Genomic DNA, 115,343 nt, shown 5'->3' with positions numbered 1-115,343 from the left:
ATGAATACCATGCTCTATGAGTTCCGGGTAGTCGTAACTAACCCGTTCTTTCACCGCTTCCAGGCTCTTCACTTTATCGAAGGCCGGATAGTGCAACATCGACAACCCCGTCGAAAACATAGAGCCAAACGCCCAGTTTTGCTTTTGCTTGATGGTACGCATCATTTGCAGTTTGCAGGTGATGGGCTTGGATTGTTCCGGGGTGGAGAAGAGGTCGCTAAATTCATGACCAGGGCAGCACACAATTTTCTTGCCGTGGAACAGCCCTTGGTTGGTGTGAACGTCTACACCGCTGTCTTTGGTGTGAATTTGGATGACGCGGGTTGAAAAGATCAGATCTGCATCGTCTTGCTTGTCTAAATAGTGAGTAAGCTGCTTGATGGCTTGTTGCGGATTGATCTGCACTTCGGTTTGGCTCAGTAATCCACCAATTAAACCCTTTGGATTCACGCCTGGGCAAATAACTTCTGCCTGGTCTGGGTCTAATAATCGCGTGCGGTAGGGCGTCAGGCTGTGATGGTTATGGAATTCTTCCATAGCGGTCATTTCATCATCATGGTGAGCCGCCATCATCATGCCGCAAGGGTTCGCCCAGAAGTTGGCCTTCTTCGAGTAATCCAGCCATTTCTCTCTGCTTTTGATAGCTCGGTTTAACGCATTTCCGGTTGGCATGCCCAGTGGCAACACCATACCAAAGTTACGAATGGAAGCGCCTAGGGCTGCCTTGTTTTTTTCGATAACTAAAACACTTTGCCCTTGTTCAATGGCGGTAAGCGCAAACGCCAAACCAGCGATTCCAGCACCTACAACAATAAGATCGTACATGTTCATATTCCTACTAATTTGTTTGCTCTGGGCATCAAAGTCGGCACAGAGGATTTTTTTATTATTGGTATATACCAAAATATATTTCGTTTGTGTTTCAGTTTGATGAATCTTTTCTGGTCGCTATTGACCTCTTGAATGCCTTCTCATAGTATCCAAAATAAATTGGTATATACCAGATCTGTGATTGAAAACGATTTGGTATCAAAATGAGAATTAGAGGGAATCATCCATGGATTACGTTACAAACGATCCATCACTAGAAAATAACGCAATTGAGAACCCATACTTGTTGCTCACGCCTGGGCCTCTTTCAACCAGTCCGACGGTACGTCAGGCGATGATGAAAGACTGGTGTACCTGGGATAAAGATTACAACGACTTAGTTCAGGGCATTCGTAGTCGCTTGGTGTCTTTGGCGTTGCCTAAACATCCTGAACGTCAGGCCGAGTTTACTTCTGTGCTGATGCAGGGCAGTGGCTCTGCTTCCGTCGAAAGCGTAATAGGTTCGGTGATTGGCGACGATGACAAACTCTTGGTGCTTGCCAACGGCGCTTACGGAAAACGGATTGGTCAGATCGCTTCCGTGCTAAGAATTGAACATAAACTTTGGGACTTTGGCGAAGCCGATGCCATTGACCTTGATGCGTTAAAAACGCTGCTTGAAGAAGACCGTTTATTGAATGGAGATAAGCCTTTCACGCACGTTGCCGTTGTGCATTGCGAAACCACTACGGGGCGCTTGAACCCAATCGAAGCCATTGCGCCAATCGTACAGGCGGCCAACTGTTCGTTTATTGTCGATGCTATGAGCAGCTTTGGCGGTATCCCGATGGATGTGGCGGAGTTAAACATCGACTTCTTAATCAGCAGCGCCAATAAGTGCATTCAAGGCGTGCCAGGCTTTGGATTCGTCATTGCGAATCGTCAAAAGCTAGAAGCCTCTGCGGGCACGGCACGTTCATTGTCTCTGGATTTGTATGATCAGTGGAAAGGCATGGAAGACGGTGGCGGTAAATGGCGTTTCACTTCGCCTACGCATACGGTGCGTGCGTTTGATCAAGCCTTGTCAGAATTGGAAGAAGAGGGCGGCATTCCTGCCCGTTACGCTCGTTACCAAGAAAATCATGATGTCTTGGTGGCTGGTATGAGAAAGCTGGGCTTCCAAACTTTACTGGAAGACGCAGTGCAATCGCCATTCATCACCACTTTCTTTAACCCGGAAGAAGCCTGTTATCACTTCAACGAGTTCTATGCGCGTTTGAAAGCCAACGGCTTTGTGATTTATCCGGGTAAAGTATCGGACGCGGATTGTTTCCGTATCGGTAATATCGGCCATGTGTTTCCAGAGGATATGGCCCGTTTAATTGATGTAATTGAGCATCAAAGATATTGGTTAGAAGACAACACAACAGCGACCCCGTCACTAGAACAAACCGCGACAGCCTAAGGAATAGACTCATGAATACCATCAACAAAGCGCCTTATACTTTTCAACGACGTTATGCCGGTCAAGTTAAAGCGGTGATCTGTGATTGGGCGGGCACGACTGTCGACTTTGGCTCTCGCGCACCGATCATGGCGTTTATGAAATTGTTTCAGAATCATGGTATTGAAGTGACCGAAGCGCAATCTCGTGAACCTATGGGCACAGAGAAAAGCGTTCACATTCGCATGATGTTAGCCATGCCTGAAATTCAAGAGAAGTGGCAAGCGGTGAAAGGCCAAGCATCAACAGAAGAAGATGTTATGGCGCTGTACCATGAGTTTCTTCCCATTCAGTTGGAAACCATTCGCTTAACCGGCGAGTTGATTCCTGGCTGGAAAGAAGTCGCCAATGACCTAAGAGATCAAGGCATCAAATTGGGTGGAAACACCGGCTACAACGAACAAATGTATGCAGTGGTTGCTGAAGTTGCCAAAGAAGCAGGCTATGAAGCGGATGTTAACGTATGCGCGACTGAGGTGTCCAAAGGGCGCCCATACCCGTACATGGCGCAAGCGGTGATGGAAAAGCTGGAAATTCTTGAAGCGCAGGCATGTATCAAGATCGACGACACCGAAACCGGCATTGAAGAAGGCTTGAATGCGGGGATGTGGACGGTGGCTGTGGCCGTCAGTGGCAATGCCAATGGCCTTAGCCTTGAGCAATGGCAAGCCTTGTCTGGTGAGGAGCAAGAAGCCATTGCGATTAAAGCCCGTAAGAAAATGGCCTTGAGTGGCGCCCATTATGTGATTGATTCTGTGGCTGAACTGCCTGTGGTGATCGACGACATCAATCGCAAGCTGGCTGCGGGAGAGCGCCCTTAATGGACACGTGCATCGCTCAGGCTGGCTTCGTTTATCAAACGTTAGTCAGCTTGTTTAACCGCTTTGGTGATGAGCAATACGGCGAAGCCGTTACCCAAAAACAGCACATGTTGCAGTGCGCGTTTTTGGCAGAGCAGGAAGGCGAAACAGATGACATAATCATTGCCAGTTTGCTTCATGACGTTGGTCATTTCATTGGCCCTCAAGATGCCGGCTTGATTGCAGACGGGACGCCTGAAGAGGACTTTAAACACGAAGTGCTCGGCGCACGTTTCTTAACAAAGTATTTTGGTAAAGAAATTACCGTACCCATTCAACTGCATGTGGCTGCGAAGCGTTACCTTTGTGCGGTGAAAGACGATTACTACGATGGCCTCAGTGATGCGTCCAAACACAGCTTAGCCTTACAAGGTGGGCCGATGACTGCTGAACAGGTGGCTAAGTTTGAGCAAGGGGCGTTTTTCCGCCAAGCATTGAGAGTTCGGTACTTTGATGATTACGGCAAACAAGTGGGCTTGGAGATTCCTGATCTAGACTATTATCGGGATCGGATCATAAAGCTAGGGAACCTCTGAACAAGTCCCTCTCTGCTCAGGCCTATAAGAGAAATGTCTATTTGAGGCGCGGTTTTGAAGGCTAACGGGTTCGACCCGAAGGGTTACGTCAAAAAGCCGCAACAAAAAAGAGATATTTCTCTTAAGGCCCCGTAGGGCGGGGCTTTAAAAACGTTATAACTGTGTTGAACTTCTTGAAAAGGTCTAGACATTCTCTACGAAGCTCGCCTTGTTCTAACATTTTTCTAGCGCCCGCTGAGCTAGAGCGGACTTATTTAGAGGTTCCCTAGTAAATCCCTCGTAAACTATTTGTATCTATAAAGCCTCGATGTATCGGGGCTTTATTTTTTCTTAACTTTAAAAGGGTTGTACTGAATGACTTGGCTGCCGTTTTTACTGGTTGTTGTGTCTGCGTTTTGTCATGCGGCTTGGAACTTTATTGGCAAAAAGTCCGTGCCTTACATGTCCTTTTTCACCGTGGTAAGCAGCTTTGCCGCGTTAATGCTGTTGCCGTTCGCACTCTATTTTCATCAAGTTTCCACCACAATCGTGACGGATCATTTTGGAATGCTGGTACTGACGGGGTGCTTCCAAGCCTTCTATCTTTTTGGCTTAAGCCTGGGGTATCGAGGGTATGAACTGTCTGTGGTGTATCCGCTAGCCAGAGCCTTACCCGTCGCCCTGGTGCCCATTGCTGTGAGCGTGTTCAGTCATAAGCACTACAACCTGATCCAATATGTGGGTGTGTTCCTGATCATCATTGGCTGTTTACTGATTCCCTTTAAAGGTAAGGATGTCTTTTGGTCTTCCCTAAAAAGCCCCGGTGTCTTTTTTGCTGTGGTGGCGGCGTTGGCGACTACCGGTTACAGCTATGTGGACCAGGCGGTACTCACAGGGTTATCTCAGACTTTGCCTGATCACCAAGGCTGGCAACGTTCCTTGGTGTATATGTTCTGGTTATCTTTATCCTCGGCCATCTGGTGTTTAGGCTTCTCCTTCATGAGCCAGTCTTCCGCAGAACAATGGCGCAGCACAGTCACCCAACAAATGCTCAGCACTGCTTCCACCGCCTTTGTGATGACACTGACCTACAGCTTGGTACTGATTGCCATGAACTACACAGAACATGTAGGGCAGGTGGTCGCACTTCGGCAAGTAAGCATTCCCATTGGCGTCGCGATGGGCGTGTGGCTGCTCAATGAAGAATTCAATCGTTTGAAATTACTGGGGCTGGTGAGTTTGATGGTGGGGATTTACTTGGTGTTGTGATGGGGGCGTTTTTTTAGAGCTCTGGCCGGAAATCAAAGTCGCATTTTGGGGATGTAATATCTGCATTAATGGGTTAAGTTGTTGTTTTAATAGATTATGCGCCAGAGTGTGTGACGCAAAATAGGAAAAACTGATCTGTGACACGTGTCGGAGAATTCGTTGTTCAATGAGATTGAGAATTTCCGGCATTTGCATCATGAATCCCACAGATCAAGTCTCATGTTAGGAGTAGTAGTGAAGAAGTACCTTGTTTTATTGGTTTTGATTCTCCAAGGTTGTGCTATGGGGCCTATATATAAGGACGCGCCACCGGTTGATAACGAAAAAGCGCTAATCTACCTGATGCGCGGAGATATTCATTATGGAGGCGGATATGCAACAAGCTTTCGAATAAATGATTCGAAGGTTGTTGAGTTATATGACAACGGCTATTCATGGATACATTTGACACCAGGCACCTACAAATTTTCAGCAGGTGGTGAGCGCTTGTCAGTAAAAATAGAACCGGGTGAAACTTACTACATAGAGCTTCACCAAGAAGTAAAATCCGTTTCTTCAGGGGTGATATCACAGAAAAATATACTTCAATCGTATGATAAACAGAAGATTTATGAGTAACTTTCGAAATCTAGGTACTCAGAGTCAGAATCAATGAGTACCGCTCAAAAATCAAGTTATCGCGATTTTGTGAATTCTGAAATATCCAACAGTGCAAGAGTAAGATTTGTTAGAAATGTCGATGAAAAACGGATGTATCCTAGGTTCAATTCACACCTCTATGACAACTTTGCGGAGTGTCGTGGAGGACAGCAAAACTTTACTAAAGAGCTGGTAGATGAGTCATATTTCAATATACCCACTGGGGAACTAGTTTCATTCTCTATTGGTATTGGACGAACTATGTCTTTTATACGTTTGACATGTAGTGGAATCGTTACCTTTAATCCAGAGGCAGGACACGAGTATTCGATCAGAATTGATGTTGTAAGAAGTAATGACCAGAAAACTCTCGATCATTGCACCATTAATGTAGTTGATGATAAATCAGGAGAGAATGTCAGAATAATTCCTAGGACAAAGCCATTTGCATTTACGGGGCTAGCGCCAAACTGTGATCCTAAAGAAGTTGATAATCCAAAGTGGCTAAATGAAGATACGAAACAATTTCAGTGTATTATCCAAAAAACGGGTGGTTCAGAGAGTTGCTAATACATTGAATAAACGGTTGCATTTGACGGTTTTAAGCTCCGGCTTTGCCTCCACTTAAAACCGCAAATGCAACCGGGCGTTATGTTTTTTTGATAGATCGAGAAATTTAGATGGATAATATTTTAAGCAATATCCCCTTATTGATTTTCTTTGGGTTTATGGGATTTGTTCTTTGGTCAATGTTTTCCAAAACTGGCAAAGGGCGAATGCTCGGTGGAAAGATTGTGCATACAGCAAATGACGAAATTATCCAAACTCAAGGAATGAATAAAACCGCAATTCGTGCGCATTTAATCGAGACAAAGAGTGGCAGTAAGCACGTTGGTATAGAGCTTTCTGATAATGCAAAGCTAGCAGCGAGTATGAGACCGATAAAACTCACAAAACAAGAAGCAGAATCTTTGATCAACATGATTCAAGAGGTGGCAGACAAAACATAATATCTATATGACCGGGGGGCGAACTAGTTTTCCGATGAACTCCATGCCAGCCGCAAATGCGAGCCTTACATTTCTAAGGAGGGGATATGTCATTCGAAGATCCTGAACAGTTTGAGCTAACTACTTTAGAGGAATTGCTCAAATATATAAATCAGCCAGAATCTTATAACGCTGGAAAATGGTGTGCAGTGTTTGGTGTGCTTGGTGTATTTCTGCTTGTGGCAGTTTACCTTCTACATATGGGTAGTGGGCTTTCATCCTATTGGCTCTATTTTCTTTGTGTCTTGGGTGGAATCTCCTTGGGGGGGAGTGCGATTATAAATCGACTCAGTAATCAGTCTAAGCTTTTAGTCCAGTACTTCGATAAAGAAGCAATAAATAAGCGTATTACCGAGCTCAAAATGTAACAAGTCGCGTCGCAAGGGGCTTGCATTGTTTCGTGGGGAGTCATTATGTCTATGTACTTAAGAGGATATCGTGGATTCTAAAAAGAGGAATTGTTACTGCGATTTATGGGCTAAAGACCCTGAATCATTACTTAAGCAGGGATTAGATCAAGGGTATTGTGGTATTTGCGATATATGCTCAAGTCAAGGTCACCTGCGTCATGCTCCAGGATGCCACCCTTACTCTGCTTCGTGGTGCGATAAGTGTTATAAAATTCAAGTAATAGTAAATTTCCTACAGTGTTTATCTTTGCCTCTTCTTCTAGCTTCATTAATACTAGGTTTTTTCCTTTTGGCGGGCATTGCCTTTATATTTTTCGTTGGTGCTGTCCTAATAAATAAACGAGGCCAGAGATTTATAAGAAAGCTCGCAGGCACATAACAAGGCCTGCCAACATTGCTCCCGATGGAGGCTGGATTTCGTTACACTCGGCCGCTGCTGGCATTGTTATACCCAATGAGTAAAGAGAACATGAATAGATTCAAGGAAGATAGAGAAAACCGTGGGAGCTTTAGTTTTCCTACAAGAGAAAATCCTATTCTTATTGTCTGTCCTAAATGCAGTGGAAAAGCGAGCATTGTTCCTTACTCAGAAAATGAGGTAAAAGCTACATGTTTCCACTGCGGGTTTAGTGAATCAAAATCAACGAGTGAAAGGGCATGTTATTGGTATGAAGATAATCCAACTGATGGATTTTTTGAGTTCGATTTATGGCTCACTTCTCAATGCAACGGCCATCCATTATGGGCTTTCAATTTAAGGCATCTCGAATATCTTGAAGATTATATAAGCGCTGAATTGAGAGAAAGAAGTAGAGATGAAAAGCTGGGTTGGAGTAACTCATCGTTATCAAGTAGGCTCCCCAAATGGATGAAATCAGCTAAAAATCGCGACGATCTATTAAAGGCGATTGCACAGTTAAAGGCAAAGGCATAACAAGTGACAGTTTTTGCGGTGGCTAAGCCAATCGTTGGTTTCTATGAAGAATAAAAATCGAGCTTTCGTTGGCATAGCTACTTTATTTCTAATTATTGTCGTTACTACTGTCGCTAGCGATCGGCATTATCGTTGGCTCGTTATAAACGGCATTCCTGCATATCAGTATGCAAACGAGTTGTTGGCCGGCAAAGCTAGTAAAACGCCTGATTCGTTAATCGATAAAATAATCATAAAACCAGCTACAAATGATATCGTAGTTTTCTCTGATCACTTGGGCTTTTACCTGTACGCTTATAGCCCTCAAAAAGTACCAAGTGTTATGGGTGTCTCATGGTCAAAATTGATTGGTTCGTGGTATGTTGGAAAGCTAAAAACTTAGTAAGTTTAGCCTTCCTCGCCTAAGGAAACCTTATGTTGGACTTGCTAGATCTCGTCATTTATTGAAACGTTAATTCCTCCCATGAATAAACTACTTTTCTTGATCCTTTTTCTATCTCCGCTAGCTCATAGTTGTGAATTAACTAAGGAATATCGTGAAGCAAGGAGTCAAGCGGTAAAGGATTCCCGATATGCATATGAAGCTTGTACTAGCTCGGTAGATGCTTTTCATTATTGGAAGGACGTAGCTCGATGTGAAAAAGAAGGCCGTGGTAAAGACGTTGGTGGAGGTTGCCAACACATAGTAGCTAATCGTTTTTCTTCTGTTCAGCGAAACTACGATCATTGCCAAGATTTTAAGGTCAGCACAGATGACGTGAAAAGATATTTTGAAGAATACGTGAAGTCAAAAAATATAATAAAGTGTTTAACTTCGCAGCCTATGAATATCGGACAGTCCAAAGCTTTACTTCGGCCTCAGCAGGACTCTCCGCAGCGTTGCTGTTACATGTACCTTTGAAAGGCGTGTGCCAAGCATTTTTAATTAGAGCGCTTGATCTGAGTGCATGAATACTGAGTACTAAAAAGGGAGTTAGATGAAAAATTTAAAAGGATTAGTTTTGGGATTTGTATGGGGAGTAGGGTTTAGCTTCGCCTGTTTACTTGTTTTGACTGTGTATATGATACATGTTGAACCAGAAGCTAAGTTAGCAGCTTACGAAGAGCTTGGTGTCTTTACTGGATCTTATCATCAAAAATATTATGCTGCTCTTGATCCAAAGTTAGAAAGACTAGAAATAAAAGATCAGGATGTCCTTACATCAGTATCATTAAATCCGATACCAATAAACTTGATTGAAAACATAAGGTTATCCATTTCGGTGTTCGGTACTGAAGGGCAATTTCTTGCAGTATGCGATGAAGTATTGGGGAATGTCGTTACAAACAATGAACGATATTACTTAATGAATAAATGCCCCGTATATACATCTGATGTTACTGCGAAAACAGTCAAGTTTGCTTTGAAAGTAGACAGGTACACATTGCCATAAAGTTACTTAATAAGGCTCCTCTCGGAGCCCATCATCAATTACTCACCGTATTAGACGAAGCGGTCGAAGTCGTTTCTTTTTCCTCCCGCCCATAGGTTTTCTCTACCCAGTTTGGGCCTTTCCAAAGTATGCGTGGGTCTTTGTGGCGAATGATGTCTTTCACCATGCAAACAAATTCATCGGTACATAAGCGGATCGGGTTTAAGGTCGTTGGTTGACGAGTGGTTAAGCCGTATTTGATGACGCCCGCGTCTTTTTCATCCACAAAGGTGCCGAAGATTTTGTCCCAGATGATGAGTACGCCGCCGAAGTTGGTGTCGATTTGTTCCGGGTTGCTGCCGTGATGAACTCGGTGGTGCGATGGTGTATTGAAGAACTTTTCCCACCAACCCAGCTTGTTCACAGTTTCAGTATGGATGAAGAATTGATAAGCGAGGTTCAGTTCAATGGCGATGATGGCCCAGTCTTTGTCGAAGCCGATGAGGGCAATAGGCATCCACCAGATTAACCAGCCGAAGTTCAGGTCATACAAAAAGTTTTGACGCAGCGCTGTTGAGAAGTTCATGCGGGTGGAGGAGTGGTGCGTTACGTGGCCTGTCCATAACCAGCGAATGTTATGCATGGCTCTGTGATACCAATAGAACACGAAGTCGACCGCGAAAAAGATCAGCAGAATGCTCCAAATGCCATCGTTCGGTACGTACTGCAAACCAAACTGATAGACGTAGTCGTACAAGCCGGTAATCACAACCGCGATGAGGATACCATCGGAAATTTTGTACATGGCGCCTGTGGTGATGCTGGCGATGGTTTCTTTAAAATCATAAATGTCGGTACGGCCTTTACGGTGCCAGTAGTAGGCTTCCGCAATGATAATCCCCACAAAAAACACCCCGAAGGTGATGATAAAGCCAATGGCATGCAGTAAATCTTGCATTCTACGCCTCACTAATTTTGTCGATCTGTTAAGCGATCTTTGTAGTTATAGTTGTGTTGAACGACTCATGCGTTAACTGTTTTCTCAGGTTTTAATAATAGGGTTGAAGCGCAAGCGATAATTGACCAACTGAGTCGTATTTTTGACAATCTGGGCCAATGTGGCCTTTAATAGAGTTTTGGTTTGCCAGATAGACAATCTCTTCATGCTTAATAATTTGTTGATTACGTCCGATGCGTCCAACCTGATTTCAGACTTCGTTAAAACTTACCTATCTGATCATGTGTCGTCTGATATTGAGTTCAGTGCCTTAGAAGCGCAATTGCACCAGGTAACCAATGCTCAGCATCTTTCGTTCGAGCAATGGTGGGTGTTGTTGGAAACCTTACAAGCTACGTTCAATTTTCCGGCGCTTGGTTTGAAGATCGGTGAGTTTGTTAAGGTCGAGTATTTTGGCTGTTTGGGGTATTTACTCAAAACCAGTCAGGATTTGGAGCAGGCGCTGCGTTGTTTCGAGCGGTTTCAGCGATTGCTCTACGACGGCAACCGTGCGGCGCTGACTTTTGAAAGTGATTCCCAAGAGCGCTTTTTAGCTAAGTTAATTTGGGAGGCGGATTACGGGTATTCGAATCAGCTGTCCGACGAACTCTTGATTTCAGCCTTGGTGAGTCTGGCCAGAGAAATGTTAGCGGACGACACCATCAAACCCATTCAAATTGATTTCACCAATCAAGTGCCTTCAGAGAATGAAACAATTTACCGTGCGTATTTTGATTGTGAAGTGAACTTCGGGCAGCCGAATCTTTGTGTCACCTTTCCAGCTTCTTATTTCAGCTTGCCGATTCAGGGGAGCGACCAGCAACTTCATCAACTGATGAATACTCAAGCGGAGAACTTGTTAGAGCAAGCGCCAAATGCGGATCAAGACGAAGACAACTTTCTAATCAAAGTTCGTAAAGTCTTGGTTCGCGCGCTTCAGGAAGGGGAGCCAACAGTAGAAGCGGTAGCTAAGCAGTTCTTTATGTCGCCGAGAAGTTTGCATCGTCGGTTGAATGACGAAGGTGTAGTGTTCCGCGACTTACTTAAAGAGACTCGAATGCTGTTGGCGAAACAGTATTTGAAAGATAAGAAGATGTCGTTGCCGGAAGTAGCGTTGATGCTCGGATATTCCGAACAAAGTGCCTTTAGTCGTGCGTTTAAGTTGTGGTTTGGAGAAACGCCCTTGCAGTATCAAAAGCGTTTACTTTGATATTACGCGCGATCGCTCATTCAAGAGCGCAAGAATCGGGTCGCCCTTATTAACTCAAGACGGTTAGACTCATCATATAAACAGTGACCGAACCTATGAATACTGACGTTAGACCAAACTTATGATCCTTGAATCGCCAATACCTAAGAACAAAAGCTTATCCCAAGCAAAAAACTATCAGCGCATCGAACAGGCCATTGCCTTCCTACGCGCGAACTTTAAGTCTCAACCAAGCTTGGAAGAGGTGGCGGCTCATGTGCATCTCAGCGAATACCATTTCCAAAAAATGTTTAAAGAGTGGGCGGGCATTTCGCCTAAACAATTCAATAAGCATCTGACGTTAGAATTTGCTAAGCAACAACTGGCTGCTAAACAGTCGGTGGTGGATACGGCGTTTGAATCAGGCTTATCGGGCAGCGGTCGATTGCATGATTTGTTCGTGACATTAGAAGCGGTCACGCCTGGGGAATTTGCCAAGATTGGTGAGGGTATTGAGATCCGATATGGTATCCATCCAACGCCTTTTGGTTTTCTGTTTATGGCCGTGACGGAACGAGGTGTCTGTCAGTTAACTTTTATTGACAGTGAAGACGATGATTCTGCCTTTGAACTGCTTAAAAGTACATGGAAACACGCCGTTTTAGTGGAAGATCAGTCTGCGACATTCGGTGTGGCTGAGTGCTTGTTTCAAAATACAAGCTCGTTGGATTCGGGCTCAGAAGCTCATCCAATAGGTGCTTCTATTCATCTATTAGCAAAAGGTACGAACTTTCAGGTTCAGGTTTGGAAGGCATTGTTAAATCTTCCTTATGGCAGCGTGACCAGCTATCAGCGTGTGGCGGATGCATTGGGTAAGCCGAAAGCGGTGAGGGCGGTGGCTTCTGCCATCGGTGCGAACCCCTTGGCGTATTTGATTCCGTGTCATCGGGTGTTACGTGGCACAGGCGAGTTGGGTGGGTATCGCTGGGGATTAGATCGTAAATCGGCGTTGTTGATGTGGGAGGCGGCAGGCTAATTATCGGGCCGTTGTGAAAAAGACTTTATTTGACTACTTGATCAACATATAATCGCCGGCCTTGTTTTTAAACGACCGTTTGATTGACTGCTCTGGGTCATTGTAGAGCTCTCATTTGCTGCTAGACTTTTTTGCGTTTAATGTTTCGTTAGCGCTGGTGAGTCGGCGCCACTTACTAACTAGGCAAGGCAATAGTAGCCTAGGCAATAAGCAGCAGTTCAATGGGCATTTGATAAGGTGAGATCGCCTTCAAATTAGAGGTTTTTCATGGATAAAGTTTATATCAGTGCACAGCAGCTTCTTGAAGATTCAACGCAAATGGCTTTGCAAATATACGAGAGTGGCTTCCGTCCGAACTACATTGTGGGCGTATGGCGTGGTGGTGCACCTGTTGGGATTGCAGTTCAAGAAGTGATGGATTGTTTGGGTGTGGATTCTGATCACATTGCCATTCGTACATCGTCTTACACCGGGATTGGTGAGCGTAGTCGTCATGTTAAAGTACACGGCTTAACCTATTTGATTAAACGTCTTGAGTCTGAAGATTCTCTGTTGATTGTGGATGATGTTCATGATTCTGGCCTGAGCATTCAACAAACAGTGTTCGACATCAAAAAAGCCTGTAAGAAGAATGCCCCTGAAATTCGTATCGCAACACCGTACTTTAAGCCTGCGAATAACAAGACTGAAAATATCCCTGACTATTATGTGCATGAAACCAACGAGTGGTTGGTGTTCCCTCATGAACTGGAAGGGTTGACCAAGCAAGAGATTCTGGAAAACAAACCAGAATTCAAGGCTATAGCCGACAAGATGGAAGAGCTGGGTCGTTTTAAGTAAGCGCTCATTCCATTCATAAAAGATTCGGAGTAACCTTGCTGCTCATGCTTGCAGTTGGTGCTCCGAATAATGTCTTCTGATTTATCTTCGTCTGTTCATTCCGCTTCTTTCCATTCCATCCCTGTCAACATCATCACCGGATTTTTAGGCGTTGGAAAAACCACTGCCATACTTCATCTGTTAAAAAACAAACCCGAAAACGAACGCTGGGCTGTGCTGGTGAATGAGTTTGGTGAGATCGGTATTGATGGCGCTATTCTTAAAACTCAGCAAACTCTGGGTCAGTCATTGAAAGACTGTCAGGATCTTTTAATTAAGGAAATTCCTGGCGGCTGCATGTGTTGTGTGAATGGCTTGCCAACCAAAGTCGGATTGAATGCCTTGCTTGCCCAAAAGCCCGATCGACTCCTGGTCGAACCTACTGGGCTGGGCCATCCTAACGAGGTCATCGAACTATTAACGGGTGAGAATTATCGTGATGTGGTCGAACTGTACAGTACCATCACACTGATTGACCCAAGCAAGATTCGTATTGAGAAATACCAAGAACACGACATCTATCGCACTCAACTAAAGGTGGCGGATTACTTGGTTGCCACTAAAGGTGACTTGTACGATGGCTCGTATCAGGATGACTTCGATGAGTGGTTCAATGGTCTAAAAGCAGAAGGGCGGATCAAATCAACGTGCCAATCAAAGTGGATCAGCCAAGGTCGTGTAGATTCTGATTGGCTTGAACAAAAGCCAGCGCATGGGCATGCTTGCCACGATCACGATCACGATCACGATCACGATCACGATCACGATCACGATCATCGAGTATTGGATGATACGTCTTTAACGGTGCCGGAGGATCAGCTCTGTATCCGTAAAGAAAACAAAGGAGACGGGCACTACAGCTGCGGCTGGATCTTCCGCTCAGAACTCATCTTCGATGCCATGAAACTGCAAGCTCTGGTGTTCAACCTACAAGCAGAACGAGTCAAAGGCATCTTCAACATCGCTGAAAACCAATCGCTTATTATCAATGCTGAACAAGGCATGGTGACACTGAAAGAAACTGACGTAAGCCATGATAGTCGGGTAGAAGTGATTACCTCGGGTGCGATGAACTGGGATCAGATTGAGAGTGAATTGGTGCTGGCGGTTGGGGAATAACTTGTATACCTCGTAAGTTGTATAGTCCGAAAATTGAATCTAAGTTTGAAAATTATCAGTTATACATTATGGAAATGGAAAAACTAATTAAGCTAAGCTCAGAAGATAGATACATCGAGCTCTTAGGTATTCAGGAAGACATAAATCGAAATTTGAAACAGCACTTTATTGATTCTAGATACAGTGGTCGCGAATATTTGGCCAGTACTCTACTCAAAAAGATAAATGAAATAGTAGATGAATTTAAGTCTAAAGGCTTTGAGCTATATAGTATTGATTATTGTGGTTCTACAGAATATGAAAGCAGTGAGCAGTGGTTTGGTCCTGGATATACTCAAACGGGAATGTTTCTTCATTTCTGGGGCTATAGTGTTCAGGTAATTTGGGAAGATTCAAAGTAGGAAGTGGCTATTGTGAATCGTTATTTGCTTAAAGGCTTGTAATGAAAAGTTTCATTATTTTTATATTCAGTGTTCTAGTTGTGGCGTGTTCTGATGTTAAACAACAACTAAGTGCTACAGACATTCAGCTGTTACTCGATTACAACAGCAAAGCGGATAATTTACCTTCGCTTAATAATATGGGAGTTGTAGAGGTTCGACGAGATGAGTTAGGAATCTATTTTGTTGTTGATCGTTCCTTTGCAGATGAAGAAGGCTATTTCGTTTCAACGTCTGAAGATCTGCCTGAAATTACTGGAGATTTCAGACAAATAAAAGGCTCAGTCTATACGTATGTAATCAAGGGGTAATCCAAATCTCGGGTCTTTCTGTAGAGCGTAAGACCCATTTAGCAAACCTCATTTACAGATCTGTTTCCTGTCCAACTGGACAAAATTAAAATTCTTTAAAGTATGCTTTTGTGGTTTAATGACACCTTTATCAATAGGTATCAGTGAGACAGCAATGGATCAGCCGTTAATTCAAGTTAATTTGCACGATAAAGAATCACTCAAGGACGCAATCATAACCTTCTCATCCCAACTGCGGGATGCCTACCAAGCCGGCGAACTTATCGACAACGTCGGTGGTTTTATTACCCACAATAAAGAGGCCTTTGAAGCTTGCCATCTGCTAAATCAGGATCAGTTTAAGGCGATTTTTATGATCAGCCCTGATCATGAATTGAAATCCGATGCGGTAGAGCCTCTGTCTGATGAGCTGTTAGAGCGCGTAAGTAATGATGCTGTGTATCTGCGCTTTTCTCACATGGTGGTGTTTCAGCACGCATTAGAACATGAAGAATTGAAGCCTTTAATTGTGACCTTCTGTGAGGAACTGGTTGAGTTCAGCATGCGGGTAAACTCCTCTAATGAACTGTTCTTTTCAAGCGAAATGTTGTTCGGTATTTACCTGTTGATATTGGTGGCGGAGAAATACCCTGAATATGCCTATTTAATTGGCGAGTATTATCCGGAAGACAGCGATTACAATCAGATCATGTATCACGGCGCGGATTACATGGCATACCTGTTCCAACAACACGGTTACAGTGATCTGTACCTAGATGCACTGGCCAATTGTCGTTTTAAAAATATTCTGGGTTGTATTTTGACCCGTTACGTTTTCGAAGAGAGGGAACGGTTTGTTCCTAACTTGTTGCAATGTTTTTTAAAGGATGAAAACAAGTATCTTTATTACAAAAAGGCTTTGATTCAGTCGTTCAAGCGTCGTCCGAAGGACGTTACGGACTATGATCCGCTTGAAATACTGGAAGATGATTTCGACGCTATCCGTGATCTGTACTACGACGATGAAGACTACCGTCACGAATCGATTTCAAGCGATGAAGCGGAGGAAGATTTTGATGACCTGATGTTTCATGGCCGTACCATCCACGACACACGCGATGCACTGAAAAATGAGCTGTTTGATGTGGTTAAAGATGTGCCACTGAAAGACCTTTGTTACTACTCGCAACCGGTTTACGACGAAACAACAACGCTGGCGGATATTCAGGACGACCCTTTTTATCAGGAGTACGATGAGCATAACGAGTATGAAACCAACAAGAGCTTCTTCTTGGAATGCTTCGAGAACGGTGAGCAAATTTTTGCTTATATCGAAGAAAATAAGTACCCGGAAATTCTTGATCAGTTAGAACCCATCAATTTCCGAAAACTTGCCTTTGAGAATAAGCATTATATCTACAAGCGTTTCGAGTACTTCGGCTCAGGCAGTATGCAGCTCTCACCAGATCTGGACCAGGATATTACTCTGGAAGACATCATTGAACGTTTCCTGGTGACTTATCAAAATCCGGACAGTTTTTATATTGAAGACGATGGTGAAAAGGCACAGAACGAGAAGTGTTTAAGAACCTTGGATGTGCTGGTGCGCCTGTTTGGTAAAAAAGAGCTGACAGGCGATGAGATTAAAATCATCAGTAAAGACTATGAACTGTGTAGTAAAAAAGAAGCCGTTGAGCGTTTTACTGTTAAGGCGTTGACTAAGGATGACATCAGACGACGGGTGTTTCATCTGATCAACGAACCTATGGTGGATCACTTCGGTTTGGTTCGGCTGAATGAAATTCATGAGCTTTATCAGCGCGAGAAAGCCGATTTCGCTGACATGCTGCAAGACATCATCAAACTTGCTCATCATTTCACGCCGGACGACCTCCTTGGCGTATTACCTGCGTTGAATCAGACCGAGTATGCCTGGGGCGCTCAGCTGTTGTCGGTGGCGTATATCTTGTCTAAAGAAGCGGATAGCTTCTTTCCTGATCAAGATTTGGAGCCTCTGTGGGCGTTCTATTTCGAGCATATATTTAAACGCGTTTATTTTGAGTTTAAAGGCTTGAATGCGTTCTCGGATGCGTTTGAAGAGGAAGAGCGGGCAAAAGCCCCTGTGCTGATCGATCAAATCAAGGCGTATGTTGATGCTCAGGCGAAGAGCTCTGGTGGCTTATTTGCTCGCTTTATGAAGAAGACGAGTACAGAACCTGATGACAGTGATGCCATTACAAAAGAGCAGGCGCTGGCGTTAGCTCATGAATTACTTGTTCGAGATGAAGATCAGGACGAGGAAGATGATCGCACGCCTCTGTTTATTTCTGATGATATAGGCATGGTTCTGGCGTCTATGCTGTATGCGGCTAAGGTGGCAAAAGTCCCACAGAAGAAACAGCTTCTGAGCTTATATGAATTGGTTCTGGAATTGTTCCCATCAACTACCTTAATGGCCAGTTTTTTGGAATTTTCAGAAGGTGGAAAGTTCTGCCGTCAGTCGACGAATGAAGAAGTCGAAGCCTTCTGCGATCTTCTGTCAGACCTGAAAATTGATGAAAAGTATGCTTTTCTGACCCGTATTGCTGTTGTGCATGAAGTCAACGAGTACGAGGATGATCTGGATGATTTTGATGAAGAACATGGTCTGAAGCGATTGTATGAAAACGTGCTGAACATTTATCGTAATAAGGATGACGTTGATCCCGATGATACGGGCATGATGGCCGCGCGGGAGAAAAAGATTGCAGCCGCGATAACGGGTGCCGTTGAAATGTTAACTGAGGAAAACCGGGAGAAATTCCTGAGTTTTGTTTAGCTCTCGAATCAGTCGTTGTTGAACACATTAGTTAGAGCAAAGGGCTGTTAAAACAAATAGCTGTTAGAACAAACGGTTGTTAGTTAAAGAAAGCCCCGTATAAAACCGGGGCTTTTATATTAAGGGATAAGTACATAGGAGTGCGGATGGATCTCAACAAGGTATTTCCGCTCGAGACATGGTTTTAAGATAGGAGATACGGGGTCTGCAAGGTTGGCTTACGAAATCATTGCAGAATACCGATGGAGCGAGCGTGTTGTTAGGTGACGCTCTAAGATCTGACCTGAACTAATTCATCTTACCCACTGTATTTTTTCTAATACGTGATCGAATTAATTTATCGTTCAAGTTACTAATCTTGGGGAAAGGTCAAACAGTCTTTAAACTCAACGGAGGATATTATGATTCAAGGAAGCTGTCTGTGTGGTTCAATTAAATATGAAATCTCAGGTGAAGTAGGGGGCATCGTACATTGTCACTGCCCAACCTGCCGAAAAGCCCATGCCAGTGCTTTTTCCAGTGTGGTTGCGGTGCAGGATGAGGATTTCACGCTGCTTGATGGAGACACATTGAAGTTTTATGAGTCCTCTCCTGGTAAACAGCGCTTTTTCTGTTCAAATTGTGGTTCCCAGATTTATGCTAAAAGAGAAGGCACACCACATATCGTGCTTCGTTTAGGGTGCCTGGACAGTGATATAAACGCTCAAGAGAAAGAGCATATATGGGTGTCTCAAAAAGCAAGCTGGTACGATATTGATTCGGACTTGCCTAAGCGAAATGAGTTTTCGTAATTCACGAGCGGTATTCACCAGAGAAAAGATCAGTATAGTTAATGAACCTATGCGCATGTCTGCTCTGTACAGGTCTATACTGATCATCAACCTTTGAGCCCATAATGAGCTTATGAAATTTCTTCGACTTACATCCGTTTTTATCTCTTTTCTCATTGTTTCGATGGCTATCTCGGCAGAGCCTTCTGAGCGTCAGGCGTTTGTGACGGCTCTGGTAAAAGCGGCCATTGCGCGAACAGAGCAAAACGTTACGTACGACGGTTCGTATTTTTCCATTCCTTACCCAAATGGTGATGTTCCTGAACATATTGGCGTATGTACCGATGTAGTGATTCGTGCTTATCGAGCGTTAGGTGTTGATTTACAGGTGCGAGTGCATGAAGACATGAGGCGGAGTTTTAATGCCTATCCGTCAAAGAGGATATGGGGATTAACGACGACAGATAAGAACATTGATCATCGTCGAGTACCTAATCTACAGACTTTCTTTGCTCGGCACGGTGAAACGTTAGCTGTCTCGTCAAACCCTAAAGAGTATTCTCCAGGAGATTTGGTCACTTGGATGCTACCAGGCAATCTCCCGCATATTGGTATTGTCTCCGACAAGGTATCCGCAATCACGGGCAATCCGCTCATCGTTCATAATATCGGTGCTGGCCCGAGTCTCGACGACATGTTGTTTTCTTATAAGATTACAGGGCATTACCGTTATAGACCCCAAAACTAGTTGTGCTTTACTCAATATCACTTTGCCCTTGTTATCGCCTTTCTTGTGACAGATCCCTGATATTCCAAAGAAAAGTACTTTTTGGTTTACATAAGAAATTAAAAAGCTTTATATACAGTGCTTGTCTCCATCTAGAACGTCATTTATAAAAAATAAGGAATGACGGTTTGCTGTGTAAGAGGTTGTCTTTAGGGAATGTCTGAAACGAATACGTATGAGCATTTGGTACATATCAAGTCACATAATGAGTTGGGTTTGTATGAGTTGATTCCTAATGTGGTTTGGATCTTCGATTTGGACAAACATGGTTGGTGGTGGGGCAATCCATCGGCCGTTGAATTCTGGGGGTTAAACTCGTTACAGGAGTTGATCGATAAAGATCTCTCTGAAGATACCCAAGGTGCTCGAGATCGAATTCTTCAAACCTTTGAGTTAGCGGCAAAAGATGGATTAACCGTCGATCCGTGGACTACGTATCCAAACGGCAAGCCTAAAACGTTATTGATGATGCACCGCGCTGTCTTATTGGGCCCGAAGAAGCATCGAGGGATCATTGCTTACATTAACGATCAGGTGAACTTAGGTGAGCAGCCTGAGAACTTGCTGTTGATGGAAGCCATGCGTTATACGCGAGTACCTGCTACGACTTTTGCTTTGGACGGAACACCGATCGTTGAAAACCCTGCCGCTACGGAAGCTTATAATCATTTATTGAATCAACCATTACCCGAAGGTATTCCTCCTTTTGTGGCTCGTTTTGCGGATGTCGAGGAGGGTGAGGCATGTTTTGAAAAAGTCCAAGCCGGTGAAGAAGGGCGTTGGGATTTCATCATGCAAACCAGTGCAGGCCCACGACGTCATAGCTTGGATATTCGACGGACTCGACATCCACTGAACGGTGAGTTTTTGTTTCTTATGGTGGAGTACGATTTCACCGAATTGTATGACGCACTTGAAGAGGTAAAAGCGTCGAGAGCTCGGTTGCATGATATTGCGATGAAGGACACGCTTACCGGTGTTTATAGTCTCCATTACATGCAAGAAGCGGCAAAGACTGAAATAGCCCATGCTTTGAGACACAATCACACGCTGCGACTCATGTTTATTGATCTTGATGGCTTTAAGTCCGTAAACGACTCTTTAGGCCATGATGCAGGGGATGAAGTACTTCGCGAAGTGGCTCGTCGGGTTCAGACGCAGATTCGTAATGAAGATCTGTTAGCCCGCATCGGCGGCGATGAGTTTGTGGTGCTGTTATCTCAAGACAGCAGCGATGAGGAAAGTGCGGCTGTAGCCACTAGAATATTAGAAGCGCTAAAAGCATCCATCTGTGTTTCTGATAAAGAAGCGACAGTGACGGCGAGTATTGGGATTGCCAGTTGCCCTGATCAGGGGAAGGATCTGGAAGCCTTACTCAAAGCAGCGGATGATGCTATGTATTCAGTGAAGAAGAGAGGCAAGAATGGCTTTGCTTTTTCGGACAAGATTTAAGGGCAAGGGATAAATGAATAAAGCACGCATAAAGTGGATCGCTTTCCGGTCTTTAGTTTGTTGCTCTTTGATGGCAATTGCTTCCATCAACTTCGCTGATGAAGATCATTTACGCATGATGGTGCTAGGGAACTATTTGCTTATAGGCAAATCCCCGGATTCGACTCAAACCTATTATGGTAAGATTCAAATCCATTCTGAGGGTGATGCAATGGCCGTTGTGCGAGATATAGATGGTGTGATTACAAAGGGAACAGCAGCCATTGAACCAGCGTTAGCAGGTGACGCCAGAGTGTTACGAATTCGATTTACAGAAAGCGGTGTTTATTATGAAGAAACCTGCTTGATCTCAAGTGATTTGGATAATTATGCCAGGATTAGCTGTTATTTGTATCAACCGTATATACAGACCGACAATCCGGGTTTAGAGGCTCTTTTTTACGATCATAATGCAAACTGAACCTCTTACTTTCTTTCATCCTATAACGACTGGCTGTATTTGAATCGGAAGTCGTTGTTGAAACCCTAAGTGAATAGCGAATATAATGAGAATTGTTCTCACTTGATCCTTATTTGCTGTTACAGGGTTATCTATGTCCTCTGCTATTTTGGCCTCAGACCAAGAGCGCATCCAATTACAAATTCATGAACTTTATAACGAACATGCCGGTTGGCTGTTTAGTTGGTTGCGTGGAAAACTCGGGTGCTCCTATCAAGCCCAGGATTTAAGCCATGATACGTTTGAGCGCTTACTCAAAAAACAACAGTTATTAGATCTTTGTGAACCTAAAGCGTTTTTGACAGTGGTAGCAAAACGAGTATTGTCCAACCATTGGCGACGAGAACAGTTGGAACGAGTCTATCTGGACGTGTTGGCAGAAATGCCGGAGTCTTTTGCGCCGTCTGAAGAAGAACGCGGTATTCTGCTAGAAACCCTCACAGAAATTGATCGATTGTTGGATGGTCTGCCGGTGCCAGTAAAACAGGCATTTCTCTATGCTCAGTTGGACGGCATGACCCATCAGCAAATCGCTGAAACGCTTAATGTCTCTGTGTCTACAGTGAAGCGATATCTCGTTCGTGCAGGTGCACATTGTTATTTTGCGATTCAATTTGATTTTGAATAAGACCGTATGACAATCGAGCGCAATACTGCTGAATCCAGCCGGGCGTTGGACAATGATACGTCGGATATCCCGCATGCTATTGCTATTCAAGCTGTGGAGTGGAGTGTGGAACTCCAGGGTAGCCCGAAAAACTCACGGACTGTTATTCAACAGATTTCACAATGGCGGGCAGAACATCCGGATCATGAGCGGGCATGGCAGCACATCCAATCGGTGAATAAGCAGTTTGCCTTTATGCGAAGTTCAACGGGTAAGCGGCTAGCTCATACCTCTGTCGTTCATCCTGCAATGCATTCTCGTCGTGAAATGATAAAAGCCTTATCTGTTTTATTTTTTGCTGGTGGTGCCGGATGGGTTGCGAAACAAGAGTTACCTTGGCAAGCCTGGGTGGCAGATGTTTCTACTGGAATTGGTGAGCGTACGGAGTTAAAGCTTGCATCCGGAGGCTCGGTTCAACTCAATACGAATACATCTCTTAATGTTCAGGTAAATGCAGTTGAAGAATTGCTTACCTTGCTGCAAGGGGAGATCATGGTGCGTATGATTCCCGATAACGTGTCGATGCATACAGGTCGGCTGCGGATTGAAACTGACCAAGGTTCTTTGCTTCCTGACGATGCGGAGTTTTTGGTCCGACATCAACGGAATTTCTGTGATCTGTCGGTTTATTCCGGTGCGGTGGATGTGATTCCATCGGACAATCATCTTGCGAAACAGCGCATCATTGCCGGAGAACAAACCCGCTTTGATCGTGCTTCTGTGTCTACGGCTTTAAAGCTCGATCCAAATGCCAAGGCCTGGACTCAAGGCATGATTGTAGCGAAGGGTATGCGATTTGAGGATTTTCTCAATGAAGTGGCTCGCTATCGAACTGGCTATGTACGCTGCTCGCCGGACATTGCTAACCTGCGGGTTTCTGGTACCTATCCGCTTGGGCATAGTTTAAAAGCGGATACAGATCGAATTTTCAGAGCGGTTGAGCAATCCTTGGGCGTAAAAGCACATTATTTGACCCGATATTTTGTGTCGTTTCAGGCTGCAGCTTAATAGCTCCTGAATTCAAATATACGTGAATCACTCACTTTTAAAAAAATTGAAATTTTTTGACCTCTTTTGAAATCTCGCGGGACATAGAGAGTAAATCCCATTTATTTTCTTTGCACACCTAAGGATTAAATCTCTATGTTGATCTCCCAATCAGGCTGTTTGAAGGCCAGAGGCCTCCTCAAAAAACCAAGCAGAACTTTGTTGAATCAGGCTCTAACTATAGCGTTAGGTGCGGCCGTGCCAGTATTGGCTTTACCAGAGATGGTTCGAGCTGATGCATCCAATTTGGCCGGCACGTCACTATCACAGTTAAAAATGCAATTTAATATTCCTGCAGGTTCATTAGAGACGGCATTGAACACTTTAGGGCGTGATACAGGGATTTTACTGTCTTATTCGACTGCGTTGACCACTGGTAAAGTAAGCCAGGGATTGGAAGGGCTGTATACGGTTGAAGATGCTTTGAACTTGCTACTATCAGACTCAGGCCTTAGAGCTACTCGTTTGGACGACGGAAGTTACGCTCTGGAGATAGCGGAGTTGTCTGTGTTTTCTGAACAAGAAGTGCAAGTAATCTATGGCACGGTATTAAGTCGCTATGAATTTGATGAGGCGGAGTCGGCTACCGGATTTGTTACCGACGTTGATAGCTTGCCTCGTTCGGTGCAGGTGTTGCCAGAGCAGTTAATCCTTGATCAAAATGCTACTCGTTTAACCGACGTACTTCTAAACGCAGCAGGCGTCACTCGTACCGATGGTTTTGGTGGTTCTCAGGATGATGTCATCATTCGAGGGATGGATAATAATCACTTGTTTGTGGATGGAGCCCCAGTCAGTAGCCGAACCAGAATGGATGTTGCCAACATTGAGCGTGTGGAAGTGGTAAATGGGCCAGCTTCTGTTCTGCACGGACAAGTCAGTCCTGGCGGGTTAATTAATATCATTACTAAGAAACCTCAGAAAGACAGTGCGCACTCAGTTCAGGCCGACTGGGATGAGCATGGTCGTCAGAAGTTAGCTATTGACAGTACAGGCAGTCTTTCTGATAAGTTTCAGTATAGAGTGATTATCGCGAGAGAAGATTCAGAATCTTTCAGAGAAGTAAAAACGGAAGAGGGAGCCACTCCTGCAAACACCGAAATTTACAGCATCTCCCCATCCATCAGCTTCACACCGGACGATCAGAATACCTTTACTCTTCGCTTAGGCTACAGCGATCAAAACGTACCGATCGACCGTGGAACTGTAGCGGTGGATGATGGTAACGGTAATATCTCCGTTGCCAGACTTCCGATTGAGCGTCGACTAGGCAGTGAATTCAGTGAGCGAGACGGTGTAGAAAAGCGTGTTCAGTTCGACTTTGATCACGAGTTTGATAATGGCTGGAAGAACCAATTCAAAGCTGGATATTACGAAAAAAGCTTCGATGAGTATCAGGCTCGTCCGACCTATGGACTGAATGGTGTACCAGCAAATTTCCTACAAATTTTGGGGTTGATTAATTCTGGTAGCGTCCAGTCGAATGGCTTGTTATTGCGCACGGCGGATTCGAATTTGAATACCCAGGAAGACGATTTGTTCATCTCCAACAGCATAAGCGGTGATTTCTTTACTGGTGATGTTGAACACCGTTTATACGTTGGTGCGAACTATACTGTGCGAGGCGCTCAGCGTGATAACGGCTTTGCTTTACAAGACATTACGGGTGTTTTCTCACCCGCGCCATTGTATTCGCTGGATCTTGATATAGTTGACATATATGAATCGACTCGGCCTACCTACAACAAACGAGCGCAGACGGTAGTTCATGATATTGATGACACCTACACCGAGTACGGTGTATCTATTCAGAATATCAGTTACCTGACGGATCGATTGAATCTGCTTGCCGGTCTGAGATACGACCACTTTGAATTGGAAAGTGAAACTAACATCTTTTATGGCGATGGTCCTTTCGGTGGGACTTTCGTGCCTCTGGCCACACCAGAACATCGTGAAATTGACAGTTCTAACGACAATATCAGTGCACAACTGGGGGCTTTGTATGAACTTACCGATGGTATTTCTTTATATGGCTCTTTCTCGGAATCGTTCTTACCTAACTATCCAGATGTGACGTCAAGCTCTCAGGTTAGTGACAGAGACTTTGATCCTGAAGAAGCTTCGCAATTTGAAATCGGTATTAAGTCGAGCTTTATGGACGATAAGTTGCGAGTTACCGCCTCAGTGTATGAGCTTACTCGAGAGAATGTTTTGACTGTCGATAATAACTTTGTTGCTCGACTCAATGGTGAAGAAAAGTCGAAAGGGCTTGAATTGAGCGCAACCATGCAGTTCATTCCGGGATTGAACGTGTTAGCCAGTTATACCCATATAGACGCTGAAATCGTCGATGATAATGACGACAACAAAGACAATGAAGGTAATGCACCAAAGAGCGTACCGGATAATAAAGCACGCGTTTGGGGATCGTATGAAGTTCAACAAGGGAAGTTGGCGGGATTAGGTGTTGGGTTTGGATTGGAGTATGCCGATGAGCGTCAGGGCGATGATGAGAATCGATTTACTTTACCAAGCTATACCATTTATGACACCGCAGCTTGGTACTACGTTCCTTTCATTGCAGATAGTAAATTAAGACTGCAGGCTGGTGTTAAGAATCTGTTTGATAAAGAGTATTACCCTGCGTCCATTAATGCTTTCCGAATTAATGTAGGTGAACCTCGCACTGCCTATATGACTGCACGACTGGATTTCTAGAAATCACGTTCTTTTTCTTACGTTTCAGCGATACCCGAGTGCCAGGGTATCGCTGATTTTTGATGCTCTACATTGACTGCAATGAATCTAAGCTTCAATCATGGTTGCGTTGTAGCTCTGTGCCAGCTTTACATTGATAGATCGAATAGATTTCGTGCTCATTTAGCACTAAACCAGACAACAAAATCATCTGTTTTACAAATCACTACAGACTTATTTTTGATTGATGATGCGTGTTCGTTTTTAATGCCCTCTGGAATTCGAATGAGGAGTGGGCGGTGTTAAACGCGTTTCGTGCAGTAAGTTTGTTAGAAGGTTTGTCTTACCTACTGATTTTAAGTGTGACTTTGGGCTTTATCAGTCGTGACCTAGTATTTTATCTGGGCATGACGCATGGAGTCTTGTTTCTTCTATATCTCGTGATTTCCTTGGCGGTTGCACAGAAACAGCAATGGTCTGTTTTTGTTTGGCTCGGAGCCTTTATCGCTTCCGTTATACCGTTTGGTTTCATTCCTTTGGAAATGTATTTGCGTAAGTCTCAAAGCGTTGAGGCTGAAGCTGAGCTTGTTTGAATTAAGCCAAGCTCTCCTGACATCTGCTGTCAGTACCCGCCTTTATGATTGTTCTTCTTTAAATAGAGGAATGACTCATGCTATTACACGAAACTATGACTGATCTTGGCGGATTGGAGTTTGCTACCTTCAAACTTAAACCTGGTGTGTCAGAGGACAAGTTGATCGAGCTGTCGAAATGCGTTGAAGAGCGCTTTCTTAGTCAGCAAGATGAATTGATTTTGCATTGCTTGGTTCGTGGTAAAGACGGCGTCTATGCAGACATTGCCATGGCGACTTCGCAACAGAAAGCCGAAGAGTATTGCCAACAGTGGCTGCAAGACGCAACGGCGCTAGAATATCTGGAACTGATTGATCATGAAACGGTGGATATGACCTTTTGGTCGAGAATCAACTAGTTCATTATCCTGCAAAGACTTCAAACTAAGGTTTGTCCATGCCCTAACCAATGGTATGTTAGAGGGAATGTTTAAGAGATTCCTGCATTGGAGAAAGGGTATGCTGATTAAGGATAATGACACTCGCTACGGAACGGTTAGCCGTATTTTGCACTGGGGGATGGCGTTGTTGATGCTGGTTCAGCTCCTTAGTGCGACTGCACACATGTTGTTTGATGAAACGCCCTTTGAAGAGCTCCTTTGGCCCACCCATAAACCGGTAGGTTTCCTGCTTCTTGTTCTCATTGCTATTCGTATCTGTTGGGCCTTAACGAATCGTTATCATCGTCCATCGTCTGTGAGTTTATCCGCCAAACTAGGTCATATTGCTTTGTACGGTTTATTAGCTGTCGTCCCTGCATTAGGTTTGCTTCGCCAATACGGTTCCGGTCGAACCTTTGAGCCTTTCGGGTTTCCTTTGTTCAGTGGTTTTGAAGGCGACAAAATCGCGTGGATGGTGCAGCCTGGGAACTTACTTCATGGTTGGCTTGGTTGGATTCTTTTCATGATGATAATTGGCCATATTTTTATGGTGATTTGGCATAAGCGAAGTTCAACGGATGAAGATGTGCTACCAAGAATGTGGCGCTAGTGGTTCTCAGTCTTCAATGTACCGGTTCTCGAAGTATTAACTCTTAATCAATTGATTCTTAAAAATATTCATCCAAGGAATGGATTTCTTCTATGAACAAAGTTGTTTCATCCAATAGAACGCGTCTAAAAACCCTTATTGGCAGCTTGGTAACGCTTGTTATTGTTGTGGCATTTTCGCTATCCAGCGATAGCGTGAATCGTTACTTGCAACAGATCAGTGCCTATCAATGGGATAAAGTGACAGCGGAGTTGATCAACCCTGAGGGCGACCCACTAAAAAGCTTTAAGCTGGTAGATCAGCGATATCATCTGAATTTCCGCTACCAATATCAATCAACAGAGTACCGTGGTCATCTGGTTTCCTTGGCCGTTCAAAATGATATGTCTTATAAAGAATGGCGACGCATTGCCCATCGGGTTCGGTTTTGGCATGAAAAGGGAACGCTAAAGGCTTATGTGAACCCTCGGAATCCAAGTGAAGCCGTGTTAGATCCCGGTTTAAATATCAGTGATGCTGCTGTGGTTTTAGTCATGCTTCTGGTTTTTGCCTTTTCATCGCTTTGGGGGGTTTACAGTTCATTACGTGGATATTCGTCAAACAGTGCCAGATCTCATCAAAAGGATGGCGTTTCAGACAACTCATTAACCATGGTTTTTCTTTGTTGTATTTTGGGTGTTGCTTTAATGGTGTTGCCTGTTGGTGGCGCGTTTGACTGGGATAGCGATATTTCTCTCAGCGGCATAATAAACTTAGCGATGGTGACACCATTCGTTTTGTTTGGTGCGACGCTGATGTACTTTTCATACAAGATGTATCTTGATTACCGAATTCTGGGGCCGGTTAAACTTAATATTGTCGATGATGCTTTACTTAAACAGATGGGGGTTCTTGAAGAAGGGCTCGCACTTGCACAGAGAATTGTAGGCGGCCACTTTCATCTTGATGTAAATGCTGTAGAGCCCTTGGAAGTTGAACTCGAATGCGTTCATGTTTACTCAAGCGATGATAGTAATTCGGTGCACAAAGACGTGATCTGGAAAGAACGTCGACGGTGTCGTGTTGAGTTTATTAATGACTTCAATCAACAAGGCTATAAGGTCTCGTTTCTATTTGCTCTTTCTGATGATTTACCGGGTACAGGGCGGTATTCAGGCTATCGAGGTCGAATAGAGTGGAGTGCCTCATGCTCGGGGAAGGTAACGCCGAGATATTCATCAACAAGTATTCCTTTTGCTCGTTCATGGATGATTCCTGTTGAAGTAACGTCGGATGAAAGTTCAGAGTCTCGGTCTGAAATAACTCAAGAGTCTTCTCGTAAACAGACAGCGTTATCTGATTTACAAAGAGATATGCCAGTGGTTGCTGACCCTGAAATTCCAGTGGTTGGTGCTAAGCAAACTCTGGATGTAGTGCAAGATAGGAAGGGAGTTCATGTGGTTAGCTCTGGGAGGTATGCTCTCTGGGTGAGAGTTCTTTCTCTGTTACCGGGTGTGGGAATCATTGCATTCAGTGCCTTTGTTGCTTTTGTAGGGTGGTTACTCCCTGAGATTGGATTGATGATTGCGGCGGGTGTTGGTGGAGTGATTGGCTTAGTGGTTATGTTGTTCGGGGCTATGTTTACAGGAATGACGCTTAAAACCACAGCAGCTCCTAATGAGCTCAAGAAAAGGCACTGTATTTTTGGCATCCCTGTTAAGCAAAAAAAGGTGGTCACGGAAACAGCGGATCAATTGACGCTGGAGTATCGGCCTCTTATGAACAGTGACCCTGAGGGTTTTGGCGTTGTTCGCTATTTGGTTCATATCAACAATAAGGTAGAAATAGTAGCTCAAGGTTTTAGTACAAAGTGTATGGCGGAAACTATGCTTCATCAGTTACGAGCGCGCTTATAGTGTGGTCAGAGATACACCCTGTTTTACTATCGTTACCACGGCTTTTGTAAGTTATTGTCTTAAGTACATGTATGAATCATTTGAACGAACTCTTCAGTTAGTTGGAACTGATGGTCACAGAGTTGTTTTTTCTGAATTCTCTTAACAAATTCTGTCATCGCTGAGCTTATGCATAAGTTGTTTTCGTGTTGAGCTTTTTACTTAGCTTTCGATTTTGCTTAAAAGAGACGAATTGTTAGTTCGGGTGTAGGTAATTAGCTTACTGTGACTTGGTCTAATTACCTACATTTAATTTTAAACTTAATTGTCTTTTATTCTGATTTATATAAATAAATCTATTTATAGATAAAATTGTTTATAAATAGATTTGTTTTCTAATTGTTATTCAAATGTTGAGATTATATTTCCACCAATTTGGGGCATTGGATTAATTATATTTGAGTATTTGTCTTCCAATAAAATGGTCGATTGGCTATTAGTAAACTTAATATTATGTATCTTGCTCCAATATAGTGCGCTTCCGGAAAAATTATTTTGTGGAATGCTATTTAAGTGTGCAAATCTAGATGGTGTCAATGTAAAAGCTGAAGTGAATTCAGATAGTTGAGTTAGCTTTTGGTGCTGCTCTTGATGCAATGTATATCCCTTGTCTGGAAGTGTTGATGCCAACATAACAATGGGTGTCAATGCAAAGTGACTATAAAAAGAACTAAGTTGACCTCTTCCTATCTCATTTGGAAAGTAAGCAGTATCTGTGGTTGGGTCTTTCTCAGCTTGATCTAAGCTAAATACCAGTACTGAGTAAGCCCAGTCTGTTAGATCTCTGTCTGATGTAACTAATCCTGTGGCCGCGGCTGCCCAAGCTGCCCAGTAGTCGTGATTGTTCACTTTTTCCTGTGAGGTGAATGTTCTTGGGTAATAGTAGCTAATGTTGTCGTACATAAGCTGCCTGATCCAGCCTTGAGCGTTTGCGCTGGGTTCCCATGAGTGATCTGATTGTTGCTGTGTTTTGAAGATTGAACTGGCAATCGTCGATATGAACCAGCTTCGTACAGCATAGCCTGTGTGGCTGATGTCTGATGTTTCCAGCGCATTTCTACTTGCCCATAGCTCAAGCCATATGTCCATACAATTCAATGCTATCTGTTGTTTGCGAGTGTCGGAACTCGAAACATAGTAGTCGCTGATTCTGCTTATATAGAAAGCAAACTTATTCAAGTGTTCTTGGATTAATTCTGATTCAGGGTCGGGAGTTGAGGGTTGAGAACGCGTTGGATCGTTCGGGTCATATTTACTCATGATGCTTAAATGACCTTGATAAGCATCAGTTGGCGTGTGCGGACATACAGTATTTGCATAGGTATATCCAGCTAATAGGGAATAAATTACGAAAAATAGGATTTTAATTTTCATCTTACTCGCCTTGTTTTAATGAATTTAAAATAAGAGGTTTGTCAATAAGGCGGTAATTTAATAGTTGGGGGGGGATTTCAGTAGTTAGAAATTGATTATTTATTGAAATAAATGTGAATTAAATGAGTAATTTTGTAAAAAGAGCACTTACTTCGAAGAAAATAATTGCATGTCAAATATTTTTTTGGTTGGTATGAGGTTTTGTGAGTTATTTTTAGAATTTGAATTCTAAAAATAATAATAAATTCGTATGGGATTTTAAAAATCGTGCCGGATAATTTAAATAATTGTTCCATATATGAAATGGATTGTTTTAAATTTAAATTGAGGCAGGTTTAAGAATGGATATCAGTATATTTGGTCTCGGTTATGTCGGGACCGTTTGCGGCGTTTGTCTTGCTAACAATGGTCATAACATAATTGGCATTGATGTTAGTGATCATAAAATAAATCTCATCAACCAAGGACTCCCTCCAATTGTAGAAGCTGGTTTGGCTTCTTTAATCTCTGACGTTGTTTCCAACAAAAAGTTCACTGCTTCAAAAGATCATGAACAAGCTGTTTTAAATTCAGAAATTTCAATCGTTTGTGTAGGTACACCTAGCCGTGTTGATGGCAGTTTAGATACACGCTACCTAGAAGAAGTCTGTCAGCAAATAGGTAATGCCTTAAAACTTAAGAATAATTATCACTTAGTCGTTATTCGCAGTACAGTGCTGCCGGGTACTGTTATGGGTCAGTTGTTGCCCATTCTGGAAGAATTCTCTGGGAAAAAAGTCGGAGAAGACTTTGGCTTAGCAATGAATCCTGAATTTCTACGTGAAAGTACCGCGATAGAGGATTTTTACGAGCCTGAGATGACGGTCATTGGTGAATATGATCAGCGTTCAGGAGACATTCTTGAGTCAATCTATGAAGGGATTGATTCGCCTGTCATTCGAAACACTATCGAAGTTGCAGAGATGATCAAGTACACCTGCAATGTTTGGCATGCTACAAAAGTTGCCTTTGGTAATGAGATTGGAACCATCGCCAAAAACGTAGGTGTTGATGGTCGAGAAGTGATGAAGATCGTCTGTGAAGATAAGAAGCTCAATATCTCTTCGTACTACATGCGACCTGGCTTTGCTTTTGGTGGCTCTTGCTTGCCAAAAGATGTGCGTGCATTGAATCACTTAAGCCGTCAGAAAGGTATCAAAACCCCGCTCATTAACAACCTCATGCACAGTAATGAAATGCACGTGGATAACGGTTTCCGAATGATTACCGGATTAGGTAAGAAAAAAATCGGTTTCCTTGGAATTAGCTTCAAAGCAGGGACTGATGATCTGCGTGAAAGCCCATTAGTTGAACTGGTTGAGCGTTTGTACGGTAAAGGCTACGACCTCAAAATTTACGATAAAAATGTGGATTACGCCCGTTTGCATGGTGCGAATAAAGAATACATAGAACATGTTATTCCTCATGTCGCGAACTTGTTAGATCAGGACATTGATTCGGTTATTGACCATTCAGATGTCATCATTCTTGGTAATGCTTCGAAGGAGTTTGAGGCTGTTTTAGAAAAAGCCAATGGTTCAAAGAAAGTCGTAGACCTGGTTGGGTTTATGAATGATCCATCCTGCGAAAATCGTCTTGGAATTTGCTGGTAATCCCAGCATTCGAGAAGAGATGACTATGGCTTCTTCTTTGTTTGAACGCAGGTTGAGTTTGGACGCAATCCAAGGGATTGCTTCCAAGTTCTTTGGCTGGATGTGTCTTTTTGGGCTGATTGCCATCTTAGCCAGCTCTGTTGATCTCATCTATTTGGACCCAGACCACACCAAGTTCATCTTCCTAATTGGTGCGGTTGGACTGTGGCGATACAGCAATGCTGTGATGCATTACCTACGAGGCATGTACTTTCTGCATTGGCGATTTCCCAAGATGCGGGCTGAAGTAGATGCTTCAGGCGATGAATTTCTGCCTTCTCATATTTACATGGTCGTGACGAGCTTTCGTATTCCTCCAGAAACCACTTACAAGGTTTACCGTTCAGTCTTTCAGGAATGCCAACGGTTATCTGTTCCTGTGACCGTAATTGTGTCTATCGTGGAAAAAGCGGATGAGCGATTGATTCAAGAGATTATGGAAGCAGAAGTCTCTGACCCTGAACAGGTAAAACTCATTGTCGTTCGAGCCAGAGGAACGGGGAAACGAGATGGCCTTGCACATGCTTTTCGTGCTCTATCGCGGCAAATGCCGGATAGAAACTCTGTGGTTGGTGTAGTTGATGGTGATACACAATTACTTCCTGGTTGTGTTGAAAATGCAGTGAAGTTTTTCGGCTATCTGCCAACTGTGGGTGGGATTACGACGAACGAATTTTGTGAAGTGGAAGGTGGCAAGTTCATTCGTGAATGGCACACCATGCGCTTTGTTCAGCGTCATATCAATATGTGTTCGATGGCCTTATCTAAACGCGTTATGACTATGACAGGGCGGTTATCTTTCTTTAGAGCTGAAGCCATTGTTGATGCTGATTTCATTAAAGATGTTCAAGCTGACTTTTTGAATCACTGGCGACTAGGTCGCTTTCAGTTTTTAACCGGGGATGACAAGTCGTCTTGGTTCAGTTTGATGTCGCAAGGCTGGGACACCTTCTATGTGCCAGATAGTGACACCTTGACGATCGAGCATCCACCCGACAGCAACTTCTTCCGAGCAACGCGGCAGTTAATGTATCGCTGGTATGGAAACTCTTTAAGGCAAAATTTCAGGTCTGTGAAGTTGTTAGGTTGGCGCCGACTTGGGCTGTTCACCACCTACGTTCTATACGACCAACGAATTTCAATGTGGACGTGCCTATTAGGACTGGTAACAACCTTTATTGCAGCAATGCTCTACAGCGTAGATTTCTTACTGGTTTATCTTTTATGGATTGCCATCTCTAGAACCATAGTAACGCTGCTGTTTTTGTTTTCCGGTCATAAGGTAGATCCCATGTATCCACTGGCTCTGTATTACAACCAGATCGTCGGCTCGGTTATGAAAGTTTACTCGATGTTTCATATGGATCAACAGAGCTGGACTCGTCAGAAAACTAAGTTGGACAGCGGCTCAGGAAATATCGACAAACTACTGAATTGGTGGTCATCAAAAGTAATGCTGTTCTCATCAATATCTATTTTCTTGGGTGTTGTGGCTTTGATTTTAGATTTCTCAAATATTAGTTAAGAAGGAATGTCTTTATGGCAACGGAAAGTGCTGTTAATTCAGTAGTTCATGAAGCAATTGATGAACGTCAGCATATACGAGTAAAGGTGCCTGCATTAGTTACCTTTACCGCCAATAACAAACTCGTTGAATCTCAGCTGGAAGATATCTCTTTGGGCGGAGCTGCGTTTATAACTGAGGTTAAACTGACTCAGAACCAGCTCCTAGATATCACCATTGAGTTCAAATTGGCCGAATTCAATCTCGATTTACCATTGAAGGCAAAGGTGATCTCCCAGCAACGTGAAACCAAGATCAGCTTTGTTGATGTGGAGCCTAAGCAACTTGATACGCTCAGATACATTATTTCATCTTATATCTCAGGTGATCTTGTTTCTGCGAATGGTGTTCTGAATGTTGTTCAACGTGAGAACCTGATCAAGCAGAGAAAAGTCAAAGCGGATACTTCACGGGGCTTTGCCGACCGATTCAAAGCACTGTCAGGCACTCTCGCGTACTTTGCTGTCGGTTTGACCATTGCTTCTTTGTTGTTAACTAAGCTCTATGCCTATTTCTTTGAAATTAAAGCAACGACAGCAAGTGTATCTTCTGATGCCTTTATTATCTCCATGCCGAGTAATGGTTATGTCGATTTTATGGTCGAAGGTGATAAAACCAAAACAGGCGATCCAATTGCGACCATCTCTAGCCAGCTAACTACAAGCTTTAATACGCCTGAAGATTTGAAAGCCCTATCGGATATTTCGGATCAGGATCTTCAGCTGATCTTGGGCAAAGCTCTATTAGAGACGGTCATTGCTTCCCCTTGCGATTGCTTTGTTTATTACCCAAAGCAGAGCGTAGATAAGTACGCTTACAAAGAGCAAGAATTGATGCATTTATTACCTCTCGATTCTCCTTTGTATGTCAAAGCAACGGTTCCATTTGTTCGTATTGATGACTTGAGCTCCATCCATGGGGTTTATCTCAGAAAGTTCGGTGATGAAGAGAGCGTTCCAGGAAAAATTCTTAAGTCGGAAGTTGATGAAGAAACCGGTTCTTTGATTTTGTCGATTGAACCGTCATTGCCATATTCACCAGCTGATTATCTGAAACCCGCAGAAGTCATTATTGATACAGGGTTTGGCCTAGGTCACATGAATTGGTCTCAAGCTCAGTAGTTTTTGAGGATGATGTTTCAGGATGATTAAGAAAAACACCCGTCGATTACTTCTATTGTTGATCAGCGTTGCACTGAGTTCAGCGGCATATTCTGATGTCATGGGAATGACGGATATCCGCTATCAGTTACATCAAGACGATCAGGCTAACTTAGAAGCGGATATTCGAATTCTTGCCGAAGCTGGTTCTTCGTCTGCCCAAGTAATGTTGGCCGATGTGTTGGCAGAAAACTCTAATGTTGAGTCATTAAAAGAGGCGAGTTACTGGTATCAACAGAGTTATCAAAAAGGTCGAGGTGTCATTCGATCCATCACTTCTTTAGCGCGACTTTCGGATCAGTACGATTGGCTAACGGATCTTAACCAGCAATTTTACAGCAACCTCAATGAGTCCTTTTTCTTTGAAAAAAATGCTCAAACTGTCATTGCTGGTTTAGAGATCTTTGTTACTTATCCTGAACTCTTTTCTGAAACTCGGATAGATCAGCTAATTTCATTACATGACGGTGTTTGTATTGAGGATTGTCAGGGTAAACTCTATAAAGCTGTCTCATTGGCTTTCTTTGAAAGCATGGACGCTGCTGAACCTTTCTTTGTTGATGCATCCAAAGACAGCACCCGTGCAATCCGCATTTATTTTGATTCTCTTCCCGAAGAAGGGAAATTCACTCGATTTTCCCAGTTTGCTAATCAACTGAAAAAAGACATTGATTCAGTTGATACCGCTTCGAAGCTATCTATTGCCAATCGTTTACGCAGTTTATCTGAAGAGTTCAACCAGGAAGTGATCTTTTGGCTGGATCAAGCCATCGACGGTGGTTATCAGGAGGCATATTCGGTGCGTGCTGAATACATGTTGTCTTTTCCTCTTAATTTTTCTTATCCAGAAACTCAAAAGATTATTCAGCAGGTTTCTGCCACTGAACCTCAAAAAGGACAGCTACTTGAAGCGTCTCTTTATATTGTTAGGGAGTGGAAGAAACTACAGCCTGATAAAGCGTATGGCATTCTGGCGAAATTGGACTCTGAAGGTGTACTTGAAGCGACCATAGGGTTGGGTGACTTGTATAGCATGGGTGGATTGGATCAAGTTGATCAACCACAAGCCATTAAAACCTATTTAAGAGCCGCTGAACGCGGTAGTCCGGTTGGTTATCAAAAGATTGCCAACATTTATCGCGGTGGACGGGGCATTGTGAACGATAAGTCCAAAGCCTTTGGTTACAGCAAACTTGCGTCGTATTTGGGCAATGACGCTTCTGATGTGTTCTTGGAAAGTTTGACAAAAGAGATGCAGCTGGAAGAGTTGAATGCCGGTGAAGAGGCATATCAGAAGTACCTCTCACTGTATGTATTGAGAGAGGGGGCGAGTTTATGAAGTTCTCTCTAATCGCTATCTATTTCTTATTTTGGGCGTCCAGTTTTGTACGGGCTGAAACTGAGTTTGAAAATTTTGTTCTACAAGATACGCATAAGGTTGTACTTCAAGGGAACTACTTCGAGCAAGACACTCTGAATGAAGAAGAGTCCTTCAACTATAGCTTCAAATACGATGGTTCTTACTTATTTTCGATTCCAGGTTTGGATTGGCCTACGTGGGATGTTTTCTTCCGTCCTTGGTTTGTAGCCAGTTCGTCAGAAGAAATCTCAGATTCATTTTCCTCTGGGCAACAATTCGAAGGTGTTTATCTTGAGGCGCGTGAGTTCTATGTAAGAAAGAACCGTTTGTTTGATTTACCTTCTGTGAGCTTAACAGTAGGGCGCCAACAGTATTCTGATTATTACGGTATTTGGTGGGATGACAGTATTGAGTCAGTCAAGTTTGAATTTGATAAAACGCTGTATGGAGGCTTTCTGGCTCTAGGTCAACAATTCTATAACTACAACACCGATACTAATGAACTCAATAATGATCAGAAAGATGTGACTTATCTGTTTGGTGAGTTGTGGTTCTTAACTGGTCCTTCTATTCGTAGTGGTATCAGGGCATTTGGGCAGTATGACCATTCTTATGACCATGATTTGGAAGTCTCTGATTTTGAAGGCGTGAAACTTGGCTATTTCTTTGATGCTCATTCGCAAATAAACGATGAGCACGAGCTTTTCTTTTACAGCGACTTTTCCTTAATTAATGGTGAATACCAGCATATCAATTCAGGTTCATCCTTCATTAATGCAGACCAAAGTGTACAAGGCTGGGCTTTTGTTTCTGAGATCTATGACCAATTTAGACTAGATCGCCATCGTTTCAAAGTGGGTGTTCGAGTCGGGATGACAGACAGTCCTGAGAACCCATTTTCAGGGCATGCCTTATCTCCAGTACAAACTGATCGAGTGAGTAAAACCGGACAATACAGTACCGGCCTATCGGGCACTATGGTGAATAACAATTTATCCAATATTCGTTTTTTGGGTGTCATGGCTGAGTATCAGTTAGATGACAGAAGTCATATCGAGTTTTTAGCCTTTGATATGGAAAAACGAAACGCTGAACTTGATTTAGCGGTAAGTATTGGTGATGCCTATGCCAACGGGGATGGAAAATCCATAGGCCAGTCGTACGAAGTGTTCTATTTCACGGAGTTGTTTCCTAAGCGAGTTCGTGGAAGGGAGTTAGGAATTGATCTGCTGCTATCAGCAGGTTTCTTTAATGGTGGCGATGCTATTCAAGGATCACCAGATGATTACCGAGTTTCTGTCGGATTGAATGCGACGTTCTAGGGAGTGATTAGGCCGTGATTTTTACATCAAATATATTCCTGTTCTTGTTTTTACCCTTTTATCTATTGATGTATTTTGCATCAAAAGCCTCTTGGCGTTCTTTTATTATTGTGCTGGGAAGCTATAGCTTCTACGCATGGTGGCGTCCTGATTTTTTGCTGTTATTCATTGGAATAACCTATTGGAATTACGTCTTTGGCCTAAAAATCCATAAGTTAAGGGATGAAAATAAAAAAGCCGCGTTTCGTTGGTTAACGGTAGGAGTGATCGGTAACCTGGCAACGCTAGGTTACTTCAAATACGCCAACTTCGGGGCAGAGGTATTAGCTAATGCGCTCGGTCAATTTGGTATCAATACCTTCACGCTTGAACATATCATTCTACCGCTTGGGATTTCGTTCTATGTCTTCCAGGCACTAAGTTATATTGTCGATATTTACCGTAAAGATGCTGAACCTACTCATCGATTTGTAGATTTTGCGGCCTTTATATCCCTGTTTCCTCAGTTAATTGCTGGCCCCATTCTTCGTTATCGGTTGATTGAAAAGCAGCTTAGAGAGCGAACCCATTCGTGGGAATTGTTCTCTCTGGGAGCTTGCCGTTTCATGCTCGGTTTCACTAAGAAAGTTCTTATTGCTGATTCTATTGCGCCTCTCAATTCTTACATTATGAGTGCCTCAGAGCCGACCATGATGGACGCATGGATTGGCTGTTTAGCGTCAATCGTTCAACTGTATTTTGACTTCTCCGGATACAGCGATATGGCTATTGGCCTGGGAATGATGATGGGCTTTAGATTCGCAGAGAACTTCAATCAACCCTTCTTGGCGATGAGCCTTACTGAGTTCTGGCGTCGTTGGCACCTGACTTTATCCGAATTTCTTCGCGATTATGTCTATATACCGATCATTAATACTGGTCTTGTAACTGCGCTGTTGGCTTCTTTCTTAACCATGCTGCTATCGGGCCTTTGGCATGGAGCCAGCTTTTCGTTCATTTTCTTTGGTGTCTATTACGGCTTCTTTATGGTGATGGAGAAGGTGTTAGGGATTACAACCAACATTACCTCGCCGTATAGCTTGTGGCGTAACTTGCTGGCAGTAGCCATGGTGGTGATGTCGATGCCGTTGTTTATCACCGGAGACACCTCGCATTCATTAGAGATCTATGCCGGAGCATTTGGCTTAAATGGAATAGGGTCTTTGAGCCCAATCATTCTTGGTACGTCTCAGATGACCTTAGCCTTCCTGGTTGCAGGCCTGATTTGGGTCGTCATCACTGGTTTTATGAATCGTCGTTTTTACGCTCTTAAACAAGACGTGTATTTCATGAGCCATGTATCAGGACTGCAGGCCGTATTTTTATGGGGCGCTTTTCTGTTGGCAATTACCAAGCTTTCAGCAAGCAGCTTTTCACCTTTTCTGTACTTCCAGTTCTAGGAGCACGTTATGTTTCCGGTCATGAAAGAAGCACACAAAATTAACGGTTACTTATTTGTGATCATGTTGGTTCTTATGGTGATTTACTCATTACCTAAGATTGTAACCTATGTTCAAAAAGACATTGATGCTCTAACTCTGTTCTTTGATGGTCAACTGGCTCGTGATTTTGAACAGGATTATGACGAAAGCTTATTTCTGAGAGCTGTTTCCATCGAAGGGTGGGCGAACTTCAGGTACTTCTTATTCAATGAAGGCTTGGACGGCGTCGTTATCGGCAAAGATGACTGGCTATTTACAAAAGAGGAATTTGGCAGCCTTGAGGCAGCAAGCAATCATATTCCATCACTTGTCGGTCAAATAAAGAAGGTTGAGCAGATATTAGAAGAAAACGGCAAGAAATTGGTACTTCTTCCTGTGCCAATGAAAGCGACGATTTATTCTGAGTATACGCCGTATTTTGTTCCTGAACCTTCGATCGATATTTACCAGTTATTTGTTGAACAGTTGGTGAAAGAGAATGTTGCTCATTCTGCCATTAAAGATGTGTTTGTTTCTAACAAACCAGCAACGCAGTTATTTCTGAAAAAAGACACGCATTGGACTCCGGCAGGGGCTCAACTCGCAGCACAAACCTTTGTTGCTGACTTTCCTGAACTGACTGGCGAGATCAGTTACGTTACTCAAAAATCCACTGATAAGGATTTTTCTGGCGATTTACTTAATTTCGTCAAAGTCAGTGCTTGGGCTGCGCCCGACTTAACCCGTGGTGAAGCGCTTCCAGCTTTACAAACCCTTAAAGCAAGTAATGAACAGGACGAAGCATCTTCGCTCTTTGGTGATGAAGCGGTGTCTGTTGCACTTGTCGGTACCAGTTACACGGCCATTGATGATTGGAATTTTCCTGGCTATATGCGTGAAGCATTGCAGCAGGACTTGATTTCAGTGGCGGTAAAAGAAAAAGGACCATTAGTCGCAATGGATCAGTTTCTTGATGGGGCGTTATTACAAGACCCTGATATTGAATGGGTGATTTGGGAGTTCCCGGTTCGCTCACTTATTCAAAAAAATAACGATAAAAATTCATGGCAAGCCATGATGGATTCAGTTTTTTAGGAGCTCTGAAATGAAACACCTACTTTTACTTCTTGTTTGTTCATTGTTATCGCTGAACTCGGCAATGGCCGAGGACGGCAATGCAGCCTTATACGATGTTACTGCACCTGCTGATTCGGCTTTTGTTCGAGTGTTTAACGGCAGTTCAAAAAGTGTATCCGTTCAGTTAAGTGCTAAGTCGGCAGCTCAACAACTTTCTGCTTACAAGCTGGGTGAGTATTTGTTCACTGCAGCAGGCGCTGCAAAGTTAACCGTTGATAGTGTGGTTCTGGATTTGCCACTAGAAAAAAATCAAGTGCTGACTTTTTTCTATGACGGCTCATCCCTCAAGCCTATACAAGATGAACGCTATCAAGGTGCTAAAAAAGCACATGTCACTTTTTACAATTTCACTGCGAAACCTCTTTCATTAAAAACGGTAAATGGCAAACACGCGGTGGTTAAAAAAGTGTCTGCGTTTGAGAACGGCACTCGCCTAATTAATGAAATCAAGATGGCATTTTCAGCCTATGAGGACAAAAACAAATTGGCTGATTTTGATGAAAGCTTTCTTAAAAAAGGGCGTTCGTACAGTTATGTGATTTTGGCTGAAGGCGACAGCTATCAGACGTTGGTCCAGCCAGATTTAATTTCGACGATTGAGTAATTGGATTGTATTTCGGGGAAGGTCAGCGACAGCGATGAAATATTTTTTAAGATTCGTCCTATTGCCTCTTTTATGTCTTTCGAACTCGGTATTTAGCGCCGAGTGCGAAGGAGAGCATTGTCTTATATGTGATGAACTTGCATCAGAGGAACATTACAAAGAAGGCATCATGAAGGCTATGCGTTTCATTGCGCCAGGTAAGGAAACATGGTTATTCCGCTCGGACTTTGATTTAAGCAACTCCTTTGGAATTGCATCAGAGTTTGAGCCGGATATGAAACGTTTGGTGGAGGCATTCAGGCGTATCGGTACTGAGCTTGTTGTTGTCGTTCAACCAACTCGTGGGTTGATGAACCCTCAGCGTGTTGACGATGACTATCGCTACAACTTTGATTTCGAAGTCGCTCGCCACAACCTTAAAAACTATCTCAATCAGCTTCAGCAGGCAGGAGCGCATGTCCCAGATGTTGTGACCTTAATTGATAGCTCGCTAGAGGAAGATTATTTCTTCCGTAGAGATCACCACTGGACACCTTATGGGGCAAAGGTCACGGCTCAATTGGCTGCTGATTACATTAAACAGCTTCCCTTGTATGAAGACCTTGAAACAAAGGAGTACATTACCGAAGCAAGTACCTATCTCCCCAAAGACGGCACAATGAATCGGGCGTTACGCCGAATTTGCGGGAATAATTTTGGTTCTCAATATGTAAAAGGGTATCAGACTGTGCCGGTCAGTTCGGGGGAAGATGCGTTATTTGGTGATGTATCTGATCCGAGTGTTGTTCTGGTGGGAACCAGTAACAGTGCCGAACGGGATGATGACTATAAGAACTACAACTTCGGTGGCTTCTTAAAAGAGTTTTTAATGCTCGATATCCTTAATTATGCAATGCCTGGTGCAGGGGATATTGGTTCTCTTGTCCAGTATTTGCAGTCCGATGATTTCGATTACAGCAATCCACCAAAACTGATTATTTGGGAGTTGCCTGCCAGCTATCCTCTCAGTGAGGACAAAATTTACCGTCAACTTATACCAGCAGTACAAGGTGCGTGTAATAGCGCAGATGAGATCTTGGTGAATGAACTTCAGCTACCCAGTATGGCGCCTGCAGAGCGCATTGAGATTCTCTCGAACGCAGGGCGATCTCGCAAACGTCTCTCTAATTCTAATGGCTTTCTTCAACTGGACTTCAGCAATAAGAACATAAAAGACTTTTATGTCATTACCTATTACGACAATGGTGAACGGGACAAAATTTGGTTCCGTAGAGCGAATATTGTTGATGGTGGTCGGTATCTCTTGGAGTTATCCAAAGATGAAAAATTTCAAAATGCCAACTTAATGTCCGTGTTTCTTGAACCTTCGGAACCTATCTCTGATACATCAACGTTAAAGGCCAGGTTATGTCGATAACTATCATGCTAACAAGAAAAGAGCGTGCAAAAGCGCTGCTGGATAAAAAGGCAGGGTTAATTCGTCTTTGTCGGTCTGTTGTTCTGATTCTCGGAGTGATATTCATGAACGCGTGTTCTAACAAAACGGTAGCTCAGGCGGCCAATGAATGCCCTAAAGACGTTCCGCAGCCATACACTGATGCGCTTATTATCGAGAGTAAATACGACCAATCAGATTCAACGAAATCCAAGTTAAAAGCGAAACAAGATCCAAAGGCCAAAGAAATTAAGCAGCGTATTGATGGCTATACCAAAGGCTTGGTTAAGTTTTCAGAGTATTTATTAAGTGACTCAGAGAAGAAACAACAACTAGCCGTTATTTGTATCCATTCTTGGCTAACGGCTTGGGCATCAGAAGATGCGTTACTCACTGACGAGGTTTCGAAAACCGGTAGAGCAGTTCGTAAATGGGCGCTGGCTTCTATTAATTCTATGATCATCAAATCCTCTGTAATGAGCCAGAACCAATTTAAGCTGACTCAGACAGAAACGGATTGGATTGCCAAGCTGGCGGCCAAGGTTGTTGAAGATTATGACGTTCGTCTCAAGACGGATTTTAAATACTTCAATAATCACGATCACTGGGCTGCCTGGGCCGTGTTCTCGTCGGGGTATATCACTAAAAATCGTGAGTTTACGGATTGGGCGTTTGAAAGTTTCAACAAATCACTTTCTTTAGCGAAAACGAACTATCGTGGTCAATATGCTTATTTTCCTATAGAGGTAGCTCGCAGCAAGTTAGCTGTGAACTATAGCCATTTCTCTTTAACGCCTTTGGTCTTGCTTGAGCATTACCTTCCTAAAGCGGGCTACAAGGTGGCGCCAGAGCAATCAGAAATCTTATCGCAGCTAGTTAGTTTCGCAGTGGTTTCAACCTTGTCACCAGAAACGTTCAGTGAACTTTTGTCTGCTAAACAGGCCAAGGTTGAGCGATATAAATTGGCCTGGTTAATCCCTTATCTATCCAACCATAAAGACCATGTCCTGGCTCGTAAGCTTTATCAGAAGTACGAAGGGAAGGTCGATGGTTACAGCTTGATTGGCGGTCGAGTGCAACCGCTGTATGAAGGGTGAAATTATGTTGATTGATAAACAAAATCATAAGTCATCTCTCTCTAGAGTGAGCGTTTTTGTAGCCTCAGCAATTACAGTTTCATTCTGCGCCTTGTTGATGATTAGTACTGGAATCCATGCTGCGGTATTTCCAGACATTAATATCGAACAGTATCAGGACTTGGAATGGCTGTCTGAGGTGAGTAAACCTGCCACTAAAGCTGATGACTGTTGTGCTAAGCCTTCTTTCGATATGCCGAAAGGTATCGCAAAGGTTGAGCAGCAGATTCTGTTCTCGAGGCAAGACGGAAGTTGGATGTTCCAATCTCTAGTGAATAATGGTTTGTTTGAAATTGCTGCTGGCTATCAACCACAACACCCGAGAGCTTTACTCATCAAAAGTGGTTCTCTAACGCTGGATCAGCTTTACACTCGTGTTGCAAATAAAGCGATTCTAGCCAAGAAAGAAGTGGGGTATCAGCTTTTTTACCCGATTATTATTGAGCCGTCAGCGGCATTGATTATTGATAACCCGTTGGAACTGACAAGCGAAGCCGGGGTAGCGATCATTAATCGTGGGCAACTTTATATCCGAAATGGCTCGGTCAGTGCTTCCGTTGATATATCGAACCGCTTTAGATCTTTCATTCTTAGTTGGAATGGTTCTTATACATCGATCATTGATTCTCAGCTAAAGAATCTTGGCTACGATGATTTTCTATCCAAAGGTTTGACGTTAACCGCTCATGAACAATCGCAAGCTTCAAAACCTGGTGTTCTTATGGTTGAAAGTTCGGTATTTGAAGGTGCATTTGTTGGTGTAAGAAGCAATGCTGGCAACGTACTTCTGACCAATAATGAGTTTAAACATAGCCGCTCTGAAGCCATTGATCTAAGGAATTCAAGTGTTCAAGTGCTTAAGAATAAGGTTCAGGGTACTAAAACAGGTCATGGCATTCGTCTGATAAGCAATCGTTCTCAGGTCGTAACTAAAAACTCAGTATCAGGTTCGGCCAAATCAGGCTTAGTTATTTCTGACACTCCGGTCCTTAATGAAATCACTGGAAATAAGTTACAAGAGAATGGTGAGAATGGACTTTGGATTGATTTAATCAAACCAAAGAACGCTGAGACCTTAATCATCAAGGGGAATATTGCGGCGAATAACCAATTATCTGGCATCAAAACAAACTGTATCGAGTTATGCCTTTTTCAATCCAATCTACTGATTGGAAACAAAAGCTATGGGTTTACTCTCGAAAATCCGTCGGTACATACACACCACCTAATCCTTCAAAAAAACTATTTCAAACTAAATGGCCTTGCCAGTGTGCAGGCTTCTGGTTTCGATGAGCTAACTCTGTCAGATAACAAATTCTACTTCGATGCAATTCAGTCAAAGGTATTCGTAGGTGACTTGGAACCTTATCAATCTCTCATCCAAAAGTCCTTATCGGAACAAAATCAGGGTATTCGTATTAAAAAGGAGATGATTCAGTGATGTGTAATTTTTCTGAATTAAAACATCAGCAGGGATTATGTATTTTGATCGCCATGCTATTTAGCGCATTCTTATCTGGTTGTTCTTCAAGCTCTGAAGACAGTGACAGCCCGGTAATTAGCGATCCTGCTTCTAGCACTGTTTCTGAATCAGGGGTAATTGATTTGGATCTGGCTTATGACCCGGATGGCAGTATTGTCAGAACCGATATCGTTCAAGTTGCGGGTAGTGCAGCGCAATTGCAGGATCAAAGTTCGTTAACTTTCTTAGCGCCTTCGGTATCTGAAAATGAAACGTTGGTATTTGAAGTTAGCGCAACGGACAACTCAGGAAAAACCACCACGAAAAGGGTAAGTATTACCGTAGTGGCTAATCCTTCTCTTGATTCTGCTGAATTTTCTGACGCGCAATTAACCGCGTGTTTCGATGAAAATCGAACTGAAAACAGCAGTTCTTCAGAACCTTGGGAGGACCTCTACGATGTTCAGATATTAGACTGTATCGGTTATACGGTAGCAGACTTAGATGGCGTTGAAGATTTGTCCGGCCTTCAAAACCTCTATTTAGGGGATGAAGACAACGCTACTACGCTTTCAGATCTTCAACCACTGGCTAATCTAACTAACCTTAAGTCTCTATATCTATACAACAACCAAGTTACGGATATTTCTCTGCTATCAGGCTTGGGAAATCTTAATACGCTGCATTTACTGAATGTTCCTTTAGATTCTTATGACCCCATTGCAGGCATTCAAGAGCTAGCCTTCTTGCATATTGTCGATATGCCAATTGAAAACCTGGATTTTCTGGCTGGTCAAACCCAGTTGAAATCTTTGTTCCTAGACAATAACGATTTGGATGATATTTCCGTGCTAGCCAATCTGACAGAACTTGAAGGGTTAAGGTTACATAGGAACTCAGTAACTGACCTTAATGCATTACTCGGGTTAAGTAAGCTTGAGACGTTAAAAATCACCGAAGTGCCGCTTACTGATATATCCGCGGTATCCAGCCTCGATGCATTAATACTACTTAAGTTAGAAAGGACAAATGTCGTTGATCTTTCAGCGTTATCTGATTTGGAGAACTTAGCTCAATTGTCGCTGGGTAGAAGTCCCATAACAGATCTATCGTCTTTACGCGCAATACATTCTTTGAATGATTTGGTCTATATCGAATTAGATGTCACAGACTTTTCAACACTTCCTTTATTAACTCAACTCTCAACGCTTTCATTTGCTGAAGATGAAATTACAGATTTTAGTGTCCTCGATGAGTTGGGCTATTTAGATTCATTAGAACTCAAACTACCGGCGTCTTTTGATTGCGCTGATTTGACTGCTCTTCGCAGCCGTTTGGCTCAAACAACGGTTATTGCTGATTTTGATTGTTAATTAACTTTGGTACTTTTTATTTATTGAGGGAATTAATTATGGACAATATTGTTCCTGTAGTAATGGCAGGTGGTTCAGGTACACGTCTTTGGCCACTTTCCAGAAAGAGTTACCCAAAACAGTTTCTTAAACTTCATGGCGATAAAACCATGTTGCAAGAAACCATCGAACGTTTAAACGGCTTGCAGACCTTACCTTCAGTAATCATTGCGAATGAAGGGCACCGCTTTTTGGCTGCAGAGCAACTCTTGGCTGAAGGCTTTCACCATTCTGGAATTATTCTTGAGCCAATGGGCAAGAATACTGCGCCAGCTGTTGCGCTCGCAGCGTTTCATATTCTTAAGTGTCATGGTGATCAATTAATGTTGGTGTTAGCCGCAGATCACTTGATTGAAGATCGAGATGCTTTTACTAAAAGCGTAAATTCGGCCGTGGAGTATGCGAAACAAGGCAGTTTAGTGACCTTTGGTATTGTTCCGAATCAACCTGAAACAGGTTATGGCTACATTAAACGAGGTAAAGCATGTGAGAATGCTTATGAGATAGATGAGTTTGTTGAAAAGCCTTACCTGAGTTTGGCCGAACAGTACTTAGAAAGTGGTGAGTACTACTGGAACAGCGGCATGTTCATGTTTAAAGCATCTAAATTTCTCGAAGAGCTAAAGGTCTATCAGCCTGAGATCTATGAGACTTGTAAAAAAGCTTATGAAAACTCAGAACAAGATCTCGACTTTATCAGGATTTCTGACAGTGATTTTGCTCCTTGTCCTGAGGACTCCATTGATTATGCAGTAATGGAAAACACATCCGATGGTAAAGTGGTTCCTATGGATGCAGGCTGGAATGATATTGGTGCATGGTCATCTTTGTGGGAAGTCGCTGAGAAATGCGAAAATGGAAACCATATCAAAGGTGATGTGATCAGCCATAATACGAAAGATTCTCTGCTTCATTCTTCAAGTCGTTTAATAGCCACAGTCGGTGTTAAAGACTTAGTTGTTATTGAAAGCAGTGATGCGGTGTTAATTGCAGATAAGTCTGAAGTTCAGAATGTAAAGGCCATAGTTGATCAGTTGAAAAAGGAAAAACGGTCGGAATTTAATTTTCATCGTCATGTTTATCGGCCATGGGGTATCTATGATTCCATTGGTAATGGTCACCGATACCAAGTTAAGAGCATTACAGTTAAACCTGGCGCCAAGTTGAGTGTTCAAATGCATCATCACAGAGCAGAGCATTGGATTGTTGTAAAAGGCACTGCCAAGGTCACTGTTAATAATGAAACCTTTCTTGTCTCTGAAAATGAGTCGACTTACATACCGATTGGCGCTGTTCATGCGCTGGAGAATCCAGGTAAAGTACCTCTTGAGTTAATTGAAGTTCAGTCTGGCGCCTATCTGGGTGAAGATGACATTGTTCGTTTTGAAGATAGGTACGGGCGGGTTCCTGCATGAGAGCTATAAATTGTTTTAAAGCCTATGACATTCGTGGCCAGCTAGGTGAAGACCTCAATGAAGAGGTCGCCTACAGAATCGGATATGCTTATGCGACGTTCCTAAAAGCCAACAAAGTAGTTGTTGGTGGCGATGTCAGAGAAACCTCTGAGCCCCTTAAATTGGCTTTAGCTAATGGTATTCAGGATGCAGGGTGTGATGTTGTTGATATCGGTATGGTTGGTACTGAGGAAGTCTACTTTGCGACACGTTTTCTCAAAGTAGATGGCGGCATTGAAGTGACCGCATCACATAACCCCATTGACTACAACGGACTTAAACTGGTTCGTGAAGACAGCAAACCTATCTCTGGTGATAGTGGCTTATTTGAGATTAAGCGGCTGGCTGAATCCTTGGACTCAGTTCCTCAAAGTTCACATACCAAAGGAAGGTATTCAAAACTTAATACTTTGAATGATTATGTTGAACATCTTCTATCTTATGTTGATGTCAGTAATATTAAGTCTTTAACGCTGGTTGTGAATGCCGGAAATGGCGCGGCGGGTCATGTCATTGATCACCTAGAATCTAAATTTGATACGTTGGGTGTGCCTGTAACTTTTATAAAAGTGAATCATGACCCTGACCCCTCATTCCCGAATGGTATTCCCAATCCTCTCTTACCAGAAAACAGATCAGCAACTGCCGATGCTGTGGTAGCGCATAAAGCTGATATGGGGATAGCCTGGGATGGAGACTTTGATCGGTGTTTCTTATTTGATGAAAAGGGCTCTTTTATTGAAGGTTATTACATCGTTGGGTTATTGGCGGAAGCGTTCTTGGAAAAACATCCGGGTGAGAAAATCATCCATGATCCAAGGTTAACCTGGAATACGGTAGAAGTTGTCGAGCAATCGGGTGGCCAAGCGATAATGTCTAAGACAGGCCATGCCTTCATTAAAGAAAGAATGCGAGAAGAAGATGCCATCTATGGTGGTGAGATGAGTGCTCACCATTATTTCAGGGACTTCGCCTACTGTGATTCTGGAATGATTCCGTGGTTGCTGGTCGCGGAACTTTTGTCAGTGAAGGGCATGACGCTTTCAGAAGCGGTTAATCAACGAATGACAGCGTATCCTTCATCTGGCGAAATTAATTCTAAATTGGCTGATCCCAACGCTTCTATAGAGCGAGTAAAGTCAGCCTTTAAAGATCAGGCAATATCTGAAGACGATACCGACGGTTTAAGCTATAGCTTTGGAGATTGGCGGTTTAATCTTAGGTCTTCAAATACAGAACCTGTTGTTCGCTTGAATGTAGAATCAAAAGGTGATGTTGCTTTGATGGAAGAGAAGACGAAACAGGTTCTTACCGTCCTTCGGGATAAGGTAGAACAAGTTTGAACTACTGCACCCAACCTTGGTCGGGTTGGGTGATGGCAAACAGCTAGGCAACGTTGATCAAGTGTATGACGTGTAGGTGGCGTTGGAACAAAAGGTCAATGGTTCGGTTCGCTTTATGACCGCAAATGACAGTGAAATTAGCCAATGGTATCTGCATATTAATCATCAAAGGCAGGGAATTAATTATCTTACATTCAAGATTACAAGGAGTTATTTCATGAAAAAAATTCTAATATTTGGAAACTCTGGTTCAGGAAAAAGCACCTTAGCAAAGCAACTTTGTGAAACACATCGTTTGTCCCATCTTGATCTGGACGAACTGGCCTGGAAGCCAACTACGCCGCCAGAACGTATGCCATTGGAGGAATCTGCTACTGCTATTCAGGCCTTTGTTGCGTCAAACGATGCTTGGGTTATTGAAGGGTGTTATACCGATTTAATGGAAATTGCTGGGCCGCACTCAGATGAAATTATTTATCTCAATTTACCAATTGATCAATGCATAGAGAACGCAAAACGTCGTCCATGGGAGCCTCATAAGTACGAGTCGAAAGAAGCTCAAGACAACAATCTTGAAATGCTGCTTGATTGGATCAGACACTATGAAACCCGGAATGATACCTTCTCTCAACGTGCGCATTTGGGGTTCTTTGAGCAGTTTGATGGGCAAAAGAATATGCTGACGTCTAACGGGCATGTAAGAGATCTGTAATAAAAGCTGTTTTTCTAGTCAACTTCTCTTGAAATTATTCATAACGTCCCAACCTTATTGAACTCAGAAGTTTTCTTAACTCAATAGTAGGGACGCTCTAATGGATTACATATATGCGGTGATTCTCTTCGCCATATCTTCTTCAGTAACGCCAGGCCCCAATAACATCATGGTGATGACCTCCGGGGTAAACTTTGGTGTTAAGAAGAGTGTTCCTCTGCTCAGTGGTATTTGTGTCGGCTTTGCCTTGATGCTGTTGCTGGTGGGCCTTGGTTTTGGGCAGTTGTTTGAGTTATTTCCATCCCTTCACTTGATCATTAAATGTTTAGGCACGGCTTATTTGTTGTATCTGGCCTGGTTGATTGCGCGCTCCAGTGAAATTTCAAAAGGTGAAGAGCAGGGTGAACCTTTGGGCTTTATGAAAGGGGCCTTGTTTCAGTGGGTCAATGCTAAAGCCTGGGTAGTAGCGACTGGTGCGATTGCCGCATTCACAACACTAGGTGCAAGCTACTACAGCCAGAACTTAACCATAGCGTTGACTTTCTTGGTGGTGTCATTTCCATGTGTGGGTGTGTGGCTGATGTTTGGCTCCATGCTCAAGAAAGTTCTGAAATCAGACGCGCATCGTAAATGGTTCAACTACACCATGTCGTTGCTGTTGGTGCTGTCGGTAGTGCCCGTGGTTCAAGAGATCTATCAACAGATATGTGATTGATTACAATCTGTCATGCTTCAAACTATGGAAATTGAGAACGGATGATATACATTATTCGTATCCAACTTCTGTGTATGCAGGGATAAAACAACAATAACAAGGAGAGGTCTAATATGACTCAGCAATTGACTGCAAAGTCATCACAGAAAGTTCAGATGTTTCTATCACAACATGGTAAATCGTTTGTTGTGAAAGAAATGCCAGAATCTACTCGCACTGCTCAAGAAGCCGCGCAAGCCATTGGTTGTCAGCAGGCTCAGATTGCTAAATCTCTGATTTTTAAAGACGCCAATTCGGGTGACCCAATACTGCTGATTGTTTCAGGCACTAATCAGGTGTGCACTGATAAGGTGGAAGAAGCAACCGGGCTAAAGTTGGCTAAAGCAGATGCCAAGTTCGTTCGTGATCGAATTGGTTATGCCATCGGCGGTGTTCCACCAATTGCTCATAATGAAGACGTTAAGACGATTCTTGATCCTGACTTGAAACAATATCCGTCGATTTGGGCTGCCGCAGGGACACCCAACGCGGTGTTTGAACTGGAAGCGGCTGATTTACCTCAGCTGACACAAGGTAAGTGGGTCGAATTGGCAAAATAGCTATGACCAACAAAGAACCCCTTTCAACAAGTGATGCAGTGCAAGCAACGCTGGATGACTTGTATCGAAATGAAGCTCGCAAGGTTTATGCGAGCCTGATTCGTTTGCTGGGGGACTTCGACCTTGCCGAAGAGGCCATGCATGATGCGTTCAGTACAGCGCTGGTTCAATGGTCGCAATCGGGAATTCCTACTAATCCAAGTGCCTGGCTGATTTCAACCGGGCGCTTCAAAGCCATTGATCAAATCCGCCGTCGTAAGCGTCATGATGAGATTCTTTCAGAAGAATCAGGTGTTGATTTCAATGAAACAGAAAGTGCTTTTTTTCCTTTTGAGATTGAAGATCAAGTTGAAGACGTGATTGAAGATGACTCGTTACGTTTGATCTTTGCCTGCTGTCATCCGGCTATTGACCCGAAAATCCAGGTGGCACTGACGCTTCGTGAAGTGTGCGGCTTAACTACCGAGGAAGTGGCGAGTGCGTTTCTTACTTCGGCGTCGACCATGGCTCAGCGCATTGTTCGTGGTAAAGGCAAGATTCGCGAAGCCAAGATTCCGTTTCAAATCCCCTTCGAATCAGAGCTTCCTGACAGACTGGAATCTGTCTTGTCGGTAATTTATTTGGTTTATAACGAAGGCTATTCCGCATCGGCTGGCGATCATGTGATGCGTTCGGAGCTTACGGCAGAAGCCATTCGTTTGGCACGTTTAGTAATGTCATTACTGCCGGATGCGGAAGTATTCGGTTTATTGGCTCTTATGTTATTGAATGAGTCGCGACGAGCTACACGTGCTGATGCTAATGGCGACATCGTGTTGTTGGAAGATCAGGATCGTACCTTATGGAATCGTTCTTTGATTGCAGAAGGTGTTGAGCTTGTTCAGCGTGCGTTGGCAACGCGTGATTATGGTTTTTACACTTTGCAGGCCGCAATTGCTGCTGTACATGCTCAAGCTCCGAGTTCTGACCTGACGGATTGGAATCAAATCGTTGCTTTGTATTCTTCATTACTGCTGGTGTCGCCATCACCTATTATCGAACTAAATCGTGCCGTTGCTGTGGCGATGCGGGATGGTCCACAAGCTGGTATCGAAATCGTAGAACAACTGCTTAATAAGAAAGAACTCAAAAACTACCATCTAACGTTCGCGACCTATGGCGAATTTCTTAGTCGTGCGGGTCGAGTCGATGACGCAATCGCAGCCTTCGAACACGCCTTAAGTCTGGCGAAACAAGCGCCGGAACAGCGAATTCTCAAGCGTAAACTCGCTTCTCTCTAAGCTTTGGCAGATATGCCTTGCAATTAATCTCCTTACTACCGAAGAAAAAATTAAATATTTTTTCAAAAAATGTCGATTTGTCTAAAGCCCATTCGACTACTGTGTAGAGAGCGCATTTAGGAGAGTCTAAACCGCTCTTGATTCCATCTGCATACAGCTACAAAAGAGCTAAATTCAGGAAACATACGAAAAGGAGAATGCACAATGAAAGTCATGGTGATGGTGAAAGCAACAAAAGATTCAGAAGCCGGTGTATTACCGAGCCAGGAATTATTGACAGCAATGGGCGAGTTTAATGAAGCGCTGGTAGATGCCGGGATAATGGAAGCAGGAGAAGGATTAAAGCCGAGCAGAGAAGGTGCGCGTGTTCACGTCAATGGTAAAGATCGTACTGTAACGAAAGGGCCGTTTATTGAAACCAATGAGCTCGTTGCAGGTTATTGGATCTGGAAGGTGAGTTCCCTTGAAGAGGCCATTGAGTGGGTGAAGAAGTGCCCGAATCCAATGGATGAGGCCTCCGACATCGATATCCGCCCGATCTATGACATGGAAGATTTTAAAGACGTTGATACGGACGGGAAGTGCCAGGATCAAGAAGAGGCGCTTCGTCACACCATTGCCATGAGACAGGCCCAGGTAAATAACTATCTCTTTTTCTCAGGTTGTTGCGATGACGCATTGGCGTTTTATCAAACGCATTTGGGTGCAAGAGTCGACATGTTACTGCGTTTCAATGAAAGCCCAGAGCCTATGCCTGAAGGCATGTTGCCACCGGGTTATGAAGAGAAGGTCATGCACTGCGAATTTACCATTGGCGATATGACGATCTATGCGTCAGACGGTTGTGGGGATGAAGGGGAGTTTGCTGGGTTTAATTTGGCATTGACGATAGATTCCGAAGAGCAAGCACGTCAGGTTTTTGATGCTTTGGCGGATGGCGGCACAGTACGCATGCCATTAGAGAAGACCTTCTGGTCGCCACTCTATGGTCAGGTAATTGATAAGTTTGGCATGGGCTGGATGGTGATGTTGCCGCCTGTAGAGTAAAAGCAGGAAATCAAAACGGTAAAGGAGTCTTCCTATGAAGTATGTGGCGTTGGTTTACTACGACGAATCCAAGATGAAAGCGCTCACTCAAGACGAGTGGGATGCTTTAAATCGTGAATGCATTGATTGCGGTGAGTCATTACGTTCCCGTAATTATATGATCGGCGGCGAAGCCTTACTGGCAACTCAAGCCGCAACGACGTTACGAGTTCGCAATGGCAAAGTGGACATTACTGATGGCCCGTTTGCTGAAACCAAGGAGCAATTGGCTGGGTTTTATCTTTTAGATGTTCGGGATCTAAATGAAGCCATTCAAGCGGCTAGTAAGATTCCGCCCGCTCGGTACGGCAGTGTCGAGATTCGCCCGGTTCGTGAACTTCAAGACGACAACAATGAGGGGGATTAGCCCTCGTTTTGGGGCAGTAATTTTAAGACTTAGATCTACAAATTAGGAACTAGAGGAGAGTGATCATGGGTTATGTTGATGGTTTTGTCTGTGCCGTACCAACCGACAAGCGAGAAGAATATAAAGGGCATTGTGAAGAAGCTGCACATGTGTTCAAGAAGTACGGTGCCGAGCGTGTGGTTGAAACTTGGGGCGATGACGTACCGGATGGGGAAGTGACATCTTTTCCTATGGCCGTTAAGTGCAAGGAAAATGAAACCGTGGTGTTCTCATGGATTATGTGGCCTTCAAAACAAGTACGTGATGAAGGCATGGCTAAATTCATGAAAGATCCCATCTGTGACCCGAATCAGAACCCCATGCCATTCGATGGTAAGCGTTTGATCTTTGGCGGATTTAACGTCCTTGTAGACATTTAGTGTCTTATATCAGGCTCCTACGTAAGGCATCAGAAACGGCTCAAGCGCGTTAGCTCGGCAAGTGGTTCAGGGTAGAGCCAGACGAGTAACGCAACTAACGGGAAGATGTAAAAGTAGGCGTTCATCAGATAATAGATGTAGGGGGACGCCTCTTTTAACTCCATAAAGTAGTCGATTACCAGACGCGCTTTGATCACGATCATCCCGCAAATTAGAACTGCAATTGCCGCGCTGGGTTTGGCCTGTTCCGCGATTAAAGCATTGGTTAAAGTGATAGCAATCATTACCAGCCAAAGGCGATCCAAATGCTTAGTGGAATGTTTGATGGAATGCGTGGCTGGTTTGTTCTTGTTAGCTTCATTTTTTACTTCTGTGTTCATGGCCAACTCCTTCTTAACGCAACACGTAAAGCAATGGGAAAATTAGAATCCAGGCTAAATCAATCATGTGCCAATAGCAGGCGGCGGCGATTAATCCTGTATGGTTGTTGGCATCAAAAGCACCGGTCTTGATTTGATATATGGCCCAGACAATTCCGCCGCTGCCCCAGCCAACATGCAGCATGTGGTTAAAGGTGGTGTAGTAATAGATCGCGAAGAAGTTATTGGTGTTCGTTTCAATGCCTCGATCCATATTCCATTGGTATTCCCAATACTTCACGGCTAAATAAATCAGCCCACAACCGACGGTCATCCAGAGCCAGCGCATAGAGGCGTGTGGATTTCCATTTCTTAATGCAAAAATACCTTTAACCGCGAAGTAACTGCTGCTGATCAAAACCAAGGTATTTATTGTACCTGCGGTGGTGTGCAGTTCTAACGGCCCGTTGAGAAACTCCTCCGGGTAATGTGCTCGAGCAATAAAGTAGATCACGAAGAAAATCGCGAACTCTGTCATTTCTGAAAATATTCCAACCCAGATGGCGGGGTTCCCTGGAATACGTTTAGGGTCAAAGGTTGGTGGAGCCTCATAAGCTTCTTCGGCCTCATTATTCGAGGGTATGGTGGCGAGTGTGCTTGCTTGTGTGTTCATTGTTTTTTACACCTGCGTCCTTATGCGGTACTGAGTAACAATCGATCATTAGATCCAATCGCATTGCTGCCTATCGGTTTACCTATTCTTCATACCTAATGAATGGCAGAATCCGTGCCATCAGTGATTCTTCTATAGTTGACTAAAATACTCAGAAATATATTTAATGAAGATGAGCTATATCAATGCAAACGCTATATTAAGAATAAGGACTGGTTTCTTGATGTCTTATTTGGTGACGCTATTTCGTGGTTGCGAAATATCGAGGCTCGTAGAGGTGTAATATGCCTTGGTGGTTAATTTGGTTAGGTGTTTTAGGCTTTGGATATCTGACAGATCTGAATTCAGAGCAAACGTTTTATAACCTAATTTCGCCCATCGTATGCGTAGTGTTCGTGTTCATCGGGCTAGGAAAGTTACTGGGTACGGATGGTGGCCCCGGTGGTCATGGTGGTTCCGGCGATGGTGGTGGCTTCTGGGGTGGAGGCGGAGACTGCGGGGGTGGCGGTGATTGTTGAAAGAGGGAGGTAGGAACATGCCTCCCGTTTCTGTTATTAAGTATCTATCTGGTTCGCTTTCATCAACCTTTTATTTGCAGCGATTCCCGATACTGAATTGCTTCCGCCAAATCTTGCCCCCAGGTTTGAACCTGAGCAACTTTTGGCATTAGGTTATTCATTAGCCATTGGGCGAGCTTGGGAAGTGAATCATGTTCAATCGCGTCCAGGGTGTTTTTAACTTCGTGCCCTAAATCCATATCTCCAAGAATCACTAAACGTCGTTGGAAAAAGAGGGTGTCCGGGTCCACTTGTTTGGTCAGAATCTTGATGATGGCATCGCTGTCCAGTTTGATCTCTGTATCAGGTTCTAGAGTCAAATGATGAGCCGTTGAAACCTGAAGTTCCTGCCTGGCATTTAAACCAATACAAAATTGATAGTTGGCATCCACTACATTGATTTTTACCTTGCGATTAATCAGGCAATCAAAATCACCGTCTTCAATGGTGGTTTTGAGGGCATCACTCATCAATTTTTGAATGACTTTTTGTTGAACAAGTTCTGGGCTTTTTCGAACCGGCAGTGCTGCGTAATAGGCAGGGCGACGAACGATATCTAATGGAGTCGGAAGACGACTGATCAGGCTTTTGGTAAGTAATGTTTTGACCGTAAGCATCTTAGTAAAACTCCTGTAGGGTTCCTTATAAATCGTGACTATTAGACCGCATCTGTTCTTGGCCTGTGTTGATATACATCAAGGCTAAATTTGCTGCTCAGAGTAGAGTGCGCCTGTTATCCGATAAAAATAGTCGGGTTTTTGGGGTGTTCAAAATCCCCTGGCCGGGCTTCTGAGGAGTAAAAAAATATGGACGCAGAATCCATGGAATTAGTGTGCCCAGCCGGGAACTTGCCCACCTTTCAATTAGCCGTCGATAAAGGGGCGGATGCCGTTTTTATCGGCTTCAAAGACAACACCAATGCCCGCCATTTTTCAGGGTTGAACTTCGACGACAAGAAAGCCTTAAAAGCTATCAAGTACGCTCAAGATAAAGGCACCAAACTATATGTCGCCATCAATACCTATGCCCAGCAAGAGAACAAACAGTTGTGGCGAGATGCAGTAGACCGTGTTGCAGATATCGGAGCTAATGCTTTGATCGCGGCCGATCTTAGTGTGATGGATTACGCTACCTCTAAGTATCCGCATATTCCGATTCATCTTTCAGTTCAGGGGTCAGCCACAAACTATGCGGCGTTGGAATTCTATGTAGATCGTTTCAATATCCGTCGCGCCATTCTGCCAAGAGTTCTGTCGCTCAAACAAGTGAAACAAGTGGCGGAAGCCAACAAGGTGGATTTAGAAGTGTTCGGTTTTGGTAGCTTGTGCATCATGGCGGAAGGTCGATGCTATCTCTCTTCCTACATGACGGGCGAATCACCGAACACCCAAGGCGTATGTTCACCAGCCAAGTTTGTGGAATGGAAAGAAGACGGTGATGTATTGGAATCACGGCTAAACGATGTGGTGATTGATCGTTATGGTCCGGGCGAGAAAGCTGGTTATCCAACCCTATGCAAAGGTCGCTTTGAGGCTGAAGGTAAGACCTATCATGTGTTGGAAGAACCCACCAGTTTGAACACGCTCAACATCCTTCCTGAACTTCATAAGACCGGCGTTAAGGCCATTAAAATCGAAGGGCGTCAGCGAAGCCCTGCCTATGTCGGGCAGGTGGTTGGTATCTGGCGAGAGGCCATTGATCGTCTAATGGCAAACCCGGAAGACTTCAAAACCGAAGCCCAATGGTTCAGCACCTTGCAGACCTTATCTGAAGGGGCACAAACCACACTTGGCGCTTATTCACGACCATGGCAATAAGGAGGAAAACGACAATGACACAGACTCAACCAATAAAGATTTCACTTGCTCCCTTGCCTTATTTTTGGCCGAAAGAGCGAGTCCAAGCCTTCTATAAAGACGTCGCAACGTCCGATGTGGATGTGGTCTATCTCGGCGAAACCGTTTGCTCCAAACGCCGTGAATTAAGGCTGGATAATTGGTTTGAAATCGCAGCTCACCTTGTTGAACATGGCAAAGAAGTAGTGCTCTCAACCTTGGCATTAATCGAAGCAGAGTCCGAATTGCATTCACTCAAACAGCTTTGCACACGCGCGGCGGAAGAAGGTTATCTGGTAGAAGCCAATGACATGGCCGCAGTGAAGTACCTCTCCGATCTCAATGCGTTCTTCGTGATTGGCTCAGCAATGAACATCTACAACGCAGACTCCCTTCAAGTGCTGGTGGAAGCGGGGGCAATCCGGTGGTTGCCACAACTGGAAATGGCCGGTGATCAAGTGGCACAAATCGTCAGCGACTACAAAGCCACTCAGGTGAAAGACATCGACACTGAGATCATGGCCTATGGTCACATGACCCTCGCGTACTCAGCTCGATGCTACACCGCGCGGCATTACGACTACCCGAAAGACCAATGCAAGTTCATCTGCCTTGAACACCCGCAAGGCATCAAAGCCAAAAGTCAGGACGGGCTGGAAATCTTCACTCTTAATGGCATTCAAACTCAATCGGGTAAATGCTTAAATCTACTCAACCAATGGCAAGATCTTGTTGCCAAAGGCGCAACGCATCTTAGAATCGTGCCGGAGCACGACCAAGTGTTGGGGATAGTAGCGGATTTAAAACAAGCCATGGAAGCAGGGGAGAACCAAGTGCTGCCGCTCAATGAACAACACTGTAATGGCTACTGGAACAGGATTGCCGGTATGGCGGTGGTGTAGTTTTTTCTTTGGTTGTTTTTTATTGAATGGAATCATAAGGGAAGGGCTTTTCCGGAAAAGTGAGTGCTGCATCTTTACGTGGAATTCACTTTAATCTTTATGAATTTGTTTTTACTCAAGCAACTGGATACTATGCCGCCCAATTTTTTAGAAACAATTTCTATTTAATTGCCCTTTCTTTTCATTCTATGAGTTGTACATGAACACAGAAAAACATAATTCAAAAGGCTTCAGCGGTGATGCTACTGAAGGATTAAAGCCTAAAAGTGTCTTTAAAGCGTTACTAATGATCTTTGGAGGGATCTTCATTGTTTTATTGATTTTTTTTGGTTATCTCAGATTCGATTTTAAACAAAAAGAAGAGATCTTTTTTTCCAAAGTGGGTGAGTTCACAAATCAGTTTGTTCGTGATCTGTCTAGTTGGGAGGCGTCATCTGTAGAACCTTATTTGAGTGAGAAATTCCTGAATCATACGCCGATTGCTAAGTTCGAACCTATCTTAAAACAGTTATCGCAGCTTGGTGTCTATCAAAGTCACTCAGAACCAGAGTTACTTGGTTGTTATAGTCAATCAATGGGTACACCGAGTTTGATCTGTAAATTTAAGACATCAGTCATTTGGTCAAATCACGGAAAAGTAATTGAGTTATCTATCATTCAATATGAAGATCATGACGGGTATGCTGTAGAGACAATTAAGTTTCTTTAATCCCATAACTCTGTCTCAAAAGTCTAAGGTATTCGGTGTTAGTTCTGCCATTGACAGACGTAAGGAGGCAGCGATGGGCCCAGCAACCAGAATACTTTTGAAAGAAATACTCTCAGACGCTGAAAAGTCAGATGTGATAGTTCGAATACAAGAACTCTCTGATGTAGTTAGATCTAATGATTTCTGGATTAAGGGTTCACCGTTTGCTTATTCCTTTGGTTGGGAGTATGAACAGGAGAAAGAGGAGTACGTAGGGTTAGATAGCTTGATTGGCTGGGCGCCGAAATATCAACTGGTTTTTTCTGCTATGTCTAATCAAAAAGAAGACTATTTCTATCTGGGTGATTTATGTGTGGAGTTTTCGAAACGGCTTAATGGTTTTGTTGATTTGGGATTACCATTGGCGGACTTTACATCGGACGAGTTCATACTAAATGATCCAGAGCATGTACTATATGACGGCGCTAGTTTGTTAGGTCCTTCATTAGTGAAGTTATGGCGAGACCATAAAGACTTTTGGTTGGTGAAGTAAGAAGTTATTTCTTGTCCTTATAGTTAAAAAATGAATGCGTCAAGGTATGGCCTTGTGTTCTAATTACTTCCTTTCTTAATAAATGTCTGCAGACAGCAATGGATTTGCGTTTGAGCATAACTGCCAAGCCAACATAACAAGGAGGTTTTATGTTCCCACTTGAAGTATTCATCACCTACACACTTGCCTGTTTATTGTTGGTTATCTCTCCAGGGCCGGACAACTTACTTGCGGTAGGGCGAGGGTTAAGCCAAGGTCGATTGGCTGCGACTGTTTCTGGCCTTTCGTCAGGTGCTGGCATTCTGTTTCACGTAATGGCAGCCACCTTTGGATTAACTCTGTTGATCCAAACGTCTGAAATAGCCTTTTACGTGGTGAAGATTATTGGCGCTGCGTATCTCATCTGGTTGGGGGTTAAAGTCCTTCGCTCGAAGAACTTGTTCTCATTGGAGCCTGCGAAAAAACAGCCGCTGAAAACCATCTTCTCAACAGGCTTTCTTTCGGCTGCACTGAATCCAAAACCAGGGATGTTCGTGCTTGCCTTTGTTCCTCAATTTGTTGATCCGAGCTTAGGTTCCGTAACAGGCCAGATGATTGGCTATGGGGTTTGGTTTGCTCTGTTAACAGCCATCGGTTTCAGCTTGATGGGCGTGTTTTCTTTTCAATTATCAGATTGGTTGAGAAACCGACCTAAGTTGGTGTCTGGCTTAAATGTTGGAGCTGGGGTGACCTTTGTTTCTTCCGGTTTGGCCGTGGCCTTTATGAAACAGCGATAGGAGTAGTCATCATGGCTTTAAGCGATCATACGTCTGAACAACTGAATAAATTGATGCATTCCGGTGAGTTGTCATCACACCAAAAAGAAGAGGAGATAGAGGTTTTAATCAGTAGAGGCGATTTCCAGCAAAGTGAGGCGTCAGCTTCCAAGCCTGAGCGTTCTAAGAAGGGCTTTATCGCTTCTATGGGGCGGTTTCCTCTCGGTCGCGTTATAGTCCTGTTTTTTATACTTCCATTTCTTCTTTTATTGGTGGAAGCGAAGATATTTTTTGCGGAAAAAATACCACTAGATGGCGTAGTTGCGACTTCATTAATGACGTTTATGGCTGTGTATACCACAGTGGGGGCGGTAATTGTTTATTCGACGTTACAACGGTTTAAACACATTAAAATGCACCCGAGACGATCTATTGCCATTTTCCAAATGTATTCGATAGTGTTTTTGATGGTGGCTGCCAGCTGGATGCTTTTGATTGAGCGTTAAGAGGATGGTTTAGAATCACCTTTTTTTATTTAAATTAACCAACAGGTTAACATTTTAAAACATTAAATCTGCCTCAGATCATTTTTGTCGTATTTACATTGTTCATCAGTTTCATACAATTCCGTACCTTAAGGTTTATCAAGGACGATGTTGTATGCCTACCCAATGCACAATGTTCCGTGCTGCTAAATTTCCCTTCCTATTTTTTCTTCGACAGTGCCCTTGCAGAGCAACGTATCTGAGTGCTCGCATCTATGTTTTTTACGTTAAATGGATCGTGCGTCCTTGAGTCGCATAAGGAATAAGAGAGTTGTAATGAAAAAGTTTTTATTGATGTCGGCATTGCTGTTTAGCGGCAGTGTCTTTGCAGATTCATCCTGTTCGGATAATGCCTTTCGGGCTTGGGAGAAAGATTCTAACCAGTTTCGTAACAGCCTTTTTTGGACGTGTGATTCTTATCCGGCAGATGACTCGTTAGAGGTGATGTTGTATCACACATGGGTTGACGGAGAAGACGGTGAGCGTCATTTAATGTTACGGGTGTTGTTGGTCAAAACAGAAACCCCGGAGGTGGTTGCTTCGGGCAATTTACATATTTGGGAAGGGCCAAACATTAAGGTGCGTGAGGGAGATTATGACCCAGAAGCGTTCATTATTGACAGCACCAATTACCCGTTAAACGATACAATCAATGCCTTTGCTATTCGAGCGGATATTACGGGTGATAATTATTGTAGCGACATTGTTCGTGATCAGTTTGTTACCTTATTTGTGCGTGAAGGTAAGGCGTTGAAACCTGTGCTAAAACACCTGCCATTGCAGCAAAGATACGTGGTAGAGGGAACTGCTTGTGATCGTTATGGCGATAAGAAAACATTACATGGTCAAGGGCAATTAAGTTTGGCGGACACCAAGACTAATGGATATCGGGATTTGATACTTAGTACCGAAACTGTAACTGATGTGTACGATCAGTCCAGCATGGAAGAGCTAAGTGAGGCGGAAATGTTGGAAGAAGAATCGTCAGGGATTGAAACCAAGATCTATAAAACGACATTGAAATTTGATGGTCATAGGTATCCCGTGAAGTGGGAAGAGCTTCCGGCTAAGGAATGGTGGCAGTTATGAGATCTTTATATAACACCTTGAAGTTAATGGCAGTAGGCACTCTGTTTTCTGCTTCCGCAGTGATGGCTGCTCAAACCTGTTCACCTGAGCAATTGGAATCGTTAGAAGAGAGCAAGCACCTGTTTGGTCCGCTTTCTTGGCCGGTATGTAAAGCACTGCCTAATCGCCCGGAGCTGACACTGGCGTCTTACTTTGTCTGGACGGATGGTGCAAAGCCGGGTGAACGCACATATCAGTGGAATACGGTGATTCTCGACAGTAAGCGCCATAAGGTACAGGCGGTCCATCGTGAATTCATTCATGAAGGGAAACAGGCAAAAATTCGTCCGGACAGTATCTGGTTGGATACGGCCAATTATGCCTTGAATGATCAGGTCAGAGCATTCGGTGTTCGGCTCAATACAGGCGCTGACCTTGGCTGTGAACGAGAGTCTCGTGGACAGTTCTTGAATTTATTTGTCTATCAAAACCACATTCTGACTCGGTTGGTTGAAAACTTGCCAACGGAATACTCACGAGTTCATGAAGGGTCTATGTGTGACAATAGTGTTGAGTGGGAAAAAGAAGTTGCCAAGTCTCATCTGCAGATATTGCCAACCAAGCATTACGGGTTTGCGGACATCAAACTGAAGTCGAAGGGTGTTTTTGAAAGTAAGTCAGGCTACAGAAAAGGGTTTGAGAAATCTCGAGGCCATACCTATATCTTCAAATACGATGGAGAAAAATACAGTATCGACCGATCTGAGCTGCCAAGTTACCGCTGGTCTGATCCAGAAAATTTGTAATTGCATGATGATGAACGATGCCGGGCCGACTCTAATAATGGGTCACTCTAATAGTGGGTGGCCTGGCTATAGAATACGCCAGCGTGTTGATTGGTGGTCAGATATAGAATGATACGTCAGCGTAGTCTGAAGGACCGGCCTAACCTAAGTAATCGCGCAAAGCATCGGTTGTTGTATACCAAGCGTCAGCCAAAATCCCGTTTTGAAGGCTGGATCTTACGTGCGGTCGATCGGCCCATGTATTACCGCTTAACCATCTTGCCTTATATGCCTGCATTGTGTGCTCTGATCAGTTGGGGGTCTATGGAGAAGGCAGGGCTTTATGCTGCTTTTGTAATGCTGACATTGGTTATAGGTATATGTATCTGGCGTTCCGGGAGCCTACCTGATCGTCTTAAGTATGTTCGTGAAGATCCTCCTCAAGATGTGTCTTGGGTGTTTTGGCGTTACGTCCATGAAGGTCTTATGTGCAGTGTGGGGGTTGTTGTTCTGACGCTGTTAATGCTTTGGTTGCACTTCTCTTAGGCTCTGTCTTACTTGGATTTCAATAAGCAGGTGATGATGAAATTCTTTAGAATCTCGCAAGTTTCGTACTTTATTTGGTTCATGTTCTCTTTGTTTTTGCTCAGTGTACTGGTGTCTGGTTATGCACTGTGGCGAGCTCATGCTTCTTTTGATTGGCCAACTGCCAAGGGCATGGTCGTTAATACCTGGATAGAAGAAATTCATACACAAGGGAGCAGTGCCGACCCTCATTACGAAGTAGGGATAGAGTACGTCTATGCCGTGGGTGAAGACTTTTATCACAAAGAAAATAAACGAGACATTACCGGTGCCATCCCAGGTTACTCTAAGGAAGAAGCGCAAGCCTTAGTGGCAGAGTTTCCGAGAACAAAAGTCATTCAAGTTCATTATGACCCGGACGATCCAGAGAGTGCGGTGATCATCCCTACAATGCATCCCTTTATGATTGTTGGGTTTGTTCTATTCAGTCTTATATTCTTGGCGGTGCTTTACGTTATGTTCCGACAGATGAGCAGCGAACCAGACAGCTTTATTGTGACTGAGGTTTAGATATGAATAGTGATTTTTCCAGCGGGTAATTATTAATTCGAAGTGATAGAGGCAAAGAATTTTATCCATACTGGCTAAGAGCGTATTCACTTAGACGTTTAAAATTGATGATGAATTTCAGTACACTTGCCGGACTATTTTTATCGAGAGTTATTTCACTTGTCTAACTTAGAAGAAAACCAAGTCGATTTTCCCAACCCAGAAACAACTGAATTATTGAGCCTGGAGCTAATAGGCAAACCATTACGATTGACCACTGACAACGAAGCAGTGCAACGTCTTTACTGGGGCGAGCAATTGGTGAGCTGCGCAGAACTGGCAGACGTACAAACTAATGAAGTTGTGCACCGTTTTCAATTACAGGTCAGGGCTCCAGAGCAGCCCGATAAGACCTTATCTATCAGCTTGAATTTACAAGCGCAAGACAACAATCTCAGCTATCAATTATGGGTAGGGGAACGACAACAAGAAAGCGGTCAGTGCCCGCTACCCAGCGACGGGCACCTTGTAAAAGCGAAAAAGCACACCAGTCTGATAGGGCTAGCAGCGCTGGCGTTTAAACTATTAAAAAGTGCCAAGGTGGTAAAAGCTGCATTGGCTGGAGCTTCGGTTGCAGGCTATGCGTGGTTATTTTCCCTAGAGTTTGCGCTGGTTTTAATTGCTTGTTTAGTCGCTCATGAATACGGCCATGTTAGAGCGATGAAATATTTTGGTATCAAGACCAAAGGCATTTATTTGATCCCGTTTGTGGGTGGCTTGGCGGTCTCAGACGATAAAATTAATACCCGATGGCAGGATGTAGTAATATCCATCATGGGCCCGTGTTTTGGCTTATTTATGTCACTGGGGTGTTGGTTGTTATTTGCTATTACCGGTCTGGAATTGTTTGCAGGCGCTGCAGTGCTTGGTTCTCTGTTAAATCTATTTAACCTGTTGCCTATTTTGCCTCTGGATGGCGGTCATATATTAAAAAGTATCAGCTTTTCCATGCGCTCGTGGGTAGGTCTTTCTGTATGTTTGGCAGGCATTGGTTTGGGCTTATGGTTATCTTACACCTTTGGATTGGCGCTGTTGGTTTTCTTCTTGATTGTGGGATCACTGGAAATTGTCTTTGAATGGCGACAACGACAGTTTTCGCATCTGGTTCCTCTTGATACCTATGGACAGCTGTTCTCGGCGGTTTGGTATTTTCTTGTTTCGGCAGGGCACATTTTAGTGATCTATAGCTTTGCTGACTCGCAAAACCCAATCCTGAGCTTGCCCATGAAAATACTGGGGAGTTAAGAAGTTTAATGTGCTTATAACAAAGGTATGCTGATTACACTGTATTTGATACAGCTAATGTGGATTGAATAAATGGAGAAGTAAATGAGCAAGGAAGACAATCTGGTATCACTGTCTGGAGCCCCAATTTATAGATATACGGATGGTGAAAAAGAATGGGAGTCACCACATGGAGAAGAGTGTATTGAGGAAATTTCTAATCACATTGAGACGCACATTGGTGAGGTCGAGTTAGTTCTTCATGAACTGATCTCAGATACCGTTCATATTGATATTCACTATGTGAAACCAACTAAAGAACAACCCTTCCACATACTGATTACATCAGGTATGAGTGATCTTCCTATGAACGTACCAGAAGAAGCTGCTATGACTAAATATATGGAATTGATGATTACTCTGCCTGAATCCTGGCATGTTGATGAGGAGTCATTTAAGGATGAGCGATGGTACTGGCCTATTCGTCAGCTGAAATACCTAGCTCGTTTTCCTCACAAATATGATACATGGTTGGGCTTTGGGCACACGATTCCAAATGGTGATCCAGCAGAGAGTTTTGCAGAAAATACAAAGCTCAGCGGTGTCATCCTGCTTCCACCCTTGTATGTACCTGATGAGTTTACTCGTCTCCATATCTCCCAAGACAAAATTATTGAGTTCTTTAGTATCGTCCCTTTATATAGCGAAGAAATGAACTTGAAGTTAGCTAAAGGAAGTGATGCGCTGTTGGATAAATTAGACGAGATTAATGCTTGGGAATTGATTGATGTTAATCGTAAAAACGTTGCGAAAAAGCGGTTTGGTGTGTTTTGAATTTAAAGTGGAGATAGATTATTAGTCAGTGCTTTACGTTATGTTCCGACAGATGACCTGTGAACCAGACAGTTTGATTGTGGCTGAGGTTTAAATCAATTTAATTGTTGGTTCGTTTGTACTCCCTCCTTATTTATGAATAAATACACTCGGCGTTAAACGGAAGTACGGCAAAAAAATATCTCTATTTCTCAAGGAGGAGTCATGTATCCAGCTGCGTATCCGCACGATGAATTGAAAGCGTTGTATCCTGGCGTCTACTTACTGCATGGCAGTATTAAAATGGGGCCGGGTATGCGAATGAATAGGAATATGGTCGTTCTTAAGGAAGGTGAGGATTTGACGTTAATTAATCCTGTTCGAATGAGCGAGCAAGGGTTGGCCTCCCTTGATGATCTTGGGAAGGTCAGGCGTGTCATCCGTTTAGGCGATTTTCATGGCCTGGATGACTCGTTTTATCTAGATCGCTATCAATGTGAATTCTGGGCTCAAAGTGGTCAAGATCCTATCCAGAACTCAACGCTACACACACAATTTCTTCGGACACTCAAAGCCCTTTTCCAAACTCTTTGTTCTTTATTTTTGAAACTGCTCAATATCCTGAGGCTGCATTGCTGCTTAATGATCATAAACTTCTGATTACTACCGACAGTGTTCAATATCATGTAGATTGGAGCTATTTTACTCGATTTACCAAGTTCGCATTCAAATTACTCGGATTCAAAACGGGGATTAACATTGGGCCTCCTTGGTTGAAACGAGTGACGCCGAAAGGTGGCTCTATGAGATCTGATTTCGAAAAGTTACTTGCTCTTGATTTTGAGGCTTTGGTCGCGGCCCACGGAATGTGTTTAGAGTCTGGCGCAAAAGACGCGCTTAGACGCGAAGTTCAGAATACGTTTAAAGAGTGATTGTAAGCTTGTTGGTTGAGCTATAGCTGATGTGATTAAGAGCAATATAGGTAGTTATGAGAGAAAGCCTTAGACATAAAATTATCGAAATCTGTGATAAGAAAATTGCCAGCAAAGGGGAAAGTGTGGGGCTTTCATTTTATGCCTTTTTTGCAAACAAAAATGATGACCCTGAACTATTGATGGAAGCAGCTGAGTGGTGGATTAAAACTCATCAGCTTGATCACTTTGAAAAGGCTGTGAAAATTAAACAGCTGGTTCAGATGTTTCCTAAAAGTTAAGGGCACTATGAAAAAACTACTAGGCCTTTTTATAGTAATCGTTCTTCTCGTGCCCATCCTTTTGTATTGTCTAACATATAAAGGAGAGCGTGAATTTACGGAGTTAAATGGCTTACCTGAAGTGAGTGCAGTGATTGAAAATTCACGCAATCTTTTCGGGACTCCCTATGACCCACTTATGGGCATGTATGACAATATTGGTGGTCGTATCGGCTTTATCGTATGCAGTGATGTTCCGAACATCGCTTATGGGAAGGCAGGATATTCCTTCAAAACTTTATTAGAGAAAAGCTTTAATCAACGCCCTGAGCTCTATGATTCAAGGAATGGAAATAACCCGAGTAATCCATTCTTTCATCGACGGGCAAGAAATCTCTTCTCGTACTTCCAATCCATTGGTTCACTTCAATCAGTTTCATATTCACCCCAGATCGGAGATCTGGTTTTCTATCGTAAATCCAAGAATGGCTACATTGCTCATGTTGCCTTGGTGACGGAAGTATTTGATGGTGGTTATAGGGTTATGGAATCAGCACCTAAAACGCTTTTTGCTCAAGAAGTGGATATGGAATCACCTATCGAAAGAGGTTGGATTTTGGCTGGCTTTGGAAAGGTTTATTGATGTATTCAGTCGTAATCGTAGCTACGTTTTTTCTGAAACCGGTCTAAACCACCCTCTGTCGGGTAACTGTCGGGTGCTTTTCGTACCTGACAGTGCAAAATAACAATAAATATTCTGGTTCAGAAGCAAAGGAGAATACGCATGATTCTGAAACAGTTAAGGATAAGCCGCCATTTATCACAAGAGCAGTTGGCAGAAATGTCTGGCTTAAGTGTGAGGACAATTCAACGAATCGAAAGTGGTCAAAAGGCGAGTTTAGAGTCCCAGAAATGTTTAGCCGCAGCGCTTGATATCGACCTTGATACCTTGAATCAACCGGCTCTTAAAATTGATAAAAGCTCCGAAAATTGGAAAAAGCTGCCTATCTTTGTGAAGTTGTGGTTTGTGATCAACTTTCTGCAAGTACGACCTCAGCGAAACACGGCCATCAGGGTTGAACTGGTTTCTCATCTGACTGGTTTTCTGTTCTGTGGTTTGGGGCTTGTCAGTGAGGCGGCGCTAGTCGGCGGCTTAATTATGCTAGCAACGGCCTACTTGTTTCTTTTGCTGAGATGGCAGGGTGACCAATATGGTATTTGGTACGAGACAACGTCGTAGATATGGTTGAGTTATATAAGGAGGAATTTGTGATCAGGGAAATGACCAAAGCGGACTTTGAGGTGTTCTGGCCGACATTCGAATCAGTTATAAACGCACAAGAAACCTATGCGTTTGATCCTGAGATGAGTTTTCAGCAGGCGTATGACTTATGGTGTGAGTCACCCTTGAAGGCATTTGTTTTTGTGGAAGGTGATCAGGTTCTTGGTTCCTATTACATAAAAGCCAATGGCATGGGGCCAAGCAATCACATTTGTAACTGTGGTTACATGGTAGCCGAAGCGGCAAGGGGAAAGGGCATTGCTCGACAACTCTGTGAACATTCTCAGCAGGTGGCTATTGAGCTTGGTTTTAAGGCCATGCAATTTAACTCTGTAGTATCTGCTAATGACGTGGCGGTAGCTTTGTGGCAAAAGCTTGGTTTCAACATTGTGGGTACGATTCCGTCTGCGTATAAACACAGTAAGCTTGGCTATGTTGATAGCTATGTCATGCATAAACAGTTAGGACATTAAGTGCGCTATATTCTGGTATCAGACATTTTCGGAAGAACGGATTCGCTCGAATGTTTAGCTTCACGAATCTCTGGAAATGCAGATATCGTAGATCCCTACCAATCCAAGCATATGGGCTTTGCGGATGAAGCCGAGGCCTATAGCGTTTTCACACAAGAAGTCGGTCTGCAACGCTATAGCGAAATGTTGTTGGATCATCTGAAATCTGTTTCGACCGATATACGTTTAATCGGTTTCAGTGTCGGAGGATCGGCAATATGGAACTGTTCAGAGAGTAGGCTGCTGACCAATGTAGTCGATGCCCAGTGTTTTTACAGTTCTCAAATTCGACATGCCGTTGAGACCAATCCTCGTTTTCCCACTAAGCTTGTTTTACCTGCGCATGAAGCGCATTTCTCTGTGTCGGATTTAATGGTTGAGCTTGAAAACAAGAGTAATGTGACGATTGAACAAACCCATTACCTGCATGGTTTTATGAACCGTTATTCCAAAAACTATGATCAGGAAGGGTACGAAGAGTTTTGCCAACGCCTGTGTAACGATTAAGTCATTTTCCCAAGTTCTTGTTTCATCCAATCACTGAAATGTTCAACCGCTGAAATACCTTCTCGTTCGGGATTGATGCGAAGCCAGTAACTGTAGCCATCGAAGGCTGGGATTGTTTGGTCTTCACTAATCCAACCTTGTGACAGTGCCGTTGCGCTGAGCACGTTACTCAATAGGCCATAGCCTTGGCCTGTCATGATGGCTTGCAGAACAAAATACTCTTGCTCAAAGGTTTTTACGTCAAACTCGCTTGAATCAACAAAGCGTTGCCAATCCAGGTTTTTGAGTAGGCCATTCTCCGGCCAGTGTGTGACAAAGAGGGTAGCCTTTTGGTTCTTTGGTGGCTGGTAGTGCGGGCTGCGATACAGCGCGATTTTCTCCGTAGTTAGAAATACTTCGTCTGTTGCTTCCTCGTCCAGACCATATCGTAAGGCCAGATCAATGTGTTTCTCTCTCCTTAAATCCACCAAACTATCGCTGGCGCAAATTTTCAGAGTGTTGCTTGGGAAGTGTTGATTTATCTGAGCGCTCCTTGGGGTTAGCCAAAGTGCGGCGAAGGAGTTACAGCAAGAGATGGAAATATCATTTTTATCCTGTCGAATATCATCCAGTGCATGATCCAACTGCGTTAATAAATCTTGGCATGAGTGGGCAAGTTTTGCGCCGGAGTTAGTCAGACTGATGGCGCGAGTATGACGTTCAAACAGCTGAACTCGTAGCTGAGTTTCTAGGCTTTTAATCTGATGGGAAACCGCTGTTGGGGTGATATTAAGCACCTTGGCTGCGTCTTTAAAGCTGAGATGCTTGGCGACAATGGCGAAGGTTTTTAAATAATTCAAAGAGGAGATTTGATCAAGCATGTCGATGTTATAGATGATTATGAATAAGTTTAAGTTATTTATAGAATGGAATAACTCAATTGTCAGGATTGATCAAGGCTAGGCAAAATGAACCCTGTAACGACAATGGAGTAGAACATGAAAACTATCTTATATATTAGCTGTAGCGCAAGACAATACCACCCCGATCAATCAGAACATATTTCTATCAGTAGGGAATTAGGAGAAGTGTTTCTTAAGGAATTTAAATCAGGATATGGTCAATTAGAGGTTATTCATCGGGATCTGTCGGTGCAACCGCCATCATTTATCACGACGGACTTTCTTGCGGCCACTTTTAGTGATGATGTCAGCGAAGAGCAACAGAAAGTATTGGCTGAATCCGATGCATTAATTCAGGAAGTGGTGGATGCCGATGTGATCGTCATTTCCAGCCCTATGTACAACTACGGCATGCCTGCGGTGTTGAAAGCCTGGTTTGACCAAGTGATTCGAATTGGTAAAACCTTCACCTTCGATTTGGCGAGAGGTGATAAGCCGTTAGAACCGATACTCAGTGGCAAGCAATTAGTACTTCTGGCTTCTTGGGGCGAGTTTAACTTTAAAAAAGGTGACCCGTTGTATTCGATGAATCACTTAACCAGTCACATTGAGCAGTTATGCCCGTATCTTGGTGCAGAGCAGTTCTTTGAAATCGCCTCTGAATACCAAGAGTTTGGGGATGAGCGTCATGTGCAATCGAAAGCGCAGGCTTTTGATGAGGCTAAGGCATTGGCGAGGAAACTTGCTGGAAACGAATAACAAATCTAACTAGGGTGGCGATTTAAAAAGTTTTTAGGTAAAAATTGAAGGAGTAGGGGTTGTTGAGTGGTTGAAAGTATATTCAAAGGAGTAATATTGATTAATTATTAATGATGTATATCAAAGGCTTAGTCCTTACTGTTGTCATTTGTTTTTATCTTGTATTGTGGTGCTTCTTTTGATTTCTATTTTCAAAATTCAATTTCAGACTCTTATAAAATTCACTTTTTTTTCTGTTACTTTGTTGATTGCTGGTTGTTCTTTTTTTGAAGATCCAGAAAAAGAAAGGATTGAATATGAATTTTGGTCTTTCATGCACAATGTTTGTACTCGTTCGCATAATAATGATTATTGTGATTGTTGGGCCAATACTTTAGAGAAACAAACCTCTTACCAGCGCAAGAAAAGTATTGCTTTAGGTGATCCGATGGCTAGCTTCGATTTTTCTGAAATCTTGATTGAAAATGAAGAGGAGCTAAGGCGTTGTGATGTTCTTAAATTGCCACAAACGTTGGAGAAGAACAGTGATGATTCCAATCAGACCGTTACTGGTGCTTCAATAAAAAGTTGTCCCGAGTTTAATGATCAAAAGCCATTAGAAGCGAAGACTGAAGCTGAGCGATTCATGGGATTAAGCGAAAAGGCCACGGTTCGAATTAAGAGCGTCGATGCGTCAATATCGCAAGGTATGTTAACCGATCAGTATTTTTCAGAACTTAAAGAAAGGATGGTCAGATTTGGAAAAATATTAGAAAGTAGGCTTCCGCGCGATTCTGAAAGGGACATAGTGCAAGAATATACCAATCAAGCAGAGAGTGCCGTAGCGTGTGCGAAGGCTGTAATGGCCTCGTTCTACGCAGAATATGAACTTGATAACCTTTACCGACTTTACCATACATCTTCTGATAGAAATGCAGACTTGACCAGTATCTTTAATGCAAGAATTGAGAGACTAGAGATTCCTAAAGATCAGTATTGGACTTACAGAAATGCTTTCGAAGCGAGTCTAAGTTGTAAATATGACAAATGCGTAATATCGAATTGATACTTGTAATTTCTATCTAACGAATGAGGGTATCAAAGAAGAGTATCGAAAGCTGGATCCGTCGACGGCGACTGCTGAATGTAGGTGGAAGTGCTCAGTGCTATACTTTTTGTTTCATAAGGCTTATGTAAAGCGTATCTGAAATGAAGCAAAGTTAGAGCCCTGAACGTGTCGTGTATTTACTCTGCCAATGCTGTTTACTTTATTGTGTGCGCAGAGACACACTGTTGGTGGGGTCTCCAGGTATCTTAGGATATGAAAGAGCACGGTATTTATCGGATAGAGGAATCCGGTGACATTATTCATGTCTACCCGGTCGGTGGTTTCAATGAGTATGGAATTAAATCTCTGCATCAGGAAATACGGTCAATTGCGCCTAAAGACCGGGCTTGGGTCTTGATTGAACACCCTAAAGATGAAGCCGGTTTGACGCCTGAGGCTGCAAAAGAGCTCTGCAAAAATTACTGCTTACTAAGTAAATATGGTTGCAAAGCCGTTGGTTTGGAAATTAGCAGGATATGGGCGTTCTCGATCCAAAAAACGCTAAAAGATCAGGTCGACATTCCTGTCTATTTCAGTGAAAGTTCTGAAGAGGTGGAGAAGTTTGTTGTCCAGCATTTGTGAATAGCTTCTTCACCTCGGCAATATAAAAATCATCACCAAACAAAAAATACTCACCAATATCACCACGGTTCTAAAGTCCATTCCCATCCAGACGCCTCTGGCGTCACGTTCCGGCGGGCAGGGAATGCCGCATTTCAGGCACAGTCTAGCTTCTTTACTGAGTGCGGTACCACAGTTGTTACAGGTTCGATTGCTGGATTTAGCGTTCACATGGTTGTTTGTTTCAGTGGTTTCGTTCGTTTTATTGTTCACAATCGTACCTCCAATTTTCATGTTTCCAGATTAATTGAATAAGCGAACCAAATACTGACTTTGATCAATTAGAGAGAAACTTGAGTGATCTAGTATGGTTTTAATAGAAAGAAAAACTCAAAAGTATCTTTAACCCGATTTCAGTCTTTAAAGGGGAAGCCTGATGACAGTGGAAATTGCGATTAATAATGAGAAGCCGACTCAGGCGCTGTCGGATGATTTGTATTATGAACCTCAGGGAAATGAGATTCAGATGTTTGAGCATGCATATCGTCACCAATTGCCTGTGCTGATTAAAGGGCCAACAGGGTGCGGTAAAACGCGTTTTATTGCGGCAATGGCAGAGCGTTTAGGTCGTCCTTTGTATACGGTGTCGTGCCATGATGATTTAACGGCGTCGGATCTGGTAGGGCGACATTTGATTGGTCCGGATGGAACCTACTGGCAGGATGGCCCATTAACACGCGCCGTGCGTGAAGGCGGGATTTGCTATCTGGATGAGGTCGTCGAAGCACGTAAAGACACGACGGTGGTGTTGCACCCATTGGCGGATGATCGTCGGATTCTTCCGATTGAGCGTACAGGTGAATACCTGGAAGCCGCGCCCGGATTTATGTTAGTGGTGTCCTATAATCCAGGCTATCAAAATCTGATCAAAGGGATGAAGCCGAGTACTCGTCAGCGCTTTATGGCAATGAGCTTTGATTATCCGAAACCGGAAGTTGAGGCTAAAATTGTTCGTCGTGAAAGTCAGTGTTCGGATGATGTTGCCCAACAATTGGTGACTTTGGCTACAGCGCTTCGGAATCTTAAAGATCATGATTTAGAGGAAGCCGCATCGACGCGTTTGCTGATTTACGCAGCAAAGTTAATCACGGGTGGCATTGGTAAACGTCAGGCGTGTTATGCAGCGATGGCGGAACCGCTTTCAGATGATGACGCGACAGTTGTAGCCTTGAAGAATGTGATCGATGCTTGCGTGAAATAACGTCTTCTTATCGTTCGTAACGTTTTAAATGTTGGCTTTCACTTCTAAAAAGTGAGTGCAGAAAGGGGATTAAGGTGTCCAAAGCGGTTCAAGCACAGGCATGGTATCTAGCGAACCTATTGGCGTTGCCTGGCTTGTCGTTTTTGGTGCTTTTGTATCTCTATCTAAAATATGTGCGGCCGTATCAAGGTGTGATTCGGGATCAGAGGGATCTTGAGTTGTCTGATGATCAGCCGCTTGCAACGTCTCTGACGATTACACAAGCTGAGCTTGATGCTTCGCACATTCGATCTGCGTTTTGGTTATCTGTGATCGGTGGTAGTACTGTGATCGGTGGTTGTGGTTTGTTGTTTTTCTTAACAGGCAATAACGCCAAAGCCTGGGTGATGATTGTTCTTTACTTCACCGTGTTGCATACGTCTTTTGTGCTTTGGGGGATGTTTAATCTTGCTAAAGCCTGGTCGTCAAAATTACCTTTCTTTAAGCTTATTTAGTTCGCTGTTTCTTCGAATTAAAATAGGCGTTCTTAAAATATCTCTCTTGTCTTTTCATTGAGTTAAATCAGTAAATAATAACTTACTAAAGTGAGTGGTTATTTTTGTAACTTATTGAATTAAATCAGGTAAATCTATTAACCCTACTATTTTTGTCAAATAATTGATGTGAATCAGGATAGCGCCAGTTGAGCGTTAAACATCCGTTTTTTGCGTTTTATACTCTTTTCCAAGGTTGAAAAAGAGAGGACAGGAGTAGGGCATGAAAAACAGAGATGATGTTCAAGTGAACGTCCGTTCTCCGGGATGTTCTTCAAAATGCAATGCCAGTGTGGGGTTCAAAAAGAAGAGCCGCAAGAAAGTGGCGCTTGTTGGTTCTGCCTGTTCTCTTATTTTTTCTGGAATGTTGTTGGCGCAAACCATCGACTCGGATCGTCAACAGCAATTAGATCATTTACTAAAACAAGATTGTGGTTCATGTCATGGCATGACCTTAAAGGGTGGTCTAGGCCCGGCGCTTACTGAAGAGGCCATGGCGGAGAAACCTAAACAGTATTTGTTCGACACCATTTTCTTTGGCCGTGAAGCTTTGGCTATGCCTCCATGGGAAGGTTTGCTGAGTGAAGACGAAATATGGTGGATTGTGGATCGACTCAAGAATGGAGACAGCGAACAATGAAAACATTCAGTCCAATCAGAAGCGCGTTGAGCGTAATGCTTGTTTCAAGCGTGATCTCAGGTTGCTCACTTATGACTCCAGATGCACAGCATTTAGTTGCCAAGCACTCAGAGCCTCAGGCTACGGGGGATTTAGGGGTAATCATTGAACGTGCCACAGGTTCGGTTCAAATCGTCGATACCAGTGATCAAAGAAAAGTCGCGTCTGTGTCCGAGTTAGGTGATTTGTCTCATGCCTCCATCGTGTTTTCCCGTGATGAACGCTTTGCCTATGTGTTTGGCCGTGATGGTGGCTTAACCAAAGTCGATATTCTTGAGCAAAAAATTGATAAGCGCGTGGTGCAGTCCGGCAACAGTATCGGCGGTGCCATTTCGCAAGACGGCAAGCTCGTGGCGGTTTCTAATTATACGCCCGGTGGTGTGAAAATTTTTAACAGTGACACCTTGGAACTGGTGTTGGATCTGCCTGCAATCGGTCGAGATGGTAAACAATCCAAAACCGTGGGTTTAGTCGACGCGCCGGATCAAAAGTTTGTGTTCAGCTTGTTCGACTCCAATGAAATCTGGTTGGTTGATATGTCAGGCGAGGAACCAAAGATTCAGAAGTTCTTTGATATTGGTTCCAAGCCTTACGATGCGCTGATTTCCCCGAACGGTCGTTATTATATCGCCGGTTTATACGGTGAAGATGGCATGGCGTTGCTGGACCTTTGGTATCCGGAAAAGGGCGTTCGCAAGATTCTTCCCAATTACGGCAAAGGCGAGCAACGCTTGCCCGTATACAAAATGCCGCATCTAGAAGGTTGGGCCGTTGCCGGAAATCGTGCCTTTGTACCGGCGGTAGGGCGCCATGAAGTGATCGTGGTGGATATGAATACCTGGGAACAGGTGGGCGCTATCCCTGTGCACGGTCAACCGATCTTTGTGATGGCTCGCCCTGATGGCCGTCACGTTTGGGTGAACTTTGCTTTTCCAAGAAACAATGTCTTGGAAGTGATCGACACCGAAACGCTCGAAGTGATACACCACAAAGAGCCGGGTAAAACCGTACTCCACATGGAGTTTAACCCGAGAGGTGAGAAGCTTTGGGCCTCCGTTCGGGATGAAAATAAAGTCTGTATCTACAACACTCGCGACTTTAAAGAAGTGGAATGTTTAGCCGCAGAAAGCCCAAGTGGCATCTTCTTTACCAATCGTGCTCATACCATTGGGTTGTAAGTTGTCGGATTGAGATGTGAGGCGAGTGGCATGAATGAGTTGGATCGCAAATTGATTGATGAATACCAAAAGGGTTTACCCATCTCGTCTCGTCCCTATCTTGAAATGGCGGAGAACCTGGGTGTTTCAGAATCTGAAGTCATTGAGTCTTTAGAACGTTTGCAAGAAAGCGGTGTTTTGTCTCGAGTCGGTCCGGTTTTTAATCATAAAAAAGCGGGGGCCAGTGTTTTAGCAGCCATGGCCGTACCTGATGCGGAACTAAAAACCGTGGCGGAGCAGGTAAATGCCTTCGACGGCGTGAATCACAACTACGCACGTGAGCATAAGTACAACTTGTGGTTCGTAGTCACAGCGCCAGACCAAGAACAGCTGAATCAAGTATTAGAAGATATTGAAGCGGTTTGTGGCTACACAGTGATGCCGCTACCTATGGTCAAAAGTTATTACATCGATTTGGGATTCAAGATTCATTGGGATGCATGACGGGTATGCCAAACGAGGAGATCAACATGGGGTCATCATTGCAGTTAAACGCATCGCAGTTAAATGCATCGCAGTTAAATGCAGCACCGCTTACTGGTACTCAGCAACAATTGTTAAGACAGGCGATTCAGGATGGCTTGCCCTTAACGCCTCAGCCTTATCAAACCTTGGCAACGGCGTTGGGCGTATCTGAGCTAGCGGTGATGAAAACGTTGCAAGACTGGACAACGAACGGTCTGATTAAGCGCTTTGGATTAGTGGTTAAACATCATGCGTTGGGCTATCGCGCCAATGCCATGGTGGTGTGGGATGTGCCTGATCACCAAGTGGATGCGATAGGTGATGTGTTGAGCAAGGCCGACCCTGTAACTCTCTGCTATCAACGGCCAAGACGATTACCTGAGTGGCGCTACAACCTCTTTACTATGATCCACGGTAAGAGTCGTTCTATGGTGTTGGAACAGCTGGCTGAGTTAATTGAGGCGCATGAATTGGATGCGATCCCAAGAGACGTTTTGTTCAGTTATCGCCTGTTCAAACAATGCGGTGGCCACTATTCATCGTGTCAGCCTAATCCACACTCTCAAAGCGAAACAAACAGCGCCGCCTGTGAGTATGTAGCTCAACAGGAACGTCTGAAGACCTCAGCCTTGGCTGAGCATTCATCTTCAACTCGGCAGGTGGCCTATGGATAACATCGACAAGCAGCTGGTGAATCGTCTACAGGATGGTTTCCCGGTGACTGAACGACCTTTCCTAGCCATCGCGGAAGAGTTTGAGCTTGAAGAATCAGACGTTATGCAACGAGTTCAAACGCTGTTGGATGACGGCATTTTCAGTCGGTTTGGCCCCATGTTTCAGGCGGAACGCTTGGGGGGCGGTTTAACCTTGGCGGCAATGAAGGTAGCGCCTGAAGATTATGAGAAAGTCACTGAGCTAGTGAATGCTTTTCCTGAAGTTGCTCACAACTATCAGCGTGAGCACGAGTTGAATATGTGGTTTGTGCTGGCGACGGAAACGCCGGAAGGTATTGAAGAAACCATTCAACGGATGGAAGCCATCACGGGCTACCAAGTGTACAACATGCCAAAACAGGAGGAGTTCTATGTCGGTCTTAGATTTGAACTCTGATCCAAGCGATACGAATAAAACAGACGTCCCGAGCTTTTCTCAAAAGACGCCTGAAGCACCCGCTGAAAGAGCCAAGGATTACATCTTCACTCAGATTGATCGCGATTTGGTGATCGCAACACAAGAAGGTTTACCGATAGTAGAACGACCTTATAAAACCATCGCAGAACAACTGGGTATCTCTGAAGACGAGGTGATGTTCCGGCTTGAGAAGATGAAAGAGTGCGGTGTCATTCGTCGAATCGCCGGCGTGCCTAACCACTATCGCATCGGCTTTAAAGCCAACGGCATGACGGTGTGGAATGTAGCGGATGATCAGATCAAAGAGTTAGGGCGCAAAGTCGGACAATTACCGTTCGTGAGTCACTGTTATCAACGCCCGCGTCATCAGCCGTATTGGAATTACAACCTGTTTGCCATGGTGCACGGTTCTGAACGGGCGCAAGTGGAAGAGCGTACCCAATTAGTGAAAGAACTGCTGGGCGATGCCTGTACCGAACACGAGATTTTATACAGCTCGAAAATACTAAAAAAGACCGGTTTACGATTAGCAAATTAGCCTGTCAGCAATGAATATGTCAGCAATGAATAGCCAGGTTTGCTGACTGAGGAGCGAGAGATGTTTCGAATCACTCAATACATGAAGACCTTGCAAGAACCTACCCCTGTTGGCCCCGCCAGAAAGCCGCCAGGCCCTGTGGTGATTTGGAACCTGATTCGCCGCTGTAACCTGACCTGCAAACATTGCTATTCGATTTCGGCGGACATTGATTTCAAAGGGGAATTGTCTACCGACGAAGTGTTCACCGTGATGGATGATTTGAAAGGCTTTCGAGTGCCGGTGTTGATTTTGTCGGGTGGTGAACCGCTGCTAAGGCCGGATATTTTTGAGATTTCCAAACGCGCCAAAGACATGGGTTTTTACGTGGGGTTATCCAGTAACGGGACGTTGATCACTGAAGAAAACATCGATCAGATTGCCGAAGTGGGCTACGACTATGTAGGCGTCAGTATTGATGGCTTGAAAGAAACGCACGATGTATTTCGTCAGCGTAAAGGTGCGTTTGAAGAGTCGATGCACGGCATTCAGCTCTGTCGGGAGAAGGGCATCAAGGTGGGAATTCGCACCACGCTCACGCAGGACAATGCCAAAGAATTACCCGAGTTATTGAACTTGATGGATGAATACGACATCGACAAGTTCTACCTTTCGCATTTGAATTATGCCGGGCGTGGCAATCGTAACCGCAAGCGCGATGCCTTCCATCAAATGACGCGCGACGCTTTAGAATTGATTTTTGATCGTTGCTGGAACGAATTAAAGCAAGGTATTCATCGGGAATACGTGACCGGTAATAACGATGCCGATGGCCCGTTCTTGTTGCAATGGGCTGAGCGGAATGTGCCTGATCAAGTAGAGGCTTTGCGTCAGCGTTTAGTGAACTGGGGTGGGAATTCTTCCGGCGTTAATATTTCCAATATCGACAATCTGGGTAATGTCCACCCGGATACTTTCTGGTGGGATTACCATCTCGGTAATGTACGTGAAAAACCGTTTTCCGAGATTTGGCGTGATCCACAAGATGAGTTAATGAAAGGCTTCCGACAAACCCCAAGACCGGTTCACGGCCGTTGTGGTGATTGCAAGTATTTATCCATTTGTGGCGGCAACACTCGTGTGCGTGCTTACCAGTTAACCGATGACCCTTGGGCGGAAGATCCTGCGTGTTATCTCTCCAATGAAGAGATTGGCGTCGACGCTCAGGATGAAGATCGTTTGGAAATGCCCAACAAGTATCCTAACCGTCGCTTCAGTGATCCGCTTCCAAAGACGAAAACCACCCAAAAAGCGCGTGAAAATAACGACATAACCCGACCTAAATCAACGGATGAGGCCATTCAATACGTCAACATATAGGTCATTAGAAAGCTGGCAAAGCTTATCGTTTGATGAGAGCAAATTAGAGCCTGAAAAAGGCCTCGAGGAGAGCAGTATGCTTGATCATTCTACAGGAGTTTCATCCGACTCTTCGGTTACCGGTTTAGGTTTATCGCGAGTCATTCCTGCACTATTGGCCGATCGAATTCCCGTTTTACAACAAGGGCAGGTGGCCTTGGTTGGGGCTGGCCCTGGTGATCCAGGATTATTGACCGTGAATGCCTTGATGTTGATTCAGCAAGCGGATGTGGTGGTCTGTGATCGCTTGGTGTCACCTGAAATTGTGGCGCTGAAACCCGCGAATGCCGAACTCATCAACGCAGGTAAAAGCTGTAAAGAGCATGTGCTCACGCAAGACCAAACCAATCAATTATTGGTGGACTTGGCAAAAGCGGGTAAGCGCGTCGTGCGTTTGAAGGGCGGTGATCCGTACATTTTCGGGCGCGGCGGTGAAGAAGTGGAAGTCTTGATGGCGAATCAGATTGAATCCATCGTCGTGCCAGGCATTACCTCAGCTTCAGGCTGCTCTGCGTATGCGGGCTTCCCATTAACGCATCGCGATTATGCTCAATCCGTTACCTTTATCACCGGCCACAGAAAACAAGACGGTAGCCTGGATTTGGACTGGCAAACGCTGGCCAGCGATCAGCGCACCGTTGTTTTTTACATGGGGTTGTCCAATGCCGATTTGATTTCCAAACAACTGCAAGCCCATGGTCGAGCAGCAGAAACACCCGTTGGTTTGATTGAACGCGGCACAACGACGCGTCAACGTGTGGCCTTTACCACCTTGGATAAGCTGGTAAGCACCATTCAGGAAGAGGGTCTAAAACCACCCACCATGATGATTGTTGGTGAAGTGGTCAGCCTCGCTCATAAGAATCATGCACGCTTTAATCAAGAGTGTTTGGATCAAGAGCATTTCGATCAAGAGCGCTTGGATCAAAACAATGTGACTCAAAGCTATAACGTGGGGTGAGGTATGATGTTTCGAACCCTTTTTTCAAAAACCATTTTAGGGGCAGCGTTGGCGGGTTTAGCGATCACCAGTTACGGTGGTTCAAAATCTGTGACCTTATCTGACAGCGATTTAAAGCAAACCGAGAGTTTGTACAAAGCCCAATGCGCTTCATGCCATGGGACGGAACGCTTGGGCGGCATGGGGCCAGCGTTGTTGCCGGATAACCTATCTCGTCTTCGTAAGAACAAGGCATTGAAGGTCATTGCCAATGGTCGTGCGGCCACACAAATGCCAGCGTTTGGTTCAGTGCTTACTCCCGAACAACAAGCTCTACTCGGTAATTACATTTATACCGTGCCTAAAGCCATTCCTGTATGGGAAGAAGAGAGCATTCAAGCATCACAAATCATTAATCATCAACCAAGCGAATTACCGGCGAAGCCAAAGTTTGAAGCGGATTTGATGAACCTGTTTTTGGTGGTTGAGCTGGGCGATCATCATGTGACCTTGTTGAATGGTGATACTTTTGAGCCGATTCACCGCTTCAAAAGTCGCTTTGCTTTACACGGCGGGCCTAAATATTCACCGGACGGCCGTTTCGTTTACTTTGCTTCTCGTGATGGCTGGATCACCAAATACGACATCTACAACCTAACCGTAGTAGCGGAGATTCGAGCCGGGATCAATACCCGGAATCTGGCTGTCTCGTCGGATGGAAAGTCCGTCATGGTGGCGAACTATCTGCCAAATAACTTGGTGCTGCTGGATGCCGAAACGCTGGATTTAATGAAGGTCTATCCGGTACAAAATGCCGAAGGCAAAACCTCTCGCGTCAGCGCGGTTTACAATGCGCCGCCACGCAATACCTTTATCGCAGCGTTGAAAGACTTAAAAGAAGTGTGGGAGATTCCATATCCATCCTCTGATAAGTCAAAGTTCAATGAAGAACGTGCGCCTAAAGTCAGAACCATTGCAGTGAATGACTACCTGGACGACTTCTTCTTTGATCCGGATTACAAACTGCTGATCGGTGCATCCCGTGATGCCGCTGGCGGACAAGTGGTGGACTTGGACTTGGGCAAAGTTACTTCATCAATCCCATTACCAGGAATGCCGCACTTGGGTTCCGGCATCACTTGGGATTACCAAGGAAAACAAGTACTGGCAACGCCTAACTTGAAAGAAGGCAAAGTCTCAGTCATCGACATGACCACCTGGGAAGTGATCAAAGACATTAAAACCGAAGGGCCAGGCTTCTTCATGCGCAGTCATGAAAAATCGCCGTACGCCTGGGTAGATGTGTTCTTCGGCCCGAACAAAGAAGCGGTTCATGTCATCGACAAGAAAACGCTGGAAATCGTCAAAACTCTACGGCCTGCACCGGGCAAAACCGCTGCCCATGTGGAGTTCAACAAAGACGGCTCCAAACTGCTTCTGAGTATTTGGGATATGGACGGCGAAGTCATCGTCTATGACGCCAATACCCTGGAAGAAGAAAAACGTCTGCCTATGGTTAAACCCTCCGGCAAATACAACGTCTGGAACAAGACACAGTATGAGCGGGGAACCAGTCACTAAGGTGTTCATTGTTTGTTGGCAAAAGCTGAGCTAGAAGAAGCCGAGTGTTCGAAAGGACGCTCGGTTTTTTGGTTTCTAACCCTAGGAGGAAACTATGGCCTCTTGATTCATCAATTCATCCATAGGGCTTTGAACTGCATTACCTCCGCGATTTAATACAAGAGTATAAAAATTGTCTGTGTTTTTATACAGTTATATCAAGATGCGAATAGGTGTTAATACGGAAAATATCCGACCTTTTGGCGCTTTTGGGGTATGGTGTAATTATAAGGTTATGAAAATAAATGGAAATTTAATTTTTTTGAACGCTTTTTGGGAATGCACTAATTGCATACTGAAGACGCACTTTGGGGATGAAGCATTTATATATATGTATTAAGTTGATGTTTCGCTGGGAAATGCGTTAGAGAATGAGACACAAAATTGGAAAAGCGGATCTGCGTCCATAGGGACGCAGAATTCGCTGTTATACGATCAGAATATTAAGGAGAATGTATTGAATGGCTAAGCCTAGAATTTTTGTTAGCTCTACATACTATGATTTGAAGCATATTAGAAAATCGATTGAATCATTTATCGATGATATGGGATACGAAACAGTTCTCTTTGAAAATGGTGATATTCCTTTTGATCATCATGAGCCTTTAGATGAATCTTGTTATAAGGAGTTGGAAAGTTGTCACATACTGGTTCTTGTGGTTGGAGGTAGATATGGCTCAAGCGTGTCCGAAGAGCAAGTAGATATATCAGATGATGAATTGGAAAAGCACTACGAGCACTTCAACTCAATAACGAAAAAAGAATACGAAACGGCAAAAGAAAGAGATATACCAATATATATCTTTGTAGAAAAAGGGGTTGCGGCAGAATATCAAACGTATAAAGAAAACAGAGAAAACGACACCATAAAATATGCGCATGTCGATAGTGTAAACGTGTTCAGACTTCTTGATGTTGTTTACGCTCAAAAGCGTAACAACTTGGTTAAAGAGTTTGAGAATGTTGAAGATATTACCAAGTGGCTTAAAGATCAGTGGGCCGGCTTGTTTACGCAATTTCTGATTAAAAAATCTAATGATGCTCCAATCGCATCACTTGAAAAGCAATTATCTAATTTGAGTATTGTTGCTGAGACATTGAAGGATTACTCAACGAGCATTATTCGCGGGCTATCTCCAAATGAATTTGATGAGATTGTTAGCAATATTGATCAAAAGGAAAAGCATAGATCTGAAATGAGTCTTTTTCTTCGTCACCATATAATTGATCACTTAATTGAAGATCATTCAGCTGACCCTGAGAGTCTTTTCGAAGGTTTTATTAATTCGAAAAATTCAGATGAATTCGTGGCTAAAGCTAATAGCGCTATGAAGGATGATGATTATTGTGGACTCATGGAAGATTCTGAGTTTCTCTTTAGTAATCTGAATGAATTACGGGAAGACCTAGGTTTAGGTTCATGGCCTCGTATAACAAAGCAATCCAAAGGACGCAAAAAGCCGCGCCTTTGATTGCGGCGTTATGTGCAAAGGATGGTTGAATTTTGGATAAAACTCGAGTGTTAGCGTTGATTCGAGACGGCAGAACTATTGCTGCAATTAAATATGTAAGAGAGGCGACTGGTAAGGACTTAAAAGAAAGTAAGTTATATGTCGAATCTCTTCGTGGTAGTGAATTCAACCGACCTCGTCTTTCACTTGAATTTCAAGAAGCTGCTGAAGAACTATATAGATTAATTCCGAGTGCAAAAGAATGTGGGAGTCTTTTTAGAGTTGAGCGAATTCTCGAATGTGCAGAAGCAGAAAATAAGAATATAGAATTTGTGAGTTTTGCTAAGTGGGATCAGAATTATGAATTCAATGCCTATGATGACGACGAGTTATTGCATGAAATATTAGGTAAAAACGTTTCAGGCAGGCTTTTAGTAATCTGCGATGATTTTGAGCACCCCTATACTATAGAGCTATCGAATCTTAGTTCAGAAGTTGGCAAATTTTCGAGATGCTTAGCAAATACTGACTTCATACTTATTGAGTTAGATCGAGATATAGTTACCATAGTTGGTCATTGGGGGTTGTGCGCTCGTATAGCGAATAAAAGCACATAACATCTATATGACCGGGGGGTGTCAAGGCGCAAAAACCTGAAGGCCCCTCCAAGGTCAGAGCTCGATTCCCAATAATCTGTTCCTGCTCTCTTGTTGGCACAGCTGCCGATTCTTTCATTACTGTTGTCAGTTCATAAGAACTGTCGGGGTGCCGCACCATCACAAACATCTATCGAGGTTCTACTGGAGATGGGTCTCCAGCATGTGTCTATCCTCAAAAAGCCGTAAGGTGACACCCTAGAAATCAATCGGTTACCCTCGCATCCGGCGCTTCAAGAGTCGGGCTCGCGTTACTTCATGCGTCCAGTTATAAGTCACTCGGACGAGGTGCAGTTCCAAAGCGAAACAGGCGGACAATTCATTGTCTATTCAAGGCGGAGGTGGTTGGCGTATTGTCCATTAAGAGGCATCAAGCCCCAGGCTTAGGTCTATCTCATGTCGTTCAAATCTACGGTTCCGACAACATCAGGTTGATATGTTCTTTAAACGCTTGCAGCTTCTTGGTTTGCCACTGAGTTTTCTTTGAAAGAAGGTAGAGGCGTTTTCTGGGAAGGTTTCGCTCGGATAACTCAGATACAATCTGCCAATTCTTTCCCCTCCCACACTACCAAAAAAGCCTAATGTTTTAGTGATGAACTAAACTGAGCCTTGGTCGACTAAGTGTTAACCAACGCATTCACCTAGCAAGGAAAGACTATGTCAATTATCAGAGTTAACCCTGAAACTATGCCGAATAGCGCGGAAATTGGTTATTCGCAAATTTCAATTGTTGAGCCTGGTCGGATGGCCTATGTGTCGGGGCAGGTGGCTACCCGGCCGAATGAAGAATTAATTCCCGATAGCTTAGCTGAACAAATGCAGATTGTTTCTGAAAATGCACAGGCAGCTTTGTCTGCTGTTGGTGCAGAGCCAAAAGATATTGTACTGGCAAGAGTGTATGTTGTAGACCTCACACCAGAAAAGCTTGAGGAATTAATGCCTGCGTTTTTATCTACCTTTGACGGTGCAAAGCCATGTGTAACAGGCATCGGTGTGCAAGCGTTAGCTTCCCCTGAGTTTTTGGTTGAAATGGAGTTAGTTGTTAGATTGCCTGATTAATTGCAGTGTGATCGTGACCGAATATGTTAGATCATGCTGTTCACATATTCGGTTCCGACAACATCAGGTTGATATGTTCTTTAAACGCCTTGAGCTTCTTGGTCTGCCACTGCGTTTTCTTTGAAAGAAGGTAGAGGCGTTTTCTGGGAAGGTTACGCTTAGATAACACAGAGACAAACCGTCCTTCGTCCAGCTCTTTTTGTATAGAAATATTTAGCATCATTCCAATCCCCATATTCCCGTTAATTAGCTGATAGACTCCTTCGACATCGTTCGTTGTATGAGATACGGATTGGTCAAAGTCGAATTTCTCTTTGTTTAAGAATGCTTTCAGTTCACCCGCCGGATTTAATGACGACATCAGGATGAATTTTGCGTTGCCAGGAGAAGCCAAGCTTTCCGGCATGCCGACACTTTCAATGTAGGCTGGTGTTGCACAGGCAACGAGTTGAGTTTCGATCAAAGGCATAGCCACCATTGTGCTGCTGTCGTTGAGTCGGCCTAGGCGGAAGGCAAAGTCGATGTCTTTATCGTATAGGTCTTCCAACTCATCGCTGAATTGAATATCAAATTTGATGCGGGGATGAATGCTGGTAAAGCTGGATAATATATCGATGATCTTTGAGCGGCATAAGGCTTTGGAAAGGGTGATGGCAATCGTGCCGCTTATACTTTCTTGCTCAGAAAGTAATGCTTCTTCTGCATGATCTATGGATGAAAGAATCTCTTTGCACTTGGGGTAAAACTGCTTGCCGGATTCTGTGATGTCTAATCGTTTATGAGATCGGTGGAAGAGTTGTACCTGCAAACTTTCTTCCAGCTGAACCAGTTGTTTGCTGAGCGCTGGCACTGATAGGTTCAGTAATGCGGCTGCCTTGGTGATGCTTCCTTGTTCAACGATGGTGATAAATGTTTGATATTGATCCAGCTTTGACATAGTACTTTTCGAGTCTGTTTTGGTTTCTTTTTAGTTAATCTAGGTCTTTAAATAATTCAATTTATTCTAATTAGGTCTGCTCATATAGTCACTTTTGTTCTGTTTCAACACACTAATTAGGGATCAAAAATGATTGAACTGGCAAAAGTAAGTACTACGATTTCTGCACCTGTCGCCGCTGTATTCGACTATGTCACTAATATGGAGAATTATGGGGAGTGGTTTCCTGGGGTGGTGGCTATTAAATCAGGTAATAACTTACCTCATGCAAGGGTTGGGAAAACTTACCTTGAAACCTTGCAGCTTCCCGGCGGGGAGCACGAGCTTTCTATAGACGTTGTCCAGAGTGAAGCTCTGAGTCTCTTTCTCACTCAAGGCGATTTAGAAGGTATCTTGCCTCAAATGACCATGAGATTCTCTGAAGAACAAGAAGGGGTTTGCACATTTGATTTGCAATACCACAGTCGAAATTCGAGTCTTTCGGAAGAATCAGAGATCATAACTGCGTTAAGGAAAGACTTAGTAGAACGGGCGGCTGTGGCCTTGGTGAATCTCAAAAATAAATTCTAAACATTGATTGGTTAAGAATGCTAGGTCTCAGAATTTGCTTGTTCTGAGGCCTATTAAGTAAGGAATCTTTTCTGTTTAGATTCCTCTCACCCAAACCTCTTTCACCTGCTGCTTCAGTACATCGATAACACTCTGGTGAATGAAGACCAGCCCAAAGTCTTCTTCGAGTTTAAAGATCAATCGTTCTTCCAACGGTATAGTTTCCAATTTGGAAAAATCGAAATCGATATTGGTTACGTCAATCCAGTTAAGTTTTCCATAGCGTTTTTCCTGGTTCGTAAGCGCATAAGTTTGGTGTAGGTAGGGCATTCGATAGTCGTCGAGTACTGCAATTTCATCCTCTGCTGGTTGGCTGGGGGAGCAGTCGACTCGTGCATCCAGCCATTCAACTCCTTCAATCACTAATTGTTCTAATTGATTTGCGATTTCCTTGCGAATAAAGAGCTTTGGAGAAAAGGTCATCTCAAGTAAAAGATCGGGTTTCGCCGATGTTTCCGTTTGCTGAAAAGGAAATTGACCAAAGACTTGTTTTGAAAAGATTACATATTCTTCTTTCATGGGGGATACCTACATCTTCGGTGCGCGCATGGAGGTGTTCTTTTTAAGCTTTCTTACTAACGCAAATTGAGGGTCACTCTTTACCAAGTCATAAACTTCCGGTGCAAAGAAAATGACGGTGTCTGCGTTTTGGGGGCGATACACGATGCGCTTTTCGAAGGGGATTTGTTCAATTTTTTCCGCACTGAGAAAGAGTCTATGAACGATTAACTCACCGCTGTAGGGGGATGTTTCAATGACACTGCGATCAAAATCAACGACGTCCTGTATGTTATTGATGGCTAGAATGAAGCGATCATCAACGTCTGCGTCTTTGGTGATCAGTGATGCCGGGTAGACTTCGACACCGTAGGGATCAAAACTCATGATCAGTTCAGCCAATTCACGAGAAACGCATAAGTCGCCGATGCTTACGATGGGGTGAACCATGGAGGACGGAATATTTTTATCTTCCCATTTAATCGCGTTAAGTGCGCTGGTTGGGTGATAGTTATTGGTGCTGTATAAGAACTCCCGATTGTCTACACACTGAAATTCAGAAGGGCTTCTCATATAGTCTTCAGAAATGATCGAAAACTCGGTTACTTTGTCCATTGAGTTGTAATACGTCTCTTAAAAATCTCGCCACATCAAAAAATTAGCGGTGTTAGTTCCGGTGAGGTGGCGAATTATCTCAGTTCAGGGTTTAGCTTGTCCAAACTATTTAATTTGGTTCTTGGATTCTCAAATTTTCTGTCGTGTTAGCTACTTGTATAACTTATGTTCCCTTCACAAACTGGAACGGACTGCTTCCGTGTTTTGAGATATGCTAGCGTTTCGATTTATTTTGCTCTGATTCCTCGTCGGTGCCCATAGGAACATCATGGACAAGTTAATAAAAGTTCTTGAACTGTTGAACGCAGAAGGCATAAATGCCTCGATTTATGATGAAGATTATAAAAGCGTTAAGTGGGTAAATCCTAAAGGCGACGAATACGATATCTTGGAGAGCGACATTGCCTTTTGTGAAGATAAGATTGCTTGGTTCCAGTCGAGTTATGAAGACGACCATCTATTAGTAACGTATGAAAATGGCATACGTTTCCAGTGGGTGCCTGAAACCTATAATCCTATGTTTGGCTGCGAATGTATTTACTTGGGATGGAGAAAGGGTGCGCTCATTTTTATCTATTTAGAAAAGCATGATATCTATGTTTGTTCTATTAAAGGCACTGAAGTAAAACGGCATAACTTTCATGGTGATCATCTGTGTATTGGCAATGACTATGTGAGCATTGCCGTGTATGGCTTTAAAGATAGGGATGAGGTTGAGCTACTTAGTCTTCCTGATTTAAAGAAAAAGACAGTAAGTCTAGACTGTGCGGATAAGCTCGGGCTTCGCCCTGTGCATTATCTAGGCAACGTCTGAAGTGTGAAAATAACAATAATCATAAAGCTGACAAGGGTAAGTAATGAACAATTCAAAAAGCAGTTCACTGGAAAAACTCGCAAGTGTTTTGGTCTTCTTAATGGCCGTTCTTCAGGGGGCATATGCCATTTTCGCGTATGTTGATCCTGCTGGATTTTCTTCAGCTCGAGGAACAGAGCTATTTTCCCTAGCAGACTCGGATTGGGTTCAAATCTATGCATCGAGAACCTTGTTTGTAGCCTTAATTATTGGATATTTACTGTATTTGAAGAACTACAGAGTATTAGCTTGGGCTGCGTTATTTGGGACTGTTATGCCAATCACAGATGCTTACCTTGCTTATGAAGCTCAGGCAGAAAATAAAGTGGTTATTAAGCATATTGCCACTGTTATTTATTTGGCCGTTACTTTCGTGGTGCTCAATCTTGTTGTTAAACGTAAAAGAGATCAGGCTAATCCGGTTCAAAGCTCTTCTGTAAGCTCATCGTTGTAAGCCTGAATATGTTGAGGATTCATTCATGATTCGCCCGATACAGCCTTGTGATGCTGCTCAAATCGCGACCATATACAATCACTATATCGAGAACAGTGCTGCAACCTTTGAAGAGGAAACGGTGACATCTTCTGCGATGGAAGATCGTATCGAGACTGTTCTTCACTCAGGCTTGCCTTGGTTGGTCGCGGAAGAAAATGGCGAGATCGTTGGCTACGCTTATGCAAAGCCTTGGAACCCTCGTACAGCTTATCGTCATACGGTTGAGGTTTCTATTTACATAGCTAATGGAGGTGCTACAAAAGGCACGGGCAGTCGACTCTATGAAGCGCTCTTTGAACAACTAAAAAGACAGTCTATTCGTGCTGTGATTGGTGTGATTACTTTACCAAACCCTGCCAGTGTTGCGATTCATGAGAAGTTCGGCATGACGCAAGTCGGCCACTTCAAGCAAGTGGGTTATAAGTTTGGTCAGTGGATTGATGTTGGGTATTGGCAGGCTCTGTTACAGGAGTAAGTTTTATATTTTCTTCTCTTCTCGATATTGGATTAACTAAATGCTAGTAGTCTTAGGCACGTTGTTATTTGTATTTCTGTTGTATGGTCCGCACTTGTGGATCAAATATGTGATGTGGAAACACTCAAACGAAATCAGCGAAATGCCGGGAACGGGTGGTGAACTTGCAAAGCATTTGGTTGAAAAATATGAGCTTTCTGACGTAAAGGTCGTGTTAGGTGAAGAAGGTCAGGATCACTACAGCCCGGATAAAAAACAGGTTTCATTAAGTCCGAGTGTGTACAACGGTAAAACCCTGGCCGCCATTGCTGTTGCAGCCCATGAAGTCGGGCATGCTATTCAGTTCTCAAGAAACGAACCCGTCAGTCAATTGAGAGAAAAGTATTTAGGCAAAGCCATTCGCATCAAAAAAATAGGCGCGGGTATTCTGTTTCTCTTACCCATAATTACCATCGTAGTTAAAGTTCCGCAGGTTTTCTTGCTTGCTGCGGGAGCAGGCGTGATCACTATGCTTGCATCTGCTTCGATGTATGTAGCTATTTTGCCGGAAGAATATGATGCGAGTTTCAAAAAAGCCTTGCCCATATTGAAAGAAGGTTATGTGCCTGAAAAACATATGCCTGCGATTAAACAAGTCTTACGCGCCGCAGCGTTCACCTATATCGCAGCGGCTCTGGCAGATGTCATTCGGTTATGGCGTTGGATTCGAGTGTTTCGATAGCAGCTTTTTATCTGATAATAAAAGAGAGAGCCAATGATTGGCTCTCTCTTTGAACTTCCGTTTTATGACGCCTCAAACAGGCTTGCTTATAGGTGTTCCTACATTTCACTGATTTTGATTAGAAGGTCGCTCAGTTCTTCTGTTTTTGTCAGCATTGGCAGATGGCCGCTGTCGATTTCAAAACTGGCTTTTAGGTCCAGGTCTTTTGCAATTTTCTGTTGTGATTCAAGAGAGATGATCTGGTCTCGCTTGGCATACACATAGTATTTGTTCACTTCATTAAAGCGTTCTTTATTGAGTTTTAGTTTTGCCTCACCAATAGGTGCCGGTTCCGCGACTGCATTTTTAACAAGCCATTCTTGCTGACTTGGATTTGCATCTTGAGCGAAGCTGTTTGCAAAGTTTTGCTGGTTGCTGATTTCTAATGACTGTTTTTGTTCATTGAAATGAATTCCGGAAAAGTAATGGGTTTCATCGGCTTTGTTTAACTTAGTAAACACCCCTTCGTCTTCCAGTGGTGCAACGGCGGTGACATAGACAATTTTTTCTATGGATTCATCCGGGCATACACTCAAAGAGGCGTTGACGATGGCGCCACCTTGGCTGTGAGCGACGACCATTTTCTTTTCTTCTGGAATTGAAGCCATGAAGCTACATAAGGATGTAGCCGCAATATCTAAGGTTACTTTTTCCGGAAGAATGTTGTCATTACGCCCAGGTAGGTTAACCGCATAACTGGTGACTTGGTTGTTCAGTTGCTCCTGAAGTGGCTGCCAAGAATCTGCATTAAAGTGCGCGCCATGAACAAACACGATGGATGAAGATTCTGCTGCGTTTACCGTAGATGCGGATGCAGCAGACAAGCTTAATACCAAACAGGACAGACTTTTTTTAACGAATGTATTCATTTCATTGACCCCTTGTCGACGAATTTTTAATGGATTGGAAAACGAGTTGCAGAATGTCCGGTGCCCCCGTTTTGAAGCAATAAAAATCAATTAAAATTCACTTCAAATGATTTCAAATCGCTTCTGGATCAATGACTTATCGGTTACACTTCGAATGCGGTTTTTTGGTGCAAAATATTTACGATGGAGAGGTTAAAGCCTGCATGATTGTTTTTGAGGGGTTTAAATTTGACCCTAAGACTGGTCGTTTATTTCAGGAAGGCTCCGATGAACCGCTTGTGGTTCGCCATAAATTAATTCAGTTGCTGGCCTATCTGCTAGAGCATCAAGATCGTGTGATTAGCAAAGACGAATTACTCAACACCTTGTGGGATCACGGCCAGTATCGTGAGCATTCTTTATCGCAAAGTATTTTAGAGCTCAGGAAGGTTCTTGGCGATTCTGCCTCTTCACCCAACTACATTCGAACCGTTCCTAATCAGGGCTATCAATGGATTTGTTCAACCTCTGAAGTTTTGGATGAAAACGTATCCAATACTTTCCTTCATGAGCGAAAGTCGCAATTTCTAATTGCCGGATTAGTTGCTCTATCGTTCGTTGTTTCAGTGGTATTCGTTTTGACTCAACCAGAGTCAGGTTCGGATTTAAACAAGAAGACGAAGGTGTTGGTATTGCCGTTTCAAAACCAAACACAAACGCAGTCAATGGATTGGGTCGAGTTAGGTTTAGCAGATATGATGGCCAGTGATCTGATGTTGATTGATGGTTTGGATGTGATCACCCCAGCTCAGATGAGAACACAGTTATTGACGGAAAAAGGGGAGTACCAGACTGACCCCCAGTTTATTTTGTCACTCTTGAAAGACGCCTCGATTGATGTCGCGATTCAGGGCGAAGTGCAATTCGTTAATGATCAGCAAGCGCTTAGCTATAGGATTATTTCTATTGATGATGAGCCTATTTCTGGCGTCATTGAGCGAAAAGATCTGGCTGTGGCGATGCCCAATATTGTTAGTCAGCTATATGGCAAGTTAGATCCGCAGAGCAGTCAGATAGAGCTACCTAATTATGACTATGTGCCGAGTGCTATGCATGAGTACGCGCGTGGAGTGCAGGCTCTTAATAATGAAGGAGCAATCCTGGCTCGATATTACTTTGGGGCATCTACTCAGATTGATCCAAACCACAGTTGGTCTTTGGCGTATTTAGGTGTTTGTCAGCTCTATTTAGGGCATTGGATAGATGCTGAAAGCTACTTTACTCAAGCCATGAAACAAGACACTGACCCAAATCTACAGGCCTTTGTTAATTACTGGCTTGCCTCGATTAACTTTCGACGTGGCGACCTTGAACAGGCTTCTTTGCAATTACAACAGATTACTAATCAGCCAACGAAAATGAGCGAAACGCCATTAGCGCGGATGATTGATCAACTAACGGCACAGATTAAGCTTTTGCAGTCCGATTCCAGTAATGACGGTGTTGCGGTGGTTTCAAACGAGGCGTTTATTGCTGGACTGTCGGATATCGCTGCCATTGGTTTCGTTGATATTAGTACCGTTGATATTGGCACCTTTGCTATTAATACCAGCCTAGTTGATGACGAGAGTTTTTATGATGACAGCGCTGCCAAGATTCGAGAATTAAAAGAACAAGTACGCCGATTGACCATCAAAGGTTATAAACCCACCTTGTTCAAAGCCTTAGTGGCTCTGGTTCAACAATCACAACTTACAATGACTGAACGAAAAGGCTATCTTGAACAAGCGCTTTCAGTCATTAAAGAATTGAAGCAACCTTATGACCACGCTCAAGTGCTTATTCTAGCGGCTCGTTTTGGAATCCTACAGGAAGAGGAAACCGATGGGCTTCGTCGTCAAATTAATCAGTATTTAGAACACGCTATGCAAATAGCTGTTGAACTGGAAGCTGGGCTCTTGTTGTCGAGAGTAGGGTATTACCAGACGTTGACTGAAATTAATGAAAGCTTGGTTGATGATCCTAGTGGTGCACAGGCATCTCTAAAACTGTTTAGTGAAAGCATTGAGACAGACCCTTTATCTATTGAATTTAGCCCTTTGGTTGAGCGGTTGTTTGAGCGCGTTGACTCTGAACCATCAACTGAAAGATGACAGTGTTTTAATCATTAACAATTTTTGGAGATAAACTATGAGTTACCCCATTGAAGGATCATGCCAGTGTGGCGGGGTTAAATATCAATTACTGTCTAAACCGCTAATGATAGTCGCTTGTCACTGTAAGGAATGCCAAAAGCTCTCGACTAGTGCGTTTAGTATCACTGCGATGGTAGAGGCAGACTCAATTCAATTTGAAGGTGAGATGGTTGAGTGGCGTCGGACTGCTGACAGCGGAAACATAAACGGTGCTAAGTTTTGTCCAACTTGTGGAAACCGGATTTATCATTTCAATCCGGACGAGCCGGATAAAATTAAACTCAAACCATCAAATTTAAGCGATACCAGTATTATCAAACCTACCGCTCATGTTTGGGTAAGTGAAAAACAAGAGTGGTTTACCTTGCCTGATAATGTAGCGATTTTTGAGAAGCAGCCTTAGTTGTTTGGTGACACAATATGATGTTACTGCACTCTAAATCTGTACTTTATGGACATTTGTAAATAAGGAACGTTATGAAAGTAATTTATTTGATTATTACCTGCATTTTTCTCCAGGCGTGCTCTACAGTTGCCTCTGTAAATCGACCTGCTCATTATTATCAAGAGAACACGTCGAACGATAGTGGAAACGGGCTAGTTGAGAGCGCTATCTTTGGTAACGATGATAAAAAAATTATTGAATTGCTAAACTATCGAGTTAAGTTGCCAGAGAAAAACAGAATAGCGATCTTAAAGTTAAGTACTGATAATTACTGGCGCTTTTACTCTAATGATTTCACACAGTTAAATGATTCTCTTGTCGACTCTTTTATTACGAAACTTAGAAGTTCTGAGAGGGTATATGATGCGTCGTTCCTACCCGCGATGCTCGTATCAGAAAAGAGAAGTGTTCCTGTTTTAAGAGAAGCAGCTGCTAGATACCAAGCAGATCTACTGTTGGCTTACCGAAGTTCTTGTCAGTCTTACAATAAGTACAAATTTATCGATCCCAATGAGAGTAAATCATATTGTTCTGTAGAGTCGGTGTTATTGGATGTTCGTTCTGGAATCGTTGTTAAGTCTGTTGTGAGCGTAGAAAGCTTTACTAGTAAAGAAGTAGCTGGTGATATCAATTTCAGCGAAACTATTAAGAAGGCCGAGTTAGAAGCGATAGCAAAAGCACTTGGAAATGTTGCAACTGAAGTTGTGAACTATATGGATGGTGTGCCAAGAATCTAAGGCGCTAGAGCTTAAAAGTTCTTTAGAAACCTTCGGTGGTGAATGATCTTTATTTTTTGTTATTGCTTATTTCATCTGTGCTTCTATGTAAGGGGGTACAGTTTGAAATAAGTAACCTTGATCCACCTCAATTCTTGCCCCTGCAAAATCTATAGTCTGGCCTATAGTTGAATCATATCTTGAGACAACTCCTTGTATTAGAGCCTTCTTCTGGTCGTTTTCTGACCACTCTTCTTTCTGAAAACTCCTTTAAAACCAGTCTATTAATCAAAGTTCAAAAACCCGACTAAATTACTCAACTTTGTTGATCTGAGTCAGTAACGGAAAAATCCTACGGCGTATCTTAGACCCTACAACAAATAACTAGTCGAGGAGAAAAACCATGGCTGAACGCTTTACCAAAAGCATGGCCAGGAATATGTATTTAGGTGGAAGTGTATTCTTCATCCTCTTATTTCTTGGTCTAACGATGGATACCGTAAGGCAGCTGCCTGAACGGGATAACCGTGAAAATCTGACTGAAGAGGTCGCGCACGGTAAAAAGCTTTGGGAGGACAACAACTGTGTTGGCTGTCATTCCTTACTTGGTGAAGGCGCGTATTTCGCTCCTGAGCTTGGCAATGTGTTCTATCGTCGTGGCGGTGAAGAAAGCTTCAAGATTTTCTTTAAGTCATGGATGAAGGCGCAACCTCTCGGTGTAGAAGGTCGTCGTGCGATGCCTCAGTTTAATCTTTCAGATGAAGAACTGGATGCGTTAGCTGCCTTCTTGGAATATTCGGCCAAGATCAACACCAACGATTGGCCACCTAATATTGAAGGATAAGGAGCGAACTATGAAATATGAGTCTCAAGCCGTATCAAAACCGTATTTTATCTTTGCGCTCTTATTGTTCGCAGGACAGATTTTATTCGGATTAATCCTCGGTACGCAGTATGTAATTGGTGATTTCCTGTTCCCGGAAATTCCATTCAACGTGGCCCGTATGGTTCACACTAACTTGCTGATTGTCTGGCTGTTGTTTGGCTTTATGGGGGCAGCGTACTACCTGATCCCTGAAGAGGCAGAAACTGAGTTACACAGTCCTAAGTTAGCAATTATTCTGTTTTGGGTTTTTGCTGCCGCAGGTACGTTAACCATACTTGGTTATTTGTTTGTTCCTTACGCGACATTGGCTGAAATCACTGGTAATGATCTTCTTCCAACTATGGGGCGTGAGTTCCTTGAGCAACCAACCATTACTAAAATAGGTATTGTGGTTGTCGCTCTGGGCTTCTTATACAACATCGGTATGACTGTACTGAAAGGCCGTAAAACTGTGATCAACATTGTTTTGATTACTGGTCTGTTAGGCTTGGCATTGTTGTTCTTGTTCTCTTTCTACAACCCAGAAAACCTAGCATTAGATAAGTTCTTCTGGTGGTTCGTTGTTCACCTATGGGTGGAAGGCGTTTGGGAATTGATCATGGCATCCATCCTTGCGTACGTACTGATCAAAGTGACTGGTGTTGACCGTGAAGTGATCGAGAAGTGGTTGTATGTGATCATCGCAATGGCGCTTATTACTGGCATCATCGGTACAGGTCACCACTTCTTCTGGATCGGGCCTCCTGAGTACTGGTTGTGGTTGGGTTCTGTGTTCTCAGCGTTAGAGCCAATCCCATTCTTCATGATGACTCTGTTTGCCTTCAACATGGTTAACCGTCGTCGACGTGAACATCCAAACCGTGCAGCAACTCTATGGGCTCTAGGTTGTGCAGTGATGGCATTCCTTGGTGCCGGTGTATGGGGCTTCCTACACACATTAGCACCAGTTAACTACTTCACTCATGGCTCTCAAATTACGGCAGCACACGGACACATGGCGTTCTACGGAGCTTATGCAATGATCGTAATCACCATCATTTCATACGCAATGCCAGCGATGCGTGGTCGTCCAAACGGCAACTGCAATAAGGCGCAAGTGGTTGAAATGTGGGGCTTCTGGTTGATGACGATTGCGATGGTATTCATCACTCTGTTCCTAACAGGTGCGGGTATCTTGCAAGTATGGCTACAACGTATCCCTGAAAGTGGTGAGGCTCTGAGCTTCATGGTGACTCAAGACAAACTGGCGTTGTTCTACTGGTTACGTCTGATCGCTGGATTGTTCTTTATGGCAGGTCTAGTGGCCTACTTCTGGAGCTTCTTCATCAAAGGTGAAGACCCATTAGTAGAAGCACAAGCCCGCTTGCAAGAGTCTTAAGAGCAACAAAGTAAAGGTTTTAACACCAAGTGTTATAGAAAGTGTTTGTCAAAGGCCAAAAGCCCGCGACGATAAAAGAAAGAGTGCTAAAAGCACTTAAGGAAGCAAGCCGGAGTCGGAACTCAGCAATCACTGAGAACCCTCCGGCTTTTTTAATGACAGATCAGTTTCCCTCATAAAAAGAAGATAACGTTAGGAGAGGCTATGAATAAACGATTACAGGAAGCGCGCTTGTTTAGCCGAGTTGCTTTCTTTGCGTTATTTTTGCTGGCGCCGGTGTTGAATATTTTTCGCTTTGATCTCACGACGACCAATTTTGTGGTGTTAGGTCAGGTGTTGTCTTTTGATATGACGGCGGAATGGATTCAGCAAAGCGACGCCATGGATGCAGGCATCCGAATACTCACTCGTTTTATTTTACCTATCATCGTTATTGTCTCTGTCGGGCTCTATATCTTTTGGCGATGGGGACGTATTTATTGCGGCTGGTTGTGTCCGCATTTTTCTGTGGTAGAACTCATTAATGGTCTGATGCAGAAGCGAACAGGGCGGGTGACGATTTGGGAACCCTCAAAAAGCGAACAGCCGTCAAGTTGGTTGGATTGGGCGGTGATTGTTGTGGTGTCAGCCACAATTGCGTTCTTATGGGCCTTGGGTTTGTTGTCTTATCTGTTGCCGCCGGTCCCTCTGTATACCGATTTAGTAACCGGTGAACTAAGCCGAAATCCGACGATCTTTTTGATTGCTGCAACCACGGTGTTCACCATTGATTTTGTGTTTGCCCGCCATTTGTTTTGTAAATACGGTTGCGCTTTGGGGGTGTGGCAGAGCTTGTTCTGGATGATGAACAGTAAGGCCATGCTGGTGAAGTTTGATCGTGATCGAGCCAAATTGTGTCAGGACTGCGATAAGGATTGCGAAACGGCATGCCCAATGCGCTTGCCGGTTCGGAGTTTCAAACGCGCTAAATTTACCTGCACGCAATGCGCTCAATGCATCAGTGCTTGTCAGAATGTTCAGAAAGATAATCCCGACGGTGCTCTGTTGGAGTGGAGTGAAGGAGAGAAAACAAGGCACAGCTCCTTGATTCCCGTCAAAACAATTGATCCAAGAAAAGTGCAGACTGATAACCATAAGAGTTCGACTCCTAATGGCTCTGCATCTAATGGTTTAACAGCTAATGGCTCTACACCAAATCAGTCAGATGGGGCATCTGGTGAATAGTCTCCAAAAGAGAGGTTCTGATGGAAGAATACGTTGGCTTCAAGTGGCACGAATACATTACTGGCAAAGCCTCTACGGACTTTGAAGATGCAACCGTTGCATTAAAAGATGCTGGCTATGAAATTGGTGTGCTGTTTCGTGCGCTCGGTGGTGATACGGGATTGCGTATTGAGGCCGCGACGCCACGTGATTACTTCATGCGTCGATCTTTCCTTCAGAAGTTGGCAGGCACTCATCAGCAGGTGGAATTAACCTGGCGGGACAACGAAACCCTTCGTTTGCCAGAAAAGCTGGCTATTTTTGATTCCGCCCAACTCAACAAGTATTTGTACCTTTGGTTGGCAGCACTGGCCGCTCAACAAGCCGATGATTTTTCGGATTGGTTTCAGGATAATCAGTCACTCACCCAAAGGGTATTGGCGATCTATCCGGGAATGAAGCAAATCTACACCACCTTGGTGGAAGCCTTTCTTATGTTACGTCCAAGCTTAAATGAGCTGGAAGACGACGCTGCGGCTCAAGAGCAAGCAATCCAACAAGCATTAAGAGAGCCGGGCAGTGTCGAGGTGTTACCACCGGCTAAATACGCGCCAAACCCTGTCTATCTATGGCTGTATCCGGGCAACATGAGTGCTTGCATGAGCATGCCGTCTCCGGTCGAGGATGATGAAGGTTCGGTGTCCAGCGGTAAGAAAAAGCACGGCAAACGTAAGCAAGGCGAGCGAGTCGAAAGCTACGATAAAAACCACGGTTTGATGGTGTTCCGGTTGGAAAACCTGTTCAGTTTCAGTGAGTTTGTGCCAGTGGATCGCGCCGGCGATGATACCGATGAAGAAGACGCGGAAAGTGTGGCGGATGATCTTGATGTGATTTCTGTGTCACGAGATCGCAAAGCGGCATCGTCCAGCATTAAATTTGATTTGGATTTACCGGCATCAGACAACGATGATTTACGGTTAGGAGATGGAATTCTATTGCCTGAGTGGGATTATCGTAGTCAAAGTTATCGAGAGGATTACTGCTGTCTACAACCTATGTTGGGAGAGCCCGAAAAGGATAATTTGAAGGCGGATGAGTCAGACGGAAGTAATTTAGAAGGCAGCGCTATCGGACAACTTCCAAACCACCTTCGTGCCGATGCAGCCAAGTTACGGCGTCAGTTCTCTGGGCTAAAACCGGTTCGACAGTGGCAGAATCGTCAACAAGATGGCGAAGAATTGGATCTCGATAATTGGCTTCATCATGTGGCTGATGCCAAGGCCGGCAGTGATTCTAGCGAGCAGGGCTTCTATCGTACCTTCAACAATCAGGTGCGGGATTTGTCTTGTTTGATCTTGGCAGATTTAAGCCTTTCTACAGATACCTGGGTCAATAATGATCAACGAGTGATTGATGTGGTTCAGGACAGTCTACAACTGCTGTGTGAGGCATTGTCAGCAACGGGTGATCGTTTCTCCGTCTATGGGTTCTCTTCTCGTAAGCGGGATCATGTTCGCTACCATGTGATCAAGAATTTCAACGAACGATATTCAGATCAGATTCGAGGTCGTATTCAGCACCTTAAACCAGGCTATTACACTCGAATGGGCGCTGCGATTCGCCAATCCATCAAGGTGTTATCAAATGAAAAGAGCCACCAACGGGTGTTGATGATCATCACTGATGGCAAACCGAATGATCTGGATTTATACGAAGGCCGTTACGGAGTCGAAGACACACGCATGGCGATTCTTGAAGCCAAGCGCGCAGGGCTGCAACCGTTCTGTGTGACTATTGATGATGACGCCGATGAGTATTTGCCGTATCTCTTTGGTAAAAATGGCTTTGTGGTGATCAAAGATCCGGCACAACTTCCAAAAGAGTTGCCAAGACTGTATGTGAATCTCACTCGATAGTGAGGTTCATAAAACAGATTTCTGCCTTCCTACATGTAAGTGACCTACCTAAGTCAGCCGCTAAAGCTCGATTCATGTCGTAAAAACCGATAAGTGTGTACTAAATTAGTATGAGCCTGGTTAGTGCGATACTAATTTTTATTGTCCTATGAGCTAATTTTTTTGCTTTTCTGCTATTGCATACTCGAAAGTCAATTAATGTTAGATAGGAATACTTATTTCTTAGTATCTGCATTTATAACAATAACTTTGAGCAAGAGTATTCCTTTTCGAGTTCATCAGGAACACAGTAATGCTTTCGCAAGACATGATTTCACAAAACACACGTTCACAAAAAACATGTTCAAAAGAACCGCGTTCACAAGAGACTCGTTCACAAGAAATAATAGATACGACAGAAACAGCGATTGGTCGTAGATTTCAATCAGAAAATTATCAGTTGCTCGATAAAATCGGCCAAGGTGGCTTTGGTCAGGTCTATCGAGCCACACAAGTCAATACCGGTCAAACCGTTGCGATTAAGTTCTTATCTTTGAACTCAGATTTTGATGAGGAAAAACGCAGGCGTCATATCGAACGCTTCCATCGAGAAACTGAGTTATGTAGTCGTTTACAGCACCCCAATATAGTGAGATTACTGGATAAAGGGGAGTGTGATGAAGATTTGGTGTATGCCGTATTTGAATACGTTGAAGGTGTTTCTTTAAAAGATCTTCTTCAGGAGAAGGGGGCGTTTGTGCCTTCCGAAGCGGCAAATTTGATGTCTCAAGTGTTGGACGCATTAGCCCATGCTCATGCTCAAGGCGTAATTCATCGCGACCTTAAACCAGCCAACATTATGCTTACCAAGTCGGGAACTAAGAGTCACGTTAAGATCCTTGATTTTGGTATCGGTACATTAACCAGTGAAGCCCGTCGACAAGATTTTAAAACACTTACACTGACACAAGAATCTCTGGGAACGCCATCTTACAGCGCGCCTGAACAATTACGTGGTGAACCACCCACGCTAAAAAGTGATTTGTATGTCTGGGGGTTGGTGTTTATAGAGTGCTTAACAGGGCAGCCGGCTATTACCGGTTCTAGCTTGGCTTCTATTTTTCATAAGCAGTTAAGCCAGTCGAATGTTCCTTTACCTGTTTCGGTGGCAGGTCATCCGGTCGCTAATTTGTTACGACGTGTACTGAATAAGAATTGCCAAGATCGAGCCGCCAGTGCTTCTGATGTCTATGATGATCTTAATCTGATTAACTTTTCATCCTTGGTTGGCAGTCATTCAGTCCAAGCAAATCAACACCTTTCCCAAGACACTGATGCGTTCTTGGACATCGACTTTCAAGAGACTCAGATTAACAGTCCTAGCGCTTATTACACAGGGGGAACCGAGCGTAAACAGATTTCGGTTTTGTGTGTGAATATTACGATTCGTACGGTTTACGACGACATTATGAACGGCGAAGTTATTGATGCCTTTCATCACGATCAGAAATCGCAATGTGTTGATATTGCTGTCCGTTATGGCGCCTTTCATGTGGGTTCGTTGGGCGACACCTTGTTGTTTTATTTTGGGTATCCCTCGGTTAGTGACAACGATAGTCGCTTGTGCGCCCGAACAGCATTGGAGATTTCCAGTAATCTCAATCAAAGAAATGTGTTATTGAAAGCGAACCAAGGCATCGAAGTTCAGATCAGAATGGGTATGCATACGGGGTTAGTAACAAATTATTCAGACAGTGTTCCTGAAGGTGATACCCCAAACACCGCAATGGAATTAGCGCGACTTTCTAAACCGCAACAAGTGTTATGTTCTAACGCAAGTAAAGTACTGCTTGATAACTACATCGAGTTTCTTCCTTGTAATGTAACGTCCATTGGTGTTCATCAAAAAACGACGCAGCTTCATCAACTGGTAGGTGAGCGCTCGGTAGAAGCATTTGGTTTTTTACGTGCGAAACAATCAAGTTATGAATTTGTCGGGCGTGAGCAAGAGTTAAACCGTTTACTTACGCTGCTAGACAATACATCGGAAAGTGTTTCTGCTCATGTTTATGGCGAAGCGGGGATTGGAAAGTCCCGATTGATTTTTGAGTTACGAAATCGAGCCCAAGGCTTTCGACACTATATTGCCCAGCATTTGCCTGAACATAAGTACAATGCTTTGCATCCGGTGTTGAGTCTTATCAGTTATAAATATTCCTTGGATTCTTTATCTCCTAAACAGGCAGTCGAACAACTCCGGGGGCATTTAACCAATGATCTGAAAACGAGATCTGGGCTCGAACCCTCAGTGGCTCTTTCTGTGCTCTGTACCTGGCTTCATTTGCCATTTGAACCTGATACAAGCCAATCATATACAAGCGAATCAGATACAAGCGAGCCTGCTAAAACCTTAGCCTCGCTCTCGCCTGAAGCACAAAAAGACGTCTTATTTGAAGTGCTGACAGAGTTACTCATTGATAGTTCTGAAGAGACTGACAACAGCGCAGCCTTATTCATCTTTGAAGATATGCACTGGGCTGATCCGACAAGTATCGAGTTTCTTTCTTATATTCTTCAACATCCTTTGTTTAAAAGCAGTCGCAGTATCTTGATCACTACGTCTCGTCATGAGATTCCTGAAACCCTTAAGGTTCTTTATGATTTGGATTTACCGGTTCTTGGGTTAGATGAAGAAAAGACGAACCGATTTATTCGAGCATTATTCGATCAACGGAATGTATCACCAGCGGTGTTAGATATCGTCGCTTCCAGAACCGATGGTATTCCGCTATTTGTTGAAGAACTGGTCAACATGCTACGTTCCAAGAAATTGGTTCAGCATTTGAATGGGGTGGTTGATTTCGTCGCACCAGATAAGATTAAAGAAGTTCCTGAAACCTTATTGGAATCGCTGCAACAAAAGTTAGATAGTCTGGTTTCTTCAAAAGATACTGCCCAACTGGCTGCCACTATTGGACGAGAGTTTGATCATGCCTTGTTGGTTGCCGCTTCACCTAAGTCGGAAGAAGAAGTTCAAACAGATCTCAATGAACTGATTGCCTGCGATTTGGTTGTTCGTCTGCGTCAGGTGAACGGCGATACTTACATGTTCAAACATGCGTTGGTGCGTGATGCTGCGTATGAAGCGATGGGAAATAAATCCCGCATTTTATCGCATTCATTGATTGCTAAGACGCTTGAAGGTCATTCGGAAGAAGTGCCTAACTACGGTCGAGATACCTTGGCTCGTCATTTTGCTGGAGCCGAGAACTATCTTAAAGCCGTCGACTATGGCTTGAAAGTCGTTGAGACGTTTTCTCAGATTGGTTCAAACGTAGAAGCCCTAAATTTTGGGGCAGAACTGGAAACTTGGATTTCACAGATCGACGACTCTGAACTGAGCGATTTGAATCGGCTCAAGTTTTACCATCTGGCAGTACCCATTGCGTTGGCGGTTTACAGCTATACTTCTGAAATTGCACTGGCGTGGAACCAATCCATCAAGCGTATTTTGGATGATTCGGATCACAATAACCTATGGGACAGTGAAACAGCGTTATGTGAGTCATTAAAGGCGAGAAGTGATTTTCTGGACTTTCTCAGTCTGCACCACAGTTCCCAATACCAGGAAGCCCAATTGCTAGGTGAACGGTTATTAGCGTCTTATGAGTCTGATCATTGCCATCATGATTACTTAATCCCTGTCTTGTGTTTTCTCTCTCAAAACTACCAGCTTCAAGGGGATTTTGATAAATCCATTGTGTCTTTCGAACGCACCATTAGGTTGTATGAGGAAAATACTTATCCGGTGTTTATGGAGTCTGATAATGACTTCAAACCATACTGTTTGGGCATGTTATCGCTGTCGTATTTACATATTGGTGAGCTAGATAAAGCCATTGAAACTGCCAAGCAAGCGACAGATTTGTCAATTGTTGATAAATACCCGGTTTCTTGTGTGGCATCCCATATTTTTTACGCCTTGTGCTTAAGTTTCAAAGGTGAAGATGAACTCGTTATTCGAGTGTGTCAGGACTATTACCAATATTTCTACGATGAGAGCAATCCAACCTTTTATACGGTGTACATCGATATCCTACTGGAGACAGCCAAAGGCAATCTGGAAAAAGCTAAAGCGCTGGTGATTGATCTATGCAAGTCGGACTACGACTTTGCTACAGGCTGGTATATCCACTTCATCGCGAAAAAACTGCTGAACATAGGTGAGATTGATGAAGCCACTTCTTTGATGGAGTTGTCGTTAGAAAAATCTACCACCAATGGTGAAGTGGGTGCTTTGCCGATTGTTAAAAACACATTAGCGCTTGCCTTATATAAGAAGAATAACGAGGCAACCCAAAGAATTCTTTCTCTATTAAACACTTCTTTAGAATTAGCTATTGAGCAAAAGGCTTATTTATTTGTACAGGAATCAAAAGCATTGCTGGATTTGATGACTGAGGTAGTTGAATAAGACTGGTCAATAAATGGATGTAACCTTTTAACTATACCGAGGGAAAAAAATGAGTAACTCAATATTGAACTTTAAAACGGCCTATCTCCAGGCGGTTGCTAAATCATGGGAAGATGAAGAGTTTGCAAAAGAATTTCATGAGCAGGGTGAAGAGAACATTCTAACCTTTTTGGAGCAGCATTCCGGTTCACCTAAGAAGTTTGTTAGTCCGTGGGAAAACTTAGTTATTAACTTCCTGGACGACGAGAGTCACACCCTGTATTGGGACCCAATTCAAACTGGCCGCTGGGTGGGCAATGATGATCGCATGACCATCTTTATGCCAGAAGATCCTGGTCTTGAGAGCCGAGTTGCAGGGCTTGCTCAATACAACTTTATTTTCCCGTCGTTCATGGGCAAGGTGAAGTCGGATATTCAATTATTATTCAATGACAAAGAGCAAATTGAGTTCCTGGATTATCTTGTATCTAAGAACATCGAAGTTCCTACCATTTTGACCATGGGAGAAAGCGATATTGATCTGTTGTCTTTCAGTGCAGTGTTGTTAAGAGCGATTGCATTGTATTGGGATGACCCAAGCTTTAAAGAAGAGTTGTTGAACCCAGAAGGGGATCACACCGATAAGACTCCGGTACTGTCGAAATTCTTTGGTTACTCAAATCCTTGGAATTTTGCGATCAACTTCAAAGAATGTAAAACCTTCATTCTGAATAAAGACGATGATTCTGAGTTTGATTATCCGGCTAATATCATTTCTCTTGGTAAACCAAGGAAGCCACAGGTGCCAGAAGGCGTTAAAGCGTCTCAGGGCATTTATCCGATTGCGCTTGCTGCGTACAACGATGACGGCAAATCATACCCGTTTACCTGCTGTTAATAAGCAGAGGTTAATTCACTTTTAATCTCAATCAGGCATCGCATTGGTGATGCCTGATGCTTTCTTACGGACACCTAATCAATGACTTTTCAAATATTCGATGCAGATCGACATGTTATGGAACCTTTGGATCTATGGGAAAAATATCTGGACCCAGAGGTTTATCAGGCCTATCCCATTAAAGTAGTGCAGGACAACCCGCTGGCTCAGCAAGATAGGGTGGAACGACTTGGGCATAGAGGTGATTTAGCCTTGCCGCCGGTCTTTGTCGTCGGTGATTTTCCCTTATTAAATAACTGGTCTGAAGAGATTCAAATCGCAAGTGCAATGCAAGATAAAGGCAACCGCGCTGAGCGAGTCGCAGCGATGCATCCTGAGTCTCAATTGAGTTCAATGGATGACTCTGACATTGCAATCGCGTATCTGTTTTCTACCTTTGCCGGTTATGTTGTGAATCATGAATGTTTACCTGCTGAGGTGTCATTGGCCTATGCGGATGCCTACAATCGGTGGCTTAAGGATTATTGCTCGGTTGACCCAGATCGCTTGAAAGCTGTTGGCTTGTTAAGTCGTCACGACCCGACCACCTTATGCAGTCAGTTAAATCAGATCATTGAAAATGGTTGGTCTTCCATTTGTTTGAGGCCGGAAGTCATTGCAGGGAAGGACTTTGGTGCCCCTGAATACATTGACTTTTGGGCCAAGTGTGAAAAGCACAATATCTCTGTTGTGTTTCATGGTGGAACCAATTTACATGCGCCTACGGCAGGTACGCACAGATTCCAATCCCGTTTTGCGTTACATGCTTGTTCCCACCCAATGGAAGTACAAATGGCCTTCGTTTCCTTGTTGGAATCGGGCGTCTTTGAACGTCATCCGACGTTAAAGTTTGCGTTTCTTGAAGCTGGTGCTTCGTGGTTACCTCATTGGCTTTGGCGTCTGGATACTATTTGCTATCCCGAGTTTCCTTCTCTGGTGGCCGATAACATTAAAATGCTGCCTTCCGAGTACTTCAAACGACAATGTTGGGTAGCGATCGAATTAGGCGAGCCTTGTTTACGAGAAGTAATCGAGACGGTAGGCCATGAAAAACTCTTGTATGGCTCTGACTTTCCTCATCCAGATCACATGCACTTCACGACAGAAGACATCGCAAAGCAGCTGGGCGTTCTTTCTGAGGAAGAACTTAAGGATGTGTTAGCTAATAATGCTCAAACGTTTTTCAACTAAAGGGTTTTTTAGTTAAAGCGCCGTTGTTTTGGGGCTTTGTTTAATAGATCAGGACAATTCACGGATGAAGATCAATGCAGTTAGATGAAGTAATTCAGACAAGGGCTGAAAGTGAACGAGGCGATTACGCAAATAATCAGTACGAAAAGAGCCAGCTACCTACATTTCAATGGCACCCATCGTTTAATGTGTATGTCTTTGAGAACAAAGATGTATTTCTGTTATCGGAAAGCGCACAGTGGTTACTTCCGCAAGCACAGTTTCCTTTACTGGATCAGATTAACCAGGTGAAACCGGCCGGGGCGATTATCCAGAATGCCTGCATTGAGAATGCTTGTATTGAGGATACTTATGTTGAATATAAAAGCTTAGAGACTTGCTTTCATCAGCAAGCTCAACAACTGTTAAGCTCAAATATTCTGGTTAACACTAAGTTCCCTGAACGATATGTACAGCCAGATTTTAATCCGCTTGCTCAGCCTGATGTATACGAATCATCGGTCGGCTCTTTAGCCGTTAAAATCATCAATCTCTCAGTATTAGCCTTGTGTGATGATATCCAGTCGTTATTGATGAAAACTAGCCAAGAATTCCGTTCAAATGCCTTGAATCTGAACCGTTTGAACTATCTTTTGGTGGATGATTTTCTCGACCCCAGAATTAGCCAACAGGCGCTTATACAACAGCCGCTTATACAACAGAAAAGGTTACAGCCTGATGAGCAGGTGGTGGTTCTTAAACTGTCAGGTGATGCGGTTTGGGTTAGCCCTGTGTATTCAGGTGAGGGTTTTCATCACTTTGAGAAACTGCAACAGCGTATTTTGAATAACCAGCCGGTTCGTAAGGCTGCTATGCGTAAGTGGCCTGAGCGGTTACATTCCTTTCCTGTCCCCATTAATCAAGGTGAAGATAATGACTTCTTTTCAGAGCATGGGAAGACAATCGCCAAGCTGATTGTTTCTCAATTTGTTGCTGAGCAAAGTTCATGCGTGGAAAGTCCATGCTTGATGGTCTGTCAAAAAGCGAATAGTCAGGTTGAACATCATCCGATTAATCATGAGTTGAACAATAATGCGGATATGGCTCGTCAGTTCAATACGCCTTTGACGTTAAGTTCCTGTGTAAACCGATTCAATCAAGACGGCGGGTCACGATCTATAGCGCCTGAAGAAACAGTTAAACGCTTACAACCATTGGTAAGCCCCATAACGGGCGTCATCAATCACCTTCGCGAAGTGAATACAAAAAATGGCTCACCGGTAAAAGTGTACCGAACTGGTTTTTTCAAAACGCCAGCGACATTAACACCTCAAGTGATGGAGCAAGGCTTTGTTCAGATTTGCATGGGCAAGGGCGTTGAACCAATTCAGTCTCAAGCCAGTGCTTTGTGTGAGGCGGTAGAGCGTTACTGTGCCTTATATCAAGAGGACATTCCGCTGATAAAAGCACGTGAGTCAGAGCTGAATGAGCAGAGCAAGAGAACTATCAGCTACCAGGCATTGGTGCCGTACAGTCCTAATCAATACCGTAACTTTAGTGATGTAACTCATCCTGATTCCACGTTAAAACAAGCTTCGGTTCAATATCAAAATGAATCGATTCATTGGCTGCCAACCTGGTCGCTGACTCAGCAAGAACAGGTGTATGTGCCGCTGAGTCAGTGTTTCAGTCAGCTTCCGTTTGAGGACGAACGCTATGGACGTTGGCATTCCAATGGCTGTGCCGCAGGAAATACAATTGAAGAAGCCATTCTGCAAGGCTTGTTTGAGTTAATAGAACGAGATGCGGTGGCGATTTGGTGGTACAACCGCTTGGTTCGACCTGAGTATGATCTGACTCAAATTAATCCTGAAAACCTGGCTAAGTTAAAGGAAACCTTATCGCCGAAAGATAAGGCAGGTCATGAGTTTTGGGTATTGGATTTGACCATGGATGTTGGGGTTCCGGTTATGGCTGCAATCGGGAAGGATCGCTTAACCGGCGGCTTTGTCATGGGATTCGGCTGCCATTTACGTGCTGATATTGCGGCACAACGCGCATTAACGGAATTGTGTCAGTTGATTCCTATTAGAAACCAGAATGGCGCACCTTTTGACTTTGATGCGATGGAAGACGGTGATTATCTCTATCCCAATGTGCATACAAACATCAATACAAAAACAAATACAAAAATAAATACTCCGAGCTGTCAGCCCCTATCTACACAGGGTTTGGATATCCAACAAGATGTGATGGGGCTTGTTGATAGGTTGAATCTATTAGGGCTGGAAACGCTGGTACTGAATTACTCCAGAGCTCAGATACCTCTCAAAACGGTAAAAGTGTTTGTACCCGGCCTCTGCCATATCTGGCCCCAGTTAGCCAATGAACGGCTATATAAAATGCCGGTGGCGTTAGGCATCCTGCAAGACGCTTATTCAGAGTCTGAGCTCAATCCTCAGTCGTTGTATATTTAGAGGGCCAGATTTTTATAAATTATTCCGTGTGTAATGGTATGTAATGGCGATTTTTTAGTGCTGATGTAATGTATAAGCATTGAATAATTCTTTAGGTGATCTTATGGCAATTCTAATTGGTGAACGTTCAGCAGTTCGGGTAGATCTGCAGCCCCAGCATGTGTTTGGTCGGCATCCATCTGCCGCCACGTCTCTTACTAACTCAGAGGCTTCCAGAACTCATGCCGTGGTTATTTGGGACGGGGAAGTGTGGTTGTTAAAAGACACCAGTTCCAATGGCACGTACATCAATGGACGGTACTTAGCACGTGGTGCTCAGCAAGTACTGAACGTCGAAGACCAAATTCAGTTTGGTAGTGACCAAGCTGAGATCTGGTTTGTTAAGGACATTTCACCGCCAGACAGCTTATTAATTCCGATTACTTTGGGGTTGCCGGCCATTACGCTTGGTGAAATCACCGCATTACCTTCCGAGGATGACCCTCAGATCTCCATCTATCGAACCTTGAGAGGCCAATGGATGTGTGAAACAGCGTCTTCGGTGTATGAGCTGCAAACTGGAGATCGCGTAGGCACTCAGGATAAACAATGGCGGTTTGTCAGTTCTCATGCTGGTATAGAAACCGAAGTGATCAAGAATAAGATTCCAAAAGAACCAAAAAACTTACTTTTTAAATTTGATGTCAGCCAGAATGAAGAGCATGTGTCTCTTTCCGTACAGATGGACGAAGACATCATTGATCTAGAGATGAGAAATCATCATTACTTAGTCTTGGTTTTGGCGCGTAAATACTTGGCGGATAAATCCTCCGGCATTGCTGAATCGGAAAGCGGTTGGATTGATAAAGACCTGCTTTGCAAAATGCTTGGTTTAAGCGGTAATCACATCAATATTCAAATTTATCGCTTCAGAAAACAGTTTGTAGATGCCTATGCTGAAGCGGATCATTTACCTCAGATCATCGAGAGAAGAACTGGAGAAATTCGGTTTAGTCCAAACTCGGTTGAAATAATTGGTGGTGTTGGCGTAGAAAGTCATCAAGACTTTATCAATGACAGTCTGAGGTTGAATTGATTCTAGTTATGTCTTCTCTTCTATCTTTATATTTATTCAGCGATGGTGAAAAGTATTACTTCGCTGGGTAAAGCGTATTACTTTTTAATACTTCTCATAAGTTAATTGTGTGTTTCGTTCCTCGAAAATAAGGTTGCTAGCATTACAGGCTTCTAAATCTTAGTTTCTCAAGGTTTGGGAGATCATTAGTCGTTAGATAATAACCAAGGGATAGCGATGAACAGAACACTAGAACGCTTGGCAGGTATAGCCATAATTATTCTCACAATTTTTTTAGCTGGTTGCTCGGCTCAGCAAACCCGAAACAGCAGCAGCGTAGTAGATTTCTTATATCCAAAAGGTTTAGATAAAGCCGTACAGCCTTCTGTTCCTGTTTTATCTTTACCGTTAAAGGTTGGAATTGCATTTGTACCAGAGAAGTTATCCGTTAGAAATGGAGTTAATCTCTGGTCAGGTTTGAAAATAGGTGAGCATCCGAATAGATCAAAACACTTTTTATCTCAGGGCGGTTTGAGTGAGCATCGAAAGACAATCATTCTTGAGCGTGTTGCTGATCACTTTAGACAGCTGAAGTTTGTAACTGAAATTGAAGTTATTCCTTCTGCGTATTTGACAGAGGAAGGAGGTTTTAGAAATCTGGATCAAATCAGTACGATGTATGGTGTAGATGTTATGGCACTGGTTTCTTATGATCAGGTTCAATTTACTGATTCAGGGGCTCTTTCATTAAGTTATTGGACGTTAGTCGGAGCCTATGTCATTTCAGGTGAGAAAAATGACACCAGTACCATGTTGGATACATCTGTATTCGATATAAAGAGTCGTAAAATGCTATTTAGAGCACCAGGAACCAGTGTTGTTAAAGGAAATTCAACACCGGTAAATCTTACAGAAGAGCTTCGAAAGGACAGTGCAGAAGGTTATCAAAGTGCAGCTGATGAGATGGTTGTCAATTTGGGGCATCAATTGGCACGCTTCCAACAAAAGGTTAAAGATAAACCGGAATTAGTGCAGATTAAATATCGAGAGGGATATGGAGGCGGAACAGTAGGTTATTTAGAAATATTTTTATTTATTTTTCTTGCATTGTACGGGCTTGCATATCGAAGAATTAATTCTCATGTTAATGCGTCCTAAATACATAATTGTATAGATAGTGAGAACAGAGAAGAACTGTAATGTAAGTTACTCCTTCAAAGTAATGGTAATCTTCAATAGAAGGTTGCCTTTACTTTGTTAGCTTATCCTTCGACGCCAAAAATCAGAGTCTTTCCATCGTTGTTCTAAGCCATACATGTGCGAACGATTTTTCTGGTAGACCTTATACTGCGCTTGGATCTGCTCAGAAAATTTTGATGTTGTTTCATCGCCATTTTCTAGCCAGGATTTAACTTTCGTACCAGCCATTAATCCGTGACTTAATCCTTTGTAGATTCCTTGGGCACTGATGGGGTCAAAGCTCATAGCCGCATCCCCAATGGCCATCCAGTTATGACCTTCTACGGTAGGGAGTACGCCTGAATAGATGGCACAGCTATGGTAGGTTGCGTCTGTCAGTTTGAGCTTATCAGCTTTGGGGCCAATAAAGGTTGTTGAAGACAAGGCTTGATCAAAGCCTTGATGACATCCTTCACGTAGTTGAGGAATGATTTCTCGTTCTGATACGAACATGCTGACCACTTTCTCTTCTGGTAGAAGAGTTTGATAACACCACCCATCTTGAGTGGCTTCTAGCTGAATTTGTTTAGAGGATGTTCCTTGAGATCCTTCAGCCAACTTTGCAAAGCGAACCGTTGCGAACAATTGATCATCTATTGTTTTATGAATGTTCAAGGTTCGGGCGAAACGGGCTTTACTCCCTGTTGCGTCAATAACGAAACCAGCAGTCACAACCTGAGGATGAGTTTGCGAGCCAAACTTTAGAAGAAGCGTATGGGCTGCTTTTTCATGTTCATTGGCTGCATTATTGTTTGAACTATTATTGTTTGAACTATTAGTGGTTGAACTATTAGACCGAGGTTCAGAACCGATAAAGCGGGTAGACCATGCTATCTGTGCACCCGTTGATTCTGCTTTATTCGCAAGCATCTGATCGAAAGCAGTACGATTTAATCGCCAGGAAGGCCCTAATGGATTTACGATAAAGTCGTTATAGCCTGGTGTTGGGCGTCCCCAAACAGAGGCGTAGCCGGGGCAGGTTTCGTGGTTATCCTGATGGAATTCTTTCGCCACACCCAATTGCTTTAAAAGAAGCACGATTTCAGGCGGACAGTTTTCTCCAAGACGTTCTTGTCCAGGGGCTTGCCGCTCTACCACCAAGACTGAGGTGTTTGTATTCGTATGTGAGTTGATGTTGGCAGTACGGATGGCGATGGCCGCCGCTAAACCAGCGGGGCCACCTCCCAAGATGACAACATCATAGTGGGGTTTTAGATCGTTCATCCTAATGTGGGCAGCCTCTTTTCTTTTTCGGGGGATTGGCATTGAAAGGCCAAGCAGGTACGGGATCTGTTGCGTCCCCAGGGTTGGTCAACTGGCTTTGTACTTCCAAATAGAGCTCTGGTGAGTATTGCTGGGTGTCGCTGTCCACATTGGTGCCTTGAACGATGATCCCGATCTTGTCCCAATCTTGTACCGACTGAAGAGGGTCTTGGAACGTTGCTGCTGAAGCCGGGTTCACTGCATAAGTGCCTTTACCTCGGATCGACCATTTCTGAAGTGGAAGCACATTGTTAAAGACTTCTTCCGCCACATAAACGGCATCCGGGCGTTGTGACGGCCAAGACCAATACAAGGTAGATTCGGCGCCATTACTTTCATTAACCCCATCCGTATTGATGGCGGTTGCATGAATTGAGCAGGAGTTGTAATCCGTCTGCCAAGGAATGGCCATAAACTTGGATACATCACCAGGCTCTAGACCTTCGGTCATATTGTGCAGGGGAATCCAACCACTGGAGAGATACGGTTTCTCTTTGTCGAGGTCTTCATAGCTCAATGGGTATTGTTTGATTCGAAATGGCCCTGAACCTGAGGTTTTCCAGTCCTGCTGGTAGATGTCCTTTTCCATGATGGTATAGCTGACTTCAATGCCAGGAACGTAGCGGCCGCCTAAGCAGTTAGCCATGGATGCCATATCAAGTGTCTCACCAGGCCCGAGTTTTGATGGGCTGCCTTTTTCGAATTGGTTCTTACTCCATTGTTCTAAAAGGAAGTACTGAGTTTTGGTGACAGTGAGAAACGATGTGCCAGCGGCGCCTAACGATAACGGCATGAGTGGGGCGCCAATATTGGTTTCATTCTTGTTGGGATTTCGAATGAAGTTCAACGCCGCCATAATGGTTTCATTAGGGTTGTCGTCTTCCGAAATTGATTCTACGGCTGTGTGAGCCTGCAGCGCTAGTGGGGGAAGATTGGCGGTCCAACGTTGTAAGTTACAAGCAATGAATATGGGTTGAATGTCTTGGGTGAAATTCGGCTTGTAAGTTGGCTTATAGTCAATCTTATCTGCTTTTGGACACATGCCATAGAGTTCAGGTTGTAAGCCAAGATCTCGCACAAACATGTTGTAAACGTCGTCCCAGACAGACACAACATTTCTGATTTGAGGTGCATAGGCTGGATCACCACAAATCACCCATGCACCAAAAGCATCTTCAGTTGAACCATCGTCGAAGACTAGCGTTACATTCACTGGACCATCGGCTGCAGAGTCGAACCAGCCGACATTGTTCAGGTCGCCAGTCATTTGAATAGGTACGCCATATTCATCGTATTGACCCACGGCATTACCGGAACTGGCCAATACCAATAAACGACCTTCATCGTCGGTGAGTATTTCACCTAAAGTATTCAGTGGACCACTGGGCTCATAGAGCTCGTCGTTGGTATCTTCGGGAAAGCGAATAGGGTATTTCGGTAAGGAAACGATGTCACCGCCTGGCTTCACGCACTTAGCTTGAGAGCATTGACTGAATTGAGCAGACTCATTTTTACTGGCACTGATGACTCTTGGGCCTGCGTCGATCATAAGGCGGTTAAGGCGGTAGTCCGAATCAATAG

Annotated in this window: 119 protein-coding genes (2 of these 119 cut by a window edge); 105 read left to right on the top strand and 14 right to left on the bottom strand. The window is 43.7% G+C overall.

Going from position 1 to position 115,343, the window contains the following annotated elements; all coding sequences use genetic code 11:
• Positions 1–825, bottom strand: the 5' portion of a protein-coding gene (locus tag ACFOEK_RS20005) for a TIGR03364 family FAD-dependent oxidoreductase (RefSeq protein WP_386723259.1). Its footprint begins 306 nt before the window's first position; 825 of the gene's 1,131 nt are visible here — the first part of the coding sequence; the start codon lies at positions 823–825; its stop codon lies off the left edge, out of view.
• A gap of 232 nt (positions 826–1,057) precedes the next feature.
• Here ACFOEK_RS20005 and phnW point away from each other — a divergent pair, with 232 nt between their 5' ends.
• The 11 genes from phnW to ACFOEK_RS19950 all read left to right on the top strand — a co-directional run bounded on the left by phnW (position 1,058) and on the right by ACFOEK_RS19950 (position 9,423).
• A complete protein-coding gene (phnW, locus tag ACFOEK_RS20000; RefSeq protein ID WP_386723258.1) occupies positions 1,058–2,275 on the top strand; it encodes a 2-aminoethylphosphonate--pyruvate transaminase in 1,218 nt (405 codons plus the stop codon).
• 11 nt (positions 2,276–2,286) lie between these two features.
• Positions 2,287–3,135, top strand: a complete 849-nt coding sequence (gene phnX / locus ACFOEK_RS19995; protein ID WP_386723257.1) for a phosphonoacetaldehyde hydrolase — start codon at positions 2,287–2,289, stop codon at positions 3,133–3,135.
• On the top strand, positions 3,135–3,710 hold the full coding sequence (locus ACFOEK_RS19990; RefSeq protein ID WP_386723256.1) for an HD domain-containing protein: 576 nt from the start codon (positions 3,135–3,137) through the stop codon (positions 3,708–3,710). The genes phnX and ACFOEK_RS19990 overlap by 1 nt, the downstream gene beginning before the upstream one ends.
• A gap of 354 nt (positions 3,711–4,064) precedes the next feature.
• Entirely contained in the window at positions 4,065–4,958 is an 894-nt protein-coding gene (locus ACFOEK_RS19985; protein ID WP_386723255.1) for an EamA family transporter, read from the top strand.
• A gap of 234 nt (positions 4,959–5,192) precedes the next feature.
• Positions 5,193–5,576, top strand: coding sequence for a DUF2846 domain-containing protein (locus tag ACFOEK_RS19980; RefSeq protein WP_386723254.1), 384 nt, complete (start codon positions 5,193–5,195; stop codon positions 5,574–5,576).
• Between the two features lie 33 nt (positions 5,577–5,609).
• Positions 5,610–6,167, top strand: a complete 558-nt coding sequence (locus tag ACFOEK_RS19975) for a hypothetical protein (RefSeq protein WP_386723253.1) — start codon at positions 5,610–5,612, stop codon at positions 6,165–6,167.
• A gap of 110 nt (positions 6,168–6,277) precedes the next feature.
• A complete protein-coding gene (locus ACFOEK_RS19970) occupies positions 6,278–6,607 on the top strand; it encodes a hypothetical protein (RefSeq protein ID WP_386723252.1) in 330 nt (109 codons plus the stop codon).
• An 86-nt stretch (positions 6,608–6,693) separates the two neighbouring features.
• Positions 6,694–7,014, top strand: coding sequence for a hypothetical protein (locus tag ACFOEK_RS19965; RefSeq protein ID WP_386723251.1), 321 nt, complete (start codon positions 6,694–6,696; stop codon positions 7,012–7,014).
• 511 nt (positions 7,015–7,525) lie between these two features.
• A complete protein-coding gene (locus tag ACFOEK_RS19960; protein ID WP_386723250.1) occupies positions 7,526–7,990 on the top strand; it encodes a hypothetical protein in 465 nt (154 codons plus the stop codon).
• A 43-nt stretch (positions 7,991–8,033) separates the two neighbouring features.
• Positions 8,034–8,372, top strand: coding sequence for a hypothetical protein (locus tag ACFOEK_RS19955; RefSeq protein WP_386723249.1), 339 nt, complete (start codon positions 8,034–8,036; stop codon positions 8,370–8,372).
• Between the two features lie 595 nt (positions 8,373–8,967).
• Complete coding sequence (locus ACFOEK_RS19950) at positions 8,968–9,423, top strand: hypothetical protein (RefSeq protein ID WP_386723248.1); 456 nt, start codon at positions 8,968–8,970, stop codon at positions 9,421–9,423.
• Between the two features lie 34 nt (positions 9,424–9,457).
• On the opposite strand, the gene ACFOEK_RS19945 is transcribed toward ACFOEK_RS19950, so the two are convergent.
• The gene (locus tag ACFOEK_RS19945) at positions 9,458–10,360 is read right to left on the bottom strand and encodes a sterol desaturase family protein (RefSeq protein WP_386723247.1); all 903 of its coding nucleotides are present in this window, start codon (positions 10,358–10,360) and stop codon (positions 9,458–9,460) included.
• Positions 10,361–10,565: 205 nt separating this feature from the next.
• Between ACFOEK_RS19945 and ACFOEK_RS19940 the strand changes: the two genes are divergently transcribed.
• The 18 genes from ACFOEK_RS19940 (at position 10,566) to ACFOEK_RS19855 (ending at position 29,609) form a co-directional block, all read left to right on the top strand.
• A complete protein-coding gene (locus tag ACFOEK_RS19940) occupies positions 10,566–11,609 on the top strand; it encodes an AraC family transcriptional regulator (RefSeq protein ID WP_386723246.1) in 1,044 nt (347 codons plus the stop codon).
• A 121-nt stretch (positions 11,610–11,730) separates the two neighbouring features.
• A complete protein-coding gene (locus ACFOEK_RS19935; RefSeq protein WP_386723245.1) occupies positions 11,731–12,624 on the top strand; it encodes a bifunctional transcriptional activator/DNA repair enzyme AdaA in 894 nt (297 codons plus the stop codon).
• 267 nt (positions 12,625–12,891) lie between these two features.
• Positions 12,892–13,464, top strand: coding sequence for a phosphoribosyltransferase (locus ACFOEK_RS19930; RefSeq protein ID WP_386723244.1), 573 nt, complete (start codon positions 12,892–12,894; stop codon positions 13,462–13,464).
• Between the two features lie 69 nt (positions 13,465–13,533).
• Positions 13,534–14,622 carry a CobW family GTP-binding protein gene (locus ACFOEK_RS19925; protein WP_386723243.1) on the top strand — a complete coding sequence of 363 codons (1,089 nt, stop codon included), beginning with the start codon at positions 13,534–13,536 and terminating at the stop codon, positions 14,620–14,622.
• Positions 14,623–14,690: 68 nt separating this feature from the next.
• Positions 14,691–15,023 carry a hypothetical protein gene (locus tag ACFOEK_RS19920; protein ID WP_386723242.1) on the top strand — a complete coding sequence of 111 codons (333 nt, stop codon included), beginning with the start codon at positions 14,691–14,693 and terminating at the stop codon, positions 15,021–15,023.
• Positions 15,024–15,064: 41 nt separating this feature from the next.
• Entirely contained in the window at positions 15,065–15,373 is a 309-nt protein-coding gene (locus tag ACFOEK_RS19915) for a hypothetical protein (RefSeq protein ID WP_386723241.1), read from the top strand.
• A gap of 154 nt (positions 15,374–15,527) precedes the next feature.
• Positions 15,528–18,170, top strand: coding sequence for a hypothetical protein (locus ACFOEK_RS19910; RefSeq protein WP_386723240.1), 2,643 nt, complete (start codon positions 15,528–15,530; stop codon positions 18,168–18,170).
• Positions 18,171–18,571: 401 nt separating this feature from the next.
• The gene (locus tag ACFOEK_RS19905; protein WP_386723239.1) at positions 18,572–18,961 is read left to right on the top strand and encodes a GFA family protein; all 390 of its coding nucleotides are present in this window, start codon (positions 18,572–18,574) and stop codon (positions 18,959–18,961) included.
• A gap of 112 nt (positions 18,962–19,073) precedes the next feature.
• Positions 19,074–19,688: a DUF1287 domain-containing protein gene (locus ACFOEK_RS19900; protein WP_386723238.1), complete on the top strand. Its 615-nt coding sequence runs from the start codon at positions 19,074–19,076 to the stop codon at positions 19,686–19,688.
• A 195-nt stretch (positions 19,689–19,883) separates the two neighbouring features.
• A complete protein-coding gene (locus ACFOEK_RS19895; protein ID WP_386723237.1) occupies positions 19,884–21,179 on the top strand; it encodes a diguanylate cyclase in 1,296 nt (431 codons plus the stop codon).
• 13 nt (positions 21,180–21,192) lie between these two features.
• Positions 21,193–21,639, top strand: a complete 447-nt coding sequence (locus ACFOEK_RS19890) for a hypothetical protein (RefSeq protein ID WP_386723236.1) — start codon at positions 21,193–21,195, stop codon at positions 21,637–21,639.
• 133 nt (positions 21,640–21,772) lie between these two features.
• Positions 21,773–22,306, top strand: a complete 534-nt coding sequence (locus tag ACFOEK_RS19885; protein ID WP_386723235.1) for a sigma-70 family RNA polymerase sigma factor — start codon at positions 21,773–21,775, stop codon at positions 22,304–22,306.
• Between the two features lie 6 nt (positions 22,307–22,312).
• Positions 22,313–23,353, top strand: a complete 1,041-nt coding sequence (locus tag ACFOEK_RS19880) for a FecR domain-containing protein (RefSeq protein ID WP_386723234.1) — start codon at positions 22,313–22,315, stop codon at positions 23,351–23,353.
• A gap of 237 nt (positions 23,354–23,590) precedes the next feature.
• A complete protein-coding gene (locus ACFOEK_RS19875) occupies positions 23,591–26,113 on the top strand; it encodes a TonB-dependent siderophore receptor (RefSeq protein ID WP_386723233.1) in 2,523 nt (840 codons plus the stop codon).
• A gap of 278 nt (positions 26,114–26,391) precedes the next feature.
• Positions 26,392–26,685 (top strand): DUF3817 domain-containing protein, encoded by a 294-nt coding sequence (locus tag ACFOEK_RS19870; RefSeq protein WP_386723232.1) that lies wholly within the window; start codon positions 26,392–26,394, stop codon positions 26,683–26,685.
• Between the two features lie 77 nt (positions 26,686–26,762).
• Entirely contained in the window at positions 26,763–27,083 is a 321-nt protein-coding gene (locus tag ACFOEK_RS19865) for a hypothetical protein (RefSeq protein WP_386723231.1), read from the top strand.
• Between the two features lie 100 nt (positions 27,084–27,183).
• On the top strand, positions 27,184–27,714 hold the full coding sequence (locus ACFOEK_RS19860; protein WP_386723230.1) for a cytochrome b: 531 nt from the start codon (positions 27,184–27,186) through the stop codon (positions 27,712–27,714).
• Between the two features lie 92 nt (positions 27,715–27,806).
• Entirely contained in the window at positions 27,807–29,609 is a 1,803-nt protein-coding gene (locus ACFOEK_RS19855) for a DUF3592 domain-containing protein (protein WP_386723229.1), read from the top strand.
• 381 nt (positions 29,610–29,990) lie between these two features.
• Here the strand turns inward: ACFOEK_RS19855 and ACFOEK_RS19850 are convergent, their stop codons facing one another.
• The gene (locus ACFOEK_RS19850; protein WP_386723228.1) at positions 29,991–31,022 is read right to left on the bottom strand and encodes an alginate lyase family protein; all 1,032 of its coding nucleotides are present in this window, start codon (positions 31,020–31,022) and stop codon (positions 29,991–29,993) included.
• A 341-nt stretch (positions 31,023–31,363) separates the two neighbouring features.
• Between ACFOEK_RS19850 and ACFOEK_RS19845 the strand changes: the two genes are divergently transcribed.
• The 21 genes from ACFOEK_RS19845 (at position 31,364) to ACFOEK_RS19745 (ending at position 54,740) form a co-directional block, all read left to right on the top strand.
• Entirely contained in the window at positions 31,364–32,674 is a 1,311-nt protein-coding gene (locus ACFOEK_RS19845) for a nucleotide sugar dehydrogenase (protein WP_386723227.1), read from the top strand.
• A complete protein-coding gene (locus ACFOEK_RS19840) occupies positions 32,634–34,238 on the top strand; it encodes a glycosyltransferase (RefSeq protein ID WP_386723226.1) in 1,605 nt (534 codons plus the stop codon). Before ACFOEK_RS19845 ends, ACFOEK_RS19840 begins: the two co-directional genes overlap by 41 nt.
• Before the next feature lie 14 nt (positions 34,239–34,252).
• Positions 34,253–35,398, top strand: coding sequence for a PilZ domain-containing protein (locus ACFOEK_RS19835; RefSeq protein ID WP_386723225.1), 1,146 nt, complete (start codon positions 34,253–34,255; stop codon positions 35,396–35,398).
• Between the two features lie 22 nt (positions 35,399–35,420).
• Positions 35,421–36,776: a hypothetical protein gene (locus ACFOEK_RS19830; RefSeq protein ID WP_386723224.1), complete on the top strand. Its 1,356-nt coding sequence runs from the start codon at positions 35,421–35,423 to the stop codon at positions 36,774–36,776.
• A complete protein-coding gene (locus ACFOEK_RS19825; protein ID WP_386723223.1) occupies positions 36,773–38,119 on the top strand; it encodes a hypothetical protein in 1,347 nt (448 codons plus the stop codon). The genes ACFOEK_RS19830 and ACFOEK_RS19825 overlap by 4 nt, the downstream gene beginning before the upstream one ends.
• Before the next feature lie 14 nt (positions 38,120–38,133).
• Positions 38,134–39,558, top strand: coding sequence for an MBOAT family O-acyltransferase (locus ACFOEK_RS19820; protein ID WP_386723222.1), 1,425 nt, complete (start codon positions 38,134–38,136; stop codon positions 39,556–39,558).
• A 9-nt stretch (positions 39,559–39,567) separates the two neighbouring features.
• Positions 39,568–40,674 carry an alginate O-acetyltransferase AlgX-related protein gene (locus tag ACFOEK_RS19815; protein WP_386723221.1) on the top strand — a complete coding sequence of 369 codons (1,107 nt, stop codon included), beginning with the start codon at positions 39,568–39,570 and terminating at the stop codon, positions 40,672–40,674.
• Between the two features lie 10 nt (positions 40,675–40,684).
• Positions 40,685–41,320 (top strand): alginate O-acetyltransferase AlgF, encoded by a 636-nt coding sequence (locus ACFOEK_RS19810; RefSeq protein ID WP_386723220.1) that lies wholly within the window; start codon positions 40,685–40,687, stop codon positions 41,318–41,320.
• A gap of 169 nt (positions 41,321–41,489) precedes the next feature.
• Positions 41,490–42,737 carry an alginate O-acetyltransferase AlgX-related protein gene (locus ACFOEK_RS19805; RefSeq protein WP_386723219.1) on the top strand — a complete coding sequence of 416 codons (1,248 nt, stop codon included), beginning with the start codon at positions 41,490–41,492 and terminating at the stop codon, positions 42,735–42,737.
• Entirely contained in the window at positions 42,728–43,852 is a 1,125-nt protein-coding gene (locus tag ACFOEK_RS19800) for an alginate lyase family protein (RefSeq protein WP_386723218.1), read from the top strand. The genes ACFOEK_RS19805 and ACFOEK_RS19800 overlap by 10 nt, the downstream gene beginning before the upstream one ends.
• Before the next feature lie 4 nt (positions 43,853–43,856).
• The gene (locus ACFOEK_RS19795) at positions 43,857–45,332 is read left to right on the top strand and encodes a right-handed parallel beta-helix repeat-containing protein (protein ID WP_386723217.1); all 1,476 of its coding nucleotides are present in this window, start codon (positions 43,857–43,859) and stop codon (positions 45,330–45,332) included.
• Positions 45,332–46,726, top strand: coding sequence for a leucine-rich repeat domain-containing protein (locus ACFOEK_RS19790; RefSeq protein WP_386723413.1), 1,395 nt, complete (start codon positions 45,332–45,334; stop codon positions 46,724–46,726). Before ACFOEK_RS19795 ends, ACFOEK_RS19790 begins: the two co-directional genes overlap by 1 nt.
• Before the next feature lie 38 nt (positions 46,727–46,764).
• On the top strand, positions 46,765–48,180 hold the full coding sequence (locus ACFOEK_RS19785) for a mannose-1-phosphate guanylyltransferase/mannose-6-phosphate isomerase (RefSeq protein WP_386723216.1): 1,416 nt from the start codon (positions 46,765–46,767) through the stop codon (positions 48,178–48,180).
• The gene (locus tag ACFOEK_RS19780; RefSeq protein WP_386723215.1) at positions 48,177–49,562 is read left to right on the top strand and encodes a phosphomannomutase CpsG; all 1,386 of its coding nucleotides are present in this window, start codon (positions 48,177–48,179) and stop codon (positions 49,560–49,562) included. The genes ACFOEK_RS19785 and ACFOEK_RS19780 overlap by 4 nt, the downstream gene beginning before the upstream one ends.
• Positions 49,563–49,779: 217 nt before the next feature.
• On the top strand, positions 49,780–50,274 hold the full coding sequence (locus ACFOEK_RS19775; protein ID WP_386723214.1) for an AAA family ATPase: 495 nt from the start codon (positions 49,780–49,782) through the stop codon (positions 50,272–50,274).
• A 100-nt stretch (positions 50,275–50,374) separates the two neighbouring features.
• The gene (locus ACFOEK_RS19770) at positions 50,375–50,989 is read left to right on the top strand and encodes a LysE family translocator (protein WP_386723213.1); all 615 of its coding nucleotides are present in this window, start codon (positions 50,375–50,377) and stop codon (positions 50,987–50,989) included.
• A 113-nt stretch (positions 50,990–51,102) separates the two neighbouring features.
• Positions 51,103–51,588, top strand: coding sequence for a YbaK/EbsC family protein (locus ACFOEK_RS19765; protein ID WP_386723212.1), 486 nt, complete (start codon positions 51,103–51,105; stop codon positions 51,586–51,588).
• Between the two features lie 2 nt (positions 51,589–51,590).
• Positions 51,591–52,868 (top strand): RNA polymerase sigma factor, encoded by a 1,278-nt coding sequence (locus ACFOEK_RS19760; protein WP_386723211.1) that lies wholly within the window; start codon positions 51,591–51,593, stop codon positions 52,866–52,868.
• A 204-nt stretch (positions 52,869–53,072) separates the two neighbouring features.
• Entirely contained in the window at positions 53,073–53,915 is an 843-nt protein-coding gene (locus ACFOEK_RS19755) for a YciI family protein (RefSeq protein WP_386723210.1), read from the top strand.
• 34 nt (positions 53,916–53,949) lie between these two features.
• Entirely contained in the window at positions 53,950–54,321 is a 372-nt protein-coding gene (locus ACFOEK_RS19750; RefSeq protein WP_386723209.1) for a YciI family protein, read from the top strand.
• A gap of 65 nt (positions 54,322–54,386) precedes the next feature.
• Entirely contained in the window at positions 54,387–54,740 is a 354-nt protein-coding gene (locus ACFOEK_RS19745; RefSeq protein WP_386723208.1) for a DUF1428 domain-containing protein, read from the top strand.
• Between the two features lie 29 nt (positions 54,741–54,769).
• On the opposite strand, the gene ACFOEK_RS19740 is transcribed toward ACFOEK_RS19745, so the two are convergent.
• Positions 54,770–55,120: a cytochrome C oxidase subunit IV family protein gene (locus tag ACFOEK_RS19740; protein ID WP_386723207.1), complete on the bottom strand. Its 351-nt coding sequence runs from the start codon at positions 55,118–55,120 to the stop codon at positions 54,770–54,772.
• Between the two features lie 13 nt (positions 55,121–55,133).
• On the bottom strand, positions 55,134–55,772 hold the full coding sequence (locus ACFOEK_RS19735; RefSeq protein ID WP_386723206.1) for a cytochrome c oxidase subunit 3 family protein: 639 nt from the start codon (positions 55,770–55,772) through the stop codon (positions 55,134–55,136).
• A 284-nt stretch (positions 55,773–56,056) separates the two neighbouring features.
• Here ACFOEK_RS19735 and ACFOEK_RS19730 point away from each other — a divergent pair, with 284 nt between their 5' ends.
• Positions 56,057–56,290 carry a hypothetical protein gene (locus tag ACFOEK_RS19730; protein ID WP_386723205.1) on the top strand — a complete coding sequence of 78 codons (234 nt, stop codon included), beginning with the start codon at positions 56,057–56,059 and terminating at the stop codon, positions 56,288–56,290.
• A 62-nt stretch (positions 56,291–56,352) separates the two neighbouring features.
• Here ACFOEK_RS19730 and ubiT read toward each other — a convergent pair whose 3' ends face one another.
• Positions 56,353–56,946: a ubiquinone anaerobic biosynthesis accessory factor UbiT gene (gene ubiT / locus ACFOEK_RS19725; protein WP_386723204.1), complete on the bottom strand. Its 594-nt coding sequence runs from the start codon at positions 56,944–56,946 to the stop codon at positions 56,353–56,355.
• Positions 56,947–57,150: 204 nt separating this feature from the next.
• Here ubiT and ubiU point away from each other — a divergent pair, with 204 nt between their 5' ends.
• From ubiU to ACFOEK_RS19630, 19 genes are all read left to right on the top strand, one after another.
• A complete protein-coding gene (gene ubiU, locus ACFOEK_RS19720; protein ID WP_386723412.1) occupies positions 57,151–58,146 on the top strand; it encodes a ubiquinone anaerobic biosynthesis protein UbiU in 996 nt (331 codons plus the stop codon).
• A gap of 14 nt (positions 58,147–58,160) precedes the next feature.
• Complete coding sequence (locus ACFOEK_RS19715; protein ID WP_386723203.1) at positions 58,161–59,066, top strand: U32 family peptidase; 906 nt, start codon at positions 58,161–58,163, stop codon at positions 59,064–59,066.
• A 199-nt stretch (positions 59,067–59,265) separates the two neighbouring features.
• Positions 59,266–59,775, top strand: coding sequence for a hypothetical protein (locus ACFOEK_RS19710; protein ID WP_386723202.1), 510 nt, complete (start codon positions 59,266–59,268; stop codon positions 59,773–59,775).
• Positions 59,776–59,848: 73 nt separating this feature from the next.
• Positions 59,849–60,307 carry a DUF6368 family protein gene (locus ACFOEK_RS19705; RefSeq protein ID WP_386723201.1) on the top strand — a complete coding sequence of 153 codons (459 nt, stop codon included), beginning with the start codon at positions 59,849–59,851 and terminating at the stop codon, positions 60,305–60,307.
• A 149-nt stretch (positions 60,308–60,456) separates the two neighbouring features.
• The gene (locus ACFOEK_RS19700; protein ID WP_284381765.1) at positions 60,457–61,083 is read left to right on the top strand and encodes a LysE family translocator; all 627 of its coding nucleotides are present in this window, start codon (positions 60,457–60,459) and stop codon (positions 61,081–61,083) included.
• Positions 61,084–61,094: 11 nt separating this feature from the next.
• The gene (locus tag ACFOEK_RS19695; RefSeq protein WP_386723200.1) at positions 61,095–61,568 is read left to right on the top strand and encodes a hypothetical protein; all 474 of its coding nucleotides are present in this window, start codon (positions 61,095–61,097) and stop codon (positions 61,566–61,568) included.
• Between the two features lie 315 nt (positions 61,569–61,883).
• Positions 61,884–62,696 (top strand): PA3715 family protein, encoded by an 813-nt coding sequence (locus ACFOEK_RS19690; RefSeq protein WP_386723199.1) that lies wholly within the window; start codon positions 61,884–61,886, stop codon positions 62,694–62,696.
• Positions 62,693–63,481, top strand: a complete 789-nt coding sequence (locus ACFOEK_RS19685; RefSeq protein WP_386723198.1) for a PA3715 family protein — start codon at positions 62,693–62,695, stop codon at positions 63,479–63,481. The genes ACFOEK_RS19690 and ACFOEK_RS19685 overlap by 4 nt, the downstream gene beginning before the upstream one ends.
• A 108-nt stretch (positions 63,482–63,589) precedes the next feature.
• A complete protein-coding gene (locus ACFOEK_RS19680; RefSeq protein ID WP_386723197.1) occupies positions 63,590–64,006 on the top strand; it encodes a hypothetical protein in 417 nt (138 codons plus the stop codon).
• A gap of 36 nt (positions 64,007–64,042) precedes the next feature.
• Positions 64,043–64,555 (top strand): DUF3592 domain-containing protein, encoded by a 513-nt coding sequence (locus ACFOEK_RS19675; protein WP_386723196.1) that lies wholly within the window; start codon positions 64,043–64,045, stop codon positions 64,553–64,555.
• A 159-nt stretch (positions 64,556–64,714) separates the two neighbouring features.
• Complete coding sequence (locus tag ACFOEK_RS19670) at positions 64,715–65,839, top strand: site-2 protease family protein (RefSeq protein WP_386723195.1); 1,125 nt, start codon at positions 64,715–64,717, stop codon at positions 65,837–65,839.
• A gap of 84 nt (positions 65,840–65,923) precedes the next feature.
• Positions 65,924–66,652: a suppressor of fused domain protein gene (locus tag ACFOEK_RS19665; protein ID WP_386723194.1), complete on the top strand. Its 729-nt coding sequence runs from the start codon at positions 65,924–65,926 to the stop codon at positions 66,650–66,652.
• A gap of 204 nt (positions 66,653–66,856) precedes the next feature.
• On the top strand, positions 66,857–67,291 hold the full coding sequence (locus tag ACFOEK_RS19660) for a hypothetical protein (RefSeq protein WP_386723193.1): 435 nt from the start codon (positions 66,857–66,859) through the stop codon (positions 67,289–67,291).
• Between the two features lie 143 nt (positions 67,292–67,434).
• Positions 67,435–67,563 carry a hypothetical protein gene (locus tag ACFOEK_RS19655; RefSeq protein ID WP_386723192.1) on the top strand — a complete coding sequence of 43 codons (129 nt, stop codon included), beginning with the start codon at positions 67,435–67,437 and terminating at the stop codon, positions 67,561–67,563.
• Positions 67,564–67,619: 56 nt separating this feature from the next.
• The gene (locus ACFOEK_RS19650; protein ID WP_386723191.1) at positions 67,620–67,844 is read left to right on the top strand and encodes a DUF6500 family protein; all 225 of its coding nucleotides are present in this window, start codon (positions 67,620–67,622) and stop codon (positions 67,842–67,844) included.
• A gap of 7 nt (positions 67,845–67,851) precedes the next feature.
• Positions 67,852–68,466 (top strand): CHAP domain-containing protein, encoded by a 615-nt coding sequence (locus ACFOEK_RS19645; protein WP_386723190.1) that lies wholly within the window; start codon positions 67,852–67,854, stop codon positions 68,464–68,466.
• A gap of 141 nt (positions 68,467–68,607) precedes the next feature.
• Positions 68,608–69,063, top strand: coding sequence for a helix-turn-helix domain-containing protein (locus ACFOEK_RS19640; protein ID WP_386723189.1), 456 nt, complete (start codon positions 68,608–68,610; stop codon positions 69,061–69,063).
• A 29-nt stretch (positions 69,064–69,092) separates the two neighbouring features.
• A complete protein-coding gene (locus ACFOEK_RS19635) occupies positions 69,093–69,578 on the top strand; it encodes a GNAT family N-acetyltransferase (protein WP_386723188.1) in 486 nt (161 codons plus the stop codon).
• The gene (locus ACFOEK_RS19630; RefSeq protein WP_386723187.1) at positions 69,579–70,124 is read left to right on the top strand and encodes a hypothetical protein; all 546 of its coding nucleotides are present in this window, start codon (positions 69,579–69,581) and stop codon (positions 70,122–70,124) included.
• Here the strand turns inward: ACFOEK_RS19630 and ACFOEK_RS19625 are convergent.
• On the bottom strand, positions 70,121–70,984 hold the full coding sequence (locus tag ACFOEK_RS19625; protein ID WP_386723186.1) for a LysR family transcriptional regulator: 864 nt from the start codon (positions 70,982–70,984) through the stop codon (positions 70,121–70,123). The genes ACFOEK_RS19630 and ACFOEK_RS19625 overlap by 4 nt on opposite strands.
• A gap of 117 nt (positions 70,985–71,101) precedes the next feature.
• Between ACFOEK_RS19625 and ACFOEK_RS19620 the strand changes: the two genes are divergently transcribed.
• From ACFOEK_RS19620 to ACFOEK_RS19610, 3 genes are all read left to right on the top strand, one after another.
• A complete protein-coding gene (locus ACFOEK_RS19620) occupies positions 71,102–71,764 on the top strand; it encodes an FMN-dependent NADH-azoreductase (RefSeq protein WP_386723185.1) in 663 nt (220 codons plus the stop codon).
• 178 nt (positions 71,765–71,942) lie between these two features.
• A complete protein-coding gene (locus ACFOEK_RS19615; RefSeq protein ID WP_386723184.1) occupies positions 71,943–72,809 on the top strand; it encodes a hypothetical protein in 867 nt (288 codons plus the stop codon).
• 255 nt (positions 72,810–73,064) lie between these two features.
• Positions 73,065–73,433, top strand: coding sequence for a hypothetical protein (locus ACFOEK_RS19610; RefSeq protein WP_386723183.1), 369 nt, complete (start codon positions 73,065–73,067; stop codon positions 73,431–73,433).
• Positions 73,434–73,442: 9 nt separating this feature from the next.
• Here the strand turns inward: ACFOEK_RS19610 and ACFOEK_RS19605 are convergent, their stop codons facing one another.
• On the bottom strand, positions 73,443–73,685 hold the full coding sequence (locus tag ACFOEK_RS19605; RefSeq protein WP_386723182.1) for a hypothetical protein: 243 nt from the start codon (positions 73,683–73,685) through the stop codon (positions 73,443–73,445).
• 163 nt (positions 73,686–73,848) lie between these two features.
• On the opposite strand from ACFOEK_RS19605, the gene ACFOEK_RS19600 reads away from it, so the two are divergent.
• From ACFOEK_RS19600 to ACFOEK_RS19535, 14 genes are all read left to right on the top strand, one after another.
• Positions 73,849–74,673, top strand: a complete 825-nt coding sequence (locus tag ACFOEK_RS19600; RefSeq protein ID WP_386723181.1) for a CbbQ/NirQ/NorQ/GpvN family protein — start codon at positions 73,849–73,851, stop codon at positions 74,671–74,673.
• Between the two features lie 74 nt (positions 74,674–74,747).
• A complete protein-coding gene (locus tag ACFOEK_RS19595) occupies positions 74,748–75,167 on the top strand; it encodes a hypothetical protein (RefSeq protein WP_386723180.1) in 420 nt (139 codons plus the stop codon).
• 262 nt (positions 75,168–75,429) lie between these two features.
• A complete protein-coding gene (locus ACFOEK_RS19590; RefSeq protein ID WP_386723179.1) occupies positions 75,430–75,846 on the top strand; it encodes a c-type cytochrome in 417 nt (138 codons plus the stop codon).
• Between the two features lie 71 nt (positions 75,847–75,917).
• Entirely contained in the window at positions 75,918–77,063 is a 1,146-nt protein-coding gene (locus tag ACFOEK_RS19585) for a cytochrome D1 domain-containing protein (protein ID WP_386723178.1), read from the top strand.
• Between the two features lie 30 nt (positions 77,064–77,093).
• On the top strand, positions 77,094–77,546 hold the full coding sequence (locus tag ACFOEK_RS19580) for an AsnC family transcriptional regulator (RefSeq protein ID WP_386723177.1): 453 nt from the start codon (positions 77,094–77,096) through the stop codon (positions 77,544–77,546).
• A 26-nt stretch (positions 77,547–77,572) separates the two neighbouring features.
• A complete protein-coding gene (gene ahbB / locus ACFOEK_RS19575; protein ID WP_386723176.1) occupies positions 77,573–78,241 on the top strand; it encodes a siroheme decarboxylase subunit beta in 669 nt (222 codons plus the stop codon).
• Complete coding sequence (locus ACFOEK_RS19570) at positions 78,234–78,677, top strand: Lrp/AsnC family transcriptional regulator (RefSeq protein ID WP_386723175.1); 444 nt, start codon at positions 78,234–78,236, stop codon at positions 78,675–78,677. Before ahbB (ACFOEK_RS19575) ends, ACFOEK_RS19570 begins: the two co-directional genes overlap by 8 nt.
• Complete coding sequence (gene ahbB, locus ACFOEK_RS19565) at positions 78,652–79,236, top strand: siroheme decarboxylase subunit beta (RefSeq protein ID WP_386723174.1); 585 nt, start codon at positions 78,652–78,654, stop codon at positions 79,234–79,236. Before ACFOEK_RS19570 ends, ahbB (ACFOEK_RS19565) begins: the two co-directional genes overlap by 26 nt.
• A gap of 60 nt (positions 79,237–79,296) precedes the next feature.
• Entirely contained in the window at positions 79,297–80,595 is a 1,299-nt protein-coding gene (gene nirJ / locus ACFOEK_RS19560; RefSeq protein WP_386723173.1) for a heme d1 biosynthesis radical SAM protein NirJ, read from the top strand.
• Positions 80,596–80,671: 76 nt separating this feature from the next.
• Positions 80,672–81,595 (top strand): uroporphyrinogen-III C-methyltransferase, encoded by a 924-nt coding sequence (gene cobA / locus ACFOEK_RS19555; protein ID WP_386723172.1) that lies wholly within the window; start codon positions 80,672–80,674, stop codon positions 81,593–81,595.
• Positions 81,596–81,598: 3 nt separating this feature from the next.
• Positions 81,599–83,155 (top strand): cytochrome D1 domain-containing protein, encoded by a 1,557-nt coding sequence (locus ACFOEK_RS19550; protein ID WP_386723171.1) that lies wholly within the window; start codon positions 81,599–81,601, stop codon positions 83,153–83,155.
• Positions 83,156–83,655: 500 nt separating this feature from the next.
• Positions 83,656–84,666, top strand: coding sequence for a DUF4062 domain-containing protein (locus tag ACFOEK_RS19545; RefSeq protein WP_386723170.1), 1,011 nt, complete (start codon positions 83,656–83,658; stop codon positions 84,664–84,666).
• 32 nt (positions 84,667–84,698) lie between these two features.
• Complete coding sequence (locus ACFOEK_RS19540) at positions 84,699–85,262, top strand: hypothetical protein (RefSeq protein ID WP_386723169.1); 564 nt, start codon at positions 84,699–84,701, stop codon at positions 85,260–85,262.
• Positions 85,263–85,958: 696 nt separating this feature from the next.
• On the top strand, positions 85,959–86,360 hold the full coding sequence (locus ACFOEK_RS19535; RefSeq protein WP_386723168.1) for a RidA family protein: 402 nt from the start codon (positions 85,959–85,961) through the stop codon (positions 86,358–86,360).
• Between the two features lie 40 nt (positions 86,361–86,400).
• Here ACFOEK_RS19535 and ACFOEK_RS19530 read toward each other — a convergent pair whose 3' ends face one another.
• Positions 86,401–87,297, bottom strand: a complete 897-nt coding sequence (locus ACFOEK_RS19530) for a LysR family transcriptional regulator (RefSeq protein ID WP_386723167.1) — start codon at positions 87,295–87,297, stop codon at positions 86,401–86,403.
• Positions 87,298–87,426: 129 nt separating this feature from the next.
• On the opposite strand from ACFOEK_RS19530, the gene ACFOEK_RS19525 reads away from it, so the two are divergent.
• Positions 87,427–87,867, top strand: coding sequence for an SRPBCC family protein (locus tag ACFOEK_RS19525; RefSeq protein WP_386723166.1), 441 nt, complete (start codon positions 87,427–87,429; stop codon positions 87,865–87,867).
• 75 nt (positions 87,868–87,942) lie between these two features.
• Here ACFOEK_RS19525 and ACFOEK_RS19520 read toward each other — a convergent pair whose 3' ends face one another.
• Both ACFOEK_RS19520 and ACFOEK_RS19515 read right to left on the bottom strand, forming a co-directional pair.
• The gene (locus tag ACFOEK_RS19520; protein ID WP_386723165.1) at positions 87,943–88,425 is read right to left on the bottom strand and encodes a hypothetical protein; all 483 of its coding nucleotides are present in this window, start codon (positions 88,423–88,425) and stop codon (positions 87,943–87,945) included.
• 9 nt (positions 88,426–88,434) lie between these two features.
• Positions 88,435–89,019, bottom strand: a complete 585-nt coding sequence (locus tag ACFOEK_RS19515) for a hypothetical protein (protein ID WP_386723164.1) — start codon at positions 89,017–89,019, stop codon at positions 88,435–88,437.
• Between the two features lie 268 nt (positions 89,020–89,287).
• On the opposite strand from ACFOEK_RS19515, the gene ACFOEK_RS19510 reads away from it, so the two are divergent.
• Genes ACFOEK_RS19510 through ACFOEK_RS19495 form a run of 4 tightly spaced genes read left to right on the top strand, consistent with a single transcriptional unit; the run spans position 89,288 to position 91,564 of the window.
• Positions 89,288–89,833, top strand: a complete 546-nt coding sequence (locus ACFOEK_RS19510) for a hypothetical protein (protein WP_386723163.1) — start codon at positions 89,288–89,290, stop codon at positions 89,831–89,833.
• A 43-nt stretch (positions 89,834–89,876) separates the two neighbouring features.
• Positions 89,877–90,326, top strand: a complete 450-nt coding sequence (locus ACFOEK_RS19505) for a DUF4267 domain-containing protein (protein ID WP_386723162.1) — start codon at positions 89,877–89,879, stop codon at positions 90,324–90,326.
• A gap of 25 nt (positions 90,327–90,351) precedes the next feature.
• Positions 90,352–90,843, top strand: coding sequence for a GNAT family N-acetyltransferase (locus ACFOEK_RS19500; protein WP_386723161.1), 492 nt, complete (start codon positions 90,352–90,354; stop codon positions 90,841–90,843).
• A 40-nt stretch (positions 90,844–90,883) separates the two neighbouring features.
• Positions 90,884–91,564, top strand: coding sequence for a zinc metallopeptidase (locus tag ACFOEK_RS19495; protein WP_386723160.1), 681 nt, complete (start codon positions 90,884–90,886; stop codon positions 91,562–91,564).
• 98 nt (positions 91,565–91,662) lie between these two features.
• On the opposite strand, the gene ACFOEK_RS19490 is transcribed toward ACFOEK_RS19495, so the two are convergent.
• A complete protein-coding gene (locus tag ACFOEK_RS19490; RefSeq protein ID WP_386723159.1) occupies positions 91,663–92,472 on the bottom strand; it encodes an alpha/beta hydrolase in 810 nt (269 codons plus the stop codon).
• Between the two features lie 203 nt (positions 92,473–92,675).
• On the opposite strand from ACFOEK_RS19490, the gene ACFOEK_RS19485 reads away from it, so the two are divergent.
• From ACFOEK_RS19485 to rhlP, 13 genes are all read left to right on the top strand, one after another.
• Positions 92,676–94,604 (top strand): winged helix-turn-helix domain-containing protein, encoded by a 1,929-nt coding sequence (locus ACFOEK_RS19485; protein WP_386723158.1) that lies wholly within the window; start codon positions 92,676–92,678, stop codon positions 94,602–94,604.
• Between the two features lie 37 nt (positions 94,605–94,641).
• Positions 94,642–95,049, top strand: coding sequence for a GFA family protein (locus ACFOEK_RS19480; RefSeq protein ID WP_386723157.1), 408 nt, complete (start codon positions 94,642–94,644; stop codon positions 95,047–95,049).
• A 74-nt stretch (positions 95,050–95,123) separates the two neighbouring features.
• The gene (locus ACFOEK_RS19475) at positions 95,124–95,828 is read left to right on the top strand and encodes a hypothetical protein (protein WP_386723156.1); all 705 of its coding nucleotides are present in this window, start codon (positions 95,124–95,126) and stop codon (positions 95,826–95,828) included.
• Between the two features lie 382 nt (positions 95,829–96,210).
• A complete protein-coding gene (locus tag ACFOEK_RS19470; RefSeq protein WP_386723155.1) occupies positions 96,211–96,651 on the top strand; it encodes a c-type cytochrome in 441 nt (146 codons plus the stop codon).
• 10 nt (positions 96,652–96,661) lie between these two features.
• A complete protein-coding gene (locus tag ACFOEK_RS19465) occupies positions 96,662–98,071 on the top strand; it encodes a cbb3-type cytochrome c oxidase subunit I (RefSeq protein ID WP_386723154.1) in 1,410 nt (469 codons plus the stop codon).
• Positions 98,072–98,275: 204 nt separating this feature from the next.
• Positions 98,276–99,295 carry a 4Fe-4S binding protein gene (locus tag ACFOEK_RS19460; RefSeq protein ID WP_386723153.1) on the top strand — a complete coding sequence of 340 codons (1,020 nt, stop codon included), beginning with the start codon at positions 98,276–98,278 and terminating at the stop codon, positions 99,293–99,295.
• A 20-nt stretch (positions 99,296–99,315) separates the two neighbouring features.
• A complete protein-coding gene (locus tag ACFOEK_RS19455) occupies positions 99,316–101,190 on the top strand; it encodes a nitric oxide reductase activation protein NorD (protein WP_386723152.1) in 1,875 nt (624 codons plus the stop codon).
• Between the two features lie 292 nt (positions 101,191–101,482).
• On the top strand, positions 101,483–105,643 hold the full coding sequence (locus ACFOEK_RS19450; protein WP_386723151.1) for a TOMM system kinase/cyclase fusion protein: 4,161 nt from the start codon (positions 101,483–101,485) through the stop codon (positions 105,641–105,643).
• A 49-nt stretch (positions 105,644–105,692) separates the two neighbouring features.
• Positions 105,693–106,520 carry a BMA_0021/BMA_0022 family TOMM bacteriocin gene (locus ACFOEK_RS19445; RefSeq protein WP_386723150.1) on the top strand — a complete coding sequence of 276 codons (828 nt, stop codon included), beginning with the start codon at positions 105,693–105,695 and terminating at the stop codon, positions 106,518–106,520.
• A gap of 81 nt (positions 106,521–106,601) precedes the next feature.
• On the top strand, positions 106,602–107,750 hold the full coding sequence (locus tag ACFOEK_RS19440; RefSeq protein WP_386723149.1) for an amidohydrolase family protein: 1,149 nt from the start codon (positions 106,602–106,604) through the stop codon (positions 107,748–107,750).
• A gap of 74 nt (positions 107,751–107,824) precedes the next feature.
• On the top strand, positions 107,825–110,206 hold the full coding sequence (locus tag ACFOEK_RS19435) for a YcaO-like family protein (protein WP_386723148.1): 2,382 nt from the start codon (positions 107,825–107,827) through the stop codon (positions 110,204–110,206).
• Positions 110,207–110,309: 103 nt separating this feature from the next.
• Positions 110,310–111,281 carry an FHA domain-containing protein gene (locus tag ACFOEK_RS19430; protein ID WP_386723147.1) on the top strand — a complete coding sequence of 324 codons (972 nt, stop codon included), beginning with the start codon at positions 110,310–110,312 and terminating at the stop codon, positions 111,279–111,281.
• 216 nt (positions 111,282–111,497) lie between these two features.
• Positions 111,498–112,418, top strand: coding sequence for a rhombotarget lipoprotein (rhlP, locus tag ACFOEK_RS19425; protein WP_386723146.1), 921 nt, complete (start codon positions 111,498–111,500; stop codon positions 112,416–112,418).
• 99 nt (positions 112,419–112,517) lie between these two features.
• On the opposite strand, the gene ACFOEK_RS19420 is transcribed toward rhlP, so the two are convergent.
• Positions 112,518–113,723, bottom strand: a complete 1,206-nt coding sequence (locus ACFOEK_RS19420) for an NAD(P)/FAD-dependent oxidoreductase (protein WP_386723145.1) — start codon at positions 113,721–113,723, stop codon at positions 112,518–112,520.
• A gap of 1 nt (position 113,724) precedes the next feature.
• On the bottom strand, positions 113,725–115,343 hold the 3' portion of the coding sequence (locus ACFOEK_RS19415) for a LodA/GoxA family CTQ-dependent oxidase (protein ID WP_386723144.1). It continues 454 nt past the right edge of the window; only the last 1,619 of its 2,073 coding nucleotides appear in the window; its start codon lies off the right edge, out of view — the gene reads right to left on this strand; the stop codon is at positions 113,725–113,727.

The organism is Litoribrevibacter euphylliae (genome assembly GCF_042646085.1).
GTDB classification, from domain to species: Bacteria; Pseudomonadota; Gammaproteobacteria; order Pseudomonadales; family Litoribrevibacteraceae; genus Litoribrevibacter; species Litoribrevibacter euphylliae.
Note: the sequence above shows the minus strand (reverse complement) of the source record. Positions and strands in the feature narration are given on the sequence as shown.

Excerpts from the sequence above, each read along its gene's own strand:
- phnW (WP_386723258.1), top strand. The coding sequence starts at position 1,058 with ATGGATTACGTTACAAACGATCCATCACTAGAAAATAACGCAATTGAG.
- phnX (WP_386723257.1), top strand. The coding sequence starts at position 2,287 with ATGAATACCATCAACAAAGCGCCTTATACTTTTCAACGACGTTATGCC.
- ACFOEK_RS19990 (WP_386723256.1), top strand. The coding sequence starts at position 3,135 with ATGGACACGTGCATCGCTCAGGCTGGCTTCGTTTATCAAACGTTAGTC.
- ACFOEK_RS19985 (WP_386723255.1), top strand. The coding sequence starts at position 4,065 with ATGACTTGGCTGCCGTTTTTACTGGTTGTTGTGTCTGCGTTTTGTCAT.
- ACFOEK_RS19975 (WP_386723253.1), top strand. The coding sequence starts at position 5,610 with ATGAGTACCGCTCAAAAATCAAGTTATCGCGATTTTGTGAATTCTGAA.
- ACFOEK_RS19970 (WP_386723252.1), top strand. The coding sequence starts at position 6,278 with ATGGATAATATTTTAAGCAATATCCCCTTATTGATTTTCTTTGGGTTT.
- ACFOEK_RS19965 (WP_386723251.1), top strand. The coding sequence starts at position 6,694 with ATGTCATTCGAAGATCCTGAACAGTTTGAGCTAACTACTTTAGAGGAA.
- ACFOEK_RS19960 (WP_386723250.1), top strand. The coding sequence starts at position 7,526 with ATGAATAGATTCAAGGAAGATAGAGAAAACCGTGGGAGCTTTAGTTTT.
- ACFOEK_RS19955 (WP_386723249.1), top strand. The coding sequence starts at position 8,034 with ATGAAGAATAAAAATCGAGCTTTCGTTGGCATAGCTACTTTATTTCTA.
- ACFOEK_RS19950 (WP_386723248.1), top strand. The coding sequence starts at position 8,968 with ATGAAAAATTTAAAAGGATTAGTTTTGGGATTTGTATGGGGAGTAGGG.
- ACFOEK_RS19945 (WP_386723247.1), bottom strand. The coding sequence starts at position 10,360 with ATGCAAGATTTACTGCATGCCATTGGCTTTATCATCACCTTCGGGGTG.
- ACFOEK_RS19940 (WP_386723246.1), top strand. The coding sequence starts at position 10,566 with ATGCTTAATAATTTGTTGATTACGTCCGATGCGTCCAACCTGATTTCA.
- ACFOEK_RS19935 (WP_386723245.1), top strand. The coding sequence starts at position 11,731 with ATGATCCTTGAATCGCCAATACCTAAGAACAAAAGCTTATCCCAAGCA.
- ACFOEK_RS19930 (WP_386723244.1), top strand. The coding sequence starts at position 12,892 with ATGGATAAAGTTTATATCAGTGCACAGCAGCTTCTTGAAGATTCAACG.
- ACFOEK_RS19925 (WP_386723243.1), top strand. The coding sequence starts at position 13,534 with ATGTCTTCTGATTTATCTTCGTCTGTTCATTCCGCTTCTTTCCATTCC.
- ACFOEK_RS19920 (WP_386723242.1), top strand. The coding sequence starts at position 14,691 with ATGGAAATGGAAAAACTAATTAAGCTAAGCTCAGAAGATAGATACATC.
- ACFOEK_RS19915 (WP_386723241.1), top strand. The coding sequence starts at position 15,065 with ATGAAAAGTTTCATTATTTTTATATTCAGTGTTCTAGTTGTGGCGTGT.
- ACFOEK_RS19910 (WP_386723240.1), top strand. The coding sequence starts at position 15,528 with ATGGATCAGCCGTTAATTCAAGTTAATTTGCACGATAAAGAATCACTC.
- ACFOEK_RS19905 (WP_386723239.1), top strand. The coding sequence starts at position 18,572 with ATGATTCAAGGAAGCTGTCTGTGTGGTTCAATTAAATATGAAATCTCA.
- ACFOEK_RS19900 (WP_386723238.1), top strand. The coding sequence starts at position 19,074 with ATGAAATTTCTTCGACTTACATCCGTTTTTATCTCTTTTCTCATTGTT.
- ACFOEK_RS19895 (WP_386723237.1), top strand. The coding sequence starts at position 19,884 with ATGTCTGAAACGAATACGTATGAGCATTTGGTACATATCAAGTCACAT.
- ACFOEK_RS19890 (WP_386723236.1), top strand. The coding sequence starts at position 21,193 with ATGAATAAAGCACGCATAAAGTGGATCGCTTTCCGGTCTTTAGTTTGT.
- ACFOEK_RS19885 (WP_386723235.1), top strand. The coding sequence starts at position 21,773 with ATGTCCTCTGCTATTTTGGCCTCAGACCAAGAGCGCATCCAATTACAA.
- ACFOEK_RS19880 (WP_386723234.1), top strand. The coding sequence starts at position 22,313 with ATGACAATCGAGCGCAATACTGCTGAATCCAGCCGGGCGTTGGACAAT.
- ACFOEK_RS19865 (WP_386723231.1), top strand. The coding sequence starts at position 26,763 with ATGCTATTACACGAAACTATGACTGATCTTGGCGGATTGGAGTTTGCT.
- ACFOEK_RS19860 (WP_386723230.1), top strand. The coding sequence starts at position 27,184 with ATGCTGATTAAGGATAATGACACTCGCTACGGAACGGTTAGCCGTATT.
- ACFOEK_RS19855 (WP_386723229.1), top strand. The coding sequence starts at position 27,807 with ATGAACAAAGTTGTTTCATCCAATAGAACGCGTCTAAAAACCCTTATT.
- ACFOEK_RS19850 (WP_386723228.1), bottom strand. The coding sequence starts at position 31,022 with ATGAAAATTAAAATCCTATTTTTCGTAATTTATTCCCTATTAGCTGGA.
- ACFOEK_RS19845 (WP_386723227.1), top strand. The coding sequence starts at position 31,364 with ATGGATATCAGTATATTTGGTCTCGGTTATGTCGGGACCGTTTGCGGC.
- ACFOEK_RS19840 (WP_386723226.1), top strand. The coding sequence starts at position 32,634 with ATGATCCATCCTGCGAAAATCGTCTTGGAATTTGCTGGTAATCCCAGC.
- ACFOEK_RS19835 (WP_386723225.1), top strand. The coding sequence starts at position 34,253 with ATGGCAACGGAAAGTGCTGTTAATTCAGTAGTTCATGAAGCAATTGAT.
- ACFOEK_RS19830 (WP_386723224.1), top strand. The coding sequence starts at position 35,421 with ATGATTAAGAAAAACACCCGTCGATTACTTCTATTGTTGATCAGCGTT.
- ACFOEK_RS19825 (WP_386723223.1), top strand. The coding sequence starts at position 36,773 with ATGAAGTTCTCTCTAATCGCTATCTATTTCTTATTTTGGGCGTCCAGT.
- ACFOEK_RS19815 (WP_386723221.1), top strand. The coding sequence starts at position 39,568 with ATGTTTCCGGTCATGAAAGAAGCACACAAAATTAACGGTTACTTATTT.
- ACFOEK_RS19810 (WP_386723220.1), top strand. The coding sequence starts at position 40,685 with ATGAAACACCTACTTTTACTTCTTGTTTGTTCATTGTTATCGCTGAAC.
- ACFOEK_RS19805 (WP_386723219.1), top strand. The coding sequence starts at position 41,490 with ATGAAGGCTATGCGTTTCATTGCGCCAGGTAAGGAAACATGGTTATTC.
- ACFOEK_RS19800 (WP_386723218.1), top strand. The coding sequence starts at position 42,728 with ATGTCGATAACTATCATGCTAACAAGAAAAGAGCGTGCAAAAGCGCTG.
- ACFOEK_RS19795 (WP_386723217.1), top strand. The coding sequence starts at position 43,857 with ATGTTGATTGATAAACAAAATCATAAGTCATCTCTCTCTAGAGTGAGC.
- ACFOEK_RS19790 (WP_386723413.1), top strand. The coding sequence starts at position 45,332 with ATGTGTAATTTTTCTGAATTAAAACATCAGCAGGGATTATGTATTTTG.
- ACFOEK_RS19785 (WP_386723216.1), top strand. The coding sequence starts at position 46,765 with ATGGACAATATTGTTCCTGTAGTAATGGCAGGTGGTTCAGGTACACGT.
- ACFOEK_RS19780 (WP_386723215.1), top strand. The coding sequence starts at position 48,177 with ATGAGAGCTATAAATTGTTTTAAAGCCTATGACATTCGTGGCCAGCTA.
- ACFOEK_RS19775 (WP_386723214.1), top strand. The coding sequence starts at position 49,780 with ATGAAAAAAATTCTAATATTTGGAAACTCTGGTTCAGGAAAAAGCACC.
- ACFOEK_RS19770 (WP_386723213.1), top strand. The coding sequence starts at position 50,375 with ATGGATTACATATATGCGGTGATTCTCTTCGCCATATCTTCTTCAGTA.
- ACFOEK_RS19765 (WP_386723212.1), top strand. The coding sequence starts at position 51,103 with ATGACTCAGCAATTGACTGCAAAGTCATCACAGAAAGTTCAGATGTTT.
- ACFOEK_RS19760 (WP_386723211.1), top strand. The coding sequence starts at position 51,591 with ATGACCAACAAAGAACCCCTTTCAACAAGTGATGCAGTGCAAGCAACG.
- ACFOEK_RS19755 (WP_386723210.1), top strand. The coding sequence starts at position 53,073 with ATGAAAGTCATGGTGATGGTGAAAGCAACAAAAGATTCAGAAGCCGGT.
- ACFOEK_RS19750 (WP_386723209.1), top strand. The coding sequence starts at position 53,950 with ATGAAGTATGTGGCGTTGGTTTACTACGACGAATCCAAGATGAAAGCG.
- ACFOEK_RS19745 (WP_386723208.1), top strand. The coding sequence starts at position 54,387 with ATGGGTTATGTTGATGGTTTTGTCTGTGCCGTACCAACCGACAAGCGA.
- ACFOEK_RS19740 (WP_386723207.1), bottom strand. The coding sequence starts at position 55,120 with ATGAACACAGAAGTAAAAAATGAAGCTAACAAGAACAAACCAGCCACG.
- ACFOEK_RS19735 (WP_386723206.1), bottom strand. The coding sequence starts at position 55,772 with ATGAACACACAAGCAAGCACACTCGCCACCATACCCTCGAATAATGAG.
- ACFOEK_RS19730 (WP_386723205.1), top strand. The coding sequence starts at position 56,057 with ATGCCTTGGTGGTTAATTTGGTTAGGTGTTTTAGGCTTTGGATATCTG.
- ubiT (WP_386723204.1), bottom strand. The coding sequence starts at position 56,946 with ATGCTTACGGTCAAAACATTACTTACCAAAAGCCTGATCAGTCGTCTT.
- ubiU (WP_386723412.1), top strand. The coding sequence starts at position 57,151 with ATGGAATTAGTGTGCCCAGCCGGGAACTTGCCCACCTTTCAATTAGCC.
- ACFOEK_RS19715 (WP_386723203.1), top strand. The coding sequence starts at position 58,161 with ATGACACAGACTCAACCAATAAAGATTTCACTTGCTCCCTTGCCTTAT.
- ACFOEK_RS19710 (WP_386723202.1), top strand. The coding sequence starts at position 59,266 with ATGAACACAGAAAAACATAATTCAAAAGGCTTCAGCGGTGATGCTACT.
- ACFOEK_RS19705 (WP_386723201.1), top strand. The coding sequence starts at position 59,849 with ATGGGCCCAGCAACCAGAATACTTTTGAAAGAAATACTCTCAGACGCT.
- ACFOEK_RS19700 (WP_284381765.1), top strand. The coding sequence starts at position 60,457 with ATGTTCCCACTTGAAGTATTCATCACCTACACACTTGCCTGTTTATTG.
- ACFOEK_RS19695 (WP_386723200.1), top strand. The coding sequence starts at position 61,095 with ATGGCTTTAAGCGATCATACGTCTGAACAACTGAATAAATTGATGCAT.
- ACFOEK_RS19690 (WP_386723199.1), top strand. The coding sequence starts at position 61,884 with ATGAAAAAGTTTTTATTGATGTCGGCATTGCTGTTTAGCGGCAGTGTC.
- ACFOEK_RS19685 (WP_386723198.1), top strand. The coding sequence starts at position 62,693 with ATGAGATCTTTATATAACACCTTGAAGTTAATGGCAGTAGGCACTCTG.
- ACFOEK_RS19680 (WP_386723197.1), top strand. The coding sequence starts at position 63,590 with ATGATACGTCAGCGTAGTCTGAAGGACCGGCCTAACCTAAGTAATCGC.
- ACFOEK_RS19675 (WP_386723196.1), top strand. The coding sequence starts at position 64,043 with ATGAAATTCTTTAGAATCTCGCAAGTTTCGTACTTTATTTGGTTCATG.
- ACFOEK_RS19665 (WP_386723194.1), top strand. The coding sequence starts at position 65,924 with ATGAGCAAGGAAGACAATCTGGTATCACTGTCTGGAGCCCCAATTTAT.
- ACFOEK_RS19660 (WP_386723193.1), top strand. The coding sequence starts at position 66,857 with ATGTATCCAGCTGCGTATCCGCACGATGAATTGAAAGCGTTGTATCCT.
- ACFOEK_RS19655 (WP_386723192.1), top strand. The coding sequence starts at position 67,435 with ATGAGATCTGATTTCGAAAAGTTACTTGCTCTTGATTTTGAGGCTTTG.
- ACFOEK_RS19650 (WP_386723191.1), top strand. The coding sequence starts at position 67,620 with ATGAGAGAAAGCCTTAGACATAAAATTATCGAAATCTGTGATAAGAAA.
- ACFOEK_RS19645 (WP_386723190.1), top strand. The coding sequence starts at position 67,852 with ATGAAAAAACTACTAGGCCTTTTTATAGTAATCGTTCTTCTCGTGCCC.
- ACFOEK_RS19640 (WP_386723189.1), top strand. The coding sequence starts at position 68,608 with ATGATTCTGAAACAGTTAAGGATAAGCCGCCATTTATCACAAGAGCAG.
- ACFOEK_RS19625 (WP_386723186.1), bottom strand. The coding sequence starts at position 70,984 with ATGCTTGATCAAATCTCCTCTTTGAATTATTTAAAAACCTTCGCCATT.
- ACFOEK_RS19620 (WP_386723185.1), top strand. The coding sequence starts at position 71,102 with ATGAAAACTATCTTATATATTAGCTGTAGCGCAAGACAATACCACCCC.
- ACFOEK_RS19610 (WP_386723183.1), top strand. The coding sequence starts at position 73,065 with ATGAAAGAGCACGGTATTTATCGGATAGAGGAATCCGGTGACATTATT.
- ACFOEK_RS19600 (WP_386723181.1), top strand. The coding sequence starts at position 73,849 with ATGACAGTGGAAATTGCGATTAATAATGAGAAGCCGACTCAGGCGCTG.
- ACFOEK_RS19590 (WP_386723179.1), top strand. The coding sequence starts at position 75,430 with ATGAAAAACAGAGATGATGTTCAAGTGAACGTCCGTTCTCCGGGATGT.
- ACFOEK_RS19585 (WP_386723178.1), top strand. The coding sequence starts at position 75,918 with ATGACTCCAGATGCACAGCATTTAGTTGCCAAGCACTCAGAGCCTCAG.
- ACFOEK_RS19580 (WP_386723177.1), top strand. The coding sequence starts at position 77,094 with ATGAATGAGTTGGATCGCAAATTGATTGATGAATACCAAAAGGGTTTA.
- ahbB (WP_386723176.1), top strand. The coding sequence starts at position 77,573 with ATGGGGTCATCATTGCAGTTAAACGCATCGCAGTTAAATGCATCGCAG.
- ACFOEK_RS19570 (WP_386723175.1), top strand. The coding sequence starts at position 78,234 with ATGGATAACATCGACAAGCAGCTGGTGAATCGTCTACAGGATGGTTTC.
- ahbB (WP_386723174.1), top strand. The coding sequence starts at position 78,652 with ATGTCGGTCTTAGATTTGAACTCTGATCCAAGCGATACGAATAAAACA.
- nirJ (WP_386723173.1), top strand. The coding sequence starts at position 79,297 with ATGTTTCGAATCACTCAATACATGAAGACCTTGCAAGAACCTACCCCT.
- cobA (WP_386723172.1), top strand. The coding sequence starts at position 80,672 with ATGCTTGATCATTCTACAGGAGTTTCATCCGACTCTTCGGTTACCGGT.
- ACFOEK_RS19550 (WP_386723171.1), top strand. The coding sequence starts at position 81,599 with ATGATGTTTCGAACCCTTTTTTCAAAAACCATTTTAGGGGCAGCGTTG.
- ACFOEK_RS19545 (WP_386723170.1), top strand. The coding sequence starts at position 83,656 with ATGGCTAAGCCTAGAATTTTTGTTAGCTCTACATACTATGATTTGAAG.
- ACFOEK_RS19535 (WP_386723168.1), top strand. The coding sequence starts at position 85,959 with ATGTCAATTATCAGAGTTAACCCTGAAACTATGCCGAATAGCGCGGAA.
- ACFOEK_RS19530 (WP_386723167.1), bottom strand. The coding sequence starts at position 87,297 with ATGTCAAAGCTGGATCAATATCAAACATTTATCACCATCGTTGAACAA.
- ACFOEK_RS19525 (WP_386723166.1), top strand. The coding sequence starts at position 87,427 with ATGATTGAACTGGCAAAAGTAAGTACTACGATTTCTGCACCTGTCGCC.
- ACFOEK_RS19520 (WP_386723165.1), bottom strand. The coding sequence starts at position 88,425 with ATGAAAGAAGAATATGTAATCTTTTCAAAACAAGTCTTTGGTCAATTT.
- ACFOEK_RS19515 (WP_386723164.1), bottom strand. The coding sequence starts at position 89,019 with ATGGACAAAGTAACCGAGTTTTCGATCATTTCTGAAGACTATATGAGA.
- ACFOEK_RS19510 (WP_386723163.1), top strand. The coding sequence starts at position 89,288 with ATGGACAAGTTAATAAAAGTTCTTGAACTGTTGAACGCAGAAGGCATA.
- ACFOEK_RS19505 (WP_386723162.1), top strand. The coding sequence starts at position 89,877 with ATGAACAATTCAAAAAGCAGTTCACTGGAAAAACTCGCAAGTGTTTTG.
- ACFOEK_RS19500 (WP_386723161.1), top strand. The coding sequence starts at position 90,352 with ATGATTCGCCCGATACAGCCTTGTGATGCTGCTCAAATCGCGACCATA.
- ACFOEK_RS19495 (WP_386723160.1), top strand. The coding sequence starts at position 90,884 with ATGCTAGTAGTCTTAGGCACGTTGTTATTTGTATTTCTGTTGTATGGT.
- ACFOEK_RS19490 (WP_386723159.1), bottom strand. The coding sequence starts at position 92,472 with ATGAATACATTCGTTAAAAAAAGTCTGTCCTGTTTGGTATTAAGCTTG.
- ACFOEK_RS19485 (WP_386723158.1), top strand. The coding sequence starts at position 92,676 with ATGATTGTTTTTGAGGGGTTTAAATTTGACCCTAAGACTGGTCGTTTA.
- ACFOEK_RS19480 (WP_386723157.1), top strand. The coding sequence starts at position 94,642 with ATGAGTTACCCCATTGAAGGATCATGCCAGTGTGGCGGGGTTAAATAT.
- ACFOEK_RS19475 (WP_386723156.1), top strand. The coding sequence starts at position 95,124 with ATGAAAGTAATTTATTTGATTATTACCTGCATTTTTCTCCAGGCGTGC.
- ACFOEK_RS19470 (WP_386723155.1), top strand. The coding sequence starts at position 96,211 with ATGGCTGAACGCTTTACCAAAAGCATGGCCAGGAATATGTATTTAGGT.
- ACFOEK_RS19465 (WP_386723154.1), top strand. The coding sequence starts at position 96,662 with ATGAAATATGAGTCTCAAGCCGTATCAAAACCGTATTTTATCTTTGCG.
- ACFOEK_RS19460 (WP_386723153.1), top strand. The coding sequence starts at position 98,276 with ATGAATAAACGATTACAGGAAGCGCGCTTGTTTAGCCGAGTTGCTTTC.
- ACFOEK_RS19455 (WP_386723152.1), top strand. The coding sequence starts at position 99,316 with ATGGAAGAATACGTTGGCTTCAAGTGGCACGAATACATTACTGGCAAA.
- ACFOEK_RS19450 (WP_386723151.1), top strand. The coding sequence starts at position 101,483 with ATGCTTTCGCAAGACATGATTTCACAAAACACACGTTCACAAAAAACA.
- ACFOEK_RS19445 (WP_386723150.1), top strand. The coding sequence starts at position 105,693 with ATGAGTAACTCAATATTGAACTTTAAAACGGCCTATCTCCAGGCGGTT.
- ACFOEK_RS19440 (WP_386723149.1), top strand. The coding sequence starts at position 106,602 with ATGACTTTTCAAATATTCGATGCAGATCGACATGTTATGGAACCTTTG.
- ACFOEK_RS19435 (WP_386723148.1), top strand. The coding sequence starts at position 107,825 with ATGCAGTTAGATGAAGTAATTCAGACAAGGGCTGAAAGTGAACGAGGC.
- ACFOEK_RS19430 (WP_386723147.1), top strand. The coding sequence starts at position 110,310 with ATGGCAATTCTAATTGGTGAACGTTCAGCAGTTCGGGTAGATCTGCAG.
- rhlP (WP_386723146.1), top strand. The coding sequence starts at position 111,498 with ATGAACAGAACACTAGAACGCTTGGCAGGTATAGCCATAATTATTCTC.
- ACFOEK_RS19420 (WP_386723145.1), bottom strand. The coding sequence starts at position 113,723 with ATGAACGATCTAAAACCCCACTATGATGTTGTCATCTTGGGAGGTGGC.